This is a genomic window from Pseudomonas sp. L7 (assembly GCF_046605565.1).
In the GTDB taxonomy this organism is placed as follows: Bacteria; Pseudomonadota; Gammaproteobacteria; order Pseudomonadales; family Pseudomonadaceae; genus Aquipseudomonas; species Aquipseudomonas wayambapalatensis.
The window spans coordinates 3058425-3172566 of sequence record NZ_CP176784.1 but is presented as its reverse complement, the minus strand read 5'-3'; the positions used below and the strand labels follow the sequence as shown (position 1 = coordinate 3172566).

At 61.2% G+C, this 114142-nt stretch carries 96 protein-coding genes and 9 pseudogenes (2 of these 105 only partly in view); 55 read left to right on the top strand and 50 right to left on the bottom strand.

The genetic code is table 11. The features are described from left to right. The 3 genes from ACK3BK_RS14295 to ACK3BK_RS14285 all read right to left on the bottom strand — a co-directional run. Window positions 1–584, bottom strand: the start of a protein-coding gene (locus tag ACK3BK_RS14295) for a CitMHS family transporter (protein ID WP_186664122.1). Its footprint begins 721 nt before the window's first position; 584 of the gene's 1305 nt are visible here — the first part of the coding sequence; it begins with the start codon at window positions 582–584; its stop codon lies off the left edge, out of view. 95 nt (window positions 585–679) lie between these two features. Then, window positions 680–1996, bottom strand: a complete 1317-nt coding sequence (gene dctA, locus ACK3BK_RS14290; protein ID WP_288374980.1) for a C4-dicarboxylate transporter DctA — start codon at window positions 1994–1996, stop codon at window positions 680–682. A 56-nt stretch (window positions 1997–2052) separates the two neighbouring features. Then, window positions 2053–3132 carry a 4-oxalomesaconate tautomerase gene (locus tag ACK3BK_RS14285; RefSeq protein ID WP_186707739.1) on the bottom strand — a complete coding sequence of 360 codons (1080 nt, stop codon included), beginning with the start codon at window positions 3130–3132 and terminating at the stop codon, window positions 2053–2055. A 147-nt stretch (window positions 3133–3279) separates the two neighbouring features. Here ACK3BK_RS14285 and ACK3BK_RS14280 point away from each other — a divergent pair, with 147 nt between their 5' ends. Next, a complete protein-coding gene (locus ACK3BK_RS14280; RefSeq protein WP_054891435.1) occupies window positions 3280–4173 on the top strand; it encodes a LysR family transcriptional regulator in 894 nt (297 codons plus the stop codon). A 36-nt stretch (window positions 4174–4209) separates the two neighbouring features. Here ACK3BK_RS14280 and ACK3BK_RS14275 read toward each other — a convergent pair whose 3' ends face one another. Together ACK3BK_RS14275 and ACK3BK_RS14270 are read right to left on the bottom strand one after the other, a co-directional pair. Next, window positions 4210–5145: a cyclase family protein gene (locus ACK3BK_RS14275; RefSeq protein ID WP_411382670.1), complete on the bottom strand. Its 936-nt coding sequence runs from the start codon at window positions 5143–5145 to the stop codon at window positions 4210–4212. 159 nt (window positions 5146–5304) lie between these two features. Further along, window positions 5305–5544, bottom strand: a pseudogene (locus ACK3BK_RS14270) (SRPBCC family protein); the annotation flags it as partial. Between the two features lie 185 nt (window positions 5545–5729). Between ACK3BK_RS14270 and ACK3BK_RS14265 the strand changes: the two are divergent. Both ACK3BK_RS14265 and ACK3BK_RS14260 read left to right on the top strand, forming a co-directional pair. After that, a pseudogene (locus ACK3BK_RS14265) lies at window positions 5730–6212 on the top strand (IS5 family transposase); the annotation flags it as partial. A 384-nt stretch (window positions 6213–6596) separates the two neighbouring features. Next, window positions 6597–9245, top strand: coding sequence for a hypothetical protein (locus ACK3BK_RS14260; RefSeq protein ID WP_411382669.1), 2649 nt, complete (start codon window positions 6597–6599; stop codon window positions 9243–9245). Between the two features lie 278 nt (window positions 9246–9523). Here ACK3BK_RS14260 and ACK3BK_RS14255 read toward each other — a convergent pair whose 3' ends face one another. After that, a complete protein-coding gene (locus ACK3BK_RS14255) occupies window positions 9524–10435 on the bottom strand; it encodes a LysR family transcriptional regulator (protein ID WP_411382668.1) in 912 nt (303 codons plus the stop codon). A 213-nt stretch (window positions 10436–10648) separates the two neighbouring features. On the opposite strand from ACK3BK_RS14255, the gene ACK3BK_RS14250 reads away from it, so the two are divergent. Genes ACK3BK_RS14250 through ACK3BK_RS14240 form a run of 3 tightly spaced genes read left to right on the top strand, consistent with a single transcriptional unit; the run spans window position 10649 to window position 14244 of the window. Beyond that, complete coding sequence (locus tag ACK3BK_RS14250; RefSeq protein ID WP_411382667.1) at window positions 10649–11953, top strand: MFS transporter; 1305 nt, start codon at window positions 10649–10651, stop codon at window positions 11951–11953. Window positions 11954–11980: 27 nt separating this feature from the next. Next, a complete protein-coding gene (locus ACK3BK_RS14245) occupies window positions 11981–13222 on the top strand; it encodes a Zn-dependent hydrolase (protein WP_411384476.1) in 1242 nt (413 codons plus the stop codon). Further along, entirely contained in the window at window positions 13222–14244 is a 1023-nt protein-coding gene (locus tag ACK3BK_RS14240) for a histone deacetylase family protein (protein ID WP_411382666.1), read from the top strand. The genes ACK3BK_RS14245 and ACK3BK_RS14240 overlap by 1 nt, the downstream gene beginning before the upstream one ends. Before the next feature lie 100 nt (window positions 14245–14344). Here ACK3BK_RS14240 and ACK3BK_RS14235 read toward each other — a convergent pair whose 3' ends face one another. The 6 genes from ACK3BK_RS14235 to ACK3BK_RS14210 form a co-directional block, all read right to left on the bottom strand. Continuing rightward, entirely contained in the window at window positions 14345–16000 is a 1656-nt protein-coding gene (locus ACK3BK_RS14235; protein WP_411382665.1) for a GMC family oxidoreductase, read from the bottom strand. Between the two features lie 54 nt (window positions 16001–16054). Further along, entirely contained in the window at window positions 16055–17272 is a 1218-nt protein-coding gene (locus ACK3BK_RS14230) for a mandelate racemase/muconate lactonizing enzyme family protein (protein WP_288374976.1), read from the bottom strand. After that, window positions 17269–18561 carry an MFS transporter gene (locus tag ACK3BK_RS14225; protein ID WP_186707731.1) on the bottom strand — a complete coding sequence of 431 codons (1293 nt, stop codon included), beginning with the start codon at window positions 18559–18561 and terminating at the stop codon, window positions 17269–17271. The genes ACK3BK_RS14230 and ACK3BK_RS14225 overlap by 4 nt, the downstream gene beginning before the upstream one ends. 82 nt (window positions 18562–18643) lie before the next feature. Next, window positions 18644–20068 (bottom strand): aldehyde dehydrogenase, encoded by a 1425-nt coding sequence (gene aldA, locus ACK3BK_RS14220; RefSeq protein ID WP_411382664.1) that lies wholly within the window; start codon window positions 20066–20068, stop codon window positions 18644–18646. 452 nt (window positions 20069–20520) lie between these two features. Continuing rightward, entirely contained in the window at window positions 20521–21459 is a 939-nt protein-coding gene (locus tag ACK3BK_RS14215) for a LysR substrate-binding domain-containing protein (protein ID WP_186720511.1), read from the bottom strand. 48 nt (window positions 21460–21507) lie between these two features. Then, complete coding sequence (locus ACK3BK_RS14210; protein ID WP_411382663.1) at window positions 21508–22677, bottom strand: porin; 1170 nt, start codon at window positions 22675–22677, stop codon at window positions 21508–21510. A gap of 214 nt (window positions 22678–22891) precedes the next feature. Between ACK3BK_RS14210 and ACK3BK_RS14205 the strand changes: the two genes are divergently transcribed. Next, window positions 22892–23767: a LysR substrate-binding domain-containing protein gene (locus tag ACK3BK_RS14205; RefSeq protein ID WP_186664141.1), complete on the top strand. Its 876-nt coding sequence runs from the start codon at window positions 22892–22894 to the stop codon at window positions 23765–23767. Between the two features lie 138 nt (window positions 23768–23905). On the opposite strand, the gene ACK3BK_RS14200 is transcribed toward ACK3BK_RS14205, so the two are convergent. From ACK3BK_RS14200 to ACK3BK_RS14170, 7 genes are all read right to left on the bottom strand, one after another. Continuing rightward, entirely contained in the window at window positions 23906–24865 is a 960-nt protein-coding gene (locus tag ACK3BK_RS14200) for a lysylphosphatidylglycerol synthase domain-containing protein (RefSeq protein WP_186707725.1), read from the bottom strand. Continuing rightward, window positions 24865–26067 (bottom strand): cardiolipin synthase ClsB, encoded by a 1203-nt coding sequence (clsB, locus tag ACK3BK_RS14195; protein WP_411382662.1) that lies wholly within the window; start codon window positions 26065–26067, stop codon window positions 24865–24867. The genes ACK3BK_RS14200 and clsB overlap by 1 nt, the downstream gene beginning before the upstream one ends. Next, the gene (locus ACK3BK_RS14190; protein WP_411382661.1) at window positions 26064–26837 is read right to left on the bottom strand and encodes an endonuclease/exonuclease/phosphatase family protein; all 774 of its coding nucleotides are present in this window, start codon (window positions 26835–26837) and stop codon (window positions 26064–26066) included. The genes clsB and ACK3BK_RS14190 overlap by 4 nt, the downstream gene beginning before the upstream one ends. Then, window positions 26834–27778, bottom strand: coding sequence for a DUF72 domain-containing protein (locus ACK3BK_RS14185; RefSeq protein WP_411382660.1), 945 nt, complete (start codon window positions 27776–27778; stop codon window positions 26834–26836). The genes ACK3BK_RS14190 and ACK3BK_RS14185 overlap by 4 nt, the downstream gene beginning before the upstream one ends. A gap of 74 nt (window positions 27779–27852) precedes the next feature. Then, window positions 27853–27996 (bottom strand): hypothetical protein, encoded by a 144-nt coding sequence (locus tag ACK3BK_RS14180; RefSeq protein WP_288374971.1) that lies wholly within the window; start codon window positions 27994–27996, stop codon window positions 27853–27855. Between the two features lie 223 nt (window positions 27997–28219). Beyond that, the gene (locus ACK3BK_RS14175; protein ID WP_411382659.1) at window positions 28220–32347 is read right to left on the bottom strand and encodes a CheR family methyltransferase; all 4128 of its coding nucleotides are present in this window, start codon (window positions 32345–32347) and stop codon (window positions 28220–28222) included. Window positions 32348–32423: 76 nt separating this feature from the next. Continuing rightward, window positions 32424–32651, bottom strand: coding sequence for a hypothetical protein (locus ACK3BK_RS14170; RefSeq protein ID WP_186664153.1), 228 nt, complete (start codon window positions 32649–32651; stop codon window positions 32424–32426). Between the two features lie 226 nt (window positions 32652–32877). Here ACK3BK_RS14170 and ACK3BK_RS14165 point away from each other — a divergent pair, with 226 nt between their 5' ends. From ACK3BK_RS14165 to ACK3BK_RS14145, 5 genes are read left to right on the top strand one after another with little or no spacing between them, the layout of a single operon-like run. After that, complete coding sequence (locus tag ACK3BK_RS14165) at window positions 32878–33414, top strand: chalcone isomerase family protein (RefSeq protein WP_186664155.1); 537 nt, start codon at window positions 32878–32880, stop codon at window positions 33412–33414. A gap of 2 nt (window positions 33415–33416) precedes the next feature. Continuing rightward, window positions 33417–33953: a DUF3833 domain-containing protein gene (locus ACK3BK_RS14160; protein ID WP_186664157.1), complete on the top strand. Its 537-nt coding sequence runs from the start codon at window positions 33417–33419 to the stop codon at window positions 33951–33953. Then, window positions 33950–34255 (top strand): DUF6482 family protein, encoded by a 306-nt coding sequence (locus ACK3BK_RS14155; RefSeq protein WP_063544632.1) that lies wholly within the window; start codon window positions 33950–33952, stop codon window positions 34253–34255. The genes ACK3BK_RS14160 and ACK3BK_RS14155 overlap by 4 nt, the downstream gene beginning before the upstream one ends. 8 nt (window positions 34256–34263) lie before the next feature. Beyond that, window positions 34264–35790, top strand: a complete 1527-nt coding sequence (locus tag ACK3BK_RS14150) for a cryptochrome/photolyase family protein (RefSeq protein ID WP_186664161.1) — start codon at window positions 34264–34266, stop codon at window positions 35788–35790. Next, entirely contained in the window at window positions 35787–35969 is a 183-nt protein-coding gene (locus ACK3BK_RS14145; protein WP_186664163.1) for a DUF2256 domain-containing protein, read from the top strand. Before ACK3BK_RS14150 ends, ACK3BK_RS14145 begins: the two co-directional genes overlap by 4 nt. Here the strand turns inward: ACK3BK_RS14145 and ACK3BK_RS14140 are convergent. The 7 genes from ACK3BK_RS14140 to ACK3BK_RS14110 all read right to left on the bottom strand — a co-directional run bounded on the left by ACK3BK_RS14140 (window position 35907) and on the right by ACK3BK_RS14110 (window position 41410). Next, a complete protein-coding gene (locus tag ACK3BK_RS14140) occupies window positions 35907–36395 on the bottom strand; it encodes a DUF2878 domain-containing protein (protein WP_411382658.1) in 489 nt (162 codons plus the stop codon). The genes ACK3BK_RS14145 and ACK3BK_RS14140 overlap by 63 nt on opposite strands. Then, window positions 36395–37657, bottom strand: coding sequence for an SAM-dependent methyltransferase (locus ACK3BK_RS14135; RefSeq protein ID WP_186664167.1), 1263 nt, complete (start codon window positions 37655–37657; stop codon window positions 36395–36397). Before ACK3BK_RS14135 ends, ACK3BK_RS14140 begins: the two co-directional genes overlap by 1 nt. Continuing rightward, window positions 37632–38441 (bottom strand): DUF1365 family protein, encoded by an 810-nt coding sequence (locus ACK3BK_RS14130; protein ID WP_186707710.1) that lies wholly within the window; start codon window positions 38439–38441, stop codon window positions 37632–37634. Before ACK3BK_RS14130 ends, ACK3BK_RS14135 begins: the two co-directional genes overlap by 26 nt. Beyond that, on the bottom strand, window positions 38438–39685 hold the full coding sequence (locus tag ACK3BK_RS14125; protein WP_186720498.1) for an NAD(P)/FAD-dependent oxidoreductase: 1248 nt from the start codon (window positions 39683–39685) through the stop codon (window positions 38438–38440). The genes ACK3BK_RS14130 and ACK3BK_RS14125 overlap by 4 nt, the downstream gene beginning before the upstream one ends. 3 nt (window positions 39686–39688) lie before the next feature. Next, window positions 39689–40444 (bottom strand): SDR family NAD(P)-dependent oxidoreductase, encoded by a 756-nt coding sequence (locus ACK3BK_RS14120; RefSeq protein WP_186664173.1) that lies wholly within the window; start codon window positions 40442–40444, stop codon window positions 39689–39691. Beyond that, the gene (locus ACK3BK_RS14115; RefSeq protein WP_186707704.1) at window positions 40441–40863 is read right to left on the bottom strand and encodes a nuclear transport factor 2 family protein; all 423 of its coding nucleotides are present in this window, start codon (window positions 40861–40863) and stop codon (window positions 40441–40443) included. The genes ACK3BK_RS14120 and ACK3BK_RS14115 overlap by 4 nt, the downstream gene beginning before the upstream one ends. Before the next feature lie 100 nt (window positions 40864–40963). After that, window positions 40964–41410 (bottom strand): PAS domain-containing protein, encoded by a 447-nt coding sequence (locus tag ACK3BK_RS14110; protein ID WP_411382657.1) that lies wholly within the window; start codon window positions 41408–41410, stop codon window positions 40964–40966. Between the two features lie 153 nt (window positions 41411–41563). On the opposite strand from ACK3BK_RS14110, the gene ACK3BK_RS14105 reads away from it, so the two are divergent. From ACK3BK_RS14105 to ACK3BK_RS14095, 3 genes are all read left to right on the top strand, one after another. Further along, window positions 41564–42451 carry a MerR family transcriptional regulator gene (locus tag ACK3BK_RS14105; protein ID WP_186707700.1) on the top strand — a complete coding sequence of 296 codons (888 nt, stop codon included), beginning with the start codon at window positions 41564–41566 and terminating at the stop codon, window positions 42449–42451. A gap of 118 nt (window positions 42452–42569) precedes the next feature. Then, window positions 42570–42731 carry a hypothetical protein gene (locus ACK3BK_RS14100; protein WP_186707698.1) on the top strand — a complete coding sequence of 54 codons (162 nt, stop codon included), beginning with the start codon at window positions 42570–42572 and terminating at the stop codon, window positions 42729–42731. A 171-nt stretch (window positions 42732–42902) separates the two neighbouring features. After that, window positions 42903–43427 carry a hypothetical protein gene (locus ACK3BK_RS14095; protein ID WP_186664180.1) on the top strand — a complete coding sequence of 175 codons (525 nt, stop codon included), beginning with the start codon at window positions 42903–42905 and terminating at the stop codon, window positions 43425–43427. Window positions 43428–43561: 134 nt separating this feature from the next. On the opposite strand, the pseudogene ACK3BK_RS14090 reads toward ACK3BK_RS14095, so the two are convergent. Continuing rightward, window positions 43562–43681 (bottom strand): annotated as a pseudogene (locus ACK3BK_RS14090) (DJ-1/PfpI family protein); the annotation flags it as partial. Window positions 43682–43989: 308 nt separating this feature from the next. Here ACK3BK_RS14090 and ACK3BK_RS14085 point away from each other — a divergent pair. After that, window positions 43990–44232: a hypothetical protein gene (locus tag ACK3BK_RS14085; RefSeq protein ID WP_054894654.1), complete on the top strand. Its 243-nt coding sequence runs from the start codon at window positions 43990–43992 to the stop codon at window positions 44230–44232. Beyond that, window positions 44229–45026: an exodeoxyribonuclease III gene (gene xth, locus ACK3BK_RS14080; RefSeq protein ID WP_186720490.1), complete on the top strand. Its 798-nt coding sequence runs from the start codon at window positions 44229–44231 to the stop codon at window positions 45024–45026. The genes ACK3BK_RS14085 and xth overlap by 4 nt, the downstream gene beginning before the upstream one ends. Before the next feature lie 28 nt (window positions 45027–45054). Here the strand turns inward: xth and ACK3BK_RS14075 are convergent, their stop codons facing one another. Further along, window positions 45055–45546 (bottom strand): DUF1543 domain-containing protein, encoded by a 492-nt coding sequence (locus ACK3BK_RS14075; RefSeq protein WP_063544656.1) that lies wholly within the window; start codon window positions 45544–45546, stop codon window positions 45055–45057. 1186 nt (window positions 45547–46732) lie between these two features. On the opposite strand from ACK3BK_RS14075, the gene ACK3BK_RS14070 reads away from it, so the two are divergent. The 12 genes from ACK3BK_RS14070 to ACK3BK_RS14015 all read left to right on the top strand — a co-directional run bounded on the left by ACK3BK_RS14070 (window position 46733) and on the right by ACK3BK_RS14015 (window position 59851). Continuing rightward, window positions 46733–48139 carry a YadA family autotransporter adhesin gene (locus ACK3BK_RS14070; RefSeq protein ID WP_411382656.1) on the top strand — a complete coding sequence of 469 codons (1407 nt, stop codon included), beginning with the start codon at window positions 46733–46735 and terminating at the stop codon, window positions 48137–48139. 77 nt (window positions 48140–48216) lie between these two features. Further along, on the top strand, window positions 48217–49368 hold the full coding sequence (gene cprA, locus ACK3BK_RS14065; RefSeq protein ID WP_411382655.1) for a cationic peptide resistance protein CprA: 1152 nt from the start codon (window positions 48217–48219) through the stop codon (window positions 49366–49368). Window positions 49369–49507: 139 nt separating this feature from the next. Then, complete coding sequence (locus ACK3BK_RS14060; RefSeq protein ID WP_186720482.1) at window positions 49508–50200, top strand: response regulator transcription factor; 693 nt, start codon at window positions 49508–49510, stop codon at window positions 50198–50200. Between the two features lie 32 nt (window positions 50201–50232). Then, window positions 50233–52557, top strand: a complete 2325-nt coding sequence (locus ACK3BK_RS14055; protein WP_411382654.1) for an ATP-binding protein — start codon at window positions 50233–50235, stop codon at window positions 52555–52557. Between the two features lie 118 nt (window positions 52558–52675). Further along, the gene (locus tag ACK3BK_RS14050) at window positions 52676–52909 is read left to right on the top strand and encodes a hypothetical protein (RefSeq protein ID WP_156343784.1); all 234 of its coding nucleotides are present in this window, start codon (window positions 52676–52678) and stop codon (window positions 52907–52909) included. Window positions 52910–52936: 27 nt separating this feature from the next. Further along, window positions 52937–54127: an aspartyl protease family protein gene (locus ACK3BK_RS14045; RefSeq protein ID WP_186720478.1), complete on the top strand. Its 1191-nt coding sequence runs from the start codon at window positions 52937–52939 to the stop codon at window positions 54125–54127. A 215-nt stretch (window positions 54128–54342) separates the two neighbouring features. After that, window positions 54343–55302, top strand: a complete 960-nt coding sequence (gene dsdC / locus ACK3BK_RS14040; RefSeq protein ID WP_238343339.1) for a DNA-binding transcriptional regulator DsdC — start codon at window positions 54343–54345, stop codon at window positions 55300–55302. Between the two features lie 49 nt (window positions 55303–55351). Next, the gene (locus ACK3BK_RS14035) at window positions 55352–55840 is read left to right on the top strand and encodes an OmpA family protein (RefSeq protein ID WP_186720477.1); all 489 of its coding nucleotides are present in this window, start codon (window positions 55352–55354) and stop codon (window positions 55838–55840) included. 53 nt (window positions 55841–55893) lie between these two features. Then, complete coding sequence (locus ACK3BK_RS14030; RefSeq protein ID WP_186720476.1) at window positions 55894–56295, top strand: peptidoglycan-binding domain-containing protein; 402 nt, start codon at window positions 55894–55896, stop codon at window positions 56293–56295. Beyond that, window positions 56292–57995, top strand: coding sequence for a peptidoglycan D,D-transpeptidase FtsI family protein (locus ACK3BK_RS14025; RefSeq protein ID WP_186720475.1), 1704 nt, complete (start codon window positions 56292–56294; stop codon window positions 57993–57995). The genes ACK3BK_RS14030 and ACK3BK_RS14025 overlap by 4 nt, the downstream gene beginning before the upstream one ends. Window positions 57996–58028: 33 nt before the next feature. Then, on the top strand, window positions 58029–58982 hold the full coding sequence (locus ACK3BK_RS14020; RefSeq protein ID WP_411382653.1) for a retropepsin-like aspartic protease: 954 nt from the start codon (window positions 58029–58031) through the stop codon (window positions 58980–58982). Between the two features lie 185 nt (window positions 58983–59167). Further along, window positions 59168–59851, top strand: coding sequence for a hypothetical protein (locus ACK3BK_RS14015; protein ID WP_411382652.1), 684 nt, complete (start codon window positions 59168–59170; stop codon window positions 59849–59851). A 55-nt stretch (window positions 59852–59906) separates the two neighbouring features. Here ACK3BK_RS14015 and ACK3BK_RS14010 read toward each other — a convergent pair whose 3' ends face one another. Next, window positions 59907–60695 (bottom strand): OmpA family protein, encoded by a 789-nt coding sequence (locus ACK3BK_RS14010; protein WP_411382651.1) that lies wholly within the window; start codon window positions 60693–60695, stop codon window positions 59907–59909. Between the two features lie 39 nt (window positions 60696–60734). After that, the gene (locus ACK3BK_RS14005) at window positions 60735–61118 is read right to left on the bottom strand and encodes a DUF4398 domain-containing protein (protein WP_411382650.1); all 384 of its coding nucleotides are present in this window, start codon (window positions 61116–61118) and stop codon (window positions 60735–60737) included. 284 nt (window positions 61119–61402) lie between these two features. On the opposite strand from ACK3BK_RS14005, the gene ACK3BK_RS14000 reads away from it, so the two are divergent. From ACK3BK_RS14000 to ACK3BK_RS13965, 8 genes are all read left to right on the top strand, one after another. Next, a complete protein-coding gene (locus ACK3BK_RS14000) occupies window positions 61403–62596 on the top strand; it encodes a D-alanyl-D-alanine carboxypeptidase family protein (protein ID WP_411382649.1) in 1194 nt (397 codons plus the stop codon). A 246-nt stretch (window positions 62597–62842) separates the two neighbouring features. Then, a complete protein-coding gene (locus tag ACK3BK_RS13995) occupies window positions 62843–63499 on the top strand; it encodes a glycosyltransferase family 25 protein (protein WP_411382648.1) in 657 nt (218 codons plus the stop codon). Window positions 63500–63665: 166 nt separating this feature from the next. Further along, window positions 63666–66590, top strand: a complete 2925-nt coding sequence (locus tag ACK3BK_RS13990) for a S8 family serine peptidase (RefSeq protein WP_411382647.1) — start codon at window positions 63666–63668, stop codon at window positions 66588–66590. A gap of 106 nt (window positions 66591–66696) precedes the next feature. Continuing rightward, on the top strand, window positions 66697–67044 hold the full coding sequence (locus tag ACK3BK_RS13985) for an MliC family protein (protein ID WP_186720466.1): 348 nt from the start codon (window positions 66697–66699) through the stop codon (window positions 67042–67044). A 184-nt stretch (window positions 67045–67228) separates the two neighbouring features. Further along, window positions 67229–68086, top strand: coding sequence for a LysR family transcriptional regulator (locus tag ACK3BK_RS13980; protein WP_186720465.1), 858 nt, complete (start codon window positions 67229–67231; stop codon window positions 68084–68086). Window positions 68087–68180: 94 nt separating this feature from the next. Next, a complete protein-coding gene (locus ACK3BK_RS13975; protein ID WP_411382646.1) occupies window positions 68181–69404 on the top strand; it encodes an MFS transporter in 1224 nt (407 codons plus the stop codon). A gap of 338 nt (window positions 69405–69742) precedes the next feature. After that, window positions 69743–70333, top strand: a complete 591-nt coding sequence (locus ACK3BK_RS13970) for a hypothetical protein (RefSeq protein ID WP_411382645.1) — start codon at window positions 69743–69745, stop codon at window positions 70331–70333. After that, window positions 70330–70725 carry a hypothetical protein gene (locus ACK3BK_RS13965; RefSeq protein ID WP_065863565.1) on the top strand — a complete coding sequence of 132 codons (396 nt, stop codon included), beginning with the start codon at window positions 70330–70332 and terminating at the stop codon, window positions 70723–70725. Before ACK3BK_RS13970 ends, ACK3BK_RS13965 begins: the two co-directional genes overlap by 4 nt. A gap of 117 nt (window positions 70726–70842) precedes the next feature. On the opposite strand, the gene ACK3BK_RS13960 is transcribed toward ACK3BK_RS13965, so the two are convergent. From ACK3BK_RS13960 to ACK3BK_RS13940, 5 genes are all read right to left on the bottom strand, one after another. Beyond that, window positions 70843–71307 (bottom strand): hemerythrin domain-containing protein, encoded by a 465-nt coding sequence (locus ACK3BK_RS13960; protein WP_411382644.1) that lies wholly within the window; start codon window positions 71305–71307, stop codon window positions 70843–70845. A 511-nt stretch (window positions 71308–71818) separates the two neighbouring features. Next, window positions 71819–72211 (bottom strand): DUF421 domain-containing protein, encoded by a 393-nt coding sequence (locus ACK3BK_RS13955; protein WP_411384475.1) that lies wholly within the window; start codon window positions 72209–72211, stop codon window positions 71819–71821. A gap of 80 nt (window positions 72212–72291) precedes the next feature. Further along, window positions 72292–72795: a CinA family protein gene (locus ACK3BK_RS13950; RefSeq protein ID WP_411382643.1), complete on the bottom strand. Its 504-nt coding sequence runs from the start codon at window positions 72793–72795 to the stop codon at window positions 72292–72294. A gap of 169 nt (window positions 72796–72964) precedes the next feature. Further along, window positions 72965–73822, bottom strand: coding sequence for an SDR family oxidoreductase (locus tag ACK3BK_RS13945; protein ID WP_411382642.1), 858 nt, complete (start codon window positions 73820–73822; stop codon window positions 72965–72967). Window positions 73823–73908: 86 nt separating this feature from the next. Then, window positions 73909–74448 carry a type 1 glutamine amidotransferase domain-containing protein gene (locus tag ACK3BK_RS13940; protein ID WP_411382641.1) on the bottom strand — a complete coding sequence of 180 codons (540 nt, stop codon included), beginning with the start codon at window positions 74446–74448 and terminating at the stop codon, window positions 73909–73911. A 226-nt stretch (window positions 74449–74674) separates the two neighbouring features. Here ACK3BK_RS13940 and ACK3BK_RS13935 point away from each other — a divergent pair, with 226 nt between their 5' ends. Next, window positions 74675–74833, top strand: coding sequence for a hypothetical protein (locus tag ACK3BK_RS13935; RefSeq protein WP_172964773.1), 159 nt, complete (start codon window positions 74675–74677; stop codon window positions 74831–74833). 20 nt (window positions 74834–74853) lie between these two features. Here the strand turns inward: ACK3BK_RS13935 and ACK3BK_RS13930 are convergent, their stop codons facing one another. Further along, window positions 74854–76641 (bottom strand): thiamine pyrophosphate-requiring protein, encoded by a 1788-nt coding sequence (locus ACK3BK_RS13930; RefSeq protein ID WP_411382640.1) that lies wholly within the window; start codon window positions 76639–76641, stop codon window positions 74854–74856. Between the two features lie 144 nt (window positions 76642–76785). On the opposite strand from ACK3BK_RS13930, the pseudogene ACK3BK_RS13925 reads away from it, so the two are divergent. Next, window positions 76786–77309 (top strand): annotated as a pseudogene (locus ACK3BK_RS13925) (cupin domain-containing protein). 329 nt (window positions 77310–77638) lie between these two features. Here the strand turns inward: ACK3BK_RS13925 and ACK3BK_RS13920 are convergent. The 3 genes and pseudogenes from ACK3BK_RS13920 to ACK3BK_RS13910 form a co-directional block, all read right to left on the bottom strand. Then, complete coding sequence (locus ACK3BK_RS13920) at window positions 77639–77971, bottom strand: helix-turn-helix domain-containing protein (RefSeq protein ID WP_411382639.1); 333 nt, start codon at window positions 77969–77971, stop codon at window positions 77639–77641. Between the two features lie 177 nt (window positions 77972–78148). After that, window positions 78149–78301, bottom strand: a pseudogene (locus tag ACK3BK_RS13915) (DJ-1/PfpI family protein); the annotation flags it as partial. A gap of 34 nt (window positions 78302–78335) precedes the next feature. After that, window positions 78336–78632: a hypothetical protein gene (locus ACK3BK_RS13910; protein ID WP_411382638.1), complete on the bottom strand. Its 297-nt coding sequence runs from the start codon at window positions 78630–78632 to the stop codon at window positions 78336–78338. Between the two features lie 99 nt (window positions 78633–78731). On the opposite strand from ACK3BK_RS13910, the gene ACK3BK_RS13905 reads away from it, so the two are divergent. Together ACK3BK_RS13905 and ACK3BK_RS13900 are read left to right on the top strand one after the other, a co-directional pair. Beyond that, entirely contained in the window at window positions 78732–79286 is a 555-nt protein-coding gene (locus ACK3BK_RS13905; RefSeq protein WP_411382637.1) for a cysteine hydrolase family protein, read from the top strand. Window positions 79287–79502: 216 nt separating this feature from the next. Then, window positions 79503–80278 (top strand): annotated as a pseudogene (locus ACK3BK_RS13900) (ABC transporter ATP-binding protein). Between the two features lie 88 nt (window positions 80279–80366). Here ACK3BK_RS13900 and ACK3BK_RS13895 read toward each other — a convergent pair. The 3 genes from ACK3BK_RS13895 to ACK3BK_RS13885 all read right to left on the bottom strand — a co-directional run bounded on the left by ACK3BK_RS13895 (window position 80367) and on the right by ACK3BK_RS13885 (window position 83392). After that, on the bottom strand, window positions 80367–81605 hold the full coding sequence (locus ACK3BK_RS13895; RefSeq protein ID WP_411382636.1) for an SfnB family sulfur acquisition oxidoreductase: 1239 nt from the start codon (window positions 81603–81605) through the stop codon (window positions 80367–80369). Continuing rightward, window positions 81577–81738 (bottom strand): hypothetical protein, encoded by a 162-nt coding sequence (locus tag ACK3BK_RS13890; RefSeq protein ID WP_411384474.1) that lies wholly within the window; start codon window positions 81736–81738, stop codon window positions 81577–81579. The genes ACK3BK_RS13895 and ACK3BK_RS13890 overlap by 29 nt, the downstream gene beginning before the upstream one ends. Before the next feature lie 415 nt (window positions 81739–82153). Further along, window positions 82154–83392, bottom strand: coding sequence for an acyl-CoA dehydrogenase family protein (locus tag ACK3BK_RS13885; RefSeq protein ID WP_411382635.1), 1239 nt, complete (start codon window positions 83390–83392; stop codon window positions 82154–82156). A 339-nt stretch (window positions 83393–83731) separates the two neighbouring features. On the opposite strand from ACK3BK_RS13885, the gene msuE reads away from it, so the two are divergent. The 4 genes from msuE to ACK3BK_RS13865 all read left to right on the top strand — a co-directional run bounded on the left by msuE (window position 83732) and on the right by ACK3BK_RS13865 (window position 86747). Further along, window positions 83732–84292, top strand: coding sequence for an FMN reductase (gene msuE, locus ACK3BK_RS13880; RefSeq protein ID WP_411382634.1), 561 nt, complete (start codon window positions 83732–83734; stop codon window positions 84290–84292). Between the two features lie 26 nt (window positions 84293–84318). Further along, on the top strand, window positions 84319–85410 hold the full coding sequence (sfnG, locus tag ACK3BK_RS13875) for a dimethylsulfone monooxygenase SfnG (protein WP_411382633.1): 1092 nt from the start codon (window positions 84319–84321) through the stop codon (window positions 85408–85410). A gap of 92 nt (window positions 85411–85502) precedes the next feature. Beyond that, the gene (locus ACK3BK_RS13870) at window positions 85503–85955 is read left to right on the top strand and encodes a hypothetical protein (RefSeq protein ID WP_411382632.1); all 453 of its coding nucleotides are present in this window, start codon (window positions 85503–85505) and stop codon (window positions 85953–85955) included. A 9-nt stretch (window positions 85956–85964) separates the two neighbouring features. Next, a complete protein-coding gene (locus ACK3BK_RS13865) occupies window positions 85965–86747 on the top strand; it encodes an ABC transporter ATP-binding protein (protein ID WP_411382631.1) in 783 nt (260 codons plus the stop codon). A 146-nt stretch (window positions 86748–86893) separates the two neighbouring features. Here the strand turns inward: ACK3BK_RS13865 and ACK3BK_RS13860 are convergent. After that, window positions 86894–87175: pseudogene (locus tag ACK3BK_RS13860) on the bottom strand (NAD(P)H-dependent oxidoreductase); the annotation flags it as partial. Between the two features lie 55 nt (window positions 87176–87230). Between ACK3BK_RS13860 and ACK3BK_RS13855 the strand changes: the two are divergent. Continuing rightward, window positions 87231–88087: pseudogene (locus ACK3BK_RS13855) on the top strand (IS5 family transposase). A 329-nt stretch (window positions 88088–88416) separates the two neighbouring features. On the opposite strand, the pseudogene ACK3BK_RS13850 reads toward ACK3BK_RS13855, so the two are convergent. Together ACK3BK_RS13850 and ACK3BK_RS13845 are read right to left on the bottom strand one after the other, a co-directional pair. Further along, window positions 88417–89511, bottom strand: a pseudogene (locus ACK3BK_RS13850) (tyrosine-type recombinase/integrase). Between the two features lie 327 nt (window positions 89512–89838). Beyond that, a complete protein-coding gene (locus tag ACK3BK_RS13845; RefSeq protein WP_054893748.1) occupies window positions 89839–90753 on the bottom strand; it encodes a LysR family transcriptional regulator in 915 nt (304 codons plus the stop codon). A 209-nt stretch (window positions 90754–90962) separates the two neighbouring features. Here ACK3BK_RS13845 and ACK3BK_RS13840 point away from each other — a divergent pair, with 209 nt between their 5' ends. The 6 genes from ACK3BK_RS13840 to pgm all read left to right on the top strand — a co-directional run bounded on the left by ACK3BK_RS13840 (window position 90963) and on the right by pgm (window position 100882). After that, complete coding sequence (locus ACK3BK_RS13840) at window positions 90963–91985, top strand: zinc-dependent alcohol dehydrogenase family protein (RefSeq protein WP_186664207.1); 1023 nt, start codon at window positions 90963–90965, stop codon at window positions 91983–91985. A 476-nt stretch (window positions 91986–92461) separates the two neighbouring features. Further along, the gene (locus tag ACK3BK_RS13835; protein WP_411382630.1) at window positions 92462–93811 is read left to right on the top strand and encodes a hypothetical protein; all 1350 of its coding nucleotides are present in this window, start codon (window positions 92462–92464) and stop codon (window positions 93809–93811) included. Beyond that, window positions 93811–95175, top strand: a complete 1365-nt coding sequence (locus ACK3BK_RS13830) for an aminotransferase class I/II-fold pyridoxal phosphate-dependent enzyme (protein WP_411382629.1) — start codon at window positions 93811–93813, stop codon at window positions 95173–95175. The genes ACK3BK_RS13835 and ACK3BK_RS13830 overlap by 1 nt, the downstream gene beginning before the upstream one ends. A 78-nt stretch (window positions 95176–95253) precedes the next feature. Continuing rightward, a complete protein-coding gene (locus ACK3BK_RS13825; protein ID WP_411382628.1) occupies window positions 95254–96906 on the top strand; it encodes a VRR-NUC domain-containing protein in 1653 nt (550 codons plus the stop codon). Then, complete coding sequence (locus ACK3BK_RS13820) at window positions 96903–99164, top strand: ATP-dependent DNA helicase (RefSeq protein WP_411382627.1); 2262 nt, start codon at window positions 96903–96905, stop codon at window positions 99162–99164. Before ACK3BK_RS13825 ends, ACK3BK_RS13820 begins: the two co-directional genes overlap by 4 nt. Window positions 99165–99244: 80 nt before the next feature. After that, entirely contained in the window at window positions 99245–100882 is a 1638-nt protein-coding gene (pgm, locus tag ACK3BK_RS13815; RefSeq protein WP_186710562.1) for a phosphoglucomutase (alpha-D-glucose-1,6-bisphosphate-dependent), read from the top strand. A gap of 248 nt (window positions 100883–101130) precedes the next feature. Here the strand turns inward: pgm and ACK3BK_RS13810 are convergent, their stop codons facing one another. Further along, on the bottom strand, window positions 101131–101829 hold the full coding sequence (locus ACK3BK_RS13810; protein ID WP_186664220.1) for a pirin family protein: 699 nt from the start codon (window positions 101827–101829) through the stop codon (window positions 101131–101133). Window positions 101830–102049: 220 nt separating this feature from the next. Here ACK3BK_RS13810 and ACK3BK_RS13805 point away from each other — a divergent pair, with 220 nt between their 5' ends. Continuing rightward, window positions 102050–104521, top strand: a complete 2472-nt coding sequence (locus tag ACK3BK_RS13805; protein ID WP_411382626.1) for a UvrD-helicase domain-containing protein — start codon at window positions 102050–102052, stop codon at window positions 104519–104521. Window positions 104522–104533: 12 nt separating this feature from the next. On the opposite strand, the gene ACK3BK_RS13800 is transcribed toward ACK3BK_RS13805, so the two are convergent. Further along, on the bottom strand, window positions 104534–109144 hold the full coding sequence (locus ACK3BK_RS13800) for an NEL-type E3 ubiquitin ligase domain-containing protein (RefSeq protein WP_411382625.1): 4611 nt from the start codon (window positions 109142–109144) through the stop codon (window positions 104534–104536). Between the two features lie 425 nt (window positions 109145–109569). On the opposite strand from ACK3BK_RS13800, the gene ACK3BK_RS13795 reads away from it, so the two are divergent. Next, entirely contained in the window at window positions 109570–109995 is a 426-nt protein-coding gene (locus ACK3BK_RS13795; protein ID WP_411382624.1) for a VOC family protein, read from the top strand. A 203-nt stretch (window positions 109996–110198) separates the two neighbouring features. Next, window positions 110199–111875: an MFS transporter gene (locus ACK3BK_RS13790; RefSeq protein WP_411382623.1), complete on the top strand. Its 1677-nt coding sequence runs from the start codon at window positions 110199–110201 to the stop codon at window positions 111873–111875. Window positions 111876–111936: 61 nt separating this feature from the next. Here ACK3BK_RS13790 and ACK3BK_RS13785 read toward each other — a convergent pair whose 3' ends face one another. The 3 genes from ACK3BK_RS13785 to ACK3BK_RS13775 all read right to left on the bottom strand — a co-directional run. Further along, window positions 111937–112848, bottom strand: coding sequence for a pyridoxal-phosphate dependent enzyme (locus tag ACK3BK_RS13785; RefSeq protein WP_411382622.1), 912 nt, complete (start codon window positions 112846–112848; stop codon window positions 111937–111939). A gap of 14 nt (window positions 112849–112862) precedes the next feature. Then, entirely contained in the window at window positions 112863–113567 is a 705-nt protein-coding gene (locus ACK3BK_RS13780) for a transcriptional regulator (protein WP_186664232.1), read from the bottom strand. Window positions 113568–113646: 79 nt separating this feature from the next. Beyond that, a protein-coding gene (locus ACK3BK_RS13775; RefSeq protein ID WP_186664234.1) for an amidase crosses the window boundary here: on the bottom strand, window positions 113647–114142 show its 3' end. The gene runs 1208 nt beyond the window's last position; 496 of the gene's 1704 nt are visible here — the last part of the coding sequence; its start codon lies off the right edge, out of view; its stop codon occupies window positions 113647–113649.

Genomic DNA, 114142 nt, shown 5'->3' with positions numbered 1-114142 from the left:
AGGAACGCGGTGAACACCACCCAGGCGGCACCTCCGATCACCGTCGGCAGCATCGGGATGAAGTACTCGGTCGCATCCAGGCCAAGCGCGGCGATAGCGCGGGTCGCCGGGCCACCCCAAGGGCTCATGCCGCTCATGATGCTCAGCGACAGCATGGAAATCGTGGCCAGAATCATCGGGTTCATGCCGATGCGCTTGTACAGCGGCAGCATCGCCGCACAGGTGATCATGTAGGTGGTGGTACCGTCGCCGTCGAGGGCCACCAGCAGTGACAGCAGCGCGGTGCCGATGGCGATCTTGATCGGGTCGCCATTGACACGCTTGAGGATCTTGCGAATCAGCGGGTCGAACAGGCCGGCATCGATCATCAGGCCGAAGAACAGGATGGCGAACAGCAGCAGGGCGGCTGAAGGCGCAACCATCTTCAGGCCGTCGAGCATCATTTTGCCCAGGTCCGGGGCGAAGCCGCCGATGAGGGCAAAGACGATCGGCACCACAGTGAGCGCGACGATCGGGGACAGGCGTTTGCTCATGATCAGGTAGGTGAAGGTCACCACCATGACCAGGCCTAGGAGTGCAAGCATGGGTCGTTTCTCTTGTTTTTATTGTCGTCATGGTCGCCTGGCGCGCAGGCGTCCGCCAGCCCCCGCCCGAGGCGGGGGATCAAGTGAGGTGAATGTCAGTGAGTACGATGGGGTGGGGTTGCAGCCTGGGTAGGCTGCCAGGCCTGCTCGGCCGGGGTGTCGGCTTTGCCGTTGGCCAGGGTGCGCATGAGCGTTTCACGGTCGCAGGCGTTCTCCGACAACGAAATGACCACGGTGGCTACCGCATTGCTCGCCAGACTGGTGAGGGCCCGCGCCTCGGACATGAAGCGGTCGATACCGATCAGCAATGCAAGGCCGGCCAGCGGGATGTCGTGGATGACCGTAAGGGTCGAAGCCAAGGCGACGAAGCCGCTGCCGGTCACACCTGCAGCCCCTTTGGACGACAGCAGCATGATCGCCAGCATGGTCAGGATCTGGCCGAGGCTCAGGTCGATGTTGCAGGCCTGGGCGATGAACACCGCGGCCAGCGACAGGTAGATCGCGGTGCCGTCGAGGTTGAACGAGTAGCCGGTCGGTAGCACCAGGCCCACCACGCCTTTCTTGCAGCCAAGAGCCTGGAGCTTTTCCAGCATGCGTGGCAGCACCGGCTCTGTGGACGATGTCCCCAACACCACCAGGAACTCTTCGCGCAGGTAGCGCAGCAGCTTCCACAGGCTGAAGCCATGTGCCCGGCAGATGCCGCCCAGCACCACTATCACGAAGAAGGCGCAGGCAATGTACAAGGTGCCGATCAGCTTGGCCAAGGCGCCGAGCGAGGTGATCCCGTACTGGCCCACGGTGAAGGCCAGCGCGCCAAAGGCACCGATCGGGGCGAAGCGCATCAGGTAACCGAAGATGCGGAACACCATCTGCGAGGCTGACTCCAGCACCTCCAGCACCGGCCTTGCGGATTCGCCCATGGCTGAGAGGGCAAAACCGCAGAGCACGGCGATGAACAGCACCGGCAGCACTTCGCCTTTGTCGAAGGCACCGATGAAGGTCTCGGGGATGATATGCATGAAGAAGTCCACCACGCCCAGTTTGGCGGCGGAGGTGGTGTATTGGCTCAGGCCCGCAGTGCTGAGGGTCGCTGGGTCGATGTTCATGCCCACGCCTGGACGGAACAGGTACACCGCGACCAGGCCGATGATCAGGCTGACCACGGTCAACACCAGGAACAGCAACAAGGTCTTGCTCATCAGCCGACCCAGCGAACGGCGGTCGGTCATGCCGGCGATGCCGGTGACGATGGTGCAGAACACCACGGGTGCGATCATCATCTTGATCAGCTTGATGAAGGCATCGCCCAGGGGCTTGAGCGCAACGGCCTGTTGCCCCCAGAAGTGTCCGACCACCACGCCTAGCAGGACGGCGCAGAGGATCTGGAAGTACAGCGATTTCATGAGTTTCATAAGGCATCACCCATTATTGAAGTTGTGCGGATGCGCTGGATGGAGCTAAATCGGGCTTAGCCTGCGAGTCGCCGCGTGGACGGTGCGTAGACGAACCCCGAGAACAATCGGCGTGCGGTCCGTACCACCGAAGCTTGCAAGGTCTGGCCATCGGCACCGGAGCGCGACAGGGCGATGTCGATGACCCCGCTTGGATGCTCCAGACGTACCTCACGCAGGGCCTGGGCCTGTTCGCCGAGCAGGTCGCCGATCACTGTGCCCGGGCTGACACAGGCAGTGGCCAGGCCGATAGCGCCGGTGATCGCCAGCGCCCGGTGGCAGTTGTGCGGCATGAAGTAACGAACCTGCAGCGTGCCGTCGAAGCGTGGGGCAGACACGACCACCGGCTTTGGGATCACCATGTTGCTCACATCTCCCAGGCCCATGGCCCGGCCGGCTTTCAGCCGCAGGGCTTCGAGGCGTTTGAGCAGCTTTGCATCGGCGTCCAGTTGAGCCGGGCTCTCGCTGCCCTCAAGCCCCAGGTGCCGGGCGTCGACGATCATCATCGGCATGGCCATGTCGATGCAGGTGACTGGTACGCCATCGATCACCTGCTGGGACTGGCCAGTGGGGAACAGGCTGCCGGTCTTGCTGCCGACGGCATCGAGGAATGTCAGGTGCACGGGGGCGGCTGTACCTGGAACGCCGTCGATGGCGGTACGACCCTCGTAGCGCACGATGCCGCCAGGCGTCTGTACCAGCGAATTGACGAATGTGCCGGTATTGAGGTTGCGGATGCGCACCAGCGTCTGGCCGTCGTCACCTTTGACCAACCCTTGTTCGATGGCGAAGGGCCCGACCGCGCACAGCATATTGCCGCAGTTGGGCGCAGTATCGACACGGCGCTCGGCGACCATCACCTGCACGAACAGATAATCGACATCGGCATCGGGGTGCAGTGAAGGGCTGATGATCGCAACTTTGCTCGTCTGTGGGCTGCCACCGCCAATGCCGTCGATTTCCAGTTCATGGCCAGAGCCCATCAGGGATATCAGCATCTCGTCGCGCTCGACGATATTGGACGGCAAGTCCCAGGCATGGAAGAAGGGGCCTTTGGAGGTCCCGCCGCGCATGAGCACGCAAGGAATTCGTTGCATGAAATCTAACTCTTGTTGATCAATGGGCATCATTGATGTGTCTGGGACAAGAGTGACAGGGGTGGATAAATCAATCCAATGCAAATATCGTCGCTATTATTGCGTTTTATAAATAAATTGACGGTCAGTGTCTGAAAGAGAATCAGCATGGAATATGAACTTCAGGACATACGATCTTTCGTGAAAATCGCCGAACTGGGTAGTTTTCACGAGGCAGCGGAGGTTTTGCATTTATCGCAGCCCGCCTTGAGCCGACGCATCAAGAAGCTCGAGGATGGCCTTGGGACACCCTTGCTCGAACGCACCACGCGGCGGGTCGGGCTGACCAGTGTCGGGCGTGACTTTCTACCCAAGGCCCGGCGCCTGCTGGACGATTTCGAGGATTCGATCCTGAGCATTCGCGAGCTGGCCGAGCGCCAGACCGGGCAGGTGACTCTGGCCTGCATCCCCACGGCAGCGTTTTATTTCCTGCCCTCGGTGATTCGCCTCTACAACGAGCAGTACCCCAAGATTCGCATCCGCCTGCTCGACCTCAGTGCCAACGATGGGCTTGAGGCGGTGCTGCGTGGCGAGGCCGATTTCGGGATTAACATGATGAGCGGGCAGCATCCGGACATCGAGTTCGTCCCACTGGTGCAGGAACAGTTCGTGTTGGCCTGTCGGCGTGACCATGTGCTGGCCGGGCGCGTGTCGGTGAGCTGGACGGAGCTGGCAGAGCACCGGCTGATCGGGGTAGGGCGACTCAGCGGCAACCGCATGCTGCTCGACCACGCGCTGTCGGGATTGGGGCTGCGGCCCAAATGGTTCTACGAGGTGCAGCACCTGTCGACCTCGCTAGGTATGGTCGAGGCTGGGTTGGGGGTGTCGGCGATGCCGAGCCTGGCGATGCCGGCGGCCGATCACCCGACCCTGGTCAGCGTGCCGCTGATCGAGCCTGAGGTGACTCGCACGCTGGGTCTTGTGTATCGCCGCGGCGCCTCATTGTCGCCAGCGGCGGAGAAGTTCGTCTCGATCCTGCTGGAACAGTGGCCGAACGTGTGATCCGCCCTGTAGACAGGGCGGGCCGCAGCGCCTCGATCAGCGAATCGCCACCGGGTTGATGTTCACCTGGGTCGAGCCTTTGTAGAGCGGCTGGCCAAGCACGAACATGAACTCGAAGGCCTTGTCCTTGACCAGCGCCCGGGTATCGATCAGCTCGAGGTTGTAGATGCCGCGCTTGGCCAGCATGAACTGGTTGACCGGGAACTCTTCGCCCGTGGGGTTCGGATACACCTCCGAGGCCCAGGTGTCACCGCCGAAGGCGACGATACCCTGGTCGGCCAGCCATTGCGCAGCTGGCAGGTCGATGCCGGGCTCGGTGGCGAGGAACTGTGCGTTATCCTTGCCGATCAACTCCAGCCAGCCGGTGTTGAACAGCACCACATCGCCTTTGCGCAGGGTGATGTGCTGCGTTTTCAGCACGGCCTGGATGTCGGCGACGGTAAACGCGGTGCCGCCGGGAACGATGGCCTTGCCGTAGTGTGCGGTCATGTCCAGCACCACGCCGCGCGTCACCATCGGCGGCACCTTTTCGATGCCCAGCCTAGTCACGCCTTCGACCGTGACGAAATCGGCAGCCTTGTTGCCGTTGTAGTAGACGTTGTCGATGCCGATATGGCCGATGCCGTTGAGCTGGGTACCGACGCCGGTCCAGCCGTTGACCAGTTCATCGTTGAAGGTGAACTTGTTGCGACCGAGGGTCTGGCCGGCCTGTTCGCCGGGCTGGATGTTGTAGAGGTGGAAGCTGCGGTGGCGGAAGGCCGGCAGGTCCTTGCTCACCGGCACGGCGAGGGGGTAGGTCTTGCCGGTCTTGATCAACTCGGCGGCCTGCTTGACCACCTCGGGGGTGAGCAGGTTGGCGGCGCCGATTTCATCCTGTGCGCCATAGGGCGACGCTTGCCAGTCGGCGGCCAGTGCACTGTGCGCGGTTGCGGCCAGTGCGGTGGCCAGGAGCAGGGGTTTGAACACTTTCATGGAATCTCCGAGGTGTGAAATGAAGTCGGGAGATTCTCGGCAGCAGGTGGCTTGGGAAAAAGTAGCGGTCGGGACAATCACTTTTGCCTGTGGGTCAACAGGGCTGCCCACCTGTGCGAAGGCTCCGGCGTCGCCCTGCAACGTCGGAGCCGATGACACTCAGCCCAGGGTCTTGGCCAGCGCCTCCAGGCCGCCTTCATAGATGCCCTTGAACAGGGCTTGAACCTCAGCTTCGCTGACGCCGTTGGGCGTGAACTCCCCGAACCACTCCACCAGGCTGCCATCACCGTCGGCCTTTATCCGCAGGGTCGCCAGGTAGTCGCCGATCGGGAAGGGGTTCTGCAGGATCGAGTAGCTGTAGCTGCGCGCCGCTTCATCGAAATGCTGCAGGCGCTCGACTTCGTCTACTTCACCGCGCCTGACATTTTTACTAGGGTCTGTATGAAAAGCCTTGAGACGAAGGTCAGGCAAGGCGAAAACAGCCGAGGAACGGCCGGGGTCGCGCTCGACTTTACGGGTTGTAAATGAGCATTCCGAGGCTGTTTTCAACGCAGCATCACCGAGTATCAAGGTTTTTCATACAGAGCCTAGGCCGCAGTCGCGGCGGCCTGACAACCAAAATCCGTATGCTCTGCGACGCCAACGGGATACCGTTGCGCTTCCTTCTCTCTGGCGGCCAAGCCAGCGACATCAGCTATGCCCAGCCGTTGCTTGATGATGTCAGCATCCCGACAAAGCAGCGTGGTCGTCCACGCAAACGATGCAAATGGTTGCTGGCTGACACAGGCTACGACGCCGAGGCCTTGCGCCGTTACTGCGATCGATATCGGATGCAGCCGGTCATTCCACTACGCTCAATGAAACGCAAGCCCAAACCCGGCTTGCCGAGACTGTTTGATCGCCCCAAATATCGACAGCGCAACATCATCGAACGCATGTTCGGCTGGCTAAAAGAGAACCGCCGAATCGTCACGCGCTTCGACAAGCTCGCAAAAAGTTATGCCGCAATGGTCTCGCTGGCTTGCGTCATGCGGTGTATGCGACGGCTTTTTTCAGACAGAGCCTAGCTCAGGCGCCGCCAAACGCGACGTAAGAAGGGTAAACGGAGGCCTTGCGAACGGAGATGGCGGGCAGGAACCCGTCAAGCGCTGAGGCTCCGGACGCAGCCTACAGTGCGATCCTCCCGGGAGCGGAACGGATGCAGGAGCATTTCTCCAACCCTGCTGCTGGATGGCAACATCCAGACTCGGCAAGCATCATGCTTGCGCTACGCCGCACGCTATTCAAACCCTGCCAGCTCCCATTACCTGTTATTTCTACCAGTAGACTTTCCTTGCTGACAGAACCTATGCTGCCGATGTCAATTTTGCACAGGATATAGAGTCCGTACTTGAATGCCGGAAATCGCTATACAGGTCTACCACAAGACAACTAATGGAGTGTTTACGGTCATGGAAGTTCATGAAAAAAAGCAGGTCGACGCAGATGTGATTAACGATGATTCTAACGGCAGAACAGTCATTGATGAACTGCTCAAGAATTATCAGGAGTTCATTGGACGCAAATACCCAAACGACAGCAGCAGTGATGCGCCTCGCCCATTGATCTACGAATCGCTACTCCTGAACTCCAATGAAGACTTGGGTATCAGCGACGAGCTGGTTGCCGAGTACGGCGACGGGTTGTTGGTCATCGTCCCGAACTATAAGTCGATGAAAGCTCACGACACTGTAAAATTGATGTGGAACGGTAAGGAAGTTGCCAGCCATAAAGTTCGGCCAGGCGAGGAAAACGCTTTTCTGACGTTGCAGGTAGACCCTTCAGATGTACCACTTCCAGGTACGGGCTCACTGTATTATCTTGTGCGGCGCGCGAACAGCACCTTTGTTGAGTCACCTGCGGTGAAGACACTGTATCGAGTGGGTCAACCCGGGGTTGAGGGTGAACAGGGCATTGGTGAGAAACTTACTGCCCCCCGAGTTGTACCGCGCACGATTGAACCGGGACGCAGCCATGCCAGGGTCACCATCCCCGCTTATCTCACCATGTCGGCAGAAGACGTCATCCATCTCTATGTCGGTCATGTCCTGATCACACGCAAAGTCACCGAGGCCGAGCGCGGTCAGGAAGTGTCGATTGATGTAAGCGAGGCCACATTCAAACTTGCAGGCGATGGAGTTGCCGTACCGGTAAGTTACTATGTGGTTGACGAGGTCGGCAATGAGTCGGAGGGGTCACATGCCACACTGGTGGCGGTCAAGCTTCAGGCCTCGGAGCTGCAGGCACCATTGCTGCGCGACAAGGACGGGGCGCTGATCGAGGGGGATGCGTCCCCTGAAATTTTTGAAGGTACGCACCTGACAGTGCATTTACCAGGCCCCTTCAGATCAGGTGACAGCGTAGTGCTGAGCTGGGAGGGGTGCACCGAGGAGGGTCTCGAGATCCCTTTCACCGCTGGGCCGAAGCCGGTGACGGACACGGCAACGCCGCCAACGTTCGACATACCGAATGAGGCCCTGACGCCGCTGGGTGGTGGCAGCGCCCGGGTGACATATCGCGTGGTGCGCGCTGGCCAGCAGATAGCCTCACCCTCGACATTCATCAGCTTCAAGGGGATGTCGGTTGCACATCCTCCACTTCTGGCAGAGGCCGAGGATGATTGGATCGATAGCGATCTGCAGGCCATCCATGTCGTGATTCCAACGGATGCCCTGCTACAGGCAGAAGACGAAATAATTGTTGAATGGCGTGGCACCGCAGCCGATGGGACAGTGTCACTCAAGACCAGCAAACGATACCGGGTTTCAGCCAAACAAGTTGGTAAACAACTGACAATCAAATTGGCGGGCAAAGACTACCTCATGCCGTTTGACGGCGGTTTCGTCGACGTGTCCTACCAAGTGAACCGTAACGGCAGGTTGGGCTACTCTCCACGATCGACCTATCAGCTGGGCTACCTCTCAGAATCGTTACCGGCACCGGTGACCGAGCCGACGCTGACGGACGGCATCCTCGATCCCGAGTGTAGCGACTACAAATACAACATGGAAATCATCATCCCATCAGGCGCCGAGCAACCCGCACCTTGTACGATTGAGTTGTACTGGTCTCGCTCGGACGGTTCATTTTATGAAGATGAACAGGTACTGGAACCGGGCGACGAAGCCTGCCCCTTCCAAATACCCGCCGAGGAGCTGGAGCTCAGCGACGAGAAACCCGTAGATGTAACGGTCTACTACATTGTGCGCTGGAAAGGTAAGCCAAGCCGGGCCTCCCAAGATTTCAACTTCAGAATCGCAACGGCTGAAATGGTGAAGAAGTCGCGATACGAGGTGACGGTACCTGCGGCGAAAAGCGGAAAACTGGCCTTGGGAGATCTGTCCGATGGATATCTTTCAATCGAGGTCCAGCCATACACCAATATGGCTGCAGGCGACAAGATCATCATCAAGTACGCAGGACTTGCAAGTGACCCGCACATTGTAACTGGCACTGGCACACAAATCATCAAGCTGCCTCTTTGGAAACTACTTTCTGTCGAGGGAAAAACAGTACTAATTCTCGCCGAAATAACACCCCAAGGCGCTACCGAGCCACTGCACTCAAAACCCTTGCTACTGGAATTGATCGACGCTATTCAGGTTGAAACGTACGAGTCTTCAAATACTGGCCTCTCCAGGCACTACAACCAAAATCTTTCGGCCCTCAGACTTCAATGCTCGGATCAGGATTTCCTTGTCAGATTTACGCATAGCCCTCATAGGGCAGGCCCGCGTATGATTAGTGCCGGGAGGGCGTTCGAGAACAGCCCTGTAAAGTATTCAAGCACCTATCGACTTACCCTATTCAAGCCTGCACGCAAAGTATTCTTTGGCGCCTCGGGCAATGGTACGATCAAGGCATTCAATGGCGGTAAGGCTTTAACCTCAATCAACGTCCGCCCAATTAACAACCACAAAACACTTTCATTTTCACCCACTGACAAATATTACTCGCTTGAGGCCGGGCCGGGTGAGCAAATAACGATGCTGGAGGTGTCCAGCACACCAACAACACATGTAATCTGGTTGGCGCTAGGAGCGCTATACATCGTGTACTGAGAACGAAACTCATGGGGTCAGGGTTGTGCACTCTGACCTCATGTCATCCGCCCCAGCCGACAACTCAGGCACCATCAAACCGCCTTTGCAGCAACCACCGGTATCTTTTACTGAAAGGCAAATCTCAAGCAAACTGGCCCTAGGCTCTGTACGAAAAGCCTTGATACTTGTTCATGCTGCGTTGAAAACAGCCTGACCTGCGTCTCAAGACTTTTCGTGCAGAACCTAGTGCATTTTCCTCTGGCGTAGACCGACCTCTGGATCGTCTCACACAGGGTTCAGTGCTCCAGACACCGCTGCAACGCCTCGACAAACACCCCCTCGGCCCGACTCAAGCGTTGCTCGCGGTTCCACAGCAGGTGGATATCCACATCGGCAATGCCTTCATGCGGCGCCAGCTTCCAGAGCAGCCCGGCCTGCACATCCGCTGCCACCACATGCTCGGGCAGGCAGCCTATACCGAACCCTGCGATCACCAGCCGACGCACCTCTTCAAGGCTCGGGGAGGACGCGACGATCCTGCCGGAGAACCCTTGCTGGTCGCGGAAGATGGTCAATGGCGAGAGCATGCCGCCAATCTGGTCGCTGGTGAAACTGACGAAATTCTCCCGTTGCAGGTCGCCTTCCTGGGCGCCGAACAGTGCGTGGTGCTTGCCGCAGAAGAAGGCATAGCGCTGGCGCAGGAACAGGCGCTGCTCCAGGCGCGGTTGCGCACGGCGGTTGAGGCTCAGGCCTGCGGTGGCGGTCTTTTCCTGCAGGGCCGCGACGATGTCGGAACTGCGCATCACGTCGATTTCCAACTCCACCCGAGGGTGCTGGCGATGAAAGTCGGCGAGAAAGTCGTCGAAGCGCTCGCTGACGATACGGCTGATCATCAGCAACCGCACCTTGCCCACCACTTCGTCAGCAGGTTGCTCCAGCAGCCCACCGATCTGCGACATCTGTCCATACACCTCGCCGGCGAGCTGGAACAGTTGCTCGCCCGTTTCGGTGAGCACGAAGCGTGGGCCGCGGCGGGCGATGAGCTGGCGGCCGAGTTGTTCTTCCAGGCGTTTGAGCGCCTGGCTCACGGCCGGTTGCGTAAGGTGCAGGCGAGCGGCGGCGCGGCTGATGGAGAGTTCCTGGCCGATCACCCGAAAGGTGCGCAGCAGGTTCCAGTCGAGGCGGTCGTTGAGCAGGCGGTCGGACATGATGGGCTCGAATGATAAGCATGGCTAATAGTTCGAATAATAAATAGAAAATTGACTAATCATAGCCCCGGGTAGATAAATCAAGGGCATGCAGAGGGCCAGTGGGAGCGGGCTTGCCCGCGAAGAGGCCACCCCTGCAGCAAGACCAAGCGCCAGAGAGCGCCACCGTGACCCTCAACTCCTGCCAGAACAACAAGCAAAGGAGCCAGCCCCATGCAGCCTTCCGCTTCGCCCCAGCCGCGCCGGGCCGCGGCCGCCGCGTTCATCGGCACCATGATCGAATGGTACGACTTCTACATCTACGCCACCGCCGCCGCCCTGGTGTTCGGTGCCTTGTTCTTTCCTTCCGACAACAGCCTGTTCAGCACCATGGCGGCCTTCGGCACCTTCGCCGTCGGCTTTTTCGCCCGGCCATTGGGCGGCATCGTGTTCGGTCATGTGGGTGACCGCATCGGGCGCAAGAAATCCCTGGTCATCACCCTGCTGATGATGGGGGTGGTCACCATCGGGATCGGCCTGCTGCCGACCTACGCACAGATCGGCGCCACCGCACCGGTGCTGTTGATCCTGCTGCGTATCGTCCAGGGCATCGCCGTGGGTGGCGAGTGGGGTGGGGCGGTGTTGATGGCGGGCGAGCATGCGCCCAAGGGCCGGCGTACCTTCTTCGCATCGTTCGCCCAACTGGGCAGCCCGGCGGGGCTGATCCTCTCGCTGCTGGCCTTTGGCGCCGTCACCCGCCTGCCGGAAGAAGACCTGATGAGCTGGGGCTGGCGCCTGCCGTTCCTGGCCAGTGCGCTGTTGCTGCTGGTCGGCCTGGCGATTCGCCTGGGGGTCAACGAGTCGCCGGAGTTCATCGCCAGCCGCGAACAGGCGCTCAAGGCCCAGCGCAAGGAGCAGGCGCCGGTGCTGGAGGTGCTGCGTACCGCCTGGCGTCCGCTGTTGCTGTGCATCGGTGCCAATACGCTGGGCATCGCCGGCGTCTACTTCACCAACACCTTCATGATCAGCTACACCACCCAGCAGCTGCACCTGGAGCGCTCGCTGATCCTCGAATGCCTGTTCTTCGTGGCGATCATCCAGTTCTGTGTGCAGCCCATCGCGGCCTGGCTGTCGGAGATGCTCGGCGCCACCCGCTTCCTTGCCCTGATGGCGCTGTTGGCGATGGCCTCGCCTTACCCGATGTTCGTGCTGGTCAGCTCCGGGCAGGGGCCGCTGATCGTGCTCGGTATCGCCCTGGCGGCTGCGTGCATGGCGTCGTTCTACGCGGTGATTGCTGGCTTCGTCAGCGGCATGTTCCAGACGCGCGTGCGCTACACCGCGATTTCCCTGGCCTACCAGGTGTGCGGCGCCATCGCCGGTGGCCTGACGCCGTTGATCGGCACCTGGCTTGCCCATCAGTTCAGTGGCCACTGGTGGCCGATGGCGCTGTTCTACACCTTGATCGCCAGCATCTCGCTGGTCTGTGTACTGGCCCTGGCGCGCCAGTATGCCCACAGCCAGCGCCTCGAGCTGGCCTGAAATCCCGATTCGACTGGAGTACCCATGATGTTGAAAAGCAATGGCGAACGCCTGTGGGCGAGCCTGATGGCCATGGCCGAGGTGGGCGCTACCGCCCGTGGCGGCAGTTGCCGCCTGGCCTTGAGCGAGGACGACAAGGCCGGCCGCGAGCTGTTCGTCGGTTGGTGCCGCGAGGCTGGCCTGAGCCTGTCGGTGGATGCCATCGGTAACCTGTTCGCCCGACGCCCCGGCCTCGACCCGCAGGCTGCGCCAGTGATGATGGGCAGCCACCTGGACACCCAGCCTGAAGGTGGACGCTTCGACGGCGTGTATGGGGTGCTGGCCGGCCTGGAAGTGGTGCGCCGCTTGAACGACCTCGGCATCCACACCCACAAGCCGCTGGAAATCGCCGTGTGGACCAACGAAGAGGGCGCACGCTTCACCCCAGCGATGTTCGGCTCGGCGGTGTTCACTGGCGTGCTCGATCTGCAGCAGGCCCTGGCGATCCAGGATGCCGATGGTATCAGCGTCGCCGAGGCGCTGGCCTCCACTGGCTATGCCGGTGAGCGGCCATTGGGCGGGCCGGTGGACGCCTATTTCGAGGCGCACATCGAGCAGGGGCCGATCCTGGAAGACAACGCCAAGAGCATTGGCGTGGTGACGGGCGGTCAGGCGATTCGCTGGCTCGACGTCACGGTCCAGGGCATGGCCGCCCACGCTGGCACCACGCCGATGGCGCTGCGCAAGGATGCGTTGTATGGCGCCGCGCGGATGATCCAGGCGGTGGAGCAACTGGCGGCCGACTTCGCCCCCGAAGGCCTGACCACGGTGGGCGAGCTGTCCATCGGCAAAGCGTCGCGCAATACCATCCCGGGCGTGGTGCGTTTTACCGTCGACCTGCGCCATCACCGTGACGAAGCCATCGAGGCCATGGAACGTCAACTGGGTGAGTTACTGCAGGTTGTCGCCGCCCAGCGCGGCTTGCGTGTGAGCGTCGCGCGGCATTGGGTCAGCCCGGCCACCCCGTTCGATGCCGAGTGCGTGGCGGCGGTGCAGCACGCGGTCGATGCCCTCGGCCATACCCAGCAGCGGATCGTCAGTGGCGCCGGGCACGATGCGATTCTGCTGGCGCGCTACTGCCCGACAGCCATGATCTTCATCCCTTGCGTGGGCGGCCTGAGCCACAACGAAGCCGAAGACGTGCTGCCCGACGACGCCCGTAACGGCGCCGATGTATTGCTCAACGCCGTGCTGGCCCGTGCCGGCCGTGTCGAACCAGGAGAGGCCTGATGCGCTGCTATTTTCACCCCGAACAACTGCTGCACCATCCGCGCAGCTACTACTCCCGTGGTGCCATGCGCACCCCTCAGGAAGTCCCTGAGCGCGCTCAGCGCCTACTGCAAGCGGCCCGCGACCTGGACATGGACATCCGCCAACCGCAGGATGCCGGCCTGGCGCCGCTCGTCGCGGTGCACGGCGAGGCCTACCTGGCCTTCCTCCAGGAGGCGCACGCGCGCTGGAAAGAAGTGCCCGAGGATTGGGGCGATGAAGTGATGTCGAACATCTTCGTGCGCGAGCCCAACGCCTTGCGCGGCATCCTGGCCCAGGCGGCGCGCTACCTGGCCGATGGCAGTTGCCCGGTGGGCGAGCAGACCTGGCGCTCGGCCTACTGGTCGGCGCAGAGTGCGGTCGCCGGGGCCCGCGCGATTCTCGACGGCGAACGTGCGGCCTACGCCCTGTGCCGTCCGCCGGGGCACCACGCGCGCTTCGATGCCGCAGGCGGTTTCTGCTACCTCAACAATGCGGCCGTCGCCGCCCAGGTATTGCGCGAGCGCTACCACAAGGTCGCCGTGCTGGACACCGACATGCACCACGGCCAGGGCATCCAGGAGATCTTCTACACGCGCAGCGATGTGCTGTATGTCTCGGTGCACGGTGATCCCACCAACTTCTACCCGGGCGTGGCCGGCTTTGCCGATGAGCGTGGCGCAGGCGAGGGCAAGGGTTACAACCTGAACTTGCCGATGGCCCATGGCGCGAGCGAGGGGGACTTCCTGGTGCAACTGGACATTGCCCTGGATGCGCTGAAGGATTTCGATGCCGAGGTGCTGGTGCTGTCGCTCGGCTTCGATATCTACGAACTCGACCCGCAGAGCAAGGTGGCGGTCACGACCCAGGGCTTCGCCACGCTTGGCGAGCGGATTCGCGAGCTGGGGCTGCCATGCCTGATCGTGCAGGAGGGCGGCTATCACCTGCAGAGCCTGGAGGCGAATGCTCAGGCGTTCTTCGCTCAAATGGATGATTGGCGCTGAATTTAGTATTCAAATGGATTGTTTTGTGGCGTGGAGTCGCGTTTTCACTCACTAAAACCGGGCAAGCTGCCGTGCAGCTCGCCCGATTCGCCTGTGCCGCTCAGGCCGAGCGTCGTTGAGTCTCGGCCAGGATCGGGGCACTCTGCTCGGCCGATTCGAGAATCAGGTCTGCCCCTTTTTCTGCCACCATCATCACTGCTGCGTTGGTATTGCCTGAGGTCACATTGGGGAATACCGAGGCATCGACGATGCGCAGCCCGTCCAGCCCATGCACCGCCAACCGCGCGTCCACCACGCTGGTCGACGGGTCGTTGCCCATCGCGCAACTGCCGCACAGGTGATAGATCGACCCGCAGTTCTCGCGAAAGTACTGCAGCATGCTCGCGTCATCGTCCACTGCCGGGCCCGGCAGCACTTCCTCGACCGTGATCGCGCGCAGCGCCGGGGCCTGCATGATCGAGCGCATCAGACGGCTGCCCTGGATGGCCTCGTCGATGTCTTTCTGCGTGCTCAGGTAGTTCGGATCGATCAGCGCAGGCTCACGCGGATCGCGCGAGGCGATGCGGACTTCGCCGCGGCTGGTCGGTCGGCACGGATTGAAGCACAGCAGGAAACCCGAGTAAGGCTCCGGCTGCAGACTGGCCTTGTTGTTCTTGGGAATCTGGTACGACAGCGGGTTGAAGTACAACTGCAGGTTCGGGTGCGCCTGTTGGGCATCGCTGCGGAAGAACCCACCGGACTGGTTGACGCTCAGCGCCAGCGGCCCCTTGCGGGTCAGCAGGTATTGCAGGCCGAGCTTGAGCTTGCCCAGCAGCGAGCCGAACACATCGTTCAAGGTCGGGATATTGGCCTTGTAGTAGTAGCTCACGCACAGGTGGTCTTGCAGGTTCTTGCCCACTGCCGGCAAGTGGTGACGGGTGTCGATGCCGTGCCGGTCGAGCAGGGCGCGGTCGCCGATGCCGGAAAGTTGCAGGATCTTTGGCGTGTCCACCGCACCGGCCGCCAGGATCACCTCGCGCCGGGCACGGAACTCGCGCGCCATGCCGTTCTGCGAAATGCGTACGCCGACCGCGCGCTTGCCCTCGAGCAGCACCTGTTCGACCAAAGCGTGATGCTCGATGTGCAGGTTCGGGCGACCCAGCGCCGGGTGCAGGTAGGCGAAGCTGCTGGAGCTGCGTCGTCCATCACGCACGTTGACGTCATAGATGCCGGCCCCTTCGAAGTGCTTGCCGTTGAAGTCTTCGCTGCGCGGATAGCCCAGTTGCTCGCAACCCTCGAGAAACACATCGCAGATCGGATGGGCCTGGCCTTTCATCGGGGTGATGCCGATCGGCCCGCTGGCGCCGTGGTATTCACTGGCCCCGGCCGGGTGCGATTCGAGCTTGCGAAAATACGGCAGCACGTCCTTGAACGACCAGCCCTCGGCGCCATTGGCGGCCCAGTCATCGAAATCATGGGCCTGGCCGCGCACGTAGATCATCGCGTTGATCGAACCCGAGCCGCCTTGCACCTTGCCGCGCGGTGCATACAGGTTGCGCCCGGCCAGATGGGCCTGGGGCTGGGTGTAGTACATCCAGTTGAAGGTGGGGTTGTAGTAGAGCTTGGCGAAGCCCACCGGCAGCTTGAACCATGGCGAGCTGTCCTTGCCGCCGGCTTCGAGCAGCAGCACGCTGTGGCGCCCCGACTCGCTCAGGCGCGCGGCGAGTATGCAGCCGGCCGAGCCTGCGCCGGCGATGATGTAGTCAAAATCGTTCATGTATCGCTAACCCTGTGAATAGAGGGCCGCCCCGAGGCCGGGGCGGCTTGACGCTCAACCTTTGGCCGGCGAGACGTCCTTGACGTCGACCGGATGCGGCGCCATCTGCAGGTGCAGGCGCTCGCCTTCGTAGCCTGAGTGACGGCGTACTACGTCCATGTCCAGCTCGACCCCGAGGCCCGGCTCGCGGGACGGGATGATGTAGCCGTCCTCCCATTGCAGGGGCTTGTTGAGGATTTCGGCGTGGAAGCCATCCCAGGTGCCGATGCTTTCCTGGATCAGGAAGTTCGGCGTGCAGGCCGCCAGCTGGAAACTCGCCGCCGCGCCGATCGGGCCGTTGTAGAGGTGCGGGGCGATCTGCGCGTAGTAGGCCTCGGCCATGCTGGCGATCTTCTTGCCCTCGAGCAGGCCGCCGCAGCGCCCGACGTTCATCTGCAGGATCGACGCACCGCCCGCCTGCAGCAGCTTGAAGAACTCGTACTTGGTGGTCAGGCGCTCGCCGGTGGCAATCGGAATGCTGGTCTTGGCCGCGACCTGGGCCATGGCCTCTTCCTGGCCCGGTGGGATCGGCTCTTCGAACCACAGCGGATCGTATTTTTCCAGGCGCTTGGCCAGGCGGATCGCCGACGACGGCACCATCTGCCCGTGGGTGCCGAACAGCAGGTCGCAACGGTTACCCACCGCTTCGCGGATGCGCTTGCAGAAGGTCTCGCAGCGCTCCAGCACCTCCAGCGACAGCTGATGGCCGGAGAACGCGGTGTAGGGGCCGGCCGGGTCGAACTTCAGCGCGGTGAAGCCCAGTTGCATGTTCTGCACGGCACATTCAGCGGCCAGGTCCGGGTCGCTGTAGTCGTACTCGCCCTGGGCGTTGACCGGGTAGAGGTAGGTGTAGGAGCGCAGACGCTCGTGCACCTGGCCGCCGAGCAGCTCGTAGACAGGCTTGTTCGCGGCCTTGCCGATGATGTCCCAGCAGGCCATTTCCAGGCCGCTGACCACGCCCATCATGGTCAGGTCCGGGCGCTGGGTGAAACCACTGGAATAGGCGCGGCGGAAGAACCGTTCGATATGGTGCGGGTCCTGGTCGAGCAGGTAGCGCGCGAACACGTCCTCGATGACCGGCACCATGGCGCGCGGGTGGAAGGTCGCGGCGTAGATCTCGCCGACGCCTTCGATGCCGCAGTCGGTCTTGAGGGTGACGAACAGCCAGTACATGCCGCCGACATGCGGCGGTGGCACGGCCACCACGTGGGTTTGCAGGGATACGATCTTCATGCTTTGCCCGCCTTGGACTTGATGCGTTTGTTCAGGATGAGGGTGGCGACGACGCCGAGCAGGCCCATCACCACGACGTAGGAGAAGTAGATCTGGTAGCCGAGGAAGCCTGGGAAGTGATCGATGATCCAGCCGTTGAGCAGGGGCAGGAACACGTCCGGCGAGTAGCCGACCAGGGAGATGATGCCGATCGCCAGGCCCGTGACCCGCAGCGGCACCTGGCAGTCGTCGAGGATGGCCCAGTACAGGCCGCGGATGGCGTAGGTCATCAGGCCGATGAAGATCACCAGGAACACCAGCACGCCCAGCACCCGCAGGCTCGGCAGCACGATCAGGCCGATCATGCCGACGGCGGCGAGGACCATGGCCCAGGCCAGCACACCGGTCTTGGAGAAGCGGTCACCCAGCCAGCCGCCGCCGATGCCGCCCAGCGGGCGCATCCACAGCTTGATGGTGGTGATCAGGCCGGCGGCGGTGGCGCTGAGGCCGAAGCCACCCTCCTGCAGGTAGGCCGAGAAGCTGTAGGTGGCCCAGAAGAAGTGGTAGCCGCAGAACACGATGGCGGTGACCAGCCACAGCTCGGGGATCGCCATCAAGGTGCGCAGGTCGTGCAGCAGGTTGGCCTTTTCGCGGGCCTTGATGGTGTCGGCCTTGACCTGCGGGTCGCGCACCAGCATCAGCGCCAGGCCCAGGATCACGCAGCAGGCGGCGTAGAAGTGGATGACCCGGGTCAGGCCCACGGCACTGCCGCCGGCACTGTCGGCGACCTGGGCGAACAGGGCGATGGCGATGGTCGCCAGCAGCGCCTCGACCAGGCCTCGGCCGCCATCGAGCACACCGAAGAAGCGGCCTTGTTCGCTTTCGCCCGCGATCATCTTGACCCGCTTGATCAGCGAGGCCCAGAAGGTCAGGCCGGTGGTGATGCCAAAGCCGCAGAAGATCGCCAGCAGCGCTTCGAAGCCTGGCAACTGGGCGTACCAGACTCCGAGCAGGCCGGTGCCGACCAGCGAGAAGCTGATCAGGAAGCGCGGTGAAATGCGGTCGGCGAGCCAGCCGCTGGGCAGGTAGCTGACCAGGAAGGCGGTGCCGAGGATCGAGTACAGGTAGCCCAGCTCGCTGTTGCTGATCGACAGCGCCTCGAGCATGGTGCTCTGGTACACCTGGCGCAGGTACAGCATCGGGTAGATGGCGCCGGCCGCCAGCACCAGCAGGGCCAGTTGCAGGTAGCGCGAGAAGTTGGCAGAAGTGCTGGGCACGCTGAGCGCCTCGGTATTTATTGTTTTTTTCATTGTTGTTCTCGTGGGCGGATCTGTCGTCGGGGTTGTCGCAGGGCAGTGGAGCAGGGCACGCAGGCAGCGTGCCCTGCGCGGGTCAGTACTTGAGGACCACCAGGCGGGTCTGGGTGAATTCGAGCATGCCGTGCTTGCCGTCATCGCCGCCCAACCCCGAGCGTTTCCAGCCGGCGTGGTAGCCCTGGTAGGGGTCGGCAGGGGTGCGGTTGACGTACAGCTCGCCGGCTTCGATGGCGTTGGCCAGCTTCATGGCGCTGCGGTAGTTCTCGCTGTAGAGCACCGACGACAGCCCGAACTGGTGGTCGTTGGCCATGGCCAGGGCTTGGTCGAGGGTGTCGTAGGCCACTACCGGCAGCACCGGGCCGAAGGTCTCTTCCTGGACGATCTCCATGTCCTGGCGGCAGCCGCTGAGCAGCGTGGCCGGGTAGAAGTTGCCCGGGCCCTCGGGCAGGTAGCCGCCGGCTTCGATACGGGCCCCGGCCGCGACGGCGCGCTGCACCTTGGCGTGGATCTCCTCGCGCGAGCCTGCACTGATCAGCGGGCCCATGCAGGCGGCATCCTCGGCGCGGTTGCCGATGCGCACGGTGGCGAACTTGTCGCGCAGCAGGGCGAGGAAGCGCTGGTGTACGCTGGCCTGCACATAGACGCGCTCGATGGCGGTGCACAGTTGGCCGCAGTGGGTGGTCTTGGAGGCGACGATGGCGGCGGCAGCGGCCTCCAGGTCGGCATCGGGCTCGATGATGGCCGGGGTCTTGCCGCCCAGTTCCAGCGACGGCTTGGCGATGTTGGCCTTGCAGTATTCGAGCACCGTGCGCCCGGCGCGTACGCTGCCGGTGAGGGTGATCATGCCGACCGCCGTCTGGGTGCAGAGGGTGGCGGCGACATCGTGCTGCATGGCCAGGATGTTGATCACCCCGTCGGGCAATTGCGCCTGCTGCACGGCGCGGGCGATGGCGAAGGCCGACAGTGGGGTGTTGTTGCTTGGGCGCACGACCACGGTGTTGCCGGCGATCAGTGCCGGGGCAACCTTGCGCAGCAAGGTGTAGACCGGGTAGTTGAACGGAATCAGGCAGGCGACCACGCCGATGGCTTCGCGCTTGAGCAGGATGGTTTCGTCACGGGTGTCGCTGGGGATCACTTCGCCTTCGATGCGGCGTGCCCATTCGGCGTGGTAACGGGTGATCTCGGCGGCGTACAGCGCCTCGTTGCGGGCTTCGCCGGGGGCCTTGCCGGATTCGCAGGCCAGCGCTGCACCGATGTCGTCGGCGCAGGCTTCGAGGGCGTCGGCCAGGCGGCGCAGGTGCTGGGCACGCTCGATCGAGGGCAGGGCAGCCCAGCTGCGCTGGGCGCGGCTGGCGGCTTCGACGGCCAGGATGGCCTGGGCAGGGCTGGCGGCGCTGACGTTGCCGACCTGCACGTCGGTGGCCGGGTCGAACACGCTCAGGGCGAGTTGCTCGGGGGCGACGACGAAGCGACCGTCGATGAAGTTGTGTTCTGTACGCATGAAGGTGTCCGCTTGCGGGTTGAACGGGCCCACGAGGGCTGGCGAGCGGGCACGGGGCGGCTGGCGCAGCGGTTTTTCTTGTGGGTTATGGCGAACAATTTGTCGCAGGCAGGGGCGGGGAACAAACGATTAATGCGTGGGGGTAATGTGCTTTAAATGCATGTTACTTGAGGGGGGAGGGGACTGCTTCGCGGGCAAGCGGGGCGCCGAACTGCCTACAACAGCTTTGCAATTTCTGAATACTGCGGTGTTAGCTGTGGGAGCAACTGTCTTGTTCAAAATCTAAAGGCCTGCCCAATCCCTGTGGGAGCGGGCTTGTCCCGCGATCACCGGCGGAGCCGGTGCCATTCAGCGCGGTGTTCTTTTCGCGGGCAAGCCCGCTCCTACGAAAGCAGCGCAGGCCCCTGTGGGGCGGTTCGGCGCCCTGACTTGCCCCGCGATGGCGGCTGCGCCTATTCGCAGACCGCCACTTCCGATGGCCCACCCAGGTTGCGCTCGGCCAGCCACACCTCCTGCATCAGCCACTCGCGAAACTGCTCCACATGCGCGGGCAATTGCTGGTCCGGTCGGGTCACGAACCAGTACGACTGGTGGCCGTCGACCTGCACGTCCAGCACCTGCACCAGTTGCCCGGCAGCCAGCTCCCTGGCGACCATCTGCCGGTCGGCGATGGTGATGCCGAGCCCGTCGATGGCGGCGCGGATGGCCATGTCCAGCAGGTCGAATTCATAGCCGCCACGCAGGTCAACGCCCTGGATCCTGGCGGCGTCCAGCCAGTGGCGCCAGGTCAGGAAGCGCTGGTCCTCGCGGGCCAGCACGTGCAGCAGGGGCATGTGATGCAGGTCGACCCGGCGCTCCTCCTGCTGGGCCAGCAGCGACGGCGAGCACACCGCGATATGCCGTTCGTGCATCAGCAGCGAACTGTCCAGGCCGTCCCATTCGCCATTGCCGAAACGGATCGCGCAGTCGAGCGTGGCGATTTCCGCGAGGTTGTCCTGCAGTTGGGTGGTGAGTGTCACTTCGAGCCCCGGACACGCCTCGCGCAGGCGCCCAAGACGCGGCAGTAGCCAGCGGCTGGCGAAGGTTGGCGGGGCGTTGAGACGGATGCGCGTGGGGTGCTGGCGTTGCTGGATGCCGCGTACGGTCAGCTCGATACGGTCGAACGATTGCTGCAGGGCATTGAGCAGCGTACGCCCGGCGTCGGTGAGCTGCAGGTGATGGTGGCGGCGCTGCAACAGCGATTCGCCAAGCTGTTCCTCGAGCTGGCGCACCTGGCGGCTGACGGCGCTTTGGGTGACGTTGAGCAGTTCGGCGGCGCGGGTGAAGCTGCCGGTGCTGCCGGCCACCTCGAAGGCTTTGAGGGCGTTGAGTGCCGGGATCTTGCGTTTCACTCGCCGTGTCTCCTGGTGGGAGTGGGGCCGCACAGCGGCCCGGGGTTTTCAGAAGTAATAGCCGATGTTCATGTACAGCTGGTTCTCCCAATGGTTGGTGCCGCCCTGGGCGAGGCTTTCGGTGTAGCTGCTGCCGCCGATGTACGGATCGTTGCGCCCGTTCAGCCATTCCACCGCGATGTAGAAGCTGCGCACCGAGAACGAGGTGCCGAGGATGAAGCGTTCGGAACTGTCGAAGCCGGATGCAGACTTGTCGAAGCGGCTGTAGTTGCCATACAGGGTGACTCCGCTGATCCAGTCGCCGAGAAAGGTGCCGGGCACGCTGTAGCTGAGGTCGCCGACGTACAGGTTACCGCGACTGGCGACGTTGTAGGTGCCGTCGTAGCCACCGAAGGTCACTCGCTCGCTGTTGTCCGGGTTGCGTGGCGACATCTGCTGGCGCGCGGCAAGCATCTGCACGCCCCAGGGGCCGTTCTTGCCCAGATAGTGCACGCCGATCACGTTGCGTCGGCCGTCGTCGTGGGTGTCGCGGTTTTCCAGGCGCGAGGTCAGGCCCGAGATGCCGGCCTCCGATTGCCAGTCGCCGAGCTTGAACGAGCGCGCCAGGCGCGCCACGGCGATCTGCCGCTCCTGGTTGCGGCTGCCGTTGGCGACATAGTCGTCGGCCGAGGTCACCACGCTGGAGTAGGTGGTGCCGTTGCTGGTGCCGCGGCCAGGCCAGGCGGGGCGTCCGTAGAGACCCAGTTGCAGGTTCCAGTCGCCTTGCTGGTGAATGTACTTGGCGCCTACCGCCTCGACGTCCTCAAGCCCGATCACGTTGCCCAGGGTCTCGTAGAAGGTGCTGCCGAAATACGGCTGCAGGCCGAAGGGGATCTTGTTCAGGCCGACCTGGACCTGGCGGTTCTCGTCGAACTTGTAGCCGACCCAGGCGTACTCGGCGAACTGGATATCGCCGACCTTGTCGGTGTACTGGTAGGGGTAGGCCTTGCCATAGAAGCGATAGCGCACCGCGCCGATCCAGCTGTCCGAGTCGTAGTTGGCGCGCAGCATGATGGTGTCCAGGCCGGCCTTGTCGATGTTGCGGTCCGGGTCGTGGTCGAAGCGTGCGCGGATCGCGCCGCCGACGTCGAGGTTCTCGGTGATCGGCACAGCCTGGGCTGCGGCGCTGAGGGTCAGCAGGACGGGAAGCAGGGTGTGACGCAACGGAAGTGCGGGCATGGGTGGGGGCACCTTTGGTGGTTTCTTGTCGTTATCGGGGCCGCTGTGCGGCCCAATCGCGGGACAAGCCCGCGATTGGGGCGACCCTATCCAACGCCCGTGCCCCGGCACAAACGAGCATTACGCAGCGGTAACCCGAGAAAAACGCATGTTTGCAGGCAGTCGCGCCCCTGTAGAATCGCCCTACAAAAACAACGATCAGCAGAGCCCCACCATGCGCACCCTGCCGCCTTTGAACATGCTCAAGGTCTTCGAGGAAGTTGCTCGCCACCGCAGCTTCAATCGCGCCGCCGATGCGCTGAACGTCACCCAGGGCGCCATCAGCCGACAGATCAAGCAGTTGGAGGATTACCTGGGCGTCGTGCTGTTCGTCCGCGGCCCGCGTGGCCTGACCCTGACCGAGGCAGGCAACGCCCTGGCCCCGCACCTGGGCGAGGCGTTCGATCGCATCGAGCGGGCGCTGGAGGCGGTGCGCGTGCCGAATCTGCGCCAGCGCCTGCGTATCCTTGCGCCACCGACCTGGGCCACCCGCTGGCTATCGCCACGCCTGCGCGGCTTCATGCAGCGCTACCCGGACATCAGCCTCAGCGTCACCAGCCAGCGTGATGACGAGCACCCCGGCGAACTCGACTGCCGCATCCTGTTCAGCCGTGAAGGCGAGGGCACGGGTAATCGCCGTTTGCTGGTGATGGAACGGCACATCGCCGTGGCCAGCCCCGAGCTGTTCCAGGATGGCCGTGAGCCTTGTCTGCGCGATCACCCGCTGCTGCACATCCTCCACGAAGGCCGCCGCCTGCGGGTGTGGGAGAACTGGCTGGCGGCCACAGGGCGCAGCGATGTCGATGCCGACTGCGGCATCGAGTTCGGCACCCTCGACCAGGTGATCCACACCGCCCTGGCCGGCGGCGGCCTGGCGGTGATCGACAGGCAGATGATCGAGCGTGAGCTGGCCAGCGGCAGCCTGCTGCCGATCACCCCGGTGGAGGTGATCGGGCCTTATGGCTACTGGATGGAGGTGCCGGGTGACAAGCGCGGGTTGTCGAAGGTGGAGCGCTTTGCCGATTGGCTGGCAGTGGTGAGCAATCCTTGAGATTGGGGCGTCTTTCTTCGCGGGCAGGCCTGCTCCCACAGGGATGGACTGCCCCCGAAAAGTTGGACAGTTCTCCTGTGCGTCAATGGGGCGGCCAGGCACCGTGGCTGCGTTCGCAATCGCTCCGCGCCTGGCCCATCAGCGCTTGTCGAGGGCTGGCCCGGCCTGTCGGCGCAAGGCCTTGGCGCGTTTTTCGAGGATCAGGTAGGTGACCACCGCCAACAGCAGCGGGATCAGGTAGTACAACGTTCGATAGCCCAGCAGTGCGGCCACCAGCGTGCCCTGGCCGAGCTGGCCGTGAAGCAGGGCGAGGAACACGGCCTCCAGCACGCCGAGCCCGGCGGGTATATGGGCGACCACGCCCGCCACGCAACTGATCAGCAACACACCCAGCACCGAGGGATAGAACAGCTCCGGTGGCAGCAGCAGATGGATCAACGCCGCCATCAGCGCCCAGTTGCTTGCGCCCAGGGCCACTTGGCACAACGCCAGGCGCAGGCTCGGCAGGGTGACTTCATGCCCGCGCAGGTCCCACGTGCGCCGCTTGGCGAAGGCGCAGGCGAACAGATAGGCCAACGCGACCACGATCATCAGGACGCCGATCAGGCGCAGGCCGCCAGCGCCTACCGTCCAGCTCTGCGGCAGCTTGACCAAGCCCAAGGCGAATACGATGCCGGCCAACAGCAGGTAGCCCATCCAGTTGGTCAGCAGCCCCAGGGTGAGGATGCGGGTGATGGTCGGGGTGTCCAGGCCCAGCCTGCCGTACAGGCGGTAACGCAGGGCCACGCCACCGACCCAGGTGGTGAAATTGAGGTTGAATGCATAGCAGACGAATGCTACCGGCAGCACCTGCCGGGCCGGCAGGCGGTGTCCGGTATAGGCGCGGGCGAGCAGGTCGTAGCTGGCGAACACCAGGTAGCTGCACAGAGCCAGCAGCAACCCCAGCACCAGGGTCGAGGGCCGGTAGGCCCGTAGCGACTGGCTGACTTCGTTCCAGTCCAGGTTGCGCGCCAGGGTGAACAGCAGTACCGGGATCAACACCAGGAACAGCACGGTCAGCAGGCGTTTGCCCCAGGTCTTCCAGCGTGCCGTGGCCATCAGGTCTTGCCCTCTTGGTAGTCGGCCGGAGCCTCGCTTTCGCTTTGCAGCGACTGCAGGCGTTGCCGGTGTGCCGGAAACCAGCCAGCGATGCGCGGGAAATAGCGGGTGATGTGGAAGCCCAGGAAGACCAACGGGGCGCGCCACCAGTAGCCACGCACCATGCGCTCCAGCGTCACGGCCTTGCACTGCTCGCGGGTCAGTGCGCTCAAGTGCTGGTAGAGCAGATCGTTGAACGCACGGTCGCGGATCAGCAGGTTGGCTTCGAGGTTGAACGACAGGCTCAGCGGGTCGAGGTTGCTCGACCCCACCGTGGACCAGTCGTCGTCCACCAACGCCACCTTGCCGTGCAGCGGGCGCTGGCAGTATTCGTGGATGCGCACATCGTCGCGCAACAGGTAGTTGTAGAGCAGCCGGGAGAGTGTGCGGACCCAGCGCATGTCTGGCTGCCCCTGGAGGATCAGGGTTACCTCGACCCCGCGCCGAGCGGCGTTGCGCAGCTCGCGCAGCAGGCGGTAGCCGGGGAAGAAGTAGGCGTTGGCCACGACGATACGCTGCCTGGCTTCACGGAAGGCCTGCAGGTAGCAGACTTCGATATCGTTGCGATGGCGCCGGTTGTCGCGTTCCACCAGCACGGCACTGGCCGGGCCTGCAGCGATACCGTTCGGTTGGATTCGACTGGCGGCGTCCAGCACGGGGGCGAGCAATCGGCAAGAGGACGCGTGAAGCTGGCCCACCACGGGGCCGACGACCTCCACGGCATAGTCCTGCTTGGCCTGCGGGCCGAAATCGCCAAGGTGATCGGCGCTGTAATTGAGACCGCCGATGAACGCGCGCTGTCCGTCGATCACCAGGATCTTGCGGTGCAGGCGACGGAACAGGTTGGTGCGCATGCCGGCCAGCCGTGGTTGCGGATCGAACGAATGGAAACGGACCCCGGCCGCGGTCATCGAGGCGATGAATTCGTCGGGCAGGTCGGCGGTGCCGTAACCGTCCACGGCCACCTCGACCCTTACCCCACGCCGTGCGGCGTCGATCAGGGCCTGGCGCAAGGGCTGGCCGACCTTGTCGTCGTAGATGATGAAGGTTTCCAGGAGAATCTCCTCGCGAGCCTGGGCTATGGCCTCGAACACGCGTGGATAGTACTGCTCGCCGTTGATCAGCAACTGGATGTGGTTGCCGTCGCTCCAGGACAGCTTCATAGCGTCACCTGCGCTACCAGCGGGGCGTGGTCGGAGAGGTGCGTCCACGGGTATCTGGACAGCACCCGGGCTCCGCAGGCCTGTGCGTTGCGAAGGTAGATGCGATCCAGGCGCAGCAGCGGCAGGCGGGCGGGAAAGCTGCGCGCCGGCTTGCCGAAGGCTTCGACCAGATGCCTCGAGAGGCGCACATCTGCTTTCAGACGCCAGTCGTTGAAGTCGCCAGCGACGATGACCGGCTCGCCCGACGGCAGGCTGTCGAGCAACGCCAGCAGCAGGCCGACTTGCCGCTGGCGGTGCTCTTCGCGCAGACCCAGGTGCACGCAGATCGCGTGCACCTGCTCATGGCCGGGCACTTCGAGCTGGCAATGCAGCAGGCCGCGTTCTTCGTTGCCGTGGATCGTGACGTCAAGGTTGTCGTGGGCGCGGATCGGAAACTTGGACAGCAGGGCGTTGCCATGGTCGCCATGGGGATAGATCGCGTTGCGTCCGTAGGCGAACTGCGGCCACATGCTGTCGGCGAGGAATTCGTACTGAGGTGCCGTCGGCCAGGTCGGGTGGCGCTCGGCATGCTGCTGATGGCTGCCGTGTACCTCCTGCAGGAACACCAGGTCGGCCCCGGTAGCGCGTACCGCCTCACGCAGCTCCGGCAGGATGAAACGGCGGTTGAACAGGGTGAAACCCTTGTGCACGTTGAGGGTGAGCACCGTCAGGCGGTGCACGGCAGTCACCTTGTCGATGATGCAGCGGGGGGCGGGCAAAGTTCCGTTCATAGCGGCTCCTGCGGATCGACGCCGGGCTCTGTCACCAATTCGCCGTCAAGGCCGAGCTTGCCAAGCAGGCGACGGGCATCGTACGGGGCATGCACTTTCTGGTCATTGTCGAAGTAGCAGTACACGTCACGGGAAGCGCGCTTTGCCGGGGCGCGGCGTACGACGCGCTGGGCATCCTCCGGCGGGCCGCCCGCAGCCCAGGCCTGGATACGCATACGCCAGCGGCGCAGCGCGCTGGCGGTATAGCCGCTGCTGTAGAGCTCGACATCGCCATGCAGGCGCAGGTACATGAAATCGGCCGTGACTTCCTCGACATAGGGCCATTTGCCCGCGCTGTCGGCGACCACTAGGGCGACCTTGTGTTTGCGCAGCAGGTCGATGAAGGTATCGCAGAGGAAACTGGGGTGGCGGATTTCCACGGCGTGGCGCAGGCGTGAGTTGCCCTTGACGGCCGCCCCACCGTTGCCTTGCAGGCGCTCGGCGGCCTGGCGGGCAAGGCGGCGGGCGGCAGAGCGGTCATGCGGGAGCTTGGCCAGAAAGTCGCTGAAGCGCTGCACGTCGAATTTCAGGTTAGGGGGAAACTGCCAGAGGAAAGGCCCAAGTTTGTCACCCAGCAGCAGCGGGCCCGACGCGAAGAAGTTGGCCAGCGCTTCGTCGATCTCGCGAAGCCTGCGCACATGGGTGATATAGCGTGGGGCCTTGACCGAGAACACGAAATCCTCTGGCGTCTCGTCACGCCAGCGGTCGTAGCGTTCCGGAGTCTGCAGCGCGTAGAACGAGCCATTGATCTCGATGCTGTTGACCGCCCGCGAGGCAAACGCCAGCTCGTCGTCCTGGCGCAGCCCTTTGGGGTAGAAGTCCTTGCGCCATGGGCCATAGCGCCAACCGGAAATACCAATGCGGATCTCGCTCACCACAGCCCCCTGTATTGATGTACTCATCAGTAGCGACCCGTGGCGGATCGAGAGGGTTCAGCAGGATTGACGAGTGGCGCTACCTGGAAAGCGCCGGGCCTTCAGCCGTCGGATTGCTCTTCTGGGGCGACCTGGCCTTCCGGCCATTCGGGTGCCTCTTGTTGGGGATCGGGCGCAGGTATCTTCTCGCCGGGATCGTGTGGGACTTCATCGACATAAGGATCTGGATGATTGGGGTCGCTCATGGTCGGTCTCCTGGGCAGGTAGGTCAGTCGCTTTTATCAACCATGAGGGTGTACCTCTGGTCGAACACAGGAACGCCTGTGTTCAGTTGTGACCAGGGCGCGAGTCATCGCACTGCAAAGATTCTCGGATTTCCAGACCAGTTGCCTGAAGGACCGCCGGACAAACATTTAGCGGGTGAACAACAGCAGTGCAGGGAGTGGCCTTCAGCGGTGCTGAGCCCGTTCAATAGGGCACCGACCCGCACAGTGTCTCTATGGCCTTGACCAGGTCGTCATAGCCCACCGGTTTGTTCAGGTGGCGGTCGAAGCCCGACTGGCGTGAGCGGTACTGGTCGGCGCTGGCGCCGTAGCCGGTCAGGGCAATGGCCGGTGTGTAGCGCAGGTGTTCCAGGCCCCGTAGCGCCTTGATCAGGGCATGACCGTCCATTACCGGCATGCCGATATCGGACAGGATGATCTCGTAGCGTCCGTCGGCGGCGGCCTCGAGCGCTGCTTGCGGGTCGCTGTAGGCCTCGACGTTCGCACCTTCCATCTCCAGCAACTGCTGCATGACCTCGAGGATTTCCTTCGAGTCGTCTACCAGCAGCACCTTGATACCATCCAGGCGTCCGTCGCTGGCCTGCTCGGGAGCATCTGGCGTGGCCTGGCGCTCGGGCGCGCACAACGGCAGGGAGACGGTGAAGGTGGTGCCGCAACCAAGCCCCGCAGAATACGCCGCGACCGTCCCGCCATGGGCCTCGACCAACTGGCGCACCAGCGACAGGCCGATACCCAGCCCTTCGCGGCTGTTGCCGGACAACTGCGGTGCGGCCTGGGTGAACAGGTCGAAAACGCTCTCGATGCTATCCTCGGTCAGCCCCACGCCCTGGTCGATCACCTCTAGCTGGGCCTGGCTGTCTCGCTTGGCGAGCACCACGCGAATCTCGGTGCCTGCGGGGCTGAACTTCAAGGCGTTGTTCAGGAGGTTCCAGATGATCTGCTCGAGCCGCGTGCCATCGGCCTCGACGTGAACGGGCGCGCCATCGGCCGGCAACACCAGGCGCACGGTGCAAGTATGCTGCTCGTTGAGCACCACCGCATGGATCCCCTGCAGCACTGCGCACAGGTCGATCACCTCGGTCTTGAGCTTGAGCTTGCCGGTGCGGATGCGGGCGACATCGAGCAGGTCGTCGATGATTCGTGCCTGACTGGATACCGCATCACAGATGATCCCGACCGCCTTGCTGGCGGCACTGGCGGACTTCACCGAGGGCGAGCGCCGCAGGATCTCGGCGTTGAGCTGGATCAGGTTCAGCGGGTGCTTGAGTTCGTGGGACATGACGGCGAAGAACTCGTCCTTCATGTGGCTGCTGCTCTGCGACTCGGCCAGTTGCTTGCTCTGTTCGTCGTGCAGGCGCTTGTGGCCGGTGAGGTCGCGGGCGATCTTCACGTAGCCGCGCAGGCTGCTGCCCTTGAGGCGGGACACTTCGCCGCTGCAGTAGAAGCGGCTGCCATCCTTGCGCACGTGCCAGCGCTCGTCCTGGCCGCGGCCATGGAGGCGGGCGCTGCGCAGCTCGCGCTCTGGCACACCGCTGGCCTGGTCCTGCTCGGTGAAGATCAGTTGGTAGTGGTGGCCGAGGACTTCGTCCTTGCCATAGCCGAAGATCAGCGCGGCACCGGTATTCCAGTCAGTGATCAGGCCTTGTTCATCAAGCAGGATGATGGCGAAGTCATGGGTGCTTTCCGCTACCAGGCGCATGCGTTCCTCGCCCTGGCGCAAGCGTTCCTCCGCGGCGCGGCTCTGGCTGATGTCGATGAAGGTCAGTACGGTGCCATCGACATTGCGCTCGCTGGCCCGGTAGGGCAGCAAGCGGGCCAGGTACCAGTGCTGGTTGTGGCCGACCACCTCGCGTTCGATAGTGGTCTCGCGCTCGACCACCGCACGGGCGTCGTCGGCCAGGCCAGGGTAGTCGAGACGATGGGTGATATCGAGTAGCGAGCGCCCGGTGTCCACCGGCAGCATGCTGAAGATGTCCGCGGCGCGGGGCGTGAACCAGCGGATGCACAGGTTGCGGTCGACGAAGACCGTGGCGATGTCGGTCGAGGCGATCAGGTTGCTGAGGTAGTCGTTGACCTTGTCGGTCTCCTCGACCTTGGTCTTGAGCTCGTAGTTGACCGTCAGCAATTCTTCGTTGATCGACTGCAGCTCTTCCTTGCTGGTTTCCAGTTCCTCGCTGGCCGAACGCAGCTCCTCGTTGATCGCTTGCATTTCCTCGTTGGAGGCAGTCAGCTCCTGGCTGGAAAACTCCGATTGCTCAATGGTCTCCTGCAGTTGCAGCCGCGTGCGATGCAGTTCGCGCTCCAGGTTGCTCAACACCATGCCTTCGGTCTGCTCGACGGCGGCGCTGGTACTGGCGCTGCTGTCGACTTCGATCGCCTGGAACACCACCAGCAGGCAGTCGGTGCCACTGGGGTCGTCCTGGTGCGGCTGCACCAGGATTTGCACGGCCGTGGGATGTTCGTCGAGGCTGACCGAGACACTGCGCGAGGTCACCGCCTGGCCGCTGCCTTGCGCCTGCAGCAAGGTACTGCGCAAGGCCGGTCGCAACGGCGCGATGATCAGGCTGAGCAGGTTGTGGCTGAGCTCGCCACCGGCGTGGTGCAGGAAGCGCCCGACACCTTCACTCATGTGCAGGATATTGCCCTCGGTATCGATCACCAGGCTGGGCGGCGTGCAGCGGGCGAGGGCGCGGTGATGGATCTCGGCGTAGGACAAGCGGCGACTGCTGCGTGCGCGGGCCGGTGGTGCGAGCGCAGGCTCCGGGGCCTGCAGGCGCGGCGGATGGCTGGTGGTCTGCACTTCCCGGGCGCGGAAGATGCGGTTGCGTTTGTCCACGGCGACGAACAGGTCGGCCGCAAGGTCCGTCGACTCGGAGCTGCCAAGGAACAGATGGCCGCCTGGACGCAGGGCGAAATGGAACAGGCGCAGGATATCGCGCTGCACCTCGCGGTCCAGGTAGATCAGCAGGTTGCGGCAGACGATCAGGTCGAGCTGGGAGAATGGCGGATCGGACAGCAGGTTGTGACGGGCGAACAGGACCTTTTCCCTGATTTCCTTGCGCACCCGCAAGTGCTGGTCCTCCTTGATGAAGAACTGGCGCAGGCGTGCCGCCGACACGTCGGTGGCGATGGCGTCCGGATACCGGCCGGCGCGACCGATGTTGATGGCGCGTTCGTCGAGGTCGGTGGCGAATACCTGTACTTGGGCGCTGCGCTGTTCCACCGCCAACTGCTCGGTCACCAGCATCGCCAGGCTATAGGCCTCCTCGCCGGTGGAGCAGCCTGCTGACCAGAGGCGTACCTCGTGCGCGGACTCTTCACTGGCATCCTTGTTGACCAGGCCCGGCATCACATGGCGCTGCAACGCCTCGAACGCCTCGCGATCGCGGAAGAAGTTGGTCACTCCGATCAGCATGTCGGCCAGCAGTGCCCGCGACTCCTCCGGGTGGTGCTGCAGGAAGTCGAGATAGCCGGCCAGCTCTGTCTGGCCGGTGACATGCAGGCGGCGTTCCAGGCGGCGCAGTACGGTGGCGCGCTTGTAGTGGCTGAAGTCGTGTCCGGTCTCGCCTTGCAGCGTCAGCAGGATCTCATCCAGCAGCGGGTCGCTCGCCGCCGGATCACCCTCGCGCTCTCCCAATGGCGGCGGCAGGCTGTCGTCTTCGATTTCCGGCAGTTTCACCTGCCGCGCCGTGCGCCACAACTCGACCAGGCGCGCAGGCATTTCAGCTACTGGCAGCAGCAGGTCAACCATGCCGGTGGCCAGCGCCGCACGGGGCATGTCGGGGTACTCGGCATCATCGGGTGCCTGCACCAGGGTCACGCCACCTTGTTCCTTGATGCGCGACAGGCCTACGGCGCCGTCGCTGCCGGTTCCCGAGAGCACCACGCAGAATGCATGGTCCTTGTGCACGTCGGCCAGGTCGCGAAAGAACAGGTCGATGGCCACATGATCGCCGCGGCCGCGCTTGGTTGGGCTGACCCGCAGGTAGCCGTCGTTGGTCGACAGGCGATTGGCTGGCGAGATCACGTAGACATGGTTGCGTTCGATCGGCACCGGCTCGCTGACCTGGCGTACCGGCATGCGGGTGACCGCCTGGATGATCCGGTCAGCCTGGCTCTGGTGATGGGGGGAGAGGTGCAGGACGACAACGAACGCCATGCCGGAGTCGTCCGGGGCGTGCCGGAAGAACCGGCGGATCGCTTCCAGGCCGCCGGCCGAGGCGCCGATGCCGACCACGGGGAAACCCAGATGGCTGGGGCTGAGCGCCGGATTGTGCGGCGAGGCGAGGGACGGTTTGCTGGACGACTTCATGGCATCAGCCTTGTTCGGACCTGGAAATGGCCTGGGGCGAATCGCCGGGCACTGGGCGCAGATTATAGGCTGGCGCTCACTTTGGCGATGAGCGGTTGCCCTCAAGGAGGGCCAGATGCTCGATGGCCTCCTGATAACGCTCGGCTGCCTTGCGCCGCAGCTCCTGGTAATGGCCGAAGTCGAAGGCGTCGAGCCCGACGCCTTCGAGTAGGGCAAAGGCTGCGCGGTCGAGTTCATAGGCGCTGGCGAACAGCCGGCGATTCTGCTCCAGAGCGAGCTGTTGGCAGGCGCGGGTCATGGGCATGGAAGCTCCGGTAGCCGAGGTGGTATTCAGACCTATGACTACCGCGCAGGCAAATAAGTGCGAACGTTTTGACCGGATAGCTCGACGGGCAGCTCTTTTCGATTTCGGCTGCGACCAACGACTGTGCCCGTGGCTTGGAGGCGAATGGCAAAAAACTGTACATGCCAATAAAATATCTGTACATCATGCTATCTTTGTACAGTATTGGGCCGCGCTTGAGGTCAATATGGTTCACCGTGCTCGTTGGACGTGCCTTTGCCTGCTGATCGTTGCGTTTTCGGCGACGGCGGACTGGCGCTCGCAGTTGCCCGGTGCGCAGCGGTTGGGTGCGGGTGAGTTCACTTGGTTCGGCCTGCGTCTTTACACCGCCCAGCTATGGACGCTGGCGCCGGCGCTGGACTGGAACCAGCCGTTCGCCCTCGAGCTTCTCTATCACCGGTCGTTGTCCAAGGACACGCTGGTACAGGCCAGCCTCGAGGAAATGCATCGTCTCAACGCTGGCGGCATTGCGCCGCAGCAACGCCCGGCTTGGACCCAGGCGCTTGAAGCGGCATTCGTGGACGTGCGCCCCGGGATGCGAATTACAGGCTTGTACCTGCCGGGGCAGGGTTGCCGCTTTTACGTCGACGGTGAATTGAGCCGCGAAATCACTGACCCGGCCTTTGCCCGGGCGTTCTTTGCCATCTGGCTCGATCCACGTGCCAGGGATCCACAACTGCGTCAGCGCCTGCTCGGGCTGGCTGGCAGTGAACGAGGACGCTGAATATGTACAAAGCACTGTTGCTGGCGTTGTGTCTGCTTCTGGGCAGCTGTGGCAATGTCGGGGTTGAACGCTATGCCCAGGAGCAGCCCAAGCTCGACCTGGTGGCGTTCTTCTCGCGGCCGGTACAGGCCTGGGGGATGTTCCAGAAGCGCTCCGGTGAGGTAATCAAGCGCTTTCATGTGCGCATCGATAGCCGTCGTGAAGGTGAGCATCTGATCCTCGAAGAACATTTTCTGTACAGCGATGGCACCCGTCAGGAACGCACCTGGCGGTTGGTGCCCGACGGCCCTGGCCGCTGGCGCGGAACGGCGGGGGACGTCATTGGCGAGGCGAGGGGGGAAGTGGCGGGTAACGCGTTGCGCTGGCGTTATCAGCTTGACCTGCCTGTCGATGGGCGTAACTGGCAAGTGGACCTGGACGACTGGATGTACCTGATGGATGACGACACCCTGATCAATCGCTCGAGTATGAGCAAGCTGGGCGTGGAAATCGGCCAGATCACCCTGTTCTTCCGCCGCCTCCCGGAGAGTACGCCGTGAACCTGGTCACGCTGTTTCAATGGGTCTCGACCGGCGAAGCGAAGGCGCTGGAACTGCTGTCGCTGGAAGGCGGCTTCTACCTCCTGCGTGCCTTGACCGACGCTGGCCCTGTGACTCTCAACGATGCCCATGGGCAGCCCCTGCGCGTGCGCTCCACCACCGAGCTACGCCAGTTGCTGACGGGCCTGCCAGCCGTGCCCTGCACGCTGGTGCAGCACGTGGTACATGATGAGATGTGCGGGCAACGTGACGGCCCCATCGAACCACTGCGCGTCCCGATAACGCTCGCCAGCCAGTGGTAGGCGAAACGATGCGCCTGGGCCTGGTGCTGGGTGACCAGCTGTCGTTCGACCTGGCGAGCCTGAGCGCTCTCGATCCTGCCCGTGACGCTATCTTGATGGCGGAGGTGGAGGGTGAGGCCCGGTACGTGCCGCACCATCCACTGAAGATCGTTCTGATTTTCAGCGCCATGCGGCACTTCGCTCGGTGCCTGCGCGAGCGGGGTTGGCAAGTGCACTATGTCGAGCTCGATGCTGCAGGCAACAGCGGCAGCATCGTTGGCGAGTTGTGTCGCTGGCAACAGGCCTTGGGCGCCACGCAGATCCACCTGACCGAGTGCGGCGAGTGGCGTCTGGAGCAGGCATTGCGTGATGCCGGGTTGCCGCTGGTGTGGCACCGTGACCGGCGTTTTCTGTGCTCGCGCGAAGCCTTTGGGCGCTGGGCCGCTGAGCGGCGCCAACTGCGCATGGAGCACTTCTACCGTGGCATGCGCAAGCGCACCGGCCTGCTGATGGAGCTCGATGGCAGCCCGGCAGGTGGAGCCTGGAATTTCGATGCCGACAATCGCAAGCCGTTGCCACGTCAGCTACGTGGCCCATTCGCTGCGCATTTTGCGCAGGACGAGATCACAGCAGCGGTGCAGGCGCTGGTAGGTCAGCGCTTCAGCGACCACTACGGGGCCACCGACGGCTTCGACTATCCAGTAACCCATGCCCAGGCCCAGCAGCTCTGGCAACACTTTCTAGAGTTTGGCCTGGCGGCTTTCGGGGACTACCAGGATGCGATGGCCGAGGGCGAGCCGTATCTGTTTCATGCACGTATCAGTGCAGCGCTCAACATCGGGCTTCTGGATGTGCGTAGCCTGTGTGAAGACGTCGACAGGGCGTGGCGCGAGCGGCGAGTGCCGCTCAATGCAGCCGAAGGCTTCATCCGCCAACTGATAGGCTGGCGCGAGTATGTGCGCGGGATCTATTGGCTGCGCATGCCGGAGTACGCCGGGCTCAATCACCTGGGCAACGAGCGGGCGTTGCCGGAATTCTACTGGACCGGGCAAACCCGTATGCGCTGCATGGCGCAAGCCATCGGGCAGACCTTGCGGCTGGGTTACGCGCACCACATCCAGCGGCTGATGGTGACCGGAAACTTCGCCTTGCTGGCCGGTATCGTGCCGACGGCGATTTGTGAGTGGTATCTGGCGGTCTACATGGACGCTTTCGACTGGGTCGAGCTGCCCAACACGCTTGGCATGGTGATGCATGCCGACGGTGGCTACCTTGGGTCCAAGCCCTACTGTGCGAGTGGTCGTTACATCCAGCGCATGTCCGACCATTGCGCGTCTTGCAGTTACCGGGTTGGCCAGGTAACCGAGGAGGATGCTTGCCCGTTCAATGCCCTGTACTGGCATTTTCTCATTCGCCATCGCACCGTGCTTTCGGCTAACCCGCGGCTGGCGCTGGCCTATCGTGGGCTCGATGGCATGTCGGCCAGCCGTCGCGATGCCGTATGGCAACGCGGCCAGTCATTGTTGGCGCGACTGGATGCCGGGCAGCCGATATGAAAAAGAGCCTGTTGCCCAGCAAGATCTGTGTGGTCTGTGGCCTGCCGTTCAACTGGCGCAAGCGCTGGGCGCGCTGCTGGGAACAGGTGCGCTATTGCTCTGAGCGATGCCGCAGGTCAGCGCCACGCCGCCAGGCGCAAGAGCAGGGGCAAGGTGAAGGCCCAGATGGGCGCCAGTAGCAGGCCGGTCTCCAGCGTGCCCAAGGGCAATCCCACCCCGGCCAGCCTGGCGCCCGCCAAGTAAGCCAGTGGGCCGCTGATTGCGCCCAGCAGTGCACCGAGCCGCCAGTCCCTGGCGATCCATGCCAGGCTGTGGCGCATGCCGCTGGCCAGCACCAGCCACAGCAGCGCGAGCCACAGTGGCAGCGGCCAGGCATCGAACGCGAATACCCCCAGCGCTCCCAGCACCGTATCAAGCAGGCAGCCGGCCAAGGTAACGCGCCACAGCGCCTTGAACTCGCCGCTGACGTCTCGGCTCAGGCGCAGGTGCACGCCCAGGCCGAGGATCACCAGCAGCAAGAACCAGGGCCGTTCTGCACCCAGTACGCAGGCCCACCAGCCGACCTGCAACCAAAGGGCATTGGCGACCAGCCTGCCGCCGTGCATCAGGCATGGCCTGGCAAGGGCGCACGACGTGCCTGGGGCGCGGCCAACAGCAGGTGGGCAACGCCGATGGCGCGCTCCTCGAAGCCGCCTTGGCAGTAGCACAAGTAGAATTCCCACAGGCGCTGGAACATGTCGTCGTAGCCCAGGTCGGCCAGCGCCGTGCGTGCCTGACGCAGGTTTTCCCGCCAATGCTGCAGGGTGAGGGCGTAGTCCTGGCCGAAATCCTCCATATGTACAAGGTTCAGCGCAGTGTGCCGGCTGGCAGTGTCGAGCATCACGCTCAGCGAAGGCAGGGCGCCTCCGGGGAAAATGTAGCGCTGGATGAAGTCCACCGAGCGCCGTGCCTGGTCGTAGCGTTGGTCGCGAATGGTGATGGCCTGCAGCAGCATCAGGCCATCGGGCTTGAGCAGCGCGGCGCACTGGCGGAAGTACACCGGCAGATAACGATGGCCGACCGCTTCGATCATCTCGATCGATACCAGTTTGTCGAAACGGCCTTCCAGGTCGCGGTAGTCCTCGCGAAGTACCGTTATGCGCTGCTCCAGGCCCAGCGCCCGAACGCGGTCCAGGGTATGGCTGTACTGCGCTTCGGAGAGGGTGGTGGTGGTAACCCTGCAGCCGTATCGGGTGGCGGCGTGAATCGCCAGGGAGCCCCAACCGCAGCCAATTTCCAGCAGGTGATCGTCAGGGCATAGCTCAAGTTTCTGGCAGATGCGCTCCAGCTTGTTCACCTGAGCGTGTTCCAGTGTCTGCCCGGGATGCTCGAACTGGGCTGCCGAATACATCATGGTGGGGTCCAGCAGCCGCTCGAACAGGGCGTTGCCGAGGTCGTAGTGCGCCAGAATGTTGCGTCGGGCACCGCGCCTGCTATTGCGGTTGAGCCGGTGCAGCAGCCGCAGGGCAGGGCGGCCGAGGCGCGCCAGGCCGCCCTCGAGCGCGTCGAGCACTTCAAGGTTGGCGACGAACAGGCGCGTCACCCGCGCAAGGTCCGGGCTGCGCCAATAGCCGTGGATGTAGGCTTCGCCAGCGCCGATCGAGCCATTGCCGGCGATCAGGCTCCAGGTGGCGTCATCGAGCACCTCCACCTCGGCCTGCAACGGGCTCTCGGTATCGCCAAAACTCCACTGCTGGCCGTGGCACAGCAGGCGCAAGTGACCGTGGCGCAGCTTGCCCATTTGGGCGAGCACGGCGCTTCGTGCCAGACCGCCGAGCAACGGCGCAAGGCCGGCGAACTTGCTAACGCTCAGGGTGTGATTCGACATCATTCGTGTCCTCGCAGGAGTGGCCGAGCGCCAAGTGATTCTGGCGGGCAGTGTGGTCATGGATGGGGGTGCGTTTGAACAGCAGGCGCAGTGCTTGCCAGTAGATAGCCGAGAGGGTGCGCAGGCTCATCCACGGGAAGGCCAGGATGTATCGATGCAGACCGGCGCGGTCCAAAGGCTGGCGCTGCAAGGCGAGGTCTGCCTTGAACACCGTGCGCTCGTGTTGCCGGTTCTCCATATGGATACGTATATGTTGCGCATCCAGGGAGAAGCGAAAGCGATAGTCCATGTCCAGTGGCATGAACGGCGACACGTGGAAGGCCTTCGCCACCGTGAAGGGTGTGCCGAGGTTGTCGTGCACCGGCAGCACGTAGTGGAAGCGTTCACGCCAGGGGGTGTTTCGTACTTCCAGCAGGATCGCCACCAGGTTCGCGTCGCGGTCATGGCAGAAATAGAAACTCACCGGGTTGAACGACAGCCCCCAGCAGCGCAGTTGCGTGAGCAGGTGGACCGGGCCTTCGGGCATATGCCCCGTGGCCTGGCGGACGATCAAGCGCGCGGCCTGTGCCAGCGTCTGTCCCTGCTGGGTCAGCGCTGGCAGGTAGTCGGTCTGGCGAAAGCTGAGCGGTGCCAGGCGCCAGCGCCCTAGCCAGCGTGACAGGCTCATCAGCCAGGTTTGCTCGTCCAGATCCAGGTAGAACATGCCTGTTCGATAGCGGAACGCGTGGGCGCGCGGCGTCAAGCGACGGTGGCTGATCCAGCCCAGGCAGAGGCTGCTGTTCACAGTTGCACCCCGAAATGCGCGGCCACCTTCAGCGCACTGACCACACCGTCCTCGTGAAAACCATTTCCCCAGTAGGCACCACAGAAGTAGCTGTGCTGCTGGCCTTGCAGCTCTGACTGCCGAGCCTGCGCCGCGGACGCGGCGAGGCTGTACTGCGGATGGGCGTACTGAAAGCGGGCAATCACCTGCGCAGGGTCTATCAATGCGGTCTGGTTGAGGCTCACGCAGAAGGTGGTCGGTGCCTGGATACCTTGCAGGATGTTCATGTTGTAGGTCAGCGCGGCGGGAGCCTGCTGTGGGCCTCCCAGGCGGTAGTTCCAGCTCGCCCAGGCGCGCTTGCGGCGCGGCAGCAGGCGGGTGTCGGTGTGCAGTACGACATCGTTGCTGGCGTAGCCGATGGCCCCGAGCACGGCACGTTCCTGTGTGCTGGGGCTTTCCAGCATGGCCAGGGCCTGGTCGCTATGGCAGGCGAACACCACGGTGTCGAAGCGTTCGGTGCCGGCTGCGCTCACGACGGTCACGCCACCTTCGTCGCGGCTGACCCGGTGAACCTTGCAGTCCAGGCGGATGCTGTCAGCGAAGGGGCGGCACAGTGGTGCGATGTAGCTGCTCGAACCACCTTTGATGACCCGCCACTGTGGACGGTGGTTGACCGACAGCAAGCCGTGGTTGCGACAGAAACGGACGAAGAACTCGAGGGGGAAGTGGAGCATGTCGGCGCGGGACATCGACCAGATGGCCGATCCCATCGGCACGATATAGTGGTCGATGAAGCGCTGCCCATAGCCCTGCGCCTGAAGGTAGCTACCCAGCGTGGTGTTGGCATCGATACGCTGGCTGTCCAGGTCGGTCAGTGCCTGGCGGTTGAAGCGCAGAATATCCCGCAGCATTCCCCAGAAGCCTGGGGAGATCAGGTTGCGGCGTTGTGCGAACAGTGTGTTCAGGTCGTGGCCGTTGTACTCAAGGCCTGTGGCCGGGTCATGCACGGAAAAACTCATTTCGGTGGGCTGTGAGGTGACCTTGAGCTGGTCGAGCAGCCGAATGAAGTTGGGGTAGGTCCAGTCGTTGAACACGATGAAGCCGGTGTCTATTGCATGGCGCTGGCCCTTCCAGACCACATCGAGGGTGTGTGTGTGGCCACCGATCCAGCGCTCGGCTTCGAAAACCGTGACCTGGTGGTTGCGCGACAGCAGATGGGCGCAGGTCAGCCCGGCGATGCCGCTGCCGATGATTGCTATACGCATGAATCAACCTTCCTGTTCATGACGGGCGAGGCGCTGCCCCAGGGCCAGACGCAGACGCGCCGGTAGCGCACCGAGCAGGCGCAATACACAGGTGAAAAGACCGGGGAAGTTGATTTCCACGGGGCGGTGGGGCAAGCGCCTGGCGATGTGTCGGGCGGCGCGCTGCGCACTCCACAGCTGCGGCATGGGGAAGTCGTTGCGGCGTGTCAAAGGTGTGTCGACAAAGCCAGGGCTGACCAAGGTGACTGCGATACCCTCGCGGGCCAGGTCGATCCGCTGTGATTCCATCAAATAGCGCACCGCAGCCTTGGAGGCGCCATAGGCACCGGCGCGGGGCAAGGCCAGCCAGGTCACCGAGCTGCCCATCACCACCAGGTGAGGGCGCTGGCCCTTGCGAAGCAGGGGCAGTGCCGATGCCATGCAGTAGGCGACACTGAGCAGGTTGGTGCGCATCACGCGCTCGACCAGCGCCGGATCGAACTGCCCCGGCTCCAGGTATTCGCAGGTGCCGGCATTGAGAATGACCATGTCCAGGCCTCCCCAGGCCTGTTCGATCTGTGCGGTGATCGCGGCGATATCCTCTGGGTCGTCAAGATCGCCGATGGCCAGCAGTACCTGCCCAGGAAACTGTTCGGCCAGGGGTGCAAGGCGATTGGCCTGGCGTGCGCCCAGGGCCACTTGATGGCCTTGCTCCAGCAGGATGCGAGCGAGCTCGGCACCGATACCGCTGCTAGCGCCGGTCAACCAGCAGCGGCTCATGCCAGCCTGCCTTTGAGCCAGCGGATTGCGCCGCCCATGATCGGAAGGTGTTCGTAGATGAGGGCGCCGGCGTCGAAATAGTCCTGGTGAAAATGCACACGGTCGCGCCAGTGCAGGCAACTGCACCCTTGCAGCGTGATCTGCCGACCCCCGGCCAGGCGTGGGTGGCGGAACTGCAGGGTCCAGCGCAAGTAGCCCTGACCGGGGCTTACCTCGTCGGCGCTGATGAAGGCATAGCGGATATCGCTGGCGTTGGCGTACAACTGCTCGAAGTAGGCTCGCAGTGCCTGCAGGCCCTGTATGTGGTGCAGAGGGTCGCGAAAAGTAATGTCCTCGCTGTACAGGTTTTCCAGCCTGTCGAGGTTAGCCCCATCGAGACTGGCGAAGCGCTCGGCGAATTGCTGTAGGTATGCAGACATGCTGGGCTCCAGGTAATCCTGTACAAAATATATTTGTTGTACAGGTATAGCTGAAGCCCAAGGATTAATCTATACAGATTGAGGGTTGTGTATTGATTTTTTAGCGCTCGTCCTGCCCGAGCTGACGGCGCAGCAGGGCCAGTTCAGCCTCCAGCTCGCGCACCTTTTCCTCGGCGCAAACCTGTGCTGTCACATCGCGCTGGATGCCGATGTAGTACGTCAGCTGGTCTGCCTCGTTGTACACGGGGGTGATGGACAGCTCGTTCCAGAACAGGCTTCCGTCCTTGCGATAGTTGCGCAGTACCTGACGGCAGGGGCTGCCATCGCGGATCGCAGCGCGGATGCTAGCGAGGCCTTCCTGGTCATGATTCTCGCCCTGCAGGAAACGGCAATCCTGATAGAGGATGTCGTCGGCGGCATAGCCGGTCAGTCGCTCGAAGGCGGGGTTGACGTAGATGAGGATGCTGTCGTTGCCCTCCTGCTCGGCAACGACGATGCCATCGTTCGAATGCTCGACCATCAGTTGAAGGAGTTTCGCGGGGATCATAGGGCCCACCTACAGGCGTTTTATATGCGAGATGCGCAGATTGCTTCTATGTGGAAGACCTCGGCGCCGTTGGTTGCATGATGGACCATGGAGGCTCGCCGCAGAAAGTCCATATGAGTTTAGAATGCTCGATCTACCGGATATTCTCTGATTATGACTGACACCACCCCACCCGATTTGCTAGCCATGCGCGATGTGGTCAGCTTGACCGGCATCAATCCGGTCACGTTGCGCGCCTGGGAGCGGCGCCATGGGTTGATACGCCCGCAGCGCACCGAGGGCGGCCATCGCTTGTACACCGCCCGGGATGTGCAACGCATACGCGACATCCTGCGCTGGACTGCCAACGGCCTGCCTATCAGCAAGGTCGGCGACAGGCTCGCCGGCCGGCCTGAGGCACCAGTGCAGCAGCCCTCGGCCTTCGACGAATGGCGAGACGCTGTGGTGCGTGCATCCGAGGCATTCGATGCACAGGCGTTGGAGGGGATTCATGGCCAGTTGTTCACTCTGTTTCCCAAGACCTCCGTGCTGCGTGAAGTGCTGATGCCGGTTTGGTATGAGTTGGCGTCAGGAGCGGCTCCAGGCCAGCGTAGCCAATGGCTGTTTCTCGATACGTTCCTGCGTGCCCGCTTGCTTGCGCGCCTGCACTTGAATCAGATCCCCGCACCGCGGGTGCTGCTGGCAAGCACCGAGGGGCAGGCCGAATTCGAGGTGCTGTGCGCTGGGCTGATGTTGAGCAGCGAGCAACAGCGCATCGACGTACTGGGCTGCGGGCAGTCGTTGGAAGACTTGCCGTTATTGTGTACGGCCATGCAGCCCGCGGCGCTGGTGATAAAAGTCCAGGCGCCGGTAAGCACCGCCTTGGCCAGGCGCTTGCGGACCTTGCAGATGGACATTGCCTGCCCGCTGGCCTTGGTTGGCGAGCGGTTGGCTGATTCGCTGCACGCGTTGAGTGGAATCCCGTTGTGCCTGCTGGACGAGGGAGGCGTTGATGCTGCGCGCAGGCTGAGCGCGTTGCACCGTGGCGCGCTTGACCTTTGACCCAAACGCCTGATCCTGATCTGGATGTTGGCGCGTTAAGCCGGCCTAGGCTCCAAACATGGAACTTTGCCCCACGGATTGGCTTCCCTTGTTCAAAGGCCAAGCTGAGGAGAGCAGCATGAAGAAAGAGACCCAGACTAAAAAGCCGGGGGCGCAGACCGGGACTCAGGGGGAGGAGGAGCGAGACAACGACGCCCATCGTCCGGACGGATCTACCGGTACATCACATGACTCGACGGCGCAAAAAACGGCCCGTGATCATGGTCAGCACAAACGCTGAAACTGCCACCCGAAAGGGTTGAGGCTCGCCACGTTTGCGAGCCTCTGGGGCGGAGCAGGGAAATCGCAGGTGAGTCGTCAATTGCATGGAATTCTCGGTCCCATCGCCTGTTCTACCGGACTCAGCTCCTGGCTCATCTCGTAGCTCGGACCCCACTTTCCGGAGCAGCGAATGCCTCGAATCATTACCCCAGCGACCCCTGAACACGAGATCAGCGAGCACAACGCCAGGATGTTCGGCTCTCCCAAGGAGCGTCTTGACTTCTACCGTCGCGAGATCCAGTACGAAACCAGCATCCTGGCCAATCGCACGGATGCCTACCTGGCGGCGCAATCGTTCCTGGTCATCGCGTTCGTCTCTTCCATGGGCAACCTCAATCAAGGGTGGGGCGAAATGTTCACCCTGATCGTGCCGGCGTTCCTCGCCTTGCTCGGGGTATTGAGCTCGCTCAACGCCTGGCCTGGCATACGGGCTGCGTACAACATCATCGATCACTGGCAGCTCAAGCAAAGCCACCTGCTGCGCAGCGAGCCGTTGATGGGGCTGGCGTACGACGAGTCGCCGCTGTTCTGCGAGGCAGAGACCTCGCGTGCAGGGCATCGAAAATCGCTGCTGTTTTCGCTTCGCACGCCGTGGATCTTTCTGGTTTTCTGGATGCTGCTGGGAAGCTACTCGGTCTACATCCAACTGGCCTGAACGCATCGATCCTGGAGGTTCGAGTATCCAGAGCCTGCCGCTGGCTGAACGGGCGAGATGCGCCGCAGCATCAAGCTCAGCACCTTCAGTCTTTGGATAGTCTGCATTCGGCCAGCGCCAGCGGTCAGGAGACGCTAGCCAGCAAGGGCCTTGATCAATAGTTCGTTGAATGCGGGTATATGGTCAGGCTTACGGCTGGTGATCAGGTTGCCGTCCACCACGACCTCTTCATCGACCCAACGGCCACCTGCATTTCACTGGTGAGAAGTTCCAATGCCATGCGTCAGCGGCCTGCTAGGGTCTGTATGAAAAGCCTTGAGACGAAGGTCAGGCAAGGCGAAAACAGCCGAGGAACGGCCGGGGTCGCGCTCGACTTTACGGGTTGTAAATGAGCATTCCGAGGCTGTTTTCAACGCAGCATCACCGAGTATCAAGGTTTTTCATACAGAGCCTAGGCAGACCAATGGACAATAAATAGACGGGCTGTGCGGGTAGACAACTGCGGTTGAACATTGCGCGCAGCTCAGGCTCTCACAAGCAGAGGTATAACGAGGCCGTCATCATGAGCATCGAACGCAGCATTCCCGAACTTGAAGCCTGGTACGCACAGTACGACGACGTCAGTTACCGGCGCGAGTCGCCGGATGCCTACCACCATGAACTGGTTCGCACCGCCGAGGCGCTGCGTGACGATGGTGCCATCGACTGGGATGACTGGCTGGCGCTGAAGGCGTTGGCCGATCAGGCCCATGTCCGGGCACTGGAAGACGCCGTCCAGGCCCACGTGAACGACCCTGACGCATGAAAGCGCTGAAGATTGCCACTTTCAATATCAATGGCATCCGCAGCCGCCTGCCCGCGTTGTTGGCCTGGCTGGCGCGGGAGCAACCGGACATCGTCTGCCTGCAGGAATTGAAGGCGGCCGATCAACAGTTTCCTCGCGAGGCGCTTGAAGCGGCGGGTTATGGCTGCCTTTACCAAGGGCAACCCTCTTGGAACGGCGTTGCAATCCTGGCGCGCGATAGCGAACCGCTGGAGGTCCGTCGTGGGCTGCCCGGCATGGAGGACGACGAGCAGAGCCGCTATCTCGAAGCTGCGGTGCATGGCGTGCTGGTGGGTTGTCTGTATCTGCCCAATGGCAACCCGCAACCCGGCCCGAAGTTCGAGTACAAATTGCGCTGGTTCGAGTGCCTGATCAAGCATGCCCAGGCACTGCATGGCAGCAGCCATCCCACGGTGCTGGCGGGCGATTTCAATGTCGTGCCGACTGATCTGGATATCTACAACCCACGCTCGTGGCTCAAGGACGCGCTGCTGCAACCTGAGTCACGGGCGTGCTTCGAACAGTTGCTGGCGCAGGGCTGGGTCGATGCTGTTCGCCACCTGTACCCAGAGCAGCGCATCTACACGTTCTGGGATTATTTTCGCAATCACTGGGCGCGCAATGCCGGACTGCGGATCGACCACTTGCTGCTCAATCCCGACCTCGCCCCCTTTCTGAAGCGGGCGGGTGTGGATGCCTGGGTACGCAACGAGGCCAAGGCCAGCGATCATGCGCCAGTCTGGATCGAACTGGGCAGGCGCCGCCAGCAACGTTAGCGGTCAGCGTTTCGGTCGACGCCGTCGCTCAGATGACGATGTAGTCGCTGCGCTGCAACGTGCCTCGATGTTCGCCCTCGACCAGGTGCACGTAGCGACCGTCGACCAGGTCCACCGGCAGGCAGTCGTCGACATCCACCACTGTGTCGGTATGCGGCTTCAGCCAACCGGCTGCCATGCGTCGCTTGCCAATCTGCTTGGCGGCGGCCTTGTCGGTAGCCGTTACCAGCAAGTAGCGGTGATCCTCGCCAAACACGCCAGGTGCGTAGCCTCCCAGGTTCAGCAAGAACAAGCGCATGGCGCCGGGCGGTGGTGCGGCGTGGCCGAGCTCGACGCGATAGCCATCCACACCATGGACTTCCAGCCAGGAATCGATGTGCAAGCCTTTAGGGCTACCGAACCAGGCGCTGCGCAGCTGCGGGTAGGTCTGGTCGAGCGTGTCGGCGTGGGCGAAGACCACGTCGTGGACTTCGATGCTGGCCCGAGGATGTCTTCCTCCGAGCATGACAACGTAGAGCATGGGTGAGCCTGTGGTGAGGGGCAGGGGGCATATGGTGGCACAGCGCGTGGTTGAGTGCTCGGCGGCGTGTCGGCATTGTGTCGCTGCTCATGCGCATGAGGGTTTGTCTGATAGTTAAATAGGCTTTTTCTTAGTTTTTAGGAATCCTCCGATATTTTCGCCCGGGTATTTACTGGAAGATAGCGCTCGTGTTCAGGGGGTGGGTGCTTCTGGGCTCTTTAAGTGTGCACTGAGCGTGTGACGAAGCTTATTGAAATGCCAAGGACTTGCGTCAGCTCGGAAGGGCTCGCTCTTTGAAGAAAGCGCCTGATGGATGCGGGTGCTGGGTGCATTAATGCCCAGGGATGGGCATTTTCTTTATGAAAGCCTTTAATTTCGCCCACCTGTACACAGTCATTGTTCGAGTTGCTCGCGCGACTTGAAGGTATCTCGATGCATTCGTTTTTTCGGTCGCTGAAGTGCAGGTAGTTCATCCGGGCGCTGATATTGCATTTTGAACTTCCAGGCGATTTTTCGTCACTGGATTGGATGCCTATGCGCGAAGAGCGACTCCCTATCACAAGCAGGTCGAGGTGATGGCCTCGATTAATTATTGGATTGAAGGGGTTGGCGGTTGGTCATGAAGTCGAAAATGAATATCAAGTTTGCACCGGGCAGGCAGCGGTGGATGGGTGGTGTGCTGGTCTCGTGTGTGTTGGGAATGGGAGGCTCGCCAGTAGCATGGGCTGTGCAAGTTACCGATGTGAAGGGGCCGGCGCCAACCGCTGCGGATGATGCACGTCTTGATGCCAATATCAAGGCACTGACCGAGAAATGGGAAAAGATTAACGCAGATATTCGCAAGGTCCTTCCGCTGCCTGGCAGTGAGCCTGGTGCTTTTACAGCTATGGTCGGCTCATTAGATAAAGGCGATGGCACGTTCGTTACGACGCGCGATCTGTTCGAACGTCGCGTACAAGACGCGAATAAGGTGGCCGACTATTTCGGAGTTGAGAGCTTGGCTGACCCTGTTGAGAAGGAAATCAAGAGGTTCACCGCCGGTTTTAAGAGGTTAGCTGACGGTTTTGAGGACCTCCATGAAAAGACCAATGCTAATAACAAGTTAATTGCCGACTCGCTGGGTGGTGGTGCAAAGATTCCTTCGGTCAAGACGCAGGACGCTCGCAGTGCTCCGGTCTTTACTACCGTGGATGTCGATGCAAACGGTAATGCCCAAGCTTCAGTCTCGACCAGCAATAACGTAGCCGATGCACTGGTTGCCGTCGGCGAAAGCGTCAAGAACACTGCCAACGCTGCCGTCAAATACGACGATGCCAGTAACAAGGCTCAACTGACCCTCAATCCAGGTGGTCAGGCCGCGCGCCTGACCAACGTCCAAGCCGGTGCACTGACTGCCAGCAGCACCGATGCAGTCAACGGCAGCCAGTTGTCGTCTTCGAACGAGCGTATCGGTCAGCTCGGCACCCAGGTTGGCGAACTGGCCACACGTACCGGCAATGACATCGCTGCAGCCAAGGCCTACACCGATGCCAATGTTGTCACGGTGCGTCAGTCCATTGAGGCGGTCCAGGACGTTGCGACCCAGACCGCGCAAGCAGCTGTCAAATATGACGACGCCAGTAACAAGGCGCAGCTGACCCTCAATCCTGGTGGTCAGGCCGCGCGCCTGTCCAACGTCCAGGCCGGCGCACTGACTGCCAGCAGTACTGATGCAGTCAACGGCAGCCAGTTGTCGTCCTCGAACGAGCGTATCGGTCAGCTTGGCACCCAGCTTGGCGAACTGGCTACACGTACTGGTAATGACATTGCTGCGGCCAAGGCCTACACCGATGCCAACGTCGTCACGGTGCGCCAATCCATCGAGGCGGTGCAGGGCGTTGCGACCCAGACCGCGCAATCGGTGAGCAAAGTCAGCGCTGAGGTGGCCAACCTGCAGAAAGGCGTGGGCGGCGCTTTCCAGACCAGCGCCCGCAGCAACCTGCGTCAGCCCCAGGCTTCGGGTAAAGACGCCATGGCCGGTGGCGGCGCTGCTCAGGCTGCGGGTGACAACAGCGTGGCGATGGGTGCCCGAGCACGTGCCGAAGGCAGTGACACCACTGCGGTGGGGAGTGATGCCAAGGCCACTGCCAGCAACAGCGTTGCCCTGGGCGCCAACTCGGTTGCCGATCGCAGCAACACGGTCTCTGTGGGGCAAGCCGGTGCCGAGCGGCAGATTACCAACGTCGCTGCGGGCAGCCGCGGCACGGATGCCGCCAACATCGCCCAACTGACTCGCGCCACAGCCGCTGCCACCGAGCAGGCGAATGCCTACACCGATCAGCGTTACGCGCAACTGCACCGCGACCTCAAGCAGCAGGACAGCACGCTCAGTGCGGGTATCGCTGGCGCCATGGCCATGGCCAACCTGCCGCGGTCGATGGTCGCCGGCGGCAGCATGACCTCGGTGGCGGTGGGCAACTACCGGGGCGAGTCGGCCCTGGCGGTGGGTGTCTCGTATGTCTCGCCCAGCGGTCGTTGGTCGACGAACTTCAGCGGGTCCACCAACACCCGTAACGACGCTGGTGCTGCAGTGGGCGTCGGTTATCAGTGGTAATTCGTTTCGATCAACGTTGAACCGCGAGGTGGGCGTGTGTAATCGCCTGCCTCGCCGATGGTTAGGAGTGTATGAACATGCAGATCGATGCTATAGCGAAAACGCGGGCTGCCATCAGTGAACGCCTGTTGATCACAGGTGCAACCGGTTTTCTCGGTGGTTCGGTGGCCGCTCAGCTGATCGCATACGGCTACGTCAGCCAATTGTGCTTCCTGGTTCGGGCAAGTAGCCCAGAGCAGGGATTGGAGCGTGTGCGTACCAATCTGAGCTTGCACGGTGTAGGTGAAGTCGGGCGGATGTCGCTCAACGCCAATCAGGTCATTTGTGGAGACCTGCTGGATACCTCCTGGCTCGAGCCTGAGTCAGCAAGGTTGATGACGATCGATCGGGTCATCAACTGCGCGGCCGTGGCATCTTTTTCGAAAAATCCGAACATCTGGCCGGTGAACGTGGAAGGCACCTTTGCCTTTGCCAAGGCGATGAGTCGCATGCCGCGCCTGAAGCGCTTCGTGCATGTCGGAACGGCAATGAGCTGCGGCCCTGATCGCGATTCGCTGGTCAGTGAATCCTGGCGCTTTCCGCAGGCCGACGCACAACTGGTGCCCTATACCGCTTCGAAGGCCGAAATCGAGCGACGCATGCGTCAGGAACTGCCTGATCTACCCCTGGTCGTGGCCAGGCCTTCGATCGTGGTCGGACACCGCACCCTGGGTTGCCAGCCGTCGGGCAGCATCTTCTGGATGTTCCGCATGGGGCTGGCCCTGGAAAGCTTCACCTGTGATCTGGAAGAGAAGATCGATGTGATACCGGTCGACTATTGCGCCGATGCGCTGATCAATCTTGCGCTCAAACGCCATCTGCGGCATGACCTCTATCATATCTCCGCAGGCCGAGAAGCTGCCTGTACGTTTTCCGATATCGACCAGGCCTTTGCTGCTGCCTGCGCGACGCAGCCGGTGGGCGAGCGTTATCAGAAAGTGGGTGTCGAGGATCTGCCGGTGCTGGCGGCCGACTTCGAGTCTCGCATCGGTCCAGGCAACCCACGTCTGATCATGCGCGCTTTGCGCCTGTACAGTGGTTTCGCCAATCTAAACTACGTATTCGACAACAGCCGTTTGCTGGATGAAGGCATTACGCCGCCGCCGCGTTTTACCGACTATCTTGAAGCCTGTGTTCGAACGTCCAGAGGCGTCGCGATCACGCAACAGATGCAGTGGGACTTCAAGTGAAGAGCTGCGCGGTGTTGGCGTATGGCTATTATTTCAGCCAGGATAGGCAGGCGATGGCTGAACGCTTGCCGTGCGTTCGTTCAGGCGTGAGGCCCTCGCATCGGAATGCAAAAAGGTGCTGATCATAGATGGAGCTGACATGAGCGCTTCTTCCGCCATCATACGTGTTGCCGTGCTCGATGATCATGCTGTGGTGCGCTGTGGGGTTGTCGCGCGCATCGGCGAGGAGCCGGATATCCAGGTCGTGGGCAGCTACGCCTCCAGCCTGGAGATGATTACCGGCTTGCGCACTGCGCCTGCGGATGTGTTGCTGGTCGATTACACCCTGAGCCCGAACGAGCTCGATGGCGTTTCGCTGATCCGCGCCCTGATGTCCAGGTTTCCCGCCAGTGCGGTACTGATCTTTTCTTCGCACTATGAGCCTGCGATCGTAAGCCTGGCCATGCGTGTGGGCGCCTGCGGGTTTGTCGGCAAAACCCAGGACATGGCTCATATGATCAGCGGCATCCGCACCGTGGCCAGAGGCAAGACCTACATTGACCCGGACATGGCCTACCGTTTGGTGGAGGTCAGCGTCAATTCGGCCCTCCAGCGAGCACCGACGCCCTCGGTGGAATGCAACGCGGTGCGAGTCGAGGGGGTGCGGCTGTCAGCCAAGGAAAGCGAGGTCATTCGTTGTTTTCTTGCAGGCCTTACGGTCAGTGAGATCGCCCGCAAGTTCCAACGCAGTGAAAAGACCATCAGCACCCAGAAGTGGTCGGCCTTCCGCAAGCTGGGGGTGACCTCGGATGCCGAGCTGTTCAACCTCAAGCATCAGTCGGGTGCCTTTTGAGGTGTCTGGCGCTGCTCAGCTTGGTGACTCTGGTGAGCTTGGCACCGCCAGTGGCCGCGCAGAAATTCAGGCTGAGTGAAGAGGAGCGGGCCTGGATTCAGGCCAACCCTGTAGTCCGGGTCGCAGCCGACCGCCACTGGATGCCGATCGAGTACATGGAAGACGGTGAAATCAAGGGGCTGGCCGGAGAGTTGCTCGCCTTCATCGAACAGAGCACGGGGCTGCGCTTCCTCCCGGTGCCTAGTGGTGACTGGTCCTCGGTGGCCGGCCTGCTCGAGCGGCGTGAGGTGGATATGGTGTCGTCGCTTGTGCGCGATTTTGCCCAGCCGGCGTTTGCCGCACTGGTCAGCGAAACCCGTACGTACTACATCGGCAATACTTTCATTGTCGCGCTCGAAGACAATTCGATGGTCTTCGATGTCAAGCAACTGGAAGGTCGAGTGGTCGCGGTCAAGGGCGGTGGAGAATACGAGGCAAGGGTCCGCGCGCTGTACCCCGGAATAATCATACTGGCGACCCGCACCCCCGAAGACTCCCTGATTGCAGTAATAGAAGGGCGGGCCGATGCGGCCATGGGCGTGGGGCAGACGCTGCTGCCTTACCTGCGCAGGAAGTACGGTGGATTGCTGCAGGTCTCAGGAGGCATCGCCAGCCTTCCGATAGAGCTGACGATGGGTGTGCGGCGCGACCTGGTGATTCTGCACGGGATCATCGACAAGGCGCTCGCTTCAGTCAGCGCCGAGCGCGCCTATGAAATGGAGGAGCGAAGCTTCGATTACGCCACTTACGGTGCGCCGACGCTCAGGGTGATGTTCAGCTATTACGGGCCGATTCTTGGAGTGCTTGTCGTCAGCCTTCTGCTGATCCTCTTCTTCGCCTTTCATGCCCGTAAGGAACGGCGCGAGGCGATCCGCAGTGAAAGTGAGAAAAAGATGTTCATTGCAGTACTGACGCATGAAATACGTACACCGATGAACGCCATCATTGCGTCCATCGAGTTGCTGGGGCGCGGCGAAGAGCTTTCAGCCGAATCGCGCCGTTTGCTGGACCTGGCCAGAAGCGGGTCGGAAAACCTCCTCTATCTGCTCAATGATGTGCTTGACGTTTCAAAGCTGGAAGCTGGGCGCCTGCAGCTTGACCCTGCGCCGGTGGACGTCATGCGCCTGATCGGTTCGGTGGTCGACTTGTTCGCTGTAAAGGCGCGTGAGCAAGGGCTGACGCTGGAGTTGGTACAGGCATCTGGCATCCAGCAGTGGCTGATGCTGGACAAGGTGCGCATGGAACAGATTCTGCAGAACCTGATCAGTAATGCGATCAAGTTCACGGCGGCGGGGGGCGTGAAGGTGACGGTCGGGCTGAATACCGAGGCTTCATCACCGGGGATGGGCGAGTTGCGGATCCAGGTCATCGATACGGGTATCGGCATCGATTCCCATAGTCTGGAAAAACTGTTCGAGCCCTACACACAAGCCTCGGGTTCCGCCAGCCACCGCTCTGGCGGTACCGGACTGGGTCTGTTGATCTGCCGCCAACTGTGCGAGCTGATGGGCGGGTCGATCGGGCTGTCCAGCGAGCCTGGCAAGGGTACAGTGGCCACGGTGGTGATCCCCTGTGAGCTTCATGAGCCTGCAACGCATCATGCTGCACAAACAGTTCCCGAAGCAGGCGCATTCGAAGTGCGTCAAGTCGAGCAGGCTTTGCAAGTCCTGCTGGTGGAGGACACGCCCGCCAACCAGATCGTGTTGCAAGCACAGCTGGAGGTTCTGGGTTGTCACTCGATGCTTGCACAAACCGGGGGCGATGCGTTGCTGGCACTTGAGCAGAACCGCTTCGACATCGTGCTGCTCGATTGCCAACTGCCGGATATCACGGGCTATGAGGTAGCTCGTCGCTGGCGACAGGCAGAGGTGGTGAACGGCGCGGCGCCAACACCTATCGTCGCAGTGTCGGCGCAGAACGACGCGGCACATACCATCGCCTGTTTCGACGCGGGGATGAATGGCGTGCTGGGCAAGCCGATAAGGCTGGGCAAGCTCAGGGACACGCTTGCGTTATGGGCTGACATGCACGTCGCTGAAGTGTTCGAGGACGCTCTGTCGGTCGGTACTCTGCAGGCAGCAGCCGATTCGCTGCAGATCGACGTGGACGCACTGGAGGCGGCGATCGATGGCCACGACAAGGACGCAGCGCTTTATCGCGCTCATCGATTGCTCGGCGCCTGTGCGGTACTCGGTTACCCCAGGATGATTCTTTGCCTTAAAGATCTTCAGTCTCATGTGCAAGTAGAGCGTTTCGAGCATGCCGGTAACGACGTGATGCACCTTCGCAAGGTGCTGGCGGAAAAGACCGCCCGCTGACACTTTTAAAAACAATACACCGTTCCAACTCATCGCGGATTTGACGCTGGCCATTATTGGCCGGGCGGGTGCGTGCGCGCGCAATTTGATTAACTGAGTGTACGAAAAGAGGTCATTGATGAAGATCACAGTTTCCAAGGGGATGGCGATTGCATTCGTCATATTGTGCAGCGGTTGTAAAACGATGGATCAACGATTGGATGAGTGTCAGGCGTACGGTGTAAGCCGGGACGTCTGTTATCAAGCCGAACGTGATGATATGCGCAGCGAACGTGAACATGCCGGTGAACGGTTTGACCGTGCGGTACGGGATGCAGAGAACGTCAAGAAACGCCGCAAGCATTCAAACTGAACCAGCCATTCGTCGAGGCACCGCAACGTGATCTGGGATAACAAACTCTTTCTTTGCATAAGTGCACTGATCTTCATGCTGCTCTGCACGGAGTGGTTGCACAGCTCGCACCTTGAGGAGGGTGCGCCATCTCAAAGTAAAAGTTACGAGCAGCCATTCGACACTGTGCCGCTGGTGAGCGTGCACATTGCCGGTAAGTATTACAACTTTCTCCTCGACAGTGGTGTCCCGGTGGTGCTCCTTGACAGGCAGTTGGCTCGTCAGGTCACAGTGCCCTTGGACACCCGCACCCTCGTCGACAAGACCGTGTACCAGGATCTCACCAAACTTCAGGGTACGCGTGGTGCGGTGGATCCTTCCCGGTTCGACCTTATCAAGCCCGTCGCTTTGAAACTTGGGCCATTCTCGCTTGTAGGCCAGGATGTCTGGGTGTCTACGGATCTATCTCCGCTGAGTGAGGCGATTGGCGTGCAGGTCAGCGGGATACTGGGTGTGGACACGTTCAGGCAGTTCAGTTGGGATGTGTCCAACGAAAAAAAGGTCATCCAGATTACTCAGCGTCCGCTTGAAGTGAGTGCGTTCGATGAGTGCATTGGTTACTCCGATAAATACGGTTCACAGCCGGAGCTCTTGTTGGCAATGGGTGAGCAGCAGGTGCTCATGCCCATTGATACCGGTGCGTCGAGGAGCTATATCGCCAAAGAGCTTGTCGATCACCTGAGCACGGAGAAGGGGGCTCTGCAGGTGAATCCGGGTATGGACGTTGTCGCCAACGCCAACGGAATCTCAGAGCTGTCGCGTTATGTGGTCAATGCCGTCACCCTTAACAATCAGCCACTGGGCATGATGGAAGTGCACGAAGTGCCTGATCGATATGGCGCGGGCATGGATGTGTTGAGTCGCTTCAGTCGCTATGCCTTCATTCCATCGAAGATGATGTTTTGCTACAGCGGACTCAAGCCAGTAGATCCCTTGCCGCTGGCCTATCGTGACATACGGATAAAAGTGCGAGATGGGCAAATCACGCTCGATTACAACACGGTTGACCAGTTGAGGGAGTCGAGTTTGCTCAATGGAGATGTGATCAAGCAGGTCAACGGTCAAGTGTATGTGCCACGTCAAATAGAGACGGTGAGAAATCTATTGAAGACGACCCCGCCTGGGAAACTCAATTTGCACATTATTCGCAATCATCAGGTTATGCAGGTCGATTTATAACGCTTGGGCGTGCGGGCGTTGGCAGGACAATTGAAACTGCGTTAACAGTCACCTGACCACGGATCATTTGCCGATGTATCGCGTGAGTGTTTACCGTTGCGCGTGTGCAATCCCGTTCCAGGTGACGCAGTGCGGTCCGAGGAGGCAGTAACCACAGGTGCGGCACTGATAAGAACATCGGTGAGTTATAACCAGCGCAGTTCGCGCAACAGTCAATGAGTCGTGAGCGGTTAATGAATTACCTGATTCGAAAAGATCCTGGTTTACCACGAGTACAGGGTGCACACCTGTCCAATCTGCATACCTTTCTGATTGCCGCACGGCACCTGAGTTTTTCCAAGGCTGCCGATGAATTGTTCCTGACCGCAAGCGCTGTAAGCCATCGCATTGCCCGGCTGGAGGAAGGGCTGAAGCTGAAGCTGTTTCACCGGCTGCCCCGCCAGGTAAGCCTGACGGCCGACGGCGAGCGGTTCTACCAGATCATGCAGAACACCATGGATGCGCTCGACCAGGCCATACAGTCACGCGCCGATGAACAGGTGCGTGGGCAACTGAGCCTGTATGTGCGTCCTTCCATCGTGCAGTGCTGGCTGATCCCAAGGCTCGCTGGCTTCGTAGAGCAATATCCTGATGTGCAGTTGGATATCCGCGTGGGTAATGAGCAGGTCGACTATCGCACCCGCAGCGTCGACCTCGTGCTGTGTTATTCCGACGGTGATTACCCCGGGCTTGTGAGCAGCCGAATCATGGCCGAGCGCATCGCGCCGGTCTGCAGCCCCGAATATGCCCGCCGCCATGGCCTTGATGGGCGGATGGACGAACTGCAGCGCTGCACCCTGATCCATGACTGCGCCGCCTGGCACAACTCGTCTTTCGACGCCGAGTGGCAACTGTGGCTCAGGGCGGTAGGCAGCGAGGCCCCGTTGAGCTCGCGGTTCCTGACTTTCGACCGTTCCGACCTGTGCATGCTCGCGGCGATCAATCACGCGGGTGTGGCGATAGGCCGCGAACAGTTGGTCAAGAACGCTTTGTCCCGCGGGGAACTGATAGCGCCCTGGGGCAGTTTCCAGCCGGCCAACGATTACGCCTATTACCTGGTGCATCCACCCTTGGATCCGCTGCCAAGGCGTATGCAAGTGCTGGTCGACTGGTTGAAGCAGCATGCCTTTGCGTGAGTGGCCAGCCGACCCTTTCCTCGAATTCGATTCAGACGGAGGTAGACCTGTGGCTTCAGAAAATATCCTGGCACTTGCGCTGGTCATGGCGGGCCTTTCGGTCATGACGGTGCAATCTGCGTCCAAGCCTTCCGCGCTTCAGGCAGGCGACAAGCCTCGTGCAGCTAGCGATGTGGTGGAAGGGGGAGACCACTATCTGTACTTCGAGTCCGACCAGGCCACCTTGAGCGAGGACGATCTATACGACCTGCAAGCCTTGGGTTGGCAACTGGCGCAAAACCCAGGTCAACGGGTGTGCATCAGAGGCCATGCCGATCAGTTCGAGCAGTACGAGCCCAGCGTGGCGCTATCGCGCGCCAGGGTGCAGATGGTCAGGTATGTCTTGCTCAAGCAGGGGGTGCAGGCTCGGCAGATCGTCACACGGGCGGTCGGTAATCGCTTGCCTATCGAAACCCGGCCAGACGAGCGTCACCAACAGGTAAACAGACGTGTGGGCGTGACGTGGTCCGAACCGGGCAGGGGAGTGGCTTGCCAATGAGGCCGGTTGTCGCAACGGCGTCGGTGTGCGCCGGACTGTTGGCCCTTGTGCTCATGTCTACCTTGGTTGTGTCGCTGCGTCAGGCCGTCATGCCACAGCAGGGCACTGTTGCTCCCGCGCTGAAAGAGCAGGCGCCTGCGTTGAGCGAGGTCTGCGAGAGCCTGGACGAACAAGCCTTTGCCGCGCTTGGCGCACGTATGACACGCGACCTGCAACGGATACTTGCCGAGCAAGGTTACTACCGAGAGCCGCTCGATGGGTGTATTGGCAGTGCAACGCAACAAGCGCTCTACCGCTATCAGCGTGACAACGGTCTGACCGCCACGGGTGCAATCAATGCACCTACCCTGACTCATCTGGGTATCCCGGTACCTGCGTGGTTGTTGCACCACAAGGACGCACCCGCCACGCCGGATAACGCTCAGTCGCCCAGCAGCAGCCCGACATCGCCATGAGACCTGCGCAAGCTTCGAGCCCCTGGCGGTTCCGTGTTGCGGTCGCGTTGGTGGTGGTGCTGTCGGCAGTCTTGTGCGTCAGGCTGTTCCAGTTACAGGTCTCAGGCAGCGCCTTCCTGATCCAGCAGGGCGACTCCAGAAGCCTGCGGCATCTGCAATTGCCGGCGTCCAGAGGCGTGATCACCGATCGCAGGGACCAACCGCTGGCGGTCAGCACGCAAGTGACCACGCTCTGGGCGGACCCGCGGATGCTGCAATCGCAGCGTGCACGCTGGCCGGAACTCGCCAGGCTGTTGGACATGGACCCGGCGAAGCTGAACCGGCAGTTGGACGACAATGCAAAAAAGGCGTTCGTCTACTTGCGCCGACGCCTGCCCCCTGATGAGGCCCAACGACGGCTCGACAGCCTGAGGAACGCGGGCATTCAGGGGGTTGCCGGGCTGGAAGAGTCCCAGCGCTTCTATCCGGCCGGTGCGACAGCCGCGCACATCACCGGCTTCACCGATGACAATGACCAGGGCATCGAAGGTGTCGAGCTGGCATTCGATAGCGCGCTTCAAGGCGTGCCAGGTATCCGCCAGGTGATCAAGGACCGCAAGGGCAATCTCAGTAGCGATCTTGGTACCGTGCGTCCCGCGCGGCCTGGCCAGACGCTGAAGCTGTCGATCGACATGCGTCTGCAGTATTGGGCCTTTCGCGAACTCAAGCGTGGAATCGAACAAGAGGCGGCAACGGCCGGCTCCGCTGTGGTAATGGACATCCGCTCCGGTGAGTTGCTGGCGCTGGTGAGCTTGCCGACCTACAACCCGAACAATCGCGCATCGTTGCCCCGCGAGGCCATGCGCAATCGTGCACTGACCGATGTCTTCGAGCCGGCGTCGTCGGTGAAGCCATTCGCCATGGCGGCAGCGCTCGAAAGTGGTCGCTGGAAGCCTACGGATACCGTGGACGTAGGTGACGGTACGCTCAAGATCGGCCGTTATACCGTGCGCGATGTATCAAGAAGCCAGGGCAGGGTCCTGGGCTTGAGTGATGTCTTGCTGCGCTCCAGCAACGTCGGCATGAGCAAGATCGCCTTCGATATCGGTGGAGAGCGGGTTCATTCCTTGCTGAGCAGGGTCGGCTTTGGCGTCGATACGCAATTGGGTTTTCCGGGTGAGCGGGCAGGAGTCCTGCCTGCGCATCGGGTCTGGAACCCTGCAGAAACCGCCACGCTGTCTTATGGCTATGGCCTGTCGGTCACCGCGGTCCAGCTGGCGAGGGCATACGCAACGCTGGCCAACGAAGGGCAGTTGGTGGAGCCGACGCTTGTGGCCCGGCAGCCATCACAGGGCAGTGAGCAGGTGTTACCTGCCGATGTGGCCAAAGCGATCACCCAGATGCTGACCCGTGTGGTGGAGGCCAATGGTGGCACCTTCCGCGCGCGAGTCCCTGGTTATCAGGTAGCCGGAAAGAGCGGCACCGCCCGGAAGACCGCAGCCGATGCTCGTGGCTATCGAGCCAATGCCTACCAAGGCATCTTCGCCGGATTCGCTCCGGCAAGTGCACCTCGCTTCGTGGTGGTCGTGGTCATCGACGAACCCAGCAAGCGTGGCTATTACGGCGGCCTGGTGGCAGCTCCCGTATTCAGCCGGATCATGGCCGCGGCGCTGCGATTGAACAATGTCCCTGGCGATGGCTTGCGGCCAGCGGTGCAGTAATGAAGCTCAATCATGTACTCAACGGAGGTAACCATGGCGAAGATCGCCCCTGACGGCAGCATCAAGACCATCTTCCTGCTTGCTCTGCTCGCATTCATGGCGACAGGCTGCAACCAGCCCGGCGACGCGCGTGATCGGGTAGATCTTGCGCTCAAGCCTGTGTTGAAGGTCGAGACCCGGAACGGACTGGTCGTGCCAGTGACCATCGGCGGTAAACGTTACAGATTCCTGCTGGCGACGGGTTCGAATTTCACCATCCTCGACCAGCGGCTTGCAGGCGACCTGGTCTTGGATATGGCCCCGAGCGAGATACCGGAAATCTACCGTGAGGGCGTAACGACCATCAGAACCACCCTCGGCGGCGACCGGCTTGGCGTCGCTCATCCCTTGCCATTGCAGATTGGTACGCAGACTGTCATGGGAAGTGATCCGTGGCTGACGTTGGATCTTTCCGCCTATGAGCAGCTCATGGGCGTGCGAATCGATGGTCTTCTGGGGATGGATACTTTCAGGCGTTTCAGCTGGATCGTCGACAACCTCGAGCAGACGCTGCTCATCGCTCAAGGCACGCCATCGCTCTCCGACTACGACCACTGCAGCGGCTACAGCGACAGTCACGGCAACTCCCCGACGCTCTGGTTCAACTACTCAGGACAACCCGTGCCGCTGCAATTGAACACGCTCCTCGAGGAAAACTCGCTGCCTGAGCAAGCGGTTGAGAAGCTCCGGAGCCTGGGTGGGCGGGTGACGGATCTAGCCATCGAAGGCGGGATGACCGTGCCTCTGAATGCCAAACTCTGGGCGGACTTTCGGGTGGACGGTCTAGAGATGGACGACCGGCCCGTGGGGGAGGTGCTCTTCGCCAGCGCCACCGATGACGAACAAGGGGTCGGCATGGACTTCCTGGCGCGGTTCGATCGCTATGCCTTGCTGCCGTCCGACATGCTGTTCTGCTTCAACGCACGCGCTACCGCTCGACGCTTGTAGATACCGATAGAGCAGCCTATCCACGGTGCCTGCTCTGCGCGCATTGCGCCCTGATTATTCACGTTCTTTTCGGGGGCATCCTAAATACAGGATGCCTTGATATTTCAGAAAATCGACGAACCTATATTCGGCGTTCGCGCGTCGCCGTTTATTCATGATGTGCGCGATACCAGGAACTCATAGCTATGTTCAAAACTACGGCCCTCGGAAACTTGGAAGTCGATGGGGTTTTCTGTATCAGTATTCGGGAACGTTCAGATCGTCGGGCGCTCTTCAACAGCGAGTTTGCCTGTAGCCAATTACCTATCGAATTTCTGTTGGTAGAGCGTGACAATGAATGCCCGGAACGAGGCTGTTTTACTTCTCATGCAGCGTGCGCCCAGTTAGCGTTGAGGCGGGGTTACCAGCGAGTGCTTATTCTGGAAGACGATGCAACATTGGTGCCGTTCAAGTTGATTCAAGTGGCACAAATTAACGCGTTCCTGAACCGCCATGAGCCAGAACTTTTTTACTTGGGCGCCAACCTCGGCAAGGTCTGGCTTACCTGGTGTCGGGGAATCGCACGGGTCCGCGCCAAGGGGACGCATGCGTATATCTTGTCCCGCGCGGGCTGTGAGCGCCTGGTGAGTCATGCACCTTATGCGGGGGAAGCGATTGACCGGGTTTTCTCGAAGCGATTCAAGGCGTTCATGGCGTTTCCGATGTTAAGTCAGCAGCAGTCGGAAAATCTGGCCCCCAGCGACATCGTTACCTCCCGCTCACTGGATGGCACCTATCCCGACGAAATCTTTTGGAAAGCCAACTGGCGAAAGCAGTACTTCCAGGTGCTGAAGAATATCGGCAAGACGCTGCTTCATCGGGATATGTAGGCCAATGGCCCAGGCGCTGTCGACGACAGCGCCTGGGCCATTGGCGGGCGGGCTTTCAGAAGTTCGCAGGTGAAAGGCGGCGATCCGTGACTGGCTGGTCGTCATTGGAAATGGTGACTTCCACGCGACGGTTCTGCGCACGGCCAGTGCTATCGGCGTTTTCCGCAACCGGGAAATCCTCACCGTAACCCCTGACCACAATGCGCCGCGGGTCGACCCCAGCGCGCACCAAGGCGGCCTGGACGCTGGTGGCCCGGCGATCGGAGAGCTTCAGGTTGTAAGGCGCCGGGCCTTTGCTGTCGGTAAAACCTTCAACGATCACCTTGCGCTCGGGATTTTCATTCAGGTACTGCGCAAGACGCCCAATGTTGGCGTGGGCACTGGTCCTGAGCGAAGCCTTGTCGAAGTCGAACAGCACATCACCGAAGGTGACCACGGTGCCGCGTGGTGTCTGCTTGGCATTGAGACTTTCGCGCAGCTTTCGAATCTGCGCTTCGCGGGCTTCGAGTTTGGCCTGTGCCCGCAGGGCGCTGGCGTTCCTCAGGTCTGCTTCGGCAACACGCAGTGTCACCGTCTGCCTTGCAACCTCCACCCGCTGGTTGCCCAGGTAGGCCAGGTGACTGACTTTCTGTTCGTCTTCTCCATCGAGGTAGGCCAGGTCAGCCTGGTCCAGAGCCTGCTCGGCCTCTTTGGTCTCGACGGCGGCGACCTGGCTTGCCTGTGGATCGCTCTGCAGCGTGGCGAGGTTCACGCGTGCCTGCTCCAATTGAGCGTTTGGCGCGTGCGAGCAGCCAGCGATAGCGCCCAGTGTCAGCAGGGCGGGGATCAAGAGGGTCTTTTGCATGAATGCATTTCCTTTCAAACACAATGGGTAGGGCGCTGTTTACCGGGCGCTGCGCATGGCCTCGCCGAGGACGTCCTGGGCTCCGCGCTGGGCGTCGCTTGCCGCCTTCACAGCCTTGGCGGCCTGGGCTTTGCGCTCTGCAACCCTGGCGTCCCATTCCGCTTGCTCGGCAAGCCTGCGGGCCTCGCTGTTGTCAGCACCGTGCATGGCGACTGCGGCCTGCTTGAGCTTGTCCTGGGCCGCGCGCATCTCGATGGCGGCGAACTCGGTACCCCCAGCGCCGACGGCGGCGTCCACCTGGGACTGGGCTACAGCGTACTGGGCGCTCGGTGAGTCGCTGGCGCAACCTGTGAGCAGGGCGCAACACCCCAATGCCAATATCAATGTGCGCTGCCTGCCGAAAAGTACATAGGGCTTTATCATGGCGAATTATTCCTTTACGAGAGTTCAATGTGTGCAGAGGAATCATGCGTGCCGTAAGTTGTAGTTGTTCGGGATTGCTGAAGTTCATCTTGCGCAAAAACTATAAGTACTGCGCGTTAGCGGGTAAATACGTGATATTTGCTCATGTTTGGCGTGATGGTGGTTAAGGCGTTATCGGATGCGCAGGCATCACGCTATCGATGATGAGCGATCATTTGGCAAATTACTGTCGTTTAGGTTTTTATCGGGTGCATCCATGCCCTGTTCGATAATCTGGAGACCTGATGAAGTCTTGCGTGACACCCACGGCGCGTTTTCGCAACCACCTGACTATTGCCGTCTGTAGCGCCACGCTGTTGATCTTGAGTCAGGCGGTACTTGCCGGCGGCGCTAATGTATCTGCAAAGGCTTATGTGTTGATTGACCCCGATACGAAACAAGTTCTCGCGCAAAAAGACGGGAATCGGCGATTCGAACCCGCCTCCACCACCAAATTGATGACGGCGTTGTTGGTGTTCAAGGCGTTGCGTGCCCAGCACATCGACCTGCAGCAAAAGGTGTCCATCAGTGGTTCTGCCTGGAAAAAATCGGGCACGACCATGTACCTTCACGCCGGCATGGAGGTCACCGTGGACGATCTGATCAAAGGCCTTCTGGTGCAATCAGGCAACGACGCGGCCTATGTATTGGCTGAGGTGGTGGGAGGTACGGTCGATCAGTTCGTGATCATGATGAATGCCGAGGCGCAACGCCTGGGTATGCTCGATACCCATTTCATGAACCCTGCTGGCCTGCCTGAAGAGGGCCACCTCAGCAGCGCCGTCGACCTGGGTGCCTTGGCGCTGAGGTTGGTGAACGGATTTCCTGACTACGCGCACTATTTCGCGATCAAGGAATATCACTATCCCGGAACGCCGACGGCCAATCGCAGGAATCGCAATTCATTGCTGTTCAGCGATCCGACCGTGACGGGCATGAAGACAGGCTACACAGCGGCAGCAGGCTACTGTCTGGTGGCGACTGCACAGCGGCGAGTCGATGCCACGCATGAGCGCGGCATGCTGCTGGTGCTGCTGGGCGCCGAGAATGAAAAGCGCAGGGCCGAAGAGGCGGCGGGCCTGATCAGTTGGGGCTACCGTGCCTTCGAGCAGGTTCAGGTAGACCAAGCCTTGGCATCTTTAGATTCCATCAAGGTCTGGAAGGGTATGACCAGTCGCGTGGAAATTGGGTTTCAGGCCCCGGTCACGCTATCAGTGCCTGCGGGGCAGCAGGCGGGCCTGACGGGCGAGGTCGAGTATTTCGAGCCGATTATCGCGCCGGTCGAGAAGGGCCAGCAGGTAGGTGTGGTGCGTTGGAGCCTGGCGGGTAGTTTGATCAAGGCCGAGCCGATCATCGCGCAGCATGCCGTACCTGAGGGCGGATGGCTGAGCCGGGCATGGGGGAGTCTGTGCCTTTGGTTGAGCGGCTTGTTGGAGTGAGGCTCGTGGAGTGTTGTTAATGCCGGGGACATGTGCGCGACGGGTCACCGAAGGCGAGGCGTGATCTGCCCCAATGCTGTCAGGCAACTCGTTGGTGTTTCGCAACTAATACTCATGTTTTCGACCTGGCAGCCTCGACTGTACGGACGGCGCTAGCTTCAGCGAGGGCAGATATAAGAATCCTCCTATATATTGGAGGGTGGATGCAGCTCCAATATTTCCAGCCAGTTGAGTCGGGTGGTTGGAATGCAGAGTAAAATTAAATTTGATGTTGACGCTGTTTATTGCATTTCGCTCGATGTGCGAAGCGACAGGCGAGCGTTATTCAGGCGCGAGATCGGTGAGCGACTCGGCCAGCGAGTGATCTTCCACATCGCGCAAAAGGACAGCAACCCACAGCGCGGCTGCTATCTGTCTCATCAGAGACTTGCCCAACAAGCGCTCGATGAAGGTCTGGGCAGGATTCTCATCTTTGAGGATGACGCGAAACCCTACGACGTCAAGGTGGGTCGTGTCGCGTGGATAAATCGTTTCATGCGCACGCGACACTTCGAATCCTTGCACCTGGGTTACAGCATGGGGCGAACGTGGCTGACGTGGTGCCCCTTCATTGCGAGAGGGCGCGTAGTCGCTCTTCATGCCTATGTGCTTTCGCGAGCGGGCTGTGAGATTTTGGCAAAAACTCCCTATGACGGTATCCCAGTGGACGTGATGTTCAAAAAGCGGATTCGGCAACACTGCGTATTTCCGATGATGTTCCGACAGCATTCCGCTAGCGAGGCGAGCAGTGATATCGAGGGGGTGATCAAAAACGAAGATGAATGGTGGGAAAACAATTGGCGAAAGCACTGGCGTTCGCCCATAAAAAACTTCTGGCGCACACTATTGCGGCTTGACTTTTAAGTCGGGTGACGTTGTGTGGATGTCGACAAGCAGCGGTATTTCGGAAATCTCGCTGGCACCGTATTCAGCTTGGCAGGGTCAAGACTATCTAGCCAGGCGTGGGCGTTTTCGGAAGTCATGCTGGCGCCTACTCTTGACTTGATTTCCTATTGAATGAGAACGTACAGTGAAGCCGTCCTTGAACAAATGCACTCTCGACGCAAAATCATTAACACAGCTCGCCCTGGCACCCCTGCTGGCCGCATTATCGAGTCACGCAAATGCAGCGAATAACTCTAGTGGGTGGGAGCAGGATTATGTTGACGTACCTGCTGCTCGCGAACTAAAACTGTTCGGTCGCGGAGTCGACGTGGGTGTCATTGATCGCGGGTTTCTTCCGCAGCACCCTGCTTTTTTCGGGCTGGATATTCGACCACTGATCAACCGTACAATCATCAATGACATGGCGTTTGACTCGGATCTCTCAATTCCGAAGTTCGGTACAGACAAGAAAACCGGACTACCCACGATTGAAAGTCATGGGGCGAGTGTTAGTGGAATTATCGCATCGCGCACAGAAAGCCTTGGTGAGTTCACATTTGTAGGTGGCGTTGCGCCTGAGTCTCGACTATTTCAAACAGAGGTGGGAGAAGTGGATGAAGACGAGGATGAGGATGAGTCGGATGACAATGCAGTAGAACTCCCATCCTCCTTGCTGACGCCCGGAAAAGAGGAATACTTTTACGGCGCACTGTCCACGCTTCAGCAGAAAGCACCCTCGGTTAGAATAATCAGCAATAGTTATAATGATGACCCTATTGGCGAGACGCCCGAATCGGTCGATCTGGCGTACTCAAGAATTGACCCCGCCGCTAAGCACCCCTTCATTGACGAACTCGTAAGTGGCGTGAAAAGTGGGCGCTTATTCACATTCGCTGCAGGTAACGAAAGTAACGTTCAACCTGGGTTGCTCGCGACATTGCCTCGATATAGGCCAGAGCTGGAGAGTGGCTTTCTGAGCGTGGTTGCAGTTGGGGCAGACGGAAGGTTGACGGACTATTCAAATGAGTGCGGTGTTTCAAGAGACTGGTGCTTGGCGGCTCCAGGCGACCTGTATGTGGTGGACGCGAGCGTGAACGAAGATGGTAATATCGAGTATGTTTATAAGGAGAGTGGTGGAACCTCTTTTTCAACCCCGCTAGTGAGTTCAAGCGCAGCATTGATTGCTGAGCGGTTTCCTTATCTGAGTATTGCGCAGGTAAGAATGACGTTGCTGACGACGGCCTCGGATCTTGGCAATCCTGGTGTGGATACCGAATTCGGTTGGGGGCTTTTAAACCTAGGAAAAGCAATCAAAGGGCCCGCGATGCTCTTTGGCGATCAAACCTTGACGATGAACCCAACCGCGCTTCGCTGGAGTGGTCGTGACGTCTGGAATAACGATATAACGTCTGGTGGCACACTTACCAAAAGCGGTGCAGGTACTTTGACCCTTGCAGGCAACAACCGTTTTTCGGGTGTTACCGTAGACCAGGGCGAGTTGGCGCTTGACGGTACCAACCAGTTCTCTACAACTAGTCATGTTCGCAGTGGGCGGCTGGTCGTGAATGGCGCGTTGACGGGCCCAGGACTGACGGTCGCTGAAAGTGGTGAATTGCGCGGCAGGGGCCAGGTGAATGCACCTACCAGATTGGAGGGTACGCTCGTAGTCGACCGGGAGGTCAGCGCACTATCCTTCACTCGCTCGCTGGAACTGTCGACTACCAGTACCCTCAAGACCACAGACAGCCAACATGCGGCAATCCGCCTTGAAGGGCCAGCGGCATTCGCTAATCTCGGCGGTCGAATTCAGCTCACCGCTGGACCTACCCATAGCGTTGGAACCGTACAACCGCTCATCGTTGCGAGCCAAGGAGCAGGTTACGGCGGTGGCTTCGATAGCTTGCAACAAGCCCCGGGACTCGCCGAGCGAGGCATGCGATATGACCTGAGATTCCGCCAGCACTCTGTCGATTTGATCTTGGCATCGACAGAGCTGCCCGGCCAAAAAGACTTGAGAGGAAATACGGCGAGAACTGCAAGTGCGCTAAACGCGTTGCGAGATCGACCTATCGCACTGCGTGCGGGGGCTTATAACGAATGGCTTCAAAGCAATTTATCGAGAGGCTATCTCGACGATCTGCCTCGCAACGCGGGTGGTCAGGTCTATGCCGACAGTTTAGCGTACTTGAGTCGGCAACCTATCGCCGTAAACAATGCTATGTCTTCCGAACTTTCCAATGTCTCTCCTGGCCAGACGACTCGATTGTGGATGCAAGGCCTCACCTCTGGACAGCGCAATGAGGGCGGCTCGAGTGCCAGTAACAGCAGAGAGCGAAGCGACGGCATAGCAATTGGCATCATCCAAAAAATCGATGAGCAAAATCAAGGTGGGGCTACGCTAGCCCAGACTAAAGGGCGCGTGAGCAGCGCCGGTGGAAAAGTTGAATTTGATATCACTCAGCTTTCTGTTGGTTTCATTCATGCTTTCGACAGCCTGCAGCAAGGCCCCTACCTGAGCGGTATCCTCGGGGCCGGTTATTTTGATGCTAAGAGTAAAAGGGATCTGACCGGGTTCACGAGTGCAAAAGGGGACAGCAATGGCCAGCTCTATCATGCGAGCATCAACGTTGGGTACCAGCAGCGGTATGCAGACTGGCGTATCGAGCCCAGGATCGGGTTGGTGGCAACACATACACAATGGAGCGATAGGCGAGAAAAGAACAGCGAGCTGGCGCTGGGCGTGAATAAAGCGAGTAAGGACGCTACCTTCGCTACTGTTGAACTGAGTATTGGGCGCGGCATACCGATGGGTAGTTGGTCAGTCGAGCCTGAGCTTAACCTTGGCTACCATCGTTCTTTGAGTTCACGAGGGGCAAGCAGCACCGCTACCCTTGAAGGCATTGAGGTGAAACAGAACTCGGCCGAACAGTCTCGCGATCTTTTAAGTGCAGGCTTGGCCGTGCGTGCGCGTCACGGAAGTGTACAGGCGAGTTTGGCGCTCAAAGAAACCCTCGGAGAAAAGATCGGAAACAGTGCTGGCGCTACGCTTAAATTAAGTTACGAGTTCTGACGGAAGATATATCGTTCTTGACGTGCTCTTCAACTGCTCGCGCGGCTTTTGGAGGGCATGATATACACATTGATGATGTTCTCTCGGTTTTTGGAGGCGCTGTAGTATGTGGCTAAAACAACTTCCTTTAGTGATCGGTGCGAGTATGGCCTGCTTGGCCCTGTCTGCCTGTAATGATAGTGGCAATGAACGAAAAGACGTTAGTGCGTCATTGGCGGCTCAAGATAAGGCCGCTTACATATGTGAAGGCACGGAGGTGGATGTAACCTTCATTGGAGAGGACGCTGCAAACGTTTTCGTCGGTGGCAAACTTTTCACTCTGGAGGAAGAGCGCACAGCTTCAGGGGCCAAATATTCCGACGGAAAAGGGAACAGTTTATGGGCGGAGGGCGAAGTTGAAGCGTTACTGACATTGAGTGGGCAAGGAGTTCGTAAATGCACTGCTGTACTTTAGGGGTTCTCCGATCAAGTCAGCACCTTTTCGGCATCCCTAAGCCATCCATTTCCGGCTGATGGGCAACGTGTTCGGAGTTTTCCTAGAAAATCGCCAGCCCTGTGCTTTGCAAGCCTTGACATTGTCCTAGTTGAGTGGGTGCTGATACATTCATGACTGTTGATCAACCATCTATTGAGTCGCTATGTTTGATTGGGAAAGCCTCCGATATTTTATTGCTTTCGTTCGAGAAGGATCATTGGCAGCAGCAGCTCGGTCTTTAGGTGTCGAGCATGCCACGGTTGCAAGAAGGATCTCTGCCCTCGAAACCGCATTGAACATGAAGCTTGTCGACCGGAGAGCGCGCATGTACGCACTCACCGAGGACGGCCTCCGAGTGGGCGAGTATGCAGCGCTGATGGAGTCGGCATCGTTCGCGCTGGAACGCTTTGTCGACGGCGAGGAGTGTCGAGTGGAAGGTGAGGTCGTTTTGTCAGCGCCTCCTGCCTACCTAGGCACTCTGGTAGCTCGCAGATTGGGGGAGCTACGTGAGCGTCATCCTCGACTTCAGATCAGGTTGGTGGGAGCAAAATCGACTGCGTCCTTGGCGAGAAAAGAAACGGATATCGCGATCACTTTCAATCGACCTGAAGAGCGAAGTGTTGTTGCCAAAAACCTGGGAACATTGTGCTTTTACCCTTGTGCAAGCGAGGCCTACTTGGCGAAGCGATCTCCTGAATACTTCGAGTTCATTGGCTATGACCAAAGCATGGTGGAGTCAACACAGCAGAGATGGCTTATGGATCATCTCGATGGTCGGGAGCTTTCGGTGACCAGCAACGACTTGCGGATCCAGGCACTCGCAGCAGTTGGGGGAGCGGGAGTGGTTTACCTGCCGGACTTCTTGGCTGCCGAGTATGGGCTTGTGAGAGCTGACAAGGATATCCCTGCCCTTGAGCTTCCAATCTGGCTCGCTTTTCACGAGGACTTGCGAAACTCAGCGAAGATCAGAGTGGTACTCGACTTCCTCATTGAAGGCTTGGCAAAAACCACATCAATGTGAATTTTTTCACACCCCGTTTGCGCCTCCAGCGAATGGGCGTCCATCAGTCCTCTGATTAATCTGGCCCGCACCAGTTATCAGAGAGACCTCGCTCATGAACAGCACAACACCCCAACAGGGGACACTCGCTGTGTATCGAACAGCATGGATCGTCACCGCGATTTTTATCCTCTCCAACGCCGCTACTCCGCTCTACAGCATCTGGCAGCAGACCTTAGGCTTTACATCTGGAACCCTGGCCGTGATTTTCGCCTGCTACATCATCGGACTGTTGTTCACTCTGACGGTGGCAGGACAGCTGTCCGACCACTACGGACGCAAAGCTCTGCTGCTGCCCTGCATCGGCTTGGCAATCATCGGCGCTATCCTGTTCCACCAGGCCGAAAGCATTGGTGCCCTCATGGCGGCTCGCTTCCTCACCGGTGTATCTGTTGGATTGGTGGTATCCGGAGGTATGGCCAACGTCGTTGAGCACGCTCAACCGCACCGAAAGCACTTTGCTTCGTTGATGGCGTCTGTGGCGATGGTTGCCGGTGCAGGTGCAGGGCCGTTACTGGCTGGCATCGTCGCGCAGTATTTCGCCACTCCCATTCACACGGTCTTTGAGATTGAGATCGCTCTTCTTTGCCTGGCGTTTTTTGCCCTTTTAGGCCAAAAAAACCGCAAGCTGGGGGTTGGTTCGTTCAAGCCGCGCTTACCAACCGTTCCGAAAGAGAGCGTAGGTGTCGTGCTGCTGGGCATCGCTTTCTTTGGGCCCGGCCTCACATCTACTTCGTTCATCCTTTCCCTGGGCCCGAAGCTGATCGCCACGTTCATGGGAATGAGCAGCCCGTTGATTACCGGCTGCATGGCATTCTTCATGTTCATTGTCGCGGTAGGTGTCCAGTTCGTAGCCAAACGATTTGGCCATCGCACGATCTTCACCATTAGCGGAGCGGCCACGATTGCATCGATGAGTAGCGTCTGGATCGCCATGGAAATGAACTCTGTGTCCTGGCTGATTGCTTCAGCCCTCTTCGCCGGAGCAGGACAAGGGCTAGGCCAATTGGGTGGCCTCACACTTATCGCAGACAATGTCCGCAGCGAGCGGAGGGCTGAAGCCAATGCGATTTTCAATATGGGTGGGTACATTCCAGCTGGAACAATTCCAGTGGTCACCGGCTACTTGATCGACTTCTTCGGATTGTCCACGGGTATCACGACATTGGTAGCCATCATCGGATCCTTGGGATGCTTGGCCCTTATCCATGTCCACTGGCGAAGCCACACTAGCACCGGGCAGCTTGAGATAGAGCCTAATAAATGTCGTGGCAAGTAGAGCAAGCGTCGAGATATTTGGATTCCATCAAGGTCTGGAAGGATATGACCAGTCGCGTGGAAATTGGGTTGCAGACCCCGGTCACGCTTGCAGTACTTACGGGCAGCATGCCGTACCCGAGGGCGGATGGCTGAGCCGGGCGTGGGGGAATCTGTGCCTTTGGTTGCGTGGCTTCTTGAGGTGATGCTAGCGGCATGCTGACGCCGCAACCATGTGTGCTCCCGCTCACAGTCGTCGACACTTGATTTGACGTAACCCTGTCAGGCAACTAGCTTGCCATGCCTACTTCCTCGGATGCTTTGGGTCCGGGCGATAACACTGACAAGGACTGTTGCGTCATGACCATTTCCCTCAAGCAAGGGCTTGCGGCATTGCTCTGCTGCGGTGCAGTTACCGCACAAGCCGAACCTTCCTCGGTCGGCGACTACTGGCTCATCCACCAGCAAGGCGGCATGTACAAGAACGAAGCCTTCGTCGTTGATGGCGAGCCTGCCAATATCTTCCAGCGCCCGGGCGGTATCCGTTCGCTTGGGGTATTCAGGCTTTACGAAGAGGGCGCCAAGCCGACCATGACCGCCTATGACGTCGAGGTCGATTGCGCCAAGAATCGTGTGCGCCTCAAGGGTGCGCAGAACGTCGACAAGTTCTACAACGATATCCGGCCGATGAAGGTCTCCACCCAGTGGCAGAAGAAGCCCGAGACCTGGTTGGCGCAGAGCCGTGACTTCCTTTGCCAGCCAAGCCAGCGCCAGGCCAAGTTCATGATTCCGATGGGCAAGATGCTGCCCACCCAGATGGTGTCGACCGCTCCAGGCCTGTTCCAGTTGCGTAACCGAGAGCATGGCAGGGACCTCATCCTGAAGATGGTCGATCAGGCCTTCGACCAGATGCCCGCCAGGAATGCACCTGCCAAAGAGGTCGTGCGATGAAAACACTGCTCTCGCTGACCATCGCTGCACTGCTGCTCGGCGGTTGCTCCGCCATTCCGACCCTGCCCGAAGCCCAGGCGCGCAGTTACTGGAAGAACCGCCCGGTGGCCCAGGCGGTCGATCACTTTGGTACACCCAGCGAGATCGCGCTGGCACCGGAGAAGGACTGGGTGGTGCTGATCTATCGCCGCGACACCTCTTACGTATCGCGTGAAGCGCTGGGTACCTACACCGGTCCGCAGAACGGCCAACTGGTGCATACCGAGTATTGGGGCGATGTGGTCAACTCGGCCAGCTGTGAAATCCGCGTGGCGGTCAATCGGGCCAGGCAGGTGGATTACCTGCTGACTCGGGGGCGCTGTGGTGGCATCAAGCTCACCCCCAGCGCCTGAGCAAGCCAGCTCGGGGCGCTCAAACCTGCTGCCTGAGCTGTTTCCACTGCTTCCTGGGACACAAGCTCGATGAGAAATGCCCTGCCAGCTTCATCAGGCTGGCAGGGAATGGCCCCATCAGGCGGCCCGCTGCTCGCCCTTGAGCAACTTTTTCTGGGTTTCCATGGTTTGCCCGAGCTGTTCCAGCATGTCTTTGCCAAGGAGTTTTTTGGCGGTCGGGAAGAGTTCGCCTTCTTCTTCCTCGATGTGATGCTCCAGCAGCTCTTTCATGACCTTGACCCGACCGGCAAACTCAACGGTATCGGTGTCGGTGCCGAGAAGGTCAGGGATGACGAGGGAGTCGACAGTGCGATGCTCCTCCTTGGCCTCGTAATACATCTTCGCTTCTTCCTTGCCCCCGGCTTGCTTGATGGCCGGGTAGAGGATTTCCTCCTCGAGCGCGGTGTGAATCTGCAATTCCTGCTCGATTCTCTGCAGTAGCTCGGCACGTTTTTTCACGGCTCGCTCTGTGGTGGTGGACAGTTCTTCAAGAAGCTTCTTCACCAGCTTGTGATCCTGAATCAGCAAATCGATAGCGTTCATGGCGTTGCCTCATCACGGGTTGAGAATACAAAACTTGCCTGGGGTTGAGTCATTGCGAAGCGGCGGGGTTCAACGTTCACGATGGGTGGCATCAGCGATCCGCGCACAGATCAGCGATGACCAGTGCTGCCCTATTAACAGCCAGGTGGAAGGTCTTGTGATGGGTTGCCAAGTAGAAGGAATTTAGGCGTGGCATGGAAATCATATGCCATGCGAGAGACATTGAATGCACCAGATCCTTTCACCCACCCTCAACTGAACAAGAACAAAAGGGGGCTGACATGAGTTGTCTAATTTGCGCTGGGCAGGCTGAGTCCGTCGAATGCATCAGCGGCTGGGAGGAGCGGCGATGCTCCCGATGTGGTTGTTACCGGATGTCCCATTCACTCATTCTGATGATGATGGAAGAGGGGCAGATTTTCGATGCCGAGCGTATGCGCGAGTGGTTGATGTCCCATCGTGACAGGATGCCCGTTCCCAGCATCGATCATGCCCAGGCGATATGGGTGCTTTAATCGGCTGGAATGATCGAGATCTTGCCATTGCGCTCCACGATGGCAAACTTCACCTGCTCGATGTTTTCGATACCCTGGCTATCCTGCGCCGACTCAAGAATGTCGTCTTCCGTGAGGCGTGCGCGGCGCATTCGGTGATGCAGAAAGCGCCCGTTTTCGACGACCAGGGTAGCGTGCCCATCCAGAAGCCGCGCCAAGGGCTTGGAGTTGAGCTTCGCCAACGACAGCCCTACGTCGAGGACGATCAGCGTAGCAATCACCAGCATGGCGTTGGTGAACGAAAAATCCTCACCCAGCAGCGCCTGTTGAGTCGCCTCTCCAATAATCAGCAACAGGCCAACAGGACGATGACCACCAGTACATACCAGCCAACGCGCTCGAAGCGCCAGACGCCTTGCTGCATCGACATGTCTTCTTGAACAGGATTGCGTCTGGACGCCCACTCGTCTTCCGGCATGATCCCTTGCCCTCAGGCGCGCTCGCCGCGAAGCCAGCGTTGATGATAGTGAGCAAGTCGCGTCAGCCCGAACAACGCTCCCTGTCGCATGACATCGGACCGCTCACCGAAGAAGCGTTGGGTACGGGTAAATACGGCTGTGGGCTCCCCGGCAAAAGCCCAGGCAAAGCACAGGGTGCCCGGTGGCACACCAGACTCAGGCGCGGGCCCCGCGACGCCAGTGGTAGCGATCGCGACATTGGCGTCGCTGTCTCTCAAGACCCCCAGCGCCATTTCCCAGGCTACTGGCTCGCTGGTCAGGCCGTAGCGTTCGATGGTTTCGGCGCTGACGCCAAGCAAGCGTTTCTTGGCGCTGGGGGAGTAGACCACATAGCCACTTTCCAGCACCTCCCCGGTGCCTGGCACCGCCGCCAGAAGCGCGACCATGCAACCTGCCGTGCACGATTCTGCAGTCGTCAGGATCAACTTGTTGTCTTTGAGATAGCTGAGGGCAGTCAATACCGGTTCGCTTGCCATAAGACATCGACTCGCTCGTTGTTGTGCGGTGGACGCAATCAAACGGTGATTGGTTCAGCTCAATCGGTGTCCACGGCGCAGAAAACAGCACGTGAGGAGGGGTAGCACAACGCTGATTTCATCCCGAGAATCAGGAAGTAGGCTCGCCTTCTGGCGAGCCTCTTTTTCGTCAGAGGATCGGTTTCCCGCCAGTAACGGCGTACCGTGAACCACTGATGTAGCTCGCCTCGTCGGAGCCGAGCAGCACGTAGATTGGAGCGACCTCCACCGGCTGTCCTGGCCGCCCCATAGGGTAGCTGGAGCCGAAGTTTCTTACGGCCTCGTCGGGCATGGTAGCCGGGATCAAAGGCGTCCAGATGGGGCCAGGCGCAACGCTGTTGACTCGAATCCCTTTCTTCCCTAGTAGCTGAGCCAAACCAGCCGTGAAGTTGGCAATGGCGCCCTTGGTCGTGGCGTAGGCCAGCAAACTTGGGGATGGGTCGTCGGAGTTGACCGAGCTCGTGTTGATGATCGAGCTACCCTTGGGCATGGAGGGTAACGCTGCTTTGCAGATCCTGAAGATAGCAGTGATGTTGGTATCGAAGGTTTTCACCCATTCGTCATCGCTGATCTCCTCCAGGGTTTCATGGGCCATCTGGAAGGCGGCGTTGTTGACCAGGATATCGATGCGCCCGAACTGTTTGACGGTCTTCTCGACGATGTCATGGCAGTGCTGTTTCTGCGCCAAGTCTCCGGGCAGCAGAAGACATTTTCGGCCTGCTGCTTCGACCCAGCGCGCAGTTTCCTGCGCATCTTCATGTTCGTCGAGGTAAGCGATGGCGATGTCAGCACCCTCGCGTGCATAGGCGATGGCGACTGCCCTCCCGATGCCACTGTCAGCACCGGTGATGAGCGCAATCTTGCCTTCCAGGCGGTTGTGGCCGATATAGGAGTGCTCACCACAATCTGGATAGGGCTCCATCTTGCGTTGTGAGCCGGGGACGCTTTGCGGTTGCGAAGGAAAGGGCGGAGTAGGGAAGTCTCGCATGGGAAGAGCTCCTGCGGTTGTGCCACGGATTTTCAAGGCTGATCGTGTCAGCGCTCCTTGCCTTGTTGGGTGTGCTGAGAGAGGGCTCAACCGGCCAGCATCTTGATCAGTTGCTCGTTGAATGCCGGGATATCGTCCGGCTGGCGGCTGGTGATCAGGTTGCCATCCACCACTACCTCTTCATCAACCCATTCACCGCCCGCGTTGCGAATATCGTCCTGCAGCGTCTTGTAGCTGGTCATCCGCTTGCCTTGGACCAGGTCGGTCGACACCAGCAGCCAGGCGCCATGACAGATGACCGCCAATGGCTTGCTTGCAGAATGGTGGCTTTTCACCAGTTTCTGGGCACCGGGTATCAGCCGGATGGTGTCGGAATTCTGCACGCCGCCCGGCAGCACAATGGCGTCATAGAGATCCAGGTTGGCACTGTCGAACGTTGCATCCACGGCAAACTCGTCTGCCGGCTTGTCATGGTTCCAGCCGCGTACCGTCCCCTCCTTGTCACTCAGGATGTCGACCACGGCGCCAGTTTTTTCCAAGGCTTCACGTGGGCCGGTGAGCTCTATCTGTTCAAACCCGTCAGTGACCAGGAAAGCCACGCGTTTGCCGCTCAGTTGCGCATTCATTGTGAATTCTCCGTTTACGATGGACCTGAAAGGGAAGGCCATCCATCACGTGCGAAGTTCAAAGACGATGCTTCGAATCGCGCCAAGCTGACCAATGGGCAGCAATTGAATAAATCGCAGGCGTGATTGGCGTGGCGTCGTAGTTTGCCGCCTGGCGTTTTCTTTGAATTTTTCTCGTCCTTCGCCCCTCACAGGCACATGAGTAACATTGCCGGGAGGCTTTGCTATGCAACCAAAAACCGAAGGTCTTGAAGAGCACGGCCCGAGTGGTGTGCCGTTCATCAACGATCCAGAAAAACCGACTTCACCGCCTTTGAATGACGCTGACGCCACTGGTGCTGCAGAGGCTGAGGAAGACATTGAAGACGATGGCCAATCTCTCTGAGCGCGGGTCTCTGCAAAGGTCTATTTTTTACTCGGCAGTACTGAGCTGAAGACTTGCTTGGCAGTCTGGACGATGACACCACCCTGATTCGGCTCGCCGTGAAGCAACGCACTGGCGAACTTCTTCGCTTGCTCAAGTTTGATGTGCGGCGGCAACGGCGGGACGTCCGGGTCGGTCTTGAACTCGATCAACACCGGTCGGTCGGCTGCCAGGGCGCGCTCCCAGGCGCTGGCAATGTCTTCTTCACGCTCCACATAGATGCCTTGCAGGCCAATGGAAATGGCGAACAGATGATAGGGCACGTCCGGGATCGATTGCGAAGCCTCGAATTTGGGGTCACCTTCCATGACCCGTTGTTCCCAGGTCACCTGGTTGAGGTCTTCGTTGTTGAACACCGCGCAGATCCACTGCGGGTTGTCCCACTGGCGCCAGTACTTGGCCACGGTGATGAGCTCGGCCAGGTTGTTCATCTGCATCGCACCGTCACCCACCAACGCCACCACTGCGCGCTGAGGGTGGGCGAACTTCGCCGCGATGGCGTAAGGTACCGCCGCGCCCATGCTGGCGAGGCCGCCGGATAATGAGCACTGCATCCCTTGGCGGATCTTCAGGTCGCGGGCGAACCAGTTGGCGCACGACCCAGAGTCGCTGGTGACGATGGCGTGGTCCGGAAGGCGCGGGGAGAGTTCACACACCACGCGTTGCGGGTTGATCGGGTCGGCCTTGGCCAGCGCGCGCTTTTCCAGGGTCTTGTCCCACTGTGTGCGCCAGCGTTCAACCTTGCCGCGCCAGCGCCGCTCGCTTTTGTGCTGCAGCAAGGGCAGCAACGCTTGCAGGGTTTCGCTGGCATCGCCGACCAGGTTGACTTCCATTGGATAGCGCAGGCTGAGCATGTCCGGTTGCAGGTCGATCTGCACGCCACGGGCCTGACCTTCCTTGGGCAGAAACTCGGCATAGGGAAAGCCTGAGCCGATCATCAGCAAGGTGTCGCATTCATTCATCAACTGGTAGCTCGGTTCCGTACCGAGCAGGCCGATGGCACCGGTGACCCAGGGCAGATCATCAGGCAGCACGGCCTTGCCCAGTAGTGCCTTGGCCACGCCGGCGCCGAGCTTTTCGGCGACAGCGATGACCTGCTCGGTGGCCTGCAAGGCGCCGGCACCGACCAGGATCGCCACCTTTTTCCCGGCATTGAGCACCTCGGCCGCCCGCTGCAGGTCAGCGTCGAACGGCACGACCTTGGGCTTGCTGTAGCCGATGCCCGAATGCACCGTGCCGTGTGCCCTCGCCGGCTCCTGATAGGGCAGGTCCTGTAAGTCATTGGGCAGGATGATGGCGGTGACCCGACGTTCGCCGACGGCGGTACGCACTGCACGATCGAGCAGGTGCCGCACTTGCTCCGGGGTCGAGGCCTGCTGTACGAAGGCTCCGGCCACATCCTTGAACATCGACAACAGGTCCAGCTCTTGCTGGTAATGCCCGCCTAGCGCCGCACGCGCTTGCTGCCCAACGATGGCCAGTACCGGTTGGTGATCCATTCGTGCATCGTAGAGGCCGGTCAGCAGGTGCGAGGCGCCGGGTCCGGAGGTGGCGATGCAGACACCGAGCTCGCCGGTGAACTTGGCGTGAGCGCTGGCCATGAATGCGGCCATCTCTTCATGGCGGGCCTGGATGAATTCAATCTTCCCGTTGGCTCGGCTCAATGCACCAAATACGCCATTGATGCCGTCCCCCGGGTAGCCGAAGATGCGTCGAACGCCCCACTGGTACAAGCGCTCGACCAGGAAGTCGCCTACCGTCGTTGTCATCGTCTTCTCCCAATCTGTGATCAATAGGGTCTGGACTGGGCCGCGGAGGGTAAAGTTTCAACAGGTTGTAGGTGGTCAGCCCATAGGAACCTCGGCACGGGTATGGCTTCTCAAGGACATTACCAGCCTGATCAGGATGCCCTCATGATTGCCATCGACAGTAGCGCCCAGCCCATCCAGGCCTTGCAATTCGAGGACGATGGCGCGACACCCAATAGCCGTTTGCCCGTGTTGCTCTACCAGCTGAAACTTGCGCCTGGGGATGACAATGCCAGCGCGTTCGAGACCTTGTTCGCCGCTCATCAGTGGATCCCGCTGTGGCGCGCCGGGATTTTCGATTACCACCATTTTCACCCAATGCACATGAGGTGCTTGGCGTTGCCCGCGGCCAGGCTCGGATCATGCTGGGCGGCGCAGCGGGTCAGGCGCTGACGGTCAAGGCGGGCGATGTTCTGGTTTTGCCGGCAGGGACAGGGCATCGTTGCATCTCGTCCAGCGACGAATTCCTGGTCGTGGGCGCCTATCCCCAGGGGCAGGAAGATTACGATACCCAGCGACCCGAAACCGGCGCTCACCAGCAGGCGCTGGCGCGTATTGCCCGAGTGCCGCACCCTGAGCAAGACCCGGTGACGGGCGCTCATGGTGCCTTGATAAGACTCTGGCAGTGATTAGCGCAAACGCCTGCAGAGCCCTTCGAGTGGCGTCTTCTCGAAACTGCCCACCGCACCCACGCCCGCGTTGTTTATGCAAATTTGGCCTGCCACGGGTGCATCACCGGCCGCAGCAGGAAGATGTGGTGGTTGGACGGGCACGGTACAGCGTCTCTAGGCTCTGTATGAAGAACCTTGATACTCGGCGATGCTGCATTGAAAACAGCCTGGTGCGCCAGCCTGGTCGTAATGCTCATTTACAACCCGTAAAGTCGAGCGCGACTCCGACCGTTCCTCGCCTGTTTTCGCCTTGCCTGACCTTCGTCACAAGGCTTTTCATACAGACCTTAGCACCTCGACGATTTATGCAAGGCGAATTTCTTGCGGTACTCGCGGGGTGTCAGGCTATTGAATTTCTTGAACATCTGGCGAAAGGTGCCCACGTCTTGGTAGCCCACCTCTCCGGCAACGCTCTCGATGGGGCGTTGGGTAAGCTCGAGCAGTTCGCGAGCTTTCTCGATTCGCATGCGTTGGATGTATTCGTTGGGCTTATAGCCCGTTGCGGCGCTGAACCGGCGTAGAAGTGTACGTTCCCCCAAGCCTGCACAGGTGGCCATCTGCGCGAAGGTGATCTTCTCCAGCGAGTGGTTGCTTAACCAGCGCTGCAATTTCAGTATCACTTCATCACCATGGACGAAGTTTGGTTTGAAGGTGATGAATTGCTGTTGTGAGTGGCGACCTGGGTCAGCGACCAGAAAGCGTGCGGTATGGCTGGCGATGGTCGCGCCCAGCAGTCGATTGACGATCGAAAGTCCTAAGTCTATCCAGGCGGTCAGCCCGCCGGCGGTGATGATGTCACCGTCATCGATGAGTAGTTTTTCCGCGTCTACCTGAACCTCCGGGAAGCCTTTGGCGAGTTCATGGGCTAAGGCCCAGTGAGTTGTTGCACGGCGGCCGTTGAGCAGCCCTGAGTGCGCCAGAATGAAGGCCCCCGCGCAAACGGAGCCGATGATTGCGCCTTGCTGGTACTGCTCCCGTAGCCAGTCAATGACGGGGGGCGATCTGTGCCGGTTGCGGACGCTGGTTCAGGCAGGGAGGCGCCAAAATGATCGGGGCATTTTCCTCGTGGCCGTGATGGGTGTCGAAGTAGCACTCCAGGCTTCTCGAATCATCCGTCAAACGCCAATGGCGCACTCTGATCGGCGGCTGCTTCGCGCCGAGTTGTTCCAGCGCAATACGGTTGGCGACATGGAAGAGGTCGGTCAACCCATGTACCGCAGCCAACTGAGCCCCCGGATAAACCAGCAAGCCAATGTCCTTCATCATGCGGTGGGGAGGCATGTGTCACTATTCCTTGTGTAAATGTCACTATTTACCCTGTTACCCAGGGCTTGGTGTATTTACGCTTTGCGTTCATTGTTCATTAAGTGAGGCACTACAATGGCAACGCAAGCGCTGATTATTGTTGACTTCCAGAAAGACTATTTCCCAGGTGGCAAATGGTTGTTGGAAGGCATTCAAAGTGCTGCCGATAATGCGGTACGCGCTCTGCAGCATGCAAGGAGCACGGGGCAGTGGGTGGTTCATGTGCGGCATGAGTTCGCCGATGGTCAAGCACCGTTCCTGGCTGCTGGCTCGGAGGGAACGCGCGTCTATCCTGGCTTGGCAGAGCAGGGCGATGAGCCAGTGATCGTCAAGCATCAGGTCAACGCATTCAAGGATACGCGACTCGCGCAGTTATTGAGTGAATGGAATATTGAGCAGTTGCTGGTAGTCGGCAATATGAGCCATGTATGCGTCGATGCCATTGTGCGGGCTGGTGCGGATCTGGGCTATAAGATCACCGTGCTGCACGATGCATGTGCCACCCATGATCAAACATTCAATGGCGTGAATATTCCAGCGGCCCAGGTGCAAGGTGCATTCATGGCGGGTTTGGCATTTGGGTATGCTGAGGTTGTGTCCACCGAGGACTATTTAGCGGCACACCGATAATGGCGGTGTGAGTAATGGCGCTTGGGTTCAAGTGTCAGTCAATTGTATTTCGCCATGGGTCAACACTCTGAGACGTGTTGGCCCATGAAGTTTTTCGATGGTGCCTCACTAGGCTCTGTATGAAAAACCTTGATACTCGGTGATGCTGCGTTGAAAACAGCCTCGCCTGACCTTCTTCTCAAGGCTTTTCATACAGACCCTAAGAGCAAAGCATCCATCAACCATGCGATTTTTGCACGCACCGTAGGCCAGTCGCTGCTTGCAGTAAACGACATCGAAGTGATCTACGACGGCGCGATTCTTGCCGTGGCTGGAGTTTCACTTGAGGTTGGGCAGGGCGACATCGTCGCGTTGCTTGGTGCCAACGGCTCCGGCAAAGGCACCACGCTGAAGCGATCTCGGGGCTGGTCCATGCTGACCGCGCGCAAGTTAGCCGTGGCGATATCTGTTTCCAAGGGCAGGACACTACCGGGGTGGCGGCGCATCTTCTGGCGTGCCGGGGTATCGCCCATGTGCTGGAGGGGCGGCATGTATTCGCTCACCTGACCGTCGAAGAGAACTTGCGCAGCGGCGGCTTTCTGCGCAGCCCGAAGCGGTGCGAGCTGGAGCAGGAGCTGGAGCGCATCTACTCCTGGATCCCGCGTTTTAAGACCAAACGCAAAGCGCAGGCAGGGCTGACCTCGGGCGGCGAGCAGCAGATGCTCGCCATTGGACGTGCCTTGATGACCAAGCCTCGGTTGGTGCTACTCGATGAGCCTTCGATGGGCCTGGCGCCGATCATCGTCGAGGAGATCGTTGCCATCGTCGCCCAGCTCAACGCCCAAGAAGGTATGAGCTTTCTGGTCGCCGAGCAGAACATCAACGTTGCCCTGCGCCATGCCCGTTACGGCTACATCCTGGAAAACGGCCGGGTGGTGGGTGAGGGCCCTGCCGCCGAGTTGGCGGCGCGGGAGGTCATTCAGCATTTCTACCTCGGTGGCAGGGCTGGCTGATTGGCGCCGACACCTGCAGACCACGCAGCATCCAACCCTGTGGCCAAGCGGTTGCCCTGGCCGCGCCTGAGCGCGGCCAGGGGCGGCTTCAGCTCCAGGGATGGCGCGGCGGCTTGATGCCGTTAAGCAGGTAGTTGCCGACGATGTGGTATTTCCAGCGCACGGGGTCGTGTAGGGTGTGTACCCGGGCATTGCGCCAGTGACGGTCGAGGGCGTATTCCTCCAGGGTCGAGCGGGTGCCGGCCAGCTCGAACAGGCGGTTGCTGGCGAGTATGGCCACCTCGGTGGTCAGCACCTTTGCTTCCGCCGTGCGGATGGAGGCCTCGGCCACGCTCTCCTCGCTGGGTTCGCGTAGCGCTTGGTCGATGGCATCCGCCGCCAGGTCCAGCACTGCCTCGGCAGCGCGCAGACGAATCTGCAGATCGCCCAGTTGCTGGAGTATGTAAGGGTCATCGGTGGCTTTCTCCAGCCCCGAGTCAATCCAGGGGCGGGTATGCCGGCGCACGTAGTCCAGGGTGTCGGCCAACGCTCCTCGGGCCAACCCTGCATCGATGGCCGCCTGGATGAACTGCGAGATCGCCCCGCCAGCCGTGGGGCGGTCGAAGGCTTGCCAGATCGGCACTACCTGGCTGGCCGGCACGCGGACCTGCTCGATCAGCACCGTGCCGCTCGCCGTGGTGCGCTGGCCGAAGCTGGACCAGTCATTGATCACCTTGAGCCCTTCGGTTTCCCGTGGCACGACGGCCAGGTGCGGGCGCCCCAGATCGTCCACGCTGACGATGGGAATCCAGTGCGCCAGCAGGGCACCGGTGGAGAAGAATTTCTGCCCGTTGACCAGGTAGTCGTCGCCAGCGTGAGTGATCCGGGTCTGGAAGTCCGCGACGTGCTTGCCATTGCGCTCGGAGAAGGCATTGCCGAAACGTGTGCCGGACAGGGCGAGATCGAAGAAGAAACGCTTCTGCTCCTCGCTGGCGTCGAAACCGATGTGGGCGAGGATGACGAAGTGGTTCTGCGGCAACTGGCCGAGTGAACCGTCGGCTGCCGAGATGATCTTGAACACCTCGCCGACGGTGCGGTAACTGGCGCCCAGGCCGCCATAGGCTTGGGGCACGATGATGCTCCAGAGGCCGCTTTGCGAGTAGGCCTCCAGCTCCGCCAGGGGCAGGCGGCGTTCGCGATCACGGGCGGCGGCTTCGCGGCGGAAGTCTTGAGCCAGGGCGTGCGCTGCCTCGATGGCTTCGCGCTCGCTGCCAAGACGGTGGGCTGGGATGCTGGATTGGCGCAGCACAATGGTTTCATCACGCTGCTGCAAATGGTTTTCGCTCATTGATGGGCTCCTTCACAAACGGTAGGCGAGGTTGAGGCTGTAAATGGACCGCGGCGCCCCAAGAGTCGGAGAGTTCAAGTTTGGCGCCGTTGTCCAGGTGCTCGTCGTAGAAGTAGGTGTAATTCAACCCCACGCCGACGAAGGGGCGCACCTTGGCACCCGGCGCGAATCAGCCAGGGGCTCTCGGCAGCGAGTATCGGGGCGCTGAGCCCCAGGAGCAGACCGCCGAGCAGAGCAGGGCGGGACCAGGATGCGGAGAGGCGCATGCATGGCTTCCTTTCGAAGTGTGAGGTCGATGCCGCCTCCGTGCGTTCGGTTGGCGTGGCACAGTCCTCTCATCATCTTTCGTGCCACTCTCTAAGGTGCTGAAATTAAAGGAAATGTCTCTTTTGTAGAGTGTTTCGTGGGAGGCAGGTTTCGTAAGTGCTGCTGCTGCACGAACAGGTCATCAGGCACGGCCTTTGGCCGTAGTGGCGCGCTGAAAAAATACGCCACCCGCGAGCCAGGCTCGGGGTAGGCGTGATTGCAGCGGGCGTGGAGAGGTGTTTTCAGCGCTGCTTGGCGCCACCGCCGATCTGCCAGACATAGGGCGGTTCGCTGCCATTGACGTGCCAGTCACCGATGATGCGTTCCTTGTAGATCACCGGGTTGTGCGAGGCGGCGGTACGGGCGTTGCGCCAGTGGCGGTCGAGTTGCCTGGTGGTGCTGGTGCCGGACGCGCCCAGGGTGTTGAACAGGTCGCTGGTGGCGCGCAGCACCAGTTCCACGGCGGCGACTTGGGCCTGGGCCGACTCCAGCTCGGCGGCGATGTTAGCCTGGCGCTCGGCGGTTTCGTCATTGTCGAAGCGCGCCAGGTAAGCCTGCTGCGCGGCCTCGCTGGCGCGTAGGGTGCCGGCCTCGGCGGCATAGATCAGCCCCGAAGCCCTGCCGATAACCTGCAACACCTGTGGATCCTCACTGACTGCTGCACCATTGCCATGGCTGAACACACGCGAACGTTTGCCGGTTTCCTGGCTGAAGTCGCGCACAGCTGCGCGGCCTGAGCCGACGATGACGGCGAGCAGCACCAGTTGGTAGAAGGCCGTCTGGTACTTGAAACGGGTGGCGAAGTCTAAGATGTTCTGTTCCTCGACCACCGCGTTCTCGAACACCGAGGTGCCACTGCCGGTGGTGCGCTGGCCGAAGCCATCCCAGTCGTCGCTTTGGGTGATGCCGGGCTGCTGGGTACGGATTGCCGCGATCACGTCGGCGCCGGTGTCGTCACGGCGGGCGAACAGGTCGATCCAGTCGGAGAAGAGGCTGCCGGTGCTGTAGTACTTGGTACCGTTGACCACCCACTGGTCACCCTGGCGCGAGACACGGGTGATGACGTCGCCAATTTTTACCGCACCTACCTCTGTCCAGGCGCAGCCCACCAGATCGCCTTCAACGAAGCGTTTGAACCAGACATCCTGCGGTGCGCTGGCATGGGCATTGAGACGATCCTCGACAAAGGCGAAGTGCCCGCGCAGCGCCTGCGGCACGTTGGAGTCGGCTTCGGCCAGTTCGATCAGCAGCTGGAGCAATTGCGGCAGCGAGGCCCCCGCACCGCCGTGCTCGACGGGCACGCGCACGGCGCCGAAGCCGGCTTCCTTGAGCCAGCGAATGGGCTCGAAGGGCAGACTGCGGGTGCGTTCGCGTTCCACGCTGCCTTCGGCGATACGCGCGAAGACCGGGCGGAAGCGGGCGGCAAGGGATGGGTAGTCGGTGCCAGTAGATAGATGTGGCACATGGGCTTGAGCGGTCATCGCGGTTCTCCTCGATTGGTGCGATTACGGACCGTGGGGCCCTCGCAAACTCTGTGCCTTTCCAAAAAAAGCATTTAAATCAGTGGCTTGTATTTTATCGCCGACACTCAGACTGTATCGCTGGCAACAGACTGTTGAACGGTTGTTGCCAGGCGGTCAGCTGGGCTTCCTGGCGTCACTGTTGCCTGGCGGTCATTCATTCAACAGCTTGCTTGCGCAGGTGCAGCAAGGGCTGTTTGATAAATCGATCAACGTATTGATTTAAAAGACTTTTATGGGGTGGCACGGTTGCTGCTCAGGTACTCCCGAACGTAGCCCATACGGGCAGGAGGGATGTACATGAGCGCAAGCGTTATCAAAGTCGTGGTGGTTTCTGGCAGCCTGCGTGCGCCATCACGAACTCATGGGCTGCTGCAGGCCCTGGTGGAAAGGTTGCAGGCAAGGTTGCCGAACCTGGACGTGCAGTGGGTGCGTATCGCTGCGCTGGCCGACGTTTTGTCGGGCTCGCTCGAGCGCGACAGCGCCTCTATCGCGTTGCAACCGCATCTGCAGGCGATCGAGCAGGCTGATCTGCTGCTGGTCGGCAGCCCGGTCTACCGGGCTTCCTACACCGGCCTGTTCAAGCATCTGTTCGACCTGGTCGACCATCAGTCACTCAAGGGTGTGCCGGTCGTGCTGGCCGCCACCGGTGGTAGCGAGCGCCATGCGCTGATGATCGATCACCAGCTACGCCCACTGTTCGCCTTCTTCCAGGCCCACACCCTGCCGTATGGCCTGTACGCCAGCGTCGAGGCCTTCGACCAGCATCGCCTGGTCGAGCCCGCGCAGTTCGAACGCATTGAGCGGGTAGTCGATACCGTCAACACCTTCTTCCAGATCCCGGTCGCCACGGCGGCCTGACTTTCCGTGCTACAGGAGATATCGTCATGAGCCAACCGATCAAATTTGCCTACTGGGTACCCAATGTCAGCGGCGGCCTCGTCGTCAGCAAGATCGAGCAACGTACCCATTGGGACATCGACTACAACCGCAAACTAGCGCAAATCGCCGAACGCTCCGGGTTCGAGTACGCGTTGTCGCAGATCCGCTTCACGGCTGGCTATGGCGCTGACAATCAGCATGAGTCGGTGACGATCAGCCACGCCCTGCTGGCCGCCACCGAGAAGCTCAAGGTGATCGCCGCGATTTTGCCGGGGCCGTGGACGCCGGTACTGGCAGCCAAGCAACTGGCGACCATCGACCAGTTCACCGGTGGTCGTGTCGCCATCAACGTGGTGTCCGGCTGGTTCAAAGGAGAGTTCCGTGCCATCGGCGAGCCCTGGCTGGACCATGACGAGCGCTACCGCCGCTCCGAGGAATTCATCCGTGCCCTCAAGGGTATCTGGACCCAGGACAACTTCAGCTTCCACGGCGACTTCTACCGCTTCCACAACTACAGCCTCAAGCCCAAGCCGCTGCAGCACCCGCATCCGGAAATCTTCCAGGGCGGCAGCTCGCGAGCCGCGCGTGACATGGCTTCACGGGTATCGGACTGGTATTTCACCAACGGCAACACCGTCGAGGGGATCAAGGCTCAGGTCGAAGATATCCGCAACAAGGCGGCCGCCAACGGCCATTCGGTGAAGATCGGGGTGAACGCTTTCATCATTGCCCGCGACACCGAGGAAGAAGCCCGCGCTGTGCTGGCGGAGATCATCGCCAAAGCCGACCCGGAAGCGGTCAACGGCTTCGGCAGCGAAGTGAAGAATGCTGGCTCGGCCAGCCCCGAAGGCGAGGGCAACTGGGCCAAATCCACCTTCGAGGATCTGGTGCAGTACAACGACGGCTTCAAGACCAACCTGATCGGCACGCCACGGCAAATCGCCGAGCGCATCGTCGCGCTCAAGGCAATTGGCGTTGATCTGATCCTCTCCGGCTTCCTGCACTTTCAGGAAGAGGTCGAGTACTTCGGCAAGCATGTACTGCCGCTGGTGCGCGAACTGGAGCAGGCGAAGGCCGCATCATTGGCCTTGGCTTGAGGCGCCGCACCATGCACGAGGAACTCGCGGACAACCTGCCGGCCAGCGCCAGCGCGCAGGTGATGTAGCGCTGCGCCACAAGGCACCTGGGTTTGTCGGCATTCGGCGTGGATGGCTACGCCAGCCTGGTCGCGCAGCCGCTGCAAGGTGACTTGCCGATCCTGGCCCGTGGCGAGCTCCCTGCGTTCAGCTTCCATCGCCTGGAAGCCGGGCAGGCCCAGCAGCATTGGCTCTTGCACGCGCAACTGCTCGATGAAGGGACGCGCCTGATCGAACAGGAACGCCTGAGTTCGGTCGAGGAAGCCCTTGCGGCGCGTAGCTTCGCCGCCAGCGGACAGGCACGCTACCTGTTGGCGCCCTGGCTGCTGGCCGGGTTTCGCCTGAATTTCCCGGAAAGCCTGGCGCCCCGTGACAACGACCGCCCCGAGCTGGGCCCAACCCTGGTGCTCGGTACCCACGACAGCTACGGCCGGCTGTTTGGAGTGGCGCAGCAGCGCCTGCACCCATCCACCGCCTGGCTGCAGGCCCAGGTTCAGCCTGCGTGAGTGCTGCCCATGTCGAATCTTCCATTGCTCGAGCTGGAAGGCATCAACCTGTCGTTCCAGGGCGTCAAGGCCATCACCGATATCGGTTTCAGCGTCGCCGAAGGGGAGATCTGCGCGCTGATCGGCCCCAATGGTGCCGGCAAGAGTTCGCTGTTGAACATCATCAATGGTGTCTACCAGGCGCAGCAGGGGCGCATTCGTTTCGCTGGCCAGGAGCGGCGGGCGATGCAGCCGCACGGGGCGGCCCTTGGCGGCATCGCGCGTACCTTTCAGAACATCGCGCTGTTCAAGGGCATGAGCGTGCTCGACAACGTGCTCACCGGGCGCAACCTGAAGCGTCGCAGCTCTTGGCTGGAACAGGCGTTGCGTTTCGGCCGCGCACCCGCCGAAGACGACCGCCAGCGTGCCGCCGCCGAGCGGGTGATTGAGTTCCAGCGTATTCAGCCGTGGCGCGACGAGGTCGTCGGTACCTTGCCCTACGGCCTGCAGAAGCGTGTCGAGCTGGCCCGCGCGCTGGCCGCCGAGCCACGCCTGTTGCTGCTCGACGAGCCGATGGCCGGCATGAATGCACAGGAGAAGCGTGAGATGAGCCGCTTCATCGTCGAGATCAATCGCGAGTTCGGCACCACTGTGGTGTTGATCGAGCACGACATCGGCGTGGTCATGGATATTTCCCACCACGTGGTGGTGCTCGATTATGGGCGCAAGATCGGCGACGGCACGCCCGATCAGGTTCGCCGTGACCCCGCCGTGATCGCCGCCTACCTGGGCGTGCGCCCAGTCGCGGCCTAGCCCGAGTACAGGAGCGTTCCATGGAGTTCTTTCTCGAAGTGTTGATGGGGGGGGCTGCTGGCCGGGGTGATGTATTCCCTGGCGGCCACCGGCCTCGTCGCGCTCGACGGCGGTTTCGGCGAACTCCGTCGCTAGGCGGCGGGCGGTTTGCTGCCACCGGTGGCGGCGAGCAGCACTGGGGTGTCGATCAGTGCGTCCTGGCCGATCAGGTCGAACAGGTGCTTGAACAGCCCCGGGTAGGTGCCGCGATAGACCGGCGCGGCGACGATCAACAGGTCGGCGGATTCGATCTGGTGCAGCTCGTGTTCGACGGTTAGGGCTGTTGGTGTAGGCTCAGTCCTTTGAGCAAGCCCTGTACCAAGAGCGAAGCCGCCGTCTGAACTTGAGCTAGGCTCTGTCTGAAATCCCAAGAAACTGAAATGTGGCCTCGGAACAGCCTGGGTTCTGTACAGTCGCCGGCCATCTACGGAAAGGAATTCTGTGATGGCAAAGCGTTATGAACTCTCGGATGAAGCATGGGCAGTGGTCGCCGACCTCTTTACGGAGGCCCACGTCAGGGGCAGGCCCCGCAGCAGTGATCGCTTGATGCTCGATGGTGTGCTCTGGGTGCTCTGCTCAGGAGCAGCCTGGCGAGATATGCCCGAGCGCTTCGGATCTTGGGCGACGGTCTATCACCGCTTCCGACTCTGGCGAAACCGCGGAACATTCGATCAGATGCTCAGACGATTGCACCTCAGACTCAATGACAAAGGCTTGATCGATCCCCACACCTGGATGATTGATTCGAGCGCTGTTCGAGCAACCCGTGCTTCATCTGGGGCGCGGAAAAAAGGGGGGCTGACGAGCCTGCCGATCACGCTCTAGGCCGCAGTCGCGGCGGCCTGACAACCAAAATCCATATGCTCTGCGACGCCAACGGGATACCGTTGCGCTTCCTTCTCTCTGGCGGCCAAGCCAGCGACATCAGCTATGCCCAGCCGTTGCTTGATGATGTCAGCATCCCGACAAATCAGCGTGGTCGTCCACGCAAACGATGCAAATGGTTGCTGGCTGACAAAGGCTACGACGCCGAGGTCTTGCGCCGTTACTGCGATCGATATCGGATGCAGCCGGTCATTCCACTACGCTCAATGAAACGCAAGCCCAAACCCGGCTTGCCGAGACTGTTTGATCGCCCCAAATATTGACAGCGCAACATCATCGAACGCATGTTCGGCTGGCTAAAAGAGAACCGCCGAATCGTCACGCGCTTCGACAAGCTCGCAAAAAGTTTTGCCGCAATGGTCTCGCTGGCTTGCGTCATGCGGTGTATGCGACGGCTTTTTTCAGACAGAGCCTAAGGGTCAGATGCTCGTACCCATCGGATTTGAAAATGACGAATCATGAATAGATCATTTTCGCCCCGTAGTGGATAGACGCAGGGCGGAAACGTAAGAGTTGTCCGTGACTCCTATATCTTCGAAAATATTGTGCTTTGCCACAATCCATACGGCCCGGGGGCGCCTTCTCCGGGTCGCAATGAGTTGGATGCAGCAAGACCTTCATCAGAGGACTCAGGTGCTGGCTACACCCTGCCTTACTCACGAAATTGAATTGGCTCTTCCTGATAAGGCAGTTGTTGCGATCATGGCAAGAAAAAGTGCACGTAGAGGTTGTACTTTCCCGACAACTACTCTGCTGCTGTATGTTCGGAATTTTTTCGAAGCCGATCGAGGTAGTCCGCCCAATGCTGCGCTGCTTCTCGTCGCTGCGGCAGCAACTGCGCGCGCGCATACACTGCGCCCAGAGCGCCTGGCATACGGTGAGACAGCGACAACTCGAGCACAATCGGATCGATGCCCAAATGCTCGTGAGCGATAGTGCGGTAGGTGGCGCGCAAACCGTGCGCAGTGATGCGGTGTTCCGGCCAGATCCGCTGGTAGGCCATGGCCAGGGATGTGGCGTCAATTGGGTAGCCTGGGTAGACCGGCGATACAAAGACCCAGCCATTGCCCACTTCATCCACCACCCGCCGTTCATGTAGTTCACGCAGCAGCACAAGGGCTTGCTCCGGCAGTGGCACGATGTGTTTGCTCTTATCCAGATGGCGTGTTTTCCCTACTACATAGCGCCAGTCGGCGCTGACCAGATCGATGTCTTCCCAACGCATTTTCACCAGCTCGCCGGGGCGAACCGGCAGCATGACCAGCAAGCGCATCGCAGTGCTCACGCTGCTCGGGTCGAGCTGCTCCAGTCGAAGCAGAAGGTGACCCAAATCGGCTGGTCGTTCGATCGCTGGATTACTGGTCACCACATGGCGAACCTTGAGCTCTTCGGTGTTGCTCAGGGCCACGTTACGCTCCACCCAGCCACGCCCCTCAGCGAAACCGAGCACGGCACGGATGATGGTACGCACGCGCTTGGCCATGGCCAGTGTGCGTGCTCGGCGCAGGGTAGCGATGATCTCGATGATGTGGTCCAGTTTGATCTCGCTGACGGGAATGTTGCCGATCGTGGGCAGGATGTGATTGTTCAAAGCGCCGCGAAAGCCCGCGAGGGATTTGCTCACGAGGTCGTGCGACTTGAAGGCCAGCCACTGTTCGGCGACGTAACTGAATGTGCGTTCCTCATTGAGTAGCTGATCGGCGATTTTCTTGCGTTTGGCCTTCAGCGGGGCGACGTGATGAGCTACGTTCTAGCGCGCGGCTCGGGCCAAGTCGCGGGCGTCTTTCAAGCCAATGTCGGGATAACGGCCGATCGCATACACGTTCTCCTTGCCGTTCAGGCGCTACCTCATCCGCCAGTATTTTGCGGCAGGCTTGTTCGACTTCTGTGAGGCCTGAACATGCAGGTAAAGACCGGGTACCTCGCCGTCGACGTACTTGCCGGGTTCAGCAATGGCACGCAAGAAGGCATCGCTGAGTTTACGCCGCAATGCAGGCTTGGGGAGGGATGTCGTCATGTGCGGGTACTTTTATCGAAATGGAAAAAGTACCCAAAAATATACCCGCAAGCGCATTGGAAATGAGCGGAATAGGACGGACGACTTTGGACGAAGTATCAGCCTAATGCACTGATTCTATTGGTATTTATGGAACTTGATGGAAGTGAGTCACAAGCTATCGGGATCCCCAAAAAACATCTGTATCCGCGACCGCAACCACCGCTCTGCCGGGTCGTTGTCCTGCGCCCCGCGCCAGGCCATGTGCAGTTCGAAGGTACGCACATCCAATGGCAGGTCTTCGGCGCGCAGGCCGCCGGCGGCGGTGAGGGTTTCTGCTGCATAGTCCGGTACCGTGGCGATGATGTCGGTGCCGGCGAGCAGGGTGCCGAGGCCGTTGAACTGCGGTACGGCCAGCACCACATGGCGCTTGCGACCGATTTCCTCGAGGGTTTCGTCGATGAAGCCGGACAGGTCGCCGGCGAACGAGACCAGCGCATGCGGACGGGCGCAGAAATCGTCGAGGGTGATATTGCCCGGTACGCTGTCGGCGCGCAGCAGTTTCGGCTTGCTGCGCCGCAGTACCTTGCGCTTGGCGTTGGCCGGAAGGTCAGCGGTATAGCTCACACCCACCGAAATCTCCCCGGAGGCGAGCAGGGTCGGCATCAGCAAATAGTTGACCCGCCGTACCACCAGGACGATGCCCGGTGCTTCGGCGCGGATGCGCTTGAGCAACTGCGGCAGCAAGGCGAACTCGGCGTCGTCCGACAGACCGATGCGAAATACCGAGGTGCTGGTGGCTGGGTCGAAGTCAGCGGCGCGGCTGACTGCGGTAGAGATCGAATCCAGGGCCGGGGAGAGCAGGGCGAAGATCTCGTGGGCGCGAGCCGAGGGCTCCATGCTTCGCCCGGTACGAACGAACAGTGGGTCGTCGAACAGGTTGCGCAGGCGTGACAGTGCCGCACTGATCGCCGGCTGGCCGAGAAACAGTTTTTCGGCTGCACGGGTTACGCTGCGCTCATGCATGAGCGTCTCGAACACGATCAGCAGGTTGAGGTCTACGCGGCGCAGGTCGTTACGATTCATCGGTGCGTTTCGCCTTGCTCAGGTGGGTCGGGGTGAATATTAAGGCCAAAGGCTGTTACCCTGCACGGGTTTACGGGGGCCAATGCAGCGATTTGCCCGTAGCCCAATCAATGACAGGCATGTCGACTATTAACGGCCACTGATGGTCTAACGTGCAAAGCCCGGATAAAGTCCGTGGTAATACGAGGTTCACAAAGGCGAGGTATGCGATGTCCCGCATGATCCGTTTCCACAAGTTCGGCCCGGCCGACGTGCTCCGTTGCGAGGAGCAGGCCGAACCGTCTCCCGCAGCGGGCGAAGTGCAGGTGCGCGTCGAGGCCATCGGCCTGAGCTGGTATGACGTGCTCTGGCGCCAGAACCTGGCACCATCGCAGGCACGCCTGCCGGCAGGGATCGGCCATGAAATGGCCGGGGTGGTCACGCAGGTCGGGGAGGGTGTCGACGATATCGTCGTGGGCGACCGTGTCGCCAGTTTCCCGGCGACCAGCCCCAATGAGCATCCGGTCTATGGTGATGTGATCGTGCTCCCTCGCACGGCCATTACCCGTTATCCCGACCACCTCACTCCGGTCGAGGCCAGTGTGCATTACACACCGCTGCTGATCGCCTACTTCGCCTACGTCGACCTGGCGCGGGCCAAGGCGGGACAGACGGCACTGGTCACCGATGCCAGCCATTGCGCAGGCCCTGCCTTCGTGCAGTTGGGCAAGGCCTTGGGCTTGAAGGTGTTCGCCGCCACCAAGGAGCCGGAGCAGCGTGAGTACCTGCTGAGCCTGGGGGCTGACAAGGTGATCGTCACCGAGGAGCAGGACCTGCTGATGCAGATCGGCAAATATACCGATGGCCGCGGCGTGGACATGGTCCTGGATGGCATGGGTGGGCCGCAGATGTCGCTCCTCGGCGATGTCCTTGCGCCTCGCGGCAGCCTGGTGCTGTATGGCCTGCAGGGGGGCAACCAGACGCCATTCCCGGCGTGTGCTGCGTTCCAGAAGAACATCCAGTTCTACGTTCACTGTATTGGCAACTTCACCGGCAAGCCGGAGTTGGGTATTGCCCAGGACCAGGTCGCCCTGCAGCGGGCGTTGCGAGACATTAACCAGTTCACCGCCGACAAGCTGCTGACGCCGCAGATCATCAAGGTCTACCCGTTCGAGCAGGTTGTCGAGGCTCATCGCCTGATGGATGAATGCCCCTGTGGCGGGCGGATCGTGCTGGACATGGGAACTGCGTGATTGCAGCACATCGAGTTGCATGAAAAACCGGGCCTAGGCCCGGTTTTTTTCTGATATTTCCTACAAAAATTTAATTAAGGTCCGACGCAATTAAGGCTGTCGCGTTAATGCTGTTTGCTTGTCATTTCTGATCAGGATTCCATACTCGGGTTTTCTTTTGTTGTATGTAGATCAATACCGCTCTCCTGAATGGTTTTTTTACCTGGATCTGTATCTTTTATTCAGTCGACAACCCTCGATAATGGCTCTGTGATACTTGACGTGGCTCGGCTGAATGAAGCGTGTTGGCGCTGCTGATGCGGCCCAGGGCGCCTGCAGGGGCATTGCAAATGCCTCTGCATTGAGTGAGTGCCGGCCTACTGTTGCCTGGAAATTTCCTAATAACTTGTGGGAAATATCTTGGAAGTGAATCGCGACCTGTTTCTCACGTCGGTGAATGCCGGCTTTCTTTGCGCTCAAGGAATGGAGTGGACCATATGAGCAATATCCATGAGCAGGCCATGCACTACATATATCAGCAAGTACTGGATCGTCTGCTGGAACATATGTCCCAGGCGCAACGGGCCTGCGTTCAATTGCTGATTCAGCGCCTGCTGGTGGCGGCAGGTGGCGTGGAGTACATCGGGGACTTTCGTGTGTTGGTGATACACGGGCATGACCGATGCAACACTCGCCTGCTGGCGTTTCTGCGTGCTGCGCAACTGAGCATCGCGCTACGCGCGCCCCACACGTTTCGCCTGCAAGTGGTGGTCGCTTGCCAGCCCGCACCGGGAGCAGAGGTGCTTGGCGGTCTGGAGAGCACCTTCAGTGCGCTGTTCCTGCAGGATGACCCCCGTGTGGAGTTACTGCTGGCTGGCGGCCAACAACTGCAGCCTTTCAGCCGCCACGCCGCGTCGGCTGCCAGCACATCGTACGAGCGCGAAGCGCTGCTGATGTTCGGTCACCTTTCTGCTGGGCGAGCAGAATCCTTGCTAGGCAGTCGTCTGCACCTTGAACTGGCCGAAACGCTGCGCCGCATCCTGTCCCAAGGGGCGATGCCCAGCGCGTTGGTCACGGCGATCCCTGTGCGGCAGCGGCGACGTTACCTGGCCTGGAGTCGTGCCGTCATGCGTCTGACCGGCGAGCGCGGAAGCCATGCCATACACCAGTGCGCCGCAGTGTTGTGCGAAACGCTGGGGCGCCTGCGAGCACTGGCTGCCAGGCCTACGGAGCACGTCGAGGCGAGAGCCCCGTCATGCCAGGGCCAGACGCCCCTGCGGGTGATCGCGGTCGATGACCTGATCAATGACTCCCGAGGGGAGGACGCGCTGTTTCACATGCTGGGTATCGAGATGCCTGCGTCAGCGCGCGAAGAGCCGCTGGCTGCGTTTTTCGACCCTGCGTACCTGACTCACCTGCAGCGACTGCGCGATCAATGTCTGCTGGGCAGGCGCGACGCCGTCCGGTCGGGGAAGGGCACGGGCAGGCATCTGTTTCAGGAGGCCTATGCTATCGACGACAGCCAGCTGATGTGCCTGTTGTACGCCCCGTTCGCCGAGCAGGGCCGTGGCTTGTTGGCGTTCCTGCAGCGCTGCCATCCGGCGATGCGCGTTGCACTTCCCTATCTGCACCGTGCCCTGCAGGGGCAGCCGTGTCCGGAAGCGGTCGTCCATTGGCTGATCAGTACCAGTGGATTGAGCCTGGCGCAGTTGCGCGTCATCTATTCGGGGGGGCTGCCGCATACGGCATCCCGGCTGGTCGCGAAGCTGACACGGCGTGACGTTCGGCTGCGGCTGCTGGCGCACCCCTTGCCTTGTGCCGAAGCGATGGCGAAGGTCGCCAGTTGATGGGGCGTTCCGTGCGGCGCGAGTTCGCCTATCAGACGGTCTATCGCTACCTCGAAACGCTGATCAGCCATGCCCGCGAGGGAGGGGATCCGCGCTTGCCGTCGCTGCGCGACCTGGCCCGGCGCATGCGGGTTTCCCTGGCCACGGTGCAGTATGCCTACAGCCTGTTGGAGCGCGAGGGGCGGGTACATTCGGTGCCCAAGTCCGGATATTTTGCGCAGGTGCCGGTCAATGAGCCCGCCAGTGCGCCGAGGGCGAGCACCGGCCAGTGCGCACCGTTCATTCTCCCGCCATTCTCATGTGGGGCGCTCGAGCCGCTGTTGCTGGCGCATGAGCGGCGTCTGGCGCGACAGTCTGCGCTGACGCAGACCGGCAGCGCGCTGCTGCGCAATGCGCTGGCCGCCCGCCATACCCGTTCTTCCAGGCAGTTCTGGCGAGCTGAGGACGTGCATCTGGCGACGGATGTCCAGGCGTTACTGCAGACATTGCTGCTTGCGCTGGACTTGCAAGGAGGCACGGTACTGGTGGCGACGCCCTGTTGCTGGCAACAGTTGCAGGTCTTGCAACAGCTGGGGATGCGCGTTGTCGAGTGGCCGCTCGATACCCAGGGTGGTTTGGACCTGGATACCTTGGCACAGCTGTTCAAGCGCGAGACCGTACGCCTGCTGTTGATGCCGTCATGCCTGGCGACCCCTCCGGGACGCCTGGTGTCGCTGGATGAGCAGCGTGAAGTTGCGCGTCTGCTGGCGGGATATCCGACGTGGCTGCTGGAAAACGACCTGGACAGCGACCAGTGTTTCGTTGCGCCACCTGCGACGCGCCTGCGCGACTGGGTCGATCCGCACTGGCTGCTGGTGTTGGGTTCGCTGGAAGGCATGATCGGCGCCGAAGCGCCCTACGCCTATGTACTGAGTCGGCACCCGGCAGTGTGCGAGGCTTTTGTGCGACGCAGTTTCGTGCTACCCCCGCGGCGTCAACAGGCGGTGGCCTGTCTGCTGAGCCGAGGCGATGTGGACAGTCATCTGCAGCAGATGCGCGACCGTCTGCAAATGCGCATGGCGATTCTATGCCATGCCGTCGAGCAGCATCTGGGCAGTCTGTTGGCGTTCAGCGAACCTGAAGGCGGACGTGTCCTGTGGTGTCGCCTGGGCTTGGCAGTGGATGTGCGTCAGTTGGTGGAAGCCCTGAACACTTCGGCGCTGCTGGCGGCACCTGGAAATCTGTTCAGCCTGCGAGACGGCTATGACCACCACCTGCTGCTGGCCTGGCAGGGGGACGATGCCGGCGAACTGGAGCAGGCACTCGAAGCGCTCGGAAAAAGGCTGCAGTGCTTGCGTAGCAACGCACAAGACAGGTCGAACTGACCGTCGATCCGGCGCGCTTGCCAGGTTGCCTCGTCTGTATGTATAACCAGTATTCATGTTTGCCTGCGACGCCATGCCGTGATTGCCCATTCCGTCGAAGATCCGTTCTATTACCTGCACAACTTCCGCCAGGTGCTGAGGTGGGTCGAACACCGATACGCCGATATCCTTGACCCGCACGAACAAGACTTTCTCCGAGTCTTCAGCGGGCTGGCCCAGCCGACGCAGGCACTGTTGGTGCGCATGGTCATGCGCAAGGGCGAGCTGTTTCGCGGCGACCGGCTTGAATATGCCGAGATCGGCGACACGGGCGCAGCTTTGCAGCCTTTGCTCACGCTGGGCTGGGTCTGCGCGAGGCCGATACTGGGCCTAGAGCAGTTGTTCGCCTTGTTGCGCCGGGACGAACTGCTTACCTGCTTTGCCGATCAACTGGCCCATCCTCGCGTGACCAAGACCCAGTTGCTGGCTGCGCTGCGGCCATTGGATCTGCCAGACAGACCACTGTCTGCCTGGTTCGAGCAGGCGCCGGTGCAGATCCTGCAGTGGCGCTTGCAACCCCTGTGCGACCGCCTGCGCCTGTTGTTCTTTGGCAATCTTTATCAGGATTGGTCTGAGTTCGTGCTGGCCGATCTGGGCGTGCTGCGCTATGAGCAGGTGAGCTTCAGTGCGGATTCGCGCGCCTTGCGCCAGCGCGAGGAGGTCGATCTGGCGATGGCCTTGCATGCTTGCGCCGAGCGGCTGGAGCAGGGAGAGGCGCCAAGTACGTTGCTGCAGGCGTTGGAGCGGGCCAACAGCAGCAATCCCTGGTTGGCCAGGCGTCGCGCACGTCTGCTGTTTGCAATTGGCCAGCGCTGCGAGCGGCTTGGGCAATGGGATCTGGCCCTGAGTGTCTACGATGGGCTCGACCACCCCGAGGCGCGCATTCGCCAGGTGCGTGTGCTCGAGCGCAGCGAGCAGTGGCAAAGGGCGCAGGCACTGGCGTCACACATGGCCCAGACCACGGCCAATCCCCTCGAGGCCCAGGCGTTGGCGCGTATGCTGCCGCGCCTTGCACGCAAACTCGGAGGGCCGCCTCGACGCCGCGCGTCTGCTGCCGTGCAGACACTCATCGAACTGGCGTTGCCCGTGGAAATGTCCGCAGTGGGCGTGGAGGAAGCGGTGCGCCTGCACCTGGCGCACGCCGACGGCGAGGTCCATTACGTCGAGAACACCTTGTTCAACAGCCTGTTCGGCCTCTTGTGCTGGGAGGCGATTTTCGCGCCGCTGCCCGGCGCGTTCTTTCACCCTTACCAGGCGGCGCCCCAGGATCTGCACGACAGTGATTTCTCGGTGCGCCGCGCCGCCTTGTTCGAGGCCTGCCTGGGGCGGCTCGACGATGGCAGCTACCGACAGGCGATACGCACCTGTTTTGCCAACAAGCATGGGCTGCAGTCACCGTTCGTGTTCTGGCAGGTACTGAACGAGGCGCTGCTCGAGCAGGCCCTGGCCTGCATTCCTGCCGAGCATCTGAAGCAGTGTTTCCGGCGCCTGCTGCAGGATATTCGCAACAACCGCGCAGGTATGCCCGACCTCATCCAGTTCTGGCCGGGGCAGGGGCGTTACCGCATGATCGAGGTCAAGGGGCCGGGTGACCGCCTGCAGGATAACCAGTTGCGCTGGCTGGACTTCTGCCGTGAGCACGGCATGCCGGTCGCGGTATGCCATGTGCGCTGGTGCGAGGCCGCGTCGTGAGTCTGAGTGTGGCGGTACGTGCGCTGTGTGAGTTTGCCGCCAAGGTCGGCGACCTGGACTTGCGCTTCACGCCGTCGCCCACCGCCCAACAGGGCATCGACGGCCATCGACGGGTTGTTGCGCGGCGCGGTTCTGGCTACGAGGCGGAGGTATCGCTGGAGGGCGAGTACCAGGGATTGCGGGTGCGGGGGCGAGCCGACGGCTACGACCCGGTGCGCAACCGGGTGGAGGAGATCAAGACTCACCGCGGCAATCTCGACCGCCAGCCGGACAATCATCGGCAATTGCACTGGGCGCAGGCCCGCGTCTATGCCTGGCTGTTGTGCCAGTCGCGTGGGCTGGAGCGGATCGAGGTCACGCTGGTGTACCTGGACGTCGACAGCGACCGACAGACCTTGTTCAGCGAGCCGCAGCATGCCGCGCAACTGCAGCACTTCTTCGAGACCTTGTGCCAGCGCTTTCTTGGCTGGGCGCACGCCCAGGCCGCACGCCTGCGCCTGCGGGACAGCGATCTGCAGGGGCTGGCGTTTCCGTACCCACAGTTCCGCCAGGGCCAGCGCCAACTGGCAGAAACCCTGTACAAGGCCGTGGCCACCGGGCGCTGCCTGATGGCCCAGGCCAGTACCGGTATTGGCAAAACGCTCGGCACGCTGTTTCCGCTGCTCAAGGCCATGGCCCCGCAGCAACTGGACAAGCTGCTCTTCCTCACCGCCAAGACACCAGGCCGGGCACTGGCGCTCGACGCACTGCGCCAGATCACCGACACCACCCCGCAGCCCAGCCTGCGTGCGCTGGAGTTGATTGCCCGGGACAAAGCCTGCGAGTACCCGGGCAGTGCCTGTCATGGTGAGTCCTGTCCGCTGGCCAAGGGTTTCTACGATCGGCTGCCAGCGGCTCGCGAAGCAGCGTCGCAGGTGGTGTTGCTCGACCGTGCGGGGTTGCGCGAGGTCGCGCTGGCACACCAGGTCTGCCCGTATTACCTGGGGCAGGAGATGGCGCGCTGGGTCGATCTGGTGGTTGCCGACTACAACTATTATTTCGACGCCCATGCGCTGCTGTTCGGCCTGACCCAACTCAACCAGTGGCGGGTGGCCGTGCTGGTGGACGAGGCGCATAACCTGGTGGAGCGCGGCCGCGCCATGTACAGCGCAAGCCTCGACCAAGGGCAACTGCTGGCCTTGCGCAAGGCCAAGCCGGCGGGCTTGAGCAGCGCTCTGGAGCGTCTCAATCGCCAGTGGAATGCGTTGTACAAGTCCCAGCGGGCACCGTACCAGGCGAGCGACCAATTGCCCGAGGCATTCCTGCGGGCGTTGCAACAGTGCATTGGCCTGATTCAGGAGGCCATGGAGCAGGCGCCTGCGCACGTCGAACCGCAGGTCCTGCAGTTCTATTTCCATGCCCTGCAGTTCAGCCGTGTGGCCGAGCTGTTCGATGAGCATTTCCTGTTCGATGTCAGCCTGCGTAACGGCCCGCGAAACCGTCGTCTGGCAACCCTGACGCTGCGTAATGTGGTGCCCGCGCGCCTGCTTGGCCCGCGAATGGCTGCGGCGCGCAGCGTCACCCTGTTTTCGGCGACGCTAGGGCCTCGGCGCTTCTATTCCGACTTGCTGGGTATGCCGGCAGACACTGCCTGGCTGGACGTGGCCGCGCCATTTCGCGCCGAGCAGTTGCAGGTGCGGATCGTCAGTGAGGTTTCGACCCGCTTTCAGCAGCGCAGTGCGTCCCTGGCGCCGATCGTCGGGCTGATTGGCGAGCAGTACCAGCGTCAGCCGGGCAACTACCTGGCGTTCTTCAGCAGCTTTGAATACCTGGAGCAGGTGATGGCCCTGTTCGCCGAACGGCACCCCGAGGTGCCGCACTGGCGGCAGGCGCCGGGCATGGACGAGGCCGCACGCGAGGGATTTCTGGCGCGTTTCGTGGCGGATGGGCGAGGGATAGGTTTCGCTGTACTGGGCGGGGCCTTCGCGGAAGGGGTGGACCTGCCGGGCACCCGGCTGATAGGTGCCTTTGTCGCCACCCTCGGCTTGCCCCAGGTCAATCCGGTCAACGAACAGTTCAAGCAGCGTTTGGCCCAGCAGTTTGGCAGCGGTTTTGACTACGCGTACCTGTACCCTGGCGTGCGCAAGGTGATCCAGGCGGCTGGTCGGGTCATTCGGGGCGACCAGGATCGTGGCATGCTTTTTCTGATCGATGAGCGCTTCAGTGAGCCGCGGGTGCAACAGATGTTTCCTGGCTGGTGGCATACCGCCGCCAACTGATCCGGCCCCATCGCGCGCCGTTGCAACTCCCAGTACACTGCGCGTTCCAACACCTACATCCGTTGAACTCGAGGTTCTGCATGACGCTCAGCCCTTTGGCAGGCAAGCCGGCTCCGGCCAGCGTGCTGGTCGATATTCCCCGCCTGTTGACCGCCTACTACACCGGTCGCCCGGACGCTGCGGTCGCTTCGCAGCGCGTGGCCTTCGGCACTTCCGGACACCGAGGCACCTCGTTCGAGTTGAGCTTTAACGAGCATCATGTGCTGGCGATCACCCAGGCGATCTGCCTGTACCGCCAGGAGCAGGGTATCGATGGCCCGCTGTTCATCGGTGCTGACACCCATGCCTTGTCGGCGCCGGCCACCGCCAGCGCGCTGGAGGTCCTGGCGGCCAATGGCGTGCAGGTGCGCTTGTCCAAGGACGACGAGTACACCCCGACCCCGGCGGTGTCCCATGCGATCCTGTGCTACAACCGCGGTCGTCAACAGGGCCTGGCCGACGGCATCGTCATCACCCCCTCGCACAACCCGCCCCAGAGCGGTGGTTTCAAATACAACCCGCCCAATGGCGGCCCGGCTGACAGCGATGTGACCAAGTGGGTCGAAGCCAAGGCCAACGAACTGCTGGCTGCAGGTCTTGCGGGTGTCAAGCGCATTGACTACGCCCAGGCTCTGCAGGCTGCCACTACCCAGCGTCACGACTACGTGAGCAGCTACGTGGCAGACCTGGAAAACGTCATCGATTTCGAGGTCATCCGTAAAGCCAACCTGCGCCTGGGTGTCGATCCGCTGGGTGGCGCGGGCGTGCGCTATTGGTCGGCGATTGCCGAGCGATACCAGTTGAACCTTGAAGTGGTCAACACCGAGGTCGACCCGACCTTCCGCTTCATGAGCGTCGACTGGGACGGGCAGATTCGCATGGACCCTTCGTCGCCATACGCCATGCAAGGGCTGATCGGCCTGCGCGAGCGTTTCGACGTGGCCTTTGCCTGCGACCCGGACCATGATCGCCACGGTATCGTCACCAGTGACGGCCTGCTGCAGCCGAACAACTACCTTGCCGTGGCCATCGACTACCTGTTCCGCCACCGCCCGCATTGGCGCAGCGACGCCGCGGTCGGCAAGACCGTGGTCAGCAGTGGCATGATCGACCGGGTTACCGAGCGGTTGGGGCGCAAGCTCCATGAAGTGCCGGTGGGCTTCAAGTTTTTCGCCCAGGGCCTGTTCGAAGGTTCGCTTGGTTTTGGTGGAGAGGAGAGTGCGGGCGCTTCGTTCCTGCGTCTGGACGGCAGCGTCTGGGCGACCGACAAGGACGGCCTGATTCCCGCATTGCTGGCGGCCGAGATGACTGCACGCACGGGGCGCAATCCGAGCCAGGCCTATGCCGACCTCACCGCAGCGCTGGGCAAGCCGTACGCCACCCGGGTCGAGGCCAAGGCCGATGCGCGGCAGAAAGCGCTGCTGAGCAAGCTGGCGCCTGAGCAGGTGAAGTCCACCGAGCTTGCCGGCGAGCCGATCCAGCAGATCCTCAGCCATGCGCCAGGCAACGGTCAGGCCATCGGCGGCCTGAAGGTGATGACCGCCAATGGCTGGTTTGCCGCGCGTCCATCGGGTACCGAGGACATCTACAAGATCTACGCCGAGAGCTTCGTTGACGAGGCGCACCTGCAGCGCCTGGTGCAGGAAGCCCAGGCACTGGTGGATGCGGCGATCAGCTGATTGTCTTGCGATCACCGGCAACGCCGGTGTCGTAAACCTAGGCTCTGTATGAAAAACCTTGATACTCGGTGATGCTGCGTTGAAAACAGCCTCGGAATGCTCATTTACAACCCGTAAAGTCGAGCGCGACCCCGGCCGTTCCTCGGCTGTTTTCGCCTTGCCTGACCTTCGTCTCAAGGCTTTTCATACAGACCCAAGTCGTACGATTCGCGAGCTAGCCCGCGAAAAGTACGACTTGGCCATCTGGCTCAGGCCACATCCACCAGCACGATCTCGCTGTCCTCGAGCGCCGTGACGCGCAGCACCTCTTCGCCTTCCACGGCAATCCCGTCCCGGGCTTTGGCGCGCACGCCATTGGCCTCGACCACGCCTTTGGCCGGAACCAGATACCCGCGTCGTCCGGCATCGAAACGGTACTCGGCGCTCTCGCCGGCACGCAGGGTCGCGGCCACCAGCCGTGCATCGGCACGGATGCGCAGAGCATCCTGATCCTCGACACGACCGCTGGCCAGCGTCACGAAGCCTTCGCCTCGCTCACCTTTGGGGAACGGCCGAGTCCCCCAGGACGGTGCGTCTCCGACCTTGTCCGGCACAATCCAGATCTGGAAGATGCGCGTGTCGACCTTCTCCAGGTTGTACTCGCTGTGCACGATGCCAGTACCCGCACTCATCACCTGTACGTCACCGACTTCGGTGCGGCCTTTGTTACCCAGGTTGTCCTGGTGGCTGATTGCACCTTCGCGTACGTAAGTGATGATTTCCATGTCCCGGTGCGGATGCGGCGGGAAGCCACTGCCTGCGGCGATCAGGTCGTCGTTCCATACGCGAAGGTTGCCCCAGTGCATACGCTCGGTGTCGTAGTACTCGGCAAAGGAAAAGTGATGATGGGCATCCAGCCAGCCGTGGTTGGCATGGCCGAGGCTTTCAAAGGGGCGCAGTTGCAGCATGATCAGGGTCCTCGGTAAGTGGGAATGGGGCCATGATGCGCCTTTCAAGTATCGAAAATAAGCGTAAATATCGACTTGTTTTTATCTGATAAATTGATGGTTTTGGTTGTGGTGCTTTCTGCGTTTCATCGCCTAATCCTATGATCTGCAAGCATTAGCTGGCACTTTTCAGCGGTTCGGTGGAACATGTTCCGCTGATTCGACTAGCAATGGAGTGACCGTGTCTTTCGAGCAGCCCCCGGCGCCACTGGACCTGACCCCACCCGCGCAATTGCCTTGGTTGCGCCGCTTCGCCGCTCGCCTGCTCGGGCGTGGATTGAGCCGTCTGCAGGCCCAGCACCGTGACTCATGGTTCCTCGGCCATGCCACTGGCCAGCGCAGCGGGCACGCCGATGGCTTGCGTGACGGCTATGAACGTGGCCGCGCCGAAGGGTACGAGGCGGGGCGCCAGGTCCTGGTGATCCGCGACAGCCGCCCGGACGGCGCTGCGGTGCCCGGCGAGGACGACAAGCTGTTCGACGACTGGCGCCTGCCGCTGACAGCAGAGCTGAAGAAACGCTTCAAGGCCGATGTCGGCCAGCGCCTGCCTGCCGACGCCCAACCCAGTGCCGCGCAATGGAAGCTGATCTTCAGCGATACGCCGTCTACCTGCGTGGTGGCGGGGGCCGGCGCCGGCAAGTCCACTTCGCTGGTGCTGCGTATCCTGCTGCTGCGCCACTATCTGGGCTTCGAGTTGGACGCCATGACCGTGGTCACCTTCACTCGTGAGTCGCGCAAGGACTTCATAAAACGGCTGGTGCAGGTCTTCGCCCTCTGGCAGATCGACCTGACGCCGGCCCGTGCCCGTGACCTGGTGCGCACCTTCCATTCGCGCATCCTGCCCCTGGTGCGCAGCTTGCCGGGGTTCTCTCAACTGCGCGCATTCGAGACCCTGGGCAACGATGTACCTGCCGGCAGCGAAGCCGAGAGCGAAGGTAACCCTTTCGATCTGCGCCTGAACGATGCCCAGCGCCAGCAGCTCAATCTGTGTTATCGCGACCTGCTGCGTGACAGTCCACGTTTTGCGGAACTGGTCGCGACGATGCGCCAGGAGTCCCTGCAGCTCAAGCCGCTCGATCCGGATCATCCTGATGTGCAGAAGCGCGTACAGGTAACGCAACTGGCGGCCCAGCGCGACGAAGAGTTGTGCGACGTAATCGAAGACTTGTGGTTCGCTGCGGGCGCCTGGCCGATCAAGGGCATCGAGCCCTGTCGGGAAACGGTGCATATCCGTGGCCAGCGCTTCCATGTGCACGGGCGTCTTGAAGGGCTCGATGCCTGGGTGGTACTGGGCTTCGACCCGTCGGAAAGCGCCCAGTACCAACGTGCCAACGCCAAGCTGTCGGTGCGTGCCGAGTGGGCTGTAAAGCGCACGTTGTTTCAAGCTTTCTGCGATAAGCCACTGATTTGGCTGGATAACTACACTTCGGCAAAGCGTCTCGCCGCGTCGCTGGCGGGTGATGCGGTGGCGGGGCCTGGGTTCGAGTTCAAGGTCAAGGGTGAACTGGCCCCAACGCCATTACTCGATGCCTTCGTCGGTGCGGCGAGCTTCATCGAGAACCTGGGGCTGGAGGTCGGGAGTGCTGTTGCTCGCATGAGCTTTGCGCCGGGCGACAGCGATGCGCCGTTCTTCGAAGCCCTGGCCCTGTACTGGAAGGCGTTGGAGGCCCACCTGCTCGGACAGTCCCCGCCGGTGATGACCTATAACCGCATGTTCGCGCTGTTCGGCGAGAACAACCCCGAGAACCTGCAACTGTTGCCAGACCCGCTGCTACGCCCGCTGGCGCATCTGATGATCGACGAGTTCCAGGATGTCTCGCCACAGATCGTCAGTTGGCTGCGCGCGACGCTGCGTGAGATTCGCAGGCGTGGCCCAGGCATGCATGCCGGGCGCAACGCTGCGCATTCGTCGTTGATGTGCGTGGGTGATGACTGGCAATCGATCTACGGCTGGCGCGGTAGTTCACCAAAGTACTTCATGGAGTTCGGCAAGACCTTCCCATCGCCGGCCAATACCCGGGTGATGCTGGTCGAGAACTACCGGAGTCAGCAGCACATCATCGATGCGGCGGAACACCTGGTGCGCGGCACAGCGGCAATCACCGGCAAGAAGGCCAGGGCCTGTGGTGGCGCTGCTGCGTTGCCGTTGTCGCCGGTCAAGGTGTTCGAGCGCGATGAGGCCGCACTCGGGCAAACCCTGATCGAGCATTACCAGCGTGGCGAGACAGTGATGATGTTGTTTCGAAAAAGTAGCGATAAGCTGCTGATTTCAAATCATATAGAGTCTGTGGTCAGGGCTGATTCGAGCCTGCCGCCTGAGCAGCGTCGTCTGCGTCAGCTCACCTATCACAGCGCCAAGGGCCTGCAGGCCGATGCCGTGTTCATGCTCGGCGATTGCCAATACCTGACCAGTTCGCCCTACAAGAATCAGGTTTACCGCATGGCCGGGTTGGGGCGTACCGGGGATGCGCAGCCGTTCGACAGTGCGCAGAAAGACGAGGCGCAACGCCTGGCCTACGTCGGGGTGACGCGGGCGATCAGGCACTGCTATTGGCATGTGGAAGCTGTCAGCGGCGAGACAGCGGCACTGCCTCGCGCATCCAGCCAGGTACAAGGCCGGCACGTCTACTTCGAGGACCTGCGCGGCCAGTGAGGATTCACAGCGTCAGTCGGTTTCGATTTCCCGGGTCAGGCTTTCGAACAGTCCGCGCTCGACGCTCGTCTGCTCATCGCGCAGCGCATTGAATGCCGCCACGTCCTGTTCATCGGTGAGCAGCAACGGCTGCAGTTTCCCGTTACTGCTGGGCAGCTCTTGAGCGATCGCTTTCTCCAGGGCCTTCCTGACCGAGGTCGACAACGAAGTGACGGGCTCGAGCTCGACGGTCTCGCCGTTTACTTGCGAAGCGAAGTCGCGGCAGTACTGCAGGTAATCAAGCCCGGGTCGCCAGAACTCGGTGACCGCCTCGAACTGTGAGGCATGGGCACGCCTGAGGCTGAGCTGCCAGGTGGGCTGTTCGACGATCCATTGGCGGGGCCCTGCCGGATCTGTATCCAGACGCGTCACTTCCTTGCTTACGTTGGCCTCCACCTTGTACGACAGGTGGGCAGTCGGCCTGTAGAGCATGTTCTCGCTCGGCTCTGGATAGTCCAAATCCTCAGCGAGTGCCTGGCGCAACGCCAGGCGAATCTCTATGTCGTCGACCAGTCCATCGATCAACACATCGTCCGGAATGGCATCTGGGTCGTCCAGCTGATCAAGCGCAGGGATGTCCTCGGCACTGTTTTCCAGCCTCCGCTGCAGGCCGACTTTACGCAGCGTGCGCGCAAGGGCAATGCGATCAGCCAGGTTGTTGACCAGCTCTCGCCGGTAACGCTGGCGCAACAAGGCCCATTTTTCACTGAGGGTGAAGTCGCCGTTGCTGATCTTCTGCAAGCTGACCTCCGTTTCCAGTGCGCTGAATGCGTCGGCGCCGGCATCACCGCAAGTGGTGGGATAGTGTTCCGCGATATCGTTGAGCCTTTCACGCAGCTCGGTACTCTCACCTGCTGCTTTGAGCACTGCCCAGACGCGATTGCGCATGGCAGCAGGTTGTTGGCGAGTGTCTGCCGAATCGAGCAACAAGCCCAGCTTGTCCAGCAGTGGCTGGTTTTCGCCAGTTCCGAATAGATTGGCCCAGAGCAGACGTTGTTCTGGCGTGGCATTGGTCTGTATGAATGCCTCTGTCAGGCCGATCACGCCTTCGTTTTCGTGGACAACGAGTTGAATGCGGGCAAGCCCGGCACGGACCTCTGGCTCCAGTCCGTTGTAGTTGAAGGTCCAGCGCATGCCCGCCTGGCGCCTATTGATACCCTCGGCGAAAGGCGTGGCAAGGATATCTTCAAGGTCGGGTAGGGTGTGGATACGGTTCATCGACAGGTCGAGCTGGCGCAACTGGTACTGCCTTTGGCTCATCAGGGTCGTCAGCCCCTGTGGCCATTGCTCCAGGTCGCAGCGCGACAGGTTCAGGTGCGACAGCCGAGCCATGTAGCCAACATCAGGCGCTACGCCCAGAGGGTTGGCTCGCAGGTTCAATTGCTGGATGTGGATCATCCCCTGGAAACGCTCGGCACTGGCAGCATCGAGTGTGATGCGGTTGTTGTTCAGCCTGAGGGTATCCAGGCGGCGTGCGGCGAGGAAGTCGATGTTCGCAGCACTCAGGGTGAGTGCATTGTGCCCCAGGTCGAGCTCTCGCAGAGAGGGCAGGCCGGCCAGGGTTTCCTGCATCTGGGGGCTGAGCCTGGTCAATCCGGTGTCTCTGAGTACCAGTCTGCGAAGATTTGGTGCCGCTCGTAGCGCCGTTGCCAGGGAGGATTCGCTGAGCTGCGAACTGTTGAATATTTCAAGTTCTTCCAGAGCCGGGAAGCAAGTAAGCAGATCGGGGTTCAGTGCCCTCAACCCCAACCGATTGAGGCGCAATGAGCGGACATTCGAGAAGCGCGCCGAAATCTTGGGCAGCGTTGGGGTCTCGCTGCCAATGTTGTGGATTTCCAGCTCCTGCTCCTGCGGATTTCGCCAAGCGTCCATCAGCGCCACGTCTACTCCGCCGGACTCCGTACCAGCATTTCGTGAAGCGTCCACCCATCGGTCGATATCCTGGGTGAGTGTGTGCCACTCGTACTCAAGGCGAGAAATGTTGTTCTCCAATACGCGACCTGTGCCTAGTGGTGCTATCAGGTCATCGATCCGACTTTCGTTGTGTGTTCGGTAAAGCCTGGCGAGCCTTGCTCGCGCCCTGGAGACGCCCCGGCCACTGAGCGGATAGCCCAGCCGACCGTCGCTCAGGCGCAGAGGGGAGCGGAAGCCGGGTCTGACCGGTCGCTGGCCGATCAGTTGGCGGGCCTTGTCTCGGTCGGCGGTGGCGAGCTCGAACAGCGCGGCATCGGTCTTTGGCGGTTGTGTCTGCAGCCCCTCGCGCAGCAGTGCGGTATCGGCAGTCGCCAGATCGGCCTGTTTCAGACCAAGGATGGCCCGATCCAGGCGAATGCGGGCTTGCATCAGGCGCGCTTCCTCGGCGACGCGCAGTGGGACGCGTCCATCAGAGCTGCTCATCCGCGCGCGCTCTTGCGGGCTGGCATTTTCGACGATCTCATCCACCGCCACGCCCGGCAGGCTGGGAAACTGCCGCGACAAGCGTTCGGCCGCCAACGAGCTGTGCTCGGCCGCAGGCGCGCGGAGGCTGTCGAAGATCGACTGGCGGTTGGCTTCGAGTTGGTTCGCGAGGCGCTCCCGCAAGACCTGGATCCGGGATGCCTGTCCAGCTTCGACCGGCGCAAGACGCGCAGCTTGTTCGGGATCCATCTGAGCCAGCACACTGCTGACCAGTTCGCCATTCTCCAGCTCCTGTCTGCTGAGCTGCACCACATGATCGCCGGGCCTGCTGGCCCTGGGGTAGGTGACGGAATCGCCTGTACGCTCGCTCCCCTTGAAGACTTCCAGAACGTGATCGCTCGGCCATTCCGGCAACTGGGTCAGGGCATTGAGGGCGAAATTCTTGTATGCCGGGAAGCGTGTTCCTTGGCGAACACTGCGTGTCAGGCCAGAGATCTCTTCGCTGGTGCGCAAGCGCTGGAAGGCGTCCAACAACTGTGAAGGTGTTCGACCATCCTCTGCCAATTGATGACGTAGAACGTCCGCGCTCAAGCCGGTGCTGCGCAGCGCCGTGTCGCGTTTCTCTGCACTGAGGCTGCGCGCCGCGGAGCCCTGGCGCTGGAGCAGAGTCTCGCGGTCCCATGTCAGGGGATTCTCGTGCGCCACGCGCCAGGCCCCGGCGTCATTGTGCTCAAGCACAGGGCTATAGGCGTTCGGGTCGCTTGGGTGGCGAACGTGCCACTGGCCGTCCATGTCCTGGAACTGCTCGTAGAGGTCTTCGCCCAGGCGGACATAGGTCTTGCCCTGGTAGACATACTGACCCTGTGTATTGGGTTCGAGCTCGGAGGGGAGTTCCAGGTCACTGGCATACCCTGCCATGTTCGGGCTCCACAGCCGCTCCTGGCCATTGACGCTAATGCTTTGCATCGAATCGACAAAGTGCGATTGCAGTACCGCGCCACCGGCCACTGTGCCAATCAGCAATCCAGCATTGATTACCAGTGACTTCAAGTGTGCGATGGCCTGGGCGTTGTCATTTTCTTCCCAGGCGTGCAGCGCATCGAATACCGAACCCATCATCTGCGCACCGATCACCAGGCTCATGACCGGGTTGAGCCCCGGTATGCAGACGGCCGCAATGTTGAGGATGTCCATGCCGATGACACCCCAGAATTCGAGGCGCTCCAGGCGGGCTTGGGCATCGACATCGGCGGTCGGTACCACAATCGCGCGGGCATCGGCCTTCAAACGTCTGACATGGCGTATCTCCAGTTCACTCCACGGACTAGACGGCAGGGTCGTCAGGTTCGTGTCCAGGTTGACCGTCGTCCGTGCGGTCAGCGCTGCGTCGTCTGCAGTCGGGTTGCTGTACAGCGCATTGCGCAATCGGCCGTTGAGTGCAGGCTGCACGGCGCGCGAAGTGTATTCGACGAAGGACTGGCGGACCTTTGGATCGAGCAGGCGTGTGCGCAGGTGGATATGGCAGGCGGCCATTGATTTGAATTCTTTCAGCGTCTCGGTGCTGTCCCCAGGGAGGTAGAGCACCACGCACGTAGCCTTGGGCGTCACAATCGAAATCAGCATGAGTTCGTACAGCTCAAAACCGAAGACACTGAGCGACTGGCACTTGATGCTATAGGGCGCTTGCTTGCTGGCGGGCAGGTCGGTGCAGAGCGTATGCAGGGCAGCGAGTGTGTCGGAAGTGACGTCGCCTTTGAGGTAGGCGATGCGCGCTTGCACCCTCAACTCGTCCTGGCGTGCGCTGATCGAATCTCGGCTGATCTGCTCGGAATTACTGCCATCATAGATGGCGGCCAGGTGCTCCTGGTACTTCTGACCCAGGTCCAGATCGCGGGTTAGAGTGATGAACTTCTTCAGGTCAAGGCTTGGAAAGAATCGGTCATCGTCCTTGGCGAGACGTATACCGGAGAAACGGGGCGTGTCCAGCTCGCTCTTGAAGTTGTGCAGCGCAGCGGCGAGCAAGGAGCGGTACACGGGAGGGCCTGAGGGTAGGTATACCGTTTCCGTCTGGCCGCGTGTTGGTTGTGCGACTTTGGAATCTTGAGTGTAGTACTGCAGGACGTCGACCGACTGCTCCTTGTTCACGACCTTGACCGGCAGCTCGTTGTCGAAGCGCTTTTGCAGCAATGGCCGACAGAAATCGCTGATGCCCTGCAGCCCCGAGAGGCTGGTTTGCAGGGCTCGCAGGCTCTTGGCGCGCTGGTCGAGTGCATTGCGCAGCGCCTGCTGATCTTCGGGGAGTGCCGAGGAGTACCAGTCATACGCGTGACCGCTGGGGTAGAGGTGAGGGCTGCGTTGGGTGTCCAGCAGTGCGCTGAAGTGCTTCGGATGAAGGTCCTTGCTCCAGTTCGGCAAGGTGCGCAGGACCTGTGCTTCATGTTGGTTGGTGAGGTTGCTCATGGAGTGCTCCTTTCGTGGAAGCGCCCATTGGACGAGCTGGAGGGAGGCGCGCGTCTGTAGATGGTTAACGCCTGATAGCGAATTGTCCTGCCTGCGAGGGATCGGTTATGGTGCTGCGATGCACTTTCGGAGCTGCGACCAGGAGCTGCCACATGCGTCCCTTTGCCATTCGCCATATCGATCATCTCGTGCTGCGCGTGCGCGATCTTCAGCGCAGCGTCGCGTTTTACCGTGATGTACTCGGCTGCCGGGTGAGCAAGGAGCGCCCGGACCTGGGCATGATCCATCTGGCCACCGGCACCGCGATGATCGATCTGGTGAGCCTGGACGGTGAGCTCGGTCGCCCGGGCGGCGCTGCGGCAGGCGAGAGCGGGCGCAACCTGCATCACTTCTGCCTGCGTATCGATCCGTTCGACGAGCAGGCGTTGACCCGTTACCTGCGTGCTGCCGGGGTCGTGGTCGAGGCTGCGGAGTCGCGATACGGCGCCGAGGGCGAGGGGCTGTCGCTGTACTGTAATGACCCCGATGGCAACCAGGTCGAGTTGAAAGGACCTGTCGGCCAACAGCAGCAGGGATGATTCTTTCGATCGCCGGGCAGCCTCCAATCCTCAGTGGATATCCGCGCAATCCCGATTATGCTTCAACGTACCTTGCTGCGATTCTGGGCAGCCTGCCCTGTCGTGCTTCGCGCAACCGTAGTCCTGCTTAGACCCGGGGCCAGGGTGCGATGCTGTTTCTTTTGAGGTGCTCCGGCCTGACAAGAACACGACGGAGGCAACCCATGGCGGCAATCGACAGCACATCGACGGGCAGCGCGCCCCAACGCGGCATCAGTCGGGAGGAGCGCAAGGTCATCTTCGCCTCGTCCCTGGGCACCGTGTTCGAGTGGTACGACTTTTACCTTTACGGCTCGCTGGCGGCGATCATCGCCAAGCACTTCTTCGCCGGCGTCAATGAAACCACCTCGTTTATCTTCGCCTTGCTGGCGTTTGCCGCAGGCTTTGCCGTGCGGCCGTTCGGGGCCATCGTGTTCGGCCGTCTCGGCGACATGATCGGGCGCAAGCACACCTTCCTCATCACCATCATCATCATGGGCCTGTCCACTGCCGTGGTCGGGATATTGCCCAGCTACGCCAGCATCGGCGTGGCGGCGCCGATCATTCTCATCACCCTGCGGCTGCTGCAAGGCCTGGCGCTGGGCGGCGAGTACGGTGGCGCGGCGACCTACGTGGCTGAGCATGCGCCGCCCGGCAAGCGTGGCTTTTTCACCTCGTGGATCCAGACCACCGCGACACTGGGCCTGTTCCTGTCGCTGCTGGTGATCCTGACCTGCCGCACGTTGATGGGCACCGAAGCGTTCGAAGCCTGGGGCTGGCGGATCCCGTTCCTGATCTCGATCCTGCTGCTGGTGATTTCGGTGTACATCCGCATGCAGCTCAACGAGTCGCCGGTGTTCCTGAAGATGAAGGCCGAGGGCAAGGCGTCCAAGGCGCCGCTGACCGAATCCTTCGCGCGCTGGGATAACCTCAAGGTGGTGCTCATGTCGCTGCTGGGCGGCACCGCCGGCCAGGCCGTGGTGTGGTACACCGGGCAATTCTATGCGCTGTTCTTCTTGCTGCAGACCCTGAAGATCGACCCTCAGACCGCCAACCTGCTGATCGCAGGCTCGCTATTGATCGGTACGCCGTTCTTCATCCTGTTCGGCAGCCTGTCTGATCGTATCGGGCGCAAGAAGATCATCATGGCGGGCTGCATCATTGCCGCGCTCACCTACTTCCCGATCTTCAAGGGCCTGACCGAGTACGGCAACCCGGATGTGTTCGTCGCCCAGGAGCAGAACCCGGTGGTGGTGATTGCCGACCCGGCGCAGTGCTCGTTCCAGTTCGATCCCGTGGGCAAGGCGAAATTCACCAGTTCCTGCGATATCGCCAAGAGCCTGCTGGCCAAGCGCGCCACCCCCTATGAAAACGAACGTGCAGAGCCCGGCAGTGTGGCGCAGGTGCGTATCGGCGAACGGGTCATTCCAAGCTTCGAGGGCACAGGCTTGGCGGCGGCCGAGCTCAAGGCCCAGGGCGATGCATTCACCGCTACCCTGACCGGCGCACTGAAGGAGGCCGGCTACCCCGAAAAGGCTGACCCGGCGAAGATCCACTACCCGATGGTGCTGTTGCTGCTGACCATCCTGGTGATCTACGTGACCATGGTCTACGGCCCCATCGCTGCCTGGCTGGTGGAGCTGTTCCCGGCGCGTATCCGCTACACCTCGATGTCGCTGCCTTACCACATCGGCAATGGCTGGTTCGGCGGTTTCCTGCCGACAGTGGCCTTTGCCATGGTGGCGGCCACCGGGGATATCTACTATGGGCTGTGGTACCCGATCGTCATCGCGGTGATGACTGCGGTGCTGGGTATCTTCTTCCTGCCTGAGACCAAGGACCGGGATATCAATCACGCCTGAAGAACCGGCCACTCCTGCAGATCTTGCAGGAGTGGCCTTGTTTTGCAGTCACAGGCCTTCTTCAGGCTGCCAGCCAGTCGCGAATCTGCTCCAGCGTGGCGGTGGCGCCACCGCAGACGATCATCAGCACCTTGTTGTAGTGCGCCAGCCGCCCAGGTGCGTAGGCCAGGGCCAACGCTGCCCCGCAGGCAGGCTCTACCAGGATCCGGTGATCGTGCAGAAAGCGCTCGCAGGCCTGGAGCGCTGCACGATCGGATACCTGTTCGCTGTGCAACGGATGGTGCTGCGCGCAGGCCAGTGCCTGGTCCGCCACACGCTTGGCGCCCAGCGAGGTGGCCACGGAGTTGATGGCCGGCAGTTCCACCGGATGGCCCGCGGTGATGGCGGCATGCAGTGATGCGGCGCCTTCGGTTTCCACCGCCAGAACGGGCACGTCGTGCCAGCCATTGCGCTTGAGCCCTTCGACCACGCCACTGAGCAAACCGCCGCCGCCGACCGACAGCACCACGGCATCGGGTTTGAGCCCAGCCTGGGCGACTTCGTCGATCATGCTGGCATGTCCGGTCCACAGCAGCGGGTCGTCGAACGGATGGATGAACGCATCACCCGCGCCCAGCAAGCTTTGCGCATGCTGGTTGGCTTCTTGCCACGAACTACCTTTGACCACGACCTGGGCGTCTTCGAGCTTCAGCAGTTCGATGGCGCGCGCGCTGGTGGTTTCCGGCACCACCACGGTCACCGGCACGCCGAGCTTGCGCCCGGCATAGGCCACGGCGAGGCCGGCGTTGCCACCGGACGACGACACGAAGTGCCGGGCGCCACGCGCATGGTGCACTTCGCAGGCGTGGCCCACGCCGCGCAGCTTGAACGAGCCCGAGGGCTGCAGGGCCTCGAGCTTGAGCCACAGGGTAGGGCCGGCGGCCAGTGACAGCGGGCGGGATTCGATCAGAGGGGTCTGGACATGCAAGGTCATGGTGGGCTCCGCATTCAGCGTTCGCGGGCAGCCGGCGTGGCATCGCCGCGCAGCTGCTCCAGGTAGTTGTAGATGGTGTAGCGGGTCACGCCCAGAGCGTCGGCCGCCTTCTCGACGCCACCTTTGACGATGAACAAGCCGCGTTCCTGCATCACCCGCACAGCCTCGACCTTGGCTTGCTTGTTCATCCGCCCCCGGCCCGAGCGCTGCAGCGAGTCCTGAATGATCTCGCTCATCAGCAGCGTCATGTCGGCCGCCTCGCGGGGCGGGGATGTGTCTGGGAGGGCGCCGAATGGCTGAAAGTGCTGGAGGAAGGCCATGGCCGCATCGAGGCCGGTGATGTCGGTGTTCACGCACAGGCTTGCGAACGGGTGGCCGCTGCTGTCACGAAAGATTGCCGTGGCACTGCGCAGCGTGCGTCCCTTGAGGGTGGTGGGGTAGTCCGGCAGCACCACCGGCTCGCAGCCGTCCTGAGTACGGCCGGCGTGCATCAGTGCCTTGAAGCCTTGGTCCTGTTCTGGTGCGGCGAGGATCGGGCTGCCCACCCGACGGCCCGAAAGATGGCCGTTGACGATGGCGATCACCGAGTGCTCGGGATTGTCCAGGTCGTGCAGGAGGATTTCCAGGTTGCGCGGCGCAACGCTGCCCAAGGCCTGAAGTGCCGCCTTGAGAACGGTGAGGGTGAGATGGCGTTCTTGCTGGAGGGGAAGCGAGGGCATGGGGAATCGCCAGATTCTTAAGTGTGTTGAATTTTACACAAATAGTTGAATCTGGCGAGTGTGGATTGCCTTCGGGCCTTTAACCTAGCGCCGGAGTGCGCGGTGGAATCACCCGGCGCGAGCCAGTGGCTTCGAAACCTGCGGCAAAGCGCAGCAGGGCATTGTCGTCATAGGCTCGCCCAGCGAAGGTCAGGCCCACCGGCATGCCGATGTCGGCCATCACGCCCATCGGCACGGTCACTGTCGGCACACCCAGGTGACGGATCGCCAGGTTGCCATTGGCGACCCAGATCCCGTTGCTCCAGGCGATGTCTGCCGAGGCCGGGTTGATATCGGCATCGGCCGGGCCGACATCGGCGACGGTGGGGAACAGCACTGCGTCCAGCTTGTGCTCGTCCATCCAGTCTTCCAGGTCCATCTTGCGCGTCTGCTCCAGGCCGCGCAGGCCATCCGGGACAGTCGCGATCTGGTCCCAGGACTTGAGGCCACGCTTGGCCATGTTGACGTATTCGTCCATGCCGGCTGCCAGGTCGTCCTCGCGGTTGGGCAGGGTGCCCGGATCGTGCGGGAAGATC

What these genes read in the sequence shown, in the direction of transcription:
- dctA (WP_288374980.1), bottom strand. Translation starts at nt 1,996, where the DNA reads ATGAAACTCATGAAATCGCTGTACTTCCAGATCCTCTGCGCCGTCCTG.
- ACK3BK_RS14285 (WP_186707739.1), bottom strand. Translation starts at nt 3,132, where the DNA reads ATGCAACGAATTCCTTGCGTGCTCATGCGCGGCGGGACCTCCAAAGGC.
- ACK3BK_RS14280 (WP_054891435.1), top strand. Translation starts at nt 3,280, where the DNA reads ATGGAATATGAACTTCAGGACATACGATCTTTCGTGAAAATCGCCGAA.
- ACK3BK_RS14275 (WP_411382670.1), bottom strand. Translation starts at nt 5,145, where the DNA reads ATGAAAGTGTTCAAACCCCTGCTCCTGGCCACCGCACTGGCCGCAACC.
- ACK3BK_RS14260 (WP_411382669.1), top strand. Translation starts at nt 6,597, where the DNA reads ATGGAAGTTCATGAAAAAAAGCAGGTCGACGCAGATGTGATTAACGAT.
- ACK3BK_RS14255 (WP_411382668.1), bottom strand. Translation starts at nt 10,435, where the DNA reads ATGTCCGACCGCCTGCTCAACGACCGCCTCGACTGGAACCTGCTGCGC.
- ACK3BK_RS14250 (WP_411382667.1), top strand. Translation starts at nt 10,649, where the DNA reads ATGCAGCCTTCCGCTTCGCCCCAGCCGCGCCGGGCCGCGGCCGCCGCG.
- ACK3BK_RS14245 (WP_411384476.1), top strand. Translation starts at nt 11,981, where the DNA reads ATGTTGAAAAGCAATGGCGAACGCCTGTGGGCGAGCCTGATGGCCATG.
- ACK3BK_RS14240 (WP_411382666.1), top strand. Translation starts at nt 13,222, where the DNA reads ATGCGCTGCTATTTTCACCCCGAACAACTGCTGCACCATCCGCGCAGC.
- ACK3BK_RS14235 (WP_411382665.1), bottom strand. Translation starts at nt 16,000, where the DNA reads ATGAACGATTTTGACTACATCATCGCCGGCGCAGGCTCGGCCGGCTGC.
- ACK3BK_RS14230 (WP_288374976.1), bottom strand. Translation starts at nt 17,272, where the DNA reads ATGAAGATCGTATCCCTGCAAACCCACGTGGTGGCCGTGCCACCGCCG.
- ACK3BK_RS14225 (WP_186707731.1), bottom strand. Translation starts at nt 18,561, where the DNA reads ATGAAAAAAACAATAAATACCGAGGCGCTCAGCGTGCCCAGCACTTCT.
- aldA (WP_411382664.1), bottom strand. Translation starts at nt 20,068, where the DNA reads ATGCGTACAGAACACAACTTCATCGACGGTCGCTTCGTCGTCGCCCCC.
- ACK3BK_RS14210 (WP_411382663.1), bottom strand. Translation starts at nt 22,677, where the DNA reads ATGCCCGCACTTCCGTTGCGTCACACCCTGCTTCCCGTCCTGCTGACC.
- ACK3BK_RS14205 (WP_186664141.1), top strand. Translation starts at nt 22,892, where the DNA reads ATGCGCACCCTGCCGCCTTTGAACATGCTCAAGGTCTTCGAGGAAGTT.
- ACK3BK_RS14200 (WP_186707725.1), bottom strand. Translation starts at nt 24,865, where the DNA reads ATGGCCACGGCACGCTGGAAGACCTGGGGCAAACGCCTGCTGACCGTG.
- clsB (WP_411382662.1), bottom strand. Translation starts at nt 26,067, where the DNA reads ATGAAGCTGTCCTGGAGCGACGGCAACCACATCCAGTTGCTGATCAAC.
- ACK3BK_RS14190 (WP_411382661.1), bottom strand. Translation starts at nt 26,837, where the DNA reads ATGAACGGAACTTTGCCCGCCCCCCGCTGCATCATCGACAAGGTGACT.
- ACK3BK_RS14185 (WP_411382660.1), bottom strand. Translation starts at nt 27,778, where the DNA reads ATGAGTACATCAATACAGGGGGCTGTGGTGAGCGAGATCCGCATTGGT.
- ACK3BK_RS14180 (WP_288374971.1), bottom strand. Translation starts at nt 27,996, where the DNA reads ATGAGCGACCCCAATCATCCAGATCCTTATGTCGATGAAGTCCCACAC.
- ACK3BK_RS14175 (WP_411382659.1), bottom strand. Translation starts at nt 32,347, where the DNA reads ATGAAGTCGTCCAGCAAACCGTCCCTCGCCTCGCCGCACAATCCGGCG.
- ACK3BK_RS14170 (WP_186664153.1), bottom strand. Translation starts at nt 32,651, where the DNA reads ATGCCCATGACCCGCGCCTGCCAACAGCTCGCTCTGGAGCAGAATCGC.
- ACK3BK_RS14165 (WP_186664155.1), top strand. Translation starts at nt 32,878, where the DNA reads ATGGTTCACCGTGCTCGTTGGACGTGCCTTTGCCTGCTGATCGTTGCG.
- ACK3BK_RS14160 (WP_186664157.1), top strand. Translation starts at nt 33,417, where the DNA reads ATGTACAAAGCACTGTTGCTGGCGTTGTGTCTGCTTCTGGGCAGCTGT.
- ACK3BK_RS14150 (WP_186664161.1), top strand. Translation starts at nt 34,264, where the DNA reads ATGCGCCTGGGCCTGGTGCTGGGTGACCAGCTGTCGTTCGACCTGGCG.
- ACK3BK_RS14145 (WP_186664163.1), top strand. Translation starts at nt 35,787, where the DNA reads ATGAAAAAGAGCCTGTTGCCCAGCAAGATCTGTGTGGTCTGTGGCCTG.
- ACK3BK_RS14140 (WP_411382658.1), bottom strand. Translation starts at nt 36,395, where the DNA reads ATGCACGGCGGCAGGCTGGTCGCCAATGCCCTTTGGTTGCAGGTCGGC.
- ACK3BK_RS14135 (WP_186664167.1), bottom strand. Translation starts at nt 37,657, where the DNA reads ATGTCGAATCACACCCTGAGCGTTAGCAAGTTCGCCGGCCTTGCGCCG.
- ACK3BK_RS14125 (WP_186720498.1), bottom strand. Translation starts at nt 39,685, where the DNA reads ATGCGTATAGCAATCATCGGCAGCGGCATCGCCGGGCTGACCTGCGCC.
- ACK3BK_RS14120 (WP_186664173.1), bottom strand. Translation starts at nt 40,444, where the DNA reads ATGAGCCGCTGCTGGTTGACCGGCGCTAGCAGCGGTATCGGTGCCGAG.
- ACK3BK_RS14115 (WP_186707704.1), bottom strand. Translation starts at nt 40,863, where the DNA reads ATGTCTGCATACCTACAGCAATTCGCCGAGCGCTTCGCCAGTCTCGAT.
- ACK3BK_RS14110 (WP_411382657.1), bottom strand. Translation starts at nt 41,410, where the DNA reads ATGATCCCCGCGAAACTCCTTCAACTGATGGTCGAGCATTCGAACGAT.
- ACK3BK_RS14105 (WP_186707700.1), top strand. Translation starts at nt 41,564, where the DNA reads ATGACTGACACCACCCCACCCGATTTGCTAGCCATGCGCGATGTGGTC.
- ACK3BK_RS14100 (WP_186707698.1), top strand. Translation starts at nt 42,570, where the DNA reads ATGAAGAAAGAGACCCAGACTAAAAAGCCGGGGGCGCAGACCGGGACT.
- ACK3BK_RS14095 (WP_186664180.1), top strand. Translation starts at nt 42,903, where the DNA reads ATGCCTCGAATCATTACCCCAGCGACCCCTGAACACGAGATCAGCGAG.
- ACK3BK_RS14085 (WP_054894654.1), top strand. Translation starts at nt 43,990, where the DNA reads ATGAGCATCGAACGCAGCATTCCCGAACTTGAAGCCTGGTACGCACAG.
- xth (WP_186720490.1), top strand. Translation starts at nt 44,229, where the DNA reads ATGAAAGCGCTGAAGATTGCCACTTTCAATATCAATGGCATCCGCAGC.
- ACK3BK_RS14075 (WP_063544656.1), bottom strand. Translation starts at nt 45,546, where the DNA reads ATGCTCTACGTTGTCATGCTCGGAGGAAGACATCCTCGGGCCAGCATC.
- cprA (WP_411382655.1), top strand. Translation starts at nt 48,217, where the DNA reads ATGCAGATCGATGCTATAGCGAAAACGCGGGCTGCCATCAGTGAACGC.
- ACK3BK_RS14060 (WP_186720482.1), top strand. Translation starts at nt 49,508, where the DNA reads ATGAGCGCTTCTTCCGCCATCATACGTGTTGCCGTGCTCGATGATCAT.
- ACK3BK_RS14050 (WP_156343784.1), top strand. Translation starts at nt 52,676, where the DNA reads ATGAAGATCACAGTTTCCAAGGGGATGGCGATTGCATTCGTCATATTG.
- dsdC (WP_238343339.1), top strand. Translation starts at nt 54,343, where the DNA reads ATGAGTCGTGAGCGGTTAATGAATTACCTGATTCGAAAAGATCCTGGT.
- ACK3BK_RS14030 (WP_186720476.1), top strand. Translation starts at nt 55,894, where the DNA reads ATGTCTACCTTGGTTGTGTCGCTGCGTCAGGCCGTCATGCCACAGCAG.
- ACK3BK_RS14025 (WP_186720475.1), top strand. Translation starts at nt 56,292, where the DNA reads ATGAGACCTGCGCAAGCTTCGAGCCCCTGGCGGTTCCGTGTTGCGGTC.
- ACK3BK_RS14020 (WP_411382653.1), top strand. Translation starts at nt 58,029, where the DNA reads ATGGCGAAGATCGCCCCTGACGGCAGCATCAAGACCATCTTCCTGCTT.
- ACK3BK_RS14015 (WP_411382652.1), top strand. Translation starts at nt 59,168, where the DNA reads ATGTTCAAAACTACGGCCCTCGGAAACTTGGAAGTCGATGGGGTTTTC.
- ACK3BK_RS14010 (WP_411382651.1), bottom strand. Translation starts at nt 60,695, where the DNA reads ATGCAAAAGACCCTCTTGATCCCCGCCCTGCTGACACTGGGCGCTATC.
- ACK3BK_RS14005 (WP_411382650.1), bottom strand. Translation starts at nt 61,118, where the DNA reads ATGATAAAGCCCTATGTACTTTTCGGCAGGCAGCGCACATTGATATTG.
- ACK3BK_RS14000 (WP_411382649.1), top strand. Translation starts at nt 61,403, where the DNA reads ATGAAGTCTTGCGTGACACCCACGGCGCGTTTTCGCAACCACCTGACT.
- ACK3BK_RS13995 (WP_411382648.1), top strand. Translation starts at nt 62,843, where the DNA reads ATGCAGAGTAAAATTAAATTTGATGTTGACGCTGTTTATTGCATTTCG.
- ACK3BK_RS13985 (WP_186720466.1), top strand. Translation starts at nt 66,697, where the DNA reads ATGTGGCTAAAACAACTTCCTTTAGTGATCGGTGCGAGTATGGCCTGC.
- ACK3BK_RS13980 (WP_186720465.1), top strand. Translation starts at nt 67,229, where the DNA reads ATGTTTGATTGGGAAAGCCTCCGATATTTTATTGCTTTCGTTCGAGAA.
- ACK3BK_RS13975 (WP_411382646.1), top strand. Translation starts at nt 68,181, where the DNA reads ATGAACAGCACAACACCCCAACAGGGGACACTCGCTGTGTATCGAACA.
- ACK3BK_RS13970 (WP_411382645.1), top strand. Translation starts at nt 69,743, where the DNA reads ATGACCATTTCCCTCAAGCAAGGGCTTGCGGCATTGCTCTGCTGCGGT.
- ACK3BK_RS13965 (WP_065863565.1), top strand. Translation starts at nt 70,330, where the DNA reads ATGAAAACACTGCTCTCGCTGACCATCGCTGCACTGCTGCTCGGCGGT.
- ACK3BK_RS13960 (WP_411382644.1), bottom strand. Translation starts at nt 71,307, where the DNA reads ATGAACGCTATCGATTTGCTGATTCAGGATCACAAGCTGGTGAAGAAG.
- ACK3BK_RS13950 (WP_411382643.1), bottom strand. Translation starts at nt 72,795, where the DNA reads ATGGCAAGCGAACCGGTATTGACTGCCCTCAGCTATCTCAAAGACAAC.
- ACK3BK_RS13945 (WP_411382642.1), bottom strand. Translation starts at nt 73,822, where the DNA reads ATGCGAGACTTCCCTACTCCGCCCTTTCCTTCGCAACCGCAAAGCGTC.
- ACK3BK_RS13940 (WP_411382641.1), bottom strand. Translation starts at nt 74,448, where the DNA reads ATGAATGCGCAACTGAGCGGCAAACGCGTGGCTTTCCTGGTCACTGAC.
- ACK3BK_RS13935 (WP_172964773.1), top strand. Translation starts at nt 74,675, where the DNA reads ATGCAACCAAAAACCGAAGGTCTTGAAGAGCACGGCCCGAGTGGTGTG.
- ACK3BK_RS13930 (WP_411382640.1), bottom strand. Translation starts at nt 76,641, where the DNA reads ATGACAACGACGGTAGGCGACTTCCTGGTCGAGCGCTTGTACCAGTGG.
- ACK3BK_RS13910 (WP_411382638.1), bottom strand. Translation starts at nt 78,632, where the DNA reads ATGCCTCCCCACCGCATGATGAAGGACATTGGCTTGCTGGTTTATCCG.
- ACK3BK_RS13905 (WP_411382637.1), top strand. Translation starts at nt 78,732, where the DNA reads ATGGCAACGCAAGCGCTGATTATTGTTGACTTCCAGAAAGACTATTTC.
- ACK3BK_RS13895 (WP_411382636.1), bottom strand. Translation starts at nt 81,605, where the DNA reads ATGAGCGAAAACCATTTGCAGCAGCGTGATGAAACCATTGTGCTGCGC.
- ACK3BK_RS13885 (WP_411382635.1), bottom strand. Translation starts at nt 83,392, where the DNA reads ATGACCGCTCAAGCCCATGTGCCACATCTATCTACTGGCACCGACTAC.
- msuE (WP_411382634.1), top strand. Translation starts at nt 83,732, where the DNA reads ATGAGCGCAAGCGTTATCAAAGTCGTGGTGGTTTCTGGCAGCCTGCGT.
- sfnG (WP_411382633.1), top strand. Translation starts at nt 84,319, where the DNA reads ATGAGCCAACCGATCAAATTTGCCTACTGGGTACCCAATGTCAGCGGC.
- ACK3BK_RS13865 (WP_411382631.1), top strand. Translation starts at nt 85,965, where the DNA reads ATGTCGAATCTTCCATTGCTCGAGCTGGAAGGCATCAACCTGTCGTTC.
- ACK3BK_RS13845 (WP_054893748.1), bottom strand. Translation starts at nt 90,753, where the DNA reads ATGAATCGTAACGACCTGCGCCGCGTAGACCTCAACCTGCTGATCGTG.
- ACK3BK_RS13840 (WP_186664207.1), top strand. Translation starts at nt 90,963, where the DNA reads ATGTCCCGCATGATCCGTTTCCACAAGTTCGGCCCGGCCGACGTGCTC.
- ACK3BK_RS13835 (WP_411382630.1), top strand. Translation starts at nt 92,462, where the DNA reads ATGAGCAATATCCATGAGCAGGCCATGCACTACATATATCAGCAAGTA.
- ACK3BK_RS13830 (WP_411382629.1), top strand. Translation starts at nt 93,811, where the DNA reads ATGGGGCGTTCCGTGCGGCGCGAGTTCGCCTATCAGACGGTCTATCGC.
- pgm (WP_186710562.1), top strand. Translation starts at nt 99,245, where the DNA reads ATGACGCTCAGCCCTTTGGCAGGCAAGCCGGCTCCGGCCAGCGTGCTG.
- ACK3BK_RS13810 (WP_186664220.1), bottom strand. Translation starts at nt 101,829, where the DNA reads ATGCTGCAACTGCGCCCCTTTGAAAGCCTCGGCCATGCCAACCACGGC.
- ACK3BK_RS13795 (WP_411382624.1), top strand. Translation starts at nt 109,570, where the DNA reads ATGCGTCCCTTTGCCATTCGCCATATCGATCATCTCGTGCTGCGCGTG.
- ACK3BK_RS13790 (WP_411382623.1), top strand. Translation starts at nt 110,199, where the DNA reads ATGGCGGCAATCGACAGCACATCGACGGGCAGCGCGCCCCAACGCGGC.
- ACK3BK_RS13785 (WP_411382622.1), bottom strand. Translation starts at nt 112,848, where the DNA reads ATGACCTTGCATGTCCAGACCCCTCTGATCGAATCCCGCCCGCTGTCA.
- ACK3BK_RS13780 (WP_186664232.1), bottom strand. Translation starts at nt 113,567, where the DNA reads ATGCCCTCGCTTCCCCTCCAGCAAGAACGCCATCTCACCCTCACCGTT.